Origin of the sequence: Marinobacter sp. MMG032 (assembly GCF_040112695.1) — a bacterium.
Classification (GTDB): domain Bacteria; phylum Pseudomonadota; class Gammaproteobacteria; order Pseudomonadales; family Oleiphilaceae; genus Marinobacter; species Marinobacter salsuginis.
This window is the reverse complement of record NZ_CP157802.1, coordinates 60,172-175,230: the sequence shown is the minus strand read 5'-3', so window position 1 is coordinate 175,230 and position 115,059 is coordinate 60,172. Positions and strand designations below refer to the sequence as shown.

The window sequence follows — 115,059 nt, the reverse complement described above, 5'->3', positions numbered from 1 at the left end:
TCCAGCCGCTGCCAGAGCAGGATAACCCCTGAACTGAACAACACACCTCACCAGAACAGGCGAACACACATTGCAGACAACCCGAATCAAAGGACTGACCATCGCCGCCCTCGGCGTGCTGTTTATCGTTCCGGATGCGCTGCTTGTGAAAATCACCTCCGTGGACCCGGTGGTGTTCCTGTTCTGGCGGGGCTTATTGCTGGCCCTCAGTTTCTTTGTGATCAGCTGGGCCCGTTACCGTTCCCGGCTGGTGCCTGAAATTCGCAAATGTGGCCGCAAAGGCCTGTTCTGTGCCGGTGCCTTTGCAATCAGCACCCTCGGCTTCGTAGTCGGCATGAAAAACACCGCCGCCGGCAACGTGCTGGTGATTCTCAACACCGCCCCGGTTATCGCCGCCGTGATCGCCTGGGCGGTCTGGAAAGAAACCCTGCCCCTACGAACCTGGGTCGTCATTCTGGTATGTGTGACCGGGGCCACCTTCATGGCCGTGGGCGAGTTCGGCAAAGGCGATCCCCTCGGCCTTCTAATGGCGGTGGTTGCCGCCACGGCACTGGCCTCCAACCTTAACGTGGCCCGCTCTAAACCCGACAGTGATATGAGCGTGATGCTCATGTTCGGGGCCCTGGTGTTGGCCGCTGTGGCCGCTCTGTTTGGCGGGGCCCAGATGCCCTCAGGCCGGGACTTCTTCTTCATTGCCCTGCTCTGCCTTGTATTCCTGCCGACTGCCTGCATCCTGATCCAGATTGGCCCGCGCTACATTCCCGCGGCAGAGGTCAGCCTGATGCTGCTTTTGGAAACCGTGTTCGGGTCCTTCCTGGTGTGGCTGTTCCTGGGCGAGGTACCGCCAAACCTCAGTCTGGTGGGCGGGGTCATCGTATTCTCAGCTCTGGCTGTGCACGGCTGGACGGAAGTCAGCCGCTACCGAAAGGCGCGGCTATTAGTTGATTAATCCGGTTCCCGCGCGCGAAGATACGCGCTGATCAAAAACAAGGAACCGCATTCATGACCAACGTACCCAAGCTCACCGACGCACTGCTCACCCTGGAAAACCGGGTAGCCACCCTCACCCTGAACCGTCACGACCTGCGCAATGCGCTCACAGGCTCACACCTGATCGACGACATCGTGACCACCGCAGAATGGGTGAACCAGTGCGACGATGTGTCGGTACTGGTGATCACCGGGGCTGGCTCTGCCTTCAGTGCTGGTGGCAACATCCGGGACATGGCCAACCGAAGCGGTGATTTTGCCGGCGACGTGGCCGAATGCGCCGACCGCTACCGCAAGGGGATCCAGCGCATTCCCCTGGCCCTGCAGAACGTCGAAGTGCCCATCATCGCCGCCGTGAACGGCCCCGCCATTGGTGCCGGCTTCGATCTGGCCAACATGGCGGATATCCGCATTGCCTCGGAAAGTGCCAAGTTCGGCGAAACCTTCCTCAACCTCGGCATCATCCCCGGCGACGGCGGCGCCTGGTTCATGCAGCGCCTGATTGGCTATCAGCGCGCCTTTGAGCTCACACTCACCGGCCGCGTGATAGACGCCGCCGAAGCCAAAGACTTGGGTATTGTTCTGGAGGTGGTGCCAGCAGACGAATTGATGAATGCCGCAAACGCCATGGCAAGCCGCATGGCCAGCCAGCCGCCGAAAGCCACACGCCTGACCAAACGCCTGATGAAAATGGCGCCGAGGATGGAACTGAAGGATTTTCTGGATGTGTGTGCCAACTTCCAGGGCATGTGCCACAACGAGCCAGAGCACCTGGAAGCGGTGAATAAAATGCTGGAGGCGATGTCGAAGAAATAGTGGTGCTCCGGGCCGGAATCGAACCGGCACGACCTTGCGGTCGAGAGATTTTAAGTCTCTTGTGTCTACCAATTTCACCACCGGAGCATTCGGGGGGAGGTTTTGACGGGCAGAATTGTATAAGTCTGCGTGGGGTAACGCAATTCGGATTCTGCCCGCGCCCTCAGGCGGCCGGGCTGGCCTCTGCAGGCTTGGTTGCCCTGCCCTTGTAGATGTATCCGACGATTTTCGGCGCCTTGGGGATGTAGAGGTTTTCCAGTTCCTGGATTTCGAAGCCGGCGTGTCGGATCAGGTCGGCGATGTGTCGGTTCAGATGGCAGCCGCCGGCGAGCTTTTTCCACCCTGGGGTGATGCGGTGTTGCCACTTTCGGGTGCCGTCGTCGGGGGATTCGCCGTGTTCGAGGAACAGGAGCTCGCCGCCCGGTTTGAGCACCCGCCACATTTGCTGGAGGGCTGCATGCCAGTCCGGGATCGTGCACAGGGTGAAGGTCAGAAGAACGGTATCGACAGCGTGGTCTTCCAGGGGGATTTTCTCGCCCGGCAGATCCAGCCATTCTACCTTGATGGGGGATCTTGCCAGATTCGGTTGGGCCTTGCGTCGCATGCCTTCTGAGGGCTCCAGCCCGTACACCATGTCAACGTGTTCGGAATTGTAGAATTCCATATTGATGGCCGAGCCCATGCCCACTTCCAGCACCACGCCTTTTGCATGGGGTACTACCTGGCTACGAAGCTTCATCACCTGGCCCATGGAGCATGCGCGGTCTATGATGTGGGGGAGAATCCTGTCTTCGTAAAAGCTCATCGGCAACACCATAATTGTTTTAAATCAAGGGTGCGGCAAAACGCCCTATCGAATTTGCTACCATGTTTAGTAGCATAGTAAGTATCTGCCGGTAATAACAATATAACAAACAGAGCTAAGGCAGCGGCTGAACGGGTTCGCTGGGCCCGTTTGTTATGATGTGACCGTTACCGGAGGGTTCCCATGGAACTTGATCCTCTCATTCTATCGCGAATCCAGTTCGCGTTCGTGGTGTCATTTCACGCCATCTTTCCGGTGTTTACCATCGGCCTTGCCTCCTACATTGCGGTACTCGAAGGCCTTGCCTTCAAAACCGAGAATCCTGTGTGGGTGAAGCTCTCTGCCTTCTGGACCAAGGTGTTTGCCGTGGTGTTCGGTATGGGGGTGGTGTCGGGCATCGTGATGTCGTTCCAGTTCGGAACCAACTGGAGCAATTTCGCGCAGGCCTCAGCCAACTTCCTTGGCCCTATCTTGAGTTATGAGGTGGTTACGGCGTTCTTCCTGGAGGCGGCGTTCCTCGGGGTGCTGCTCTTTGGTCGGGATAAGGTGCCGGCAGGCGTTCACCTGTTTGCCGCCATCATGGTTGCGACGGGTACCTTTATTTCTTCCTTCTGGATTCTCTCGGCCAACAGCTGGATGCAGACTCCGGCCGGCACCGAGCTGCGCGACGGCGTGTTCTATGTGACTTCCTGGAGCGAGGCGATCTTCAACCCCTCCTTCCCTTACCGCTTTGCCCATATGGCGCTGGCGTCCTTCCTCACCGGCGGCTTCGTGGTGGCCGGCGTGAGCGCCTGGTATCTCCTGCGGGGTCGCGAGGTGGAGGCCAACAAGAAAGCGCTGTCCATGTGCCTGTGGCTGTTGCTGTTCATTGCGCCTGCTCAGGCGGTGCTGGGTGATTTTCACGGCCTGAACACCCTGGAGCATCAGCCCACCAAGGTTGCGGCCATGGAAGGTAACTGGGAAACCTCCCGCAATGTGCCGTTGCTGCTGTTCGCCATTCCCGATCAGGAAAACCAGCGGAACCTTTACGAGATTGGTATTCCCAGCCTGGCCAGCTTCATTCTGACCCATGAATGGGACGGAGAGGTGCCCGGTGTGAGCGCAGTGCCGGTTGAAGAGCAGCCTCCGGTGGCGATTGTGTTCTGGTCCTTCCGGATCATGGTAGGTATTGGCCTGCTGATGATCGCCTTCGCGGTAACCGGCCTGGTTCTGCGTGCCGGCGGCAGGTACTGGCGCACCAACTGGTTCCTGCAGGGGATGCGTTTTATGAGCATTGCGCCCTTCTTTGCGGTACTCACCGGCTGGTTCGTAACAGAAGTGGGCCGCGCGCCCTGGCTGGTGTATGGCCAGATGACCCAAGCCGAGGCACTGACCCCGTCACTGACCGGCGGCATGGCGTTGTTCACGCTCATCGGCTATATCGTTGTGTACGCTCTGGTGTTTTCTGCCGGTGTCTACTACCTCATGCGTGTGTTGTATGTCGGTCTTGAAGACCGTGATGAGGACGAACACGAGGCAGATCGACCCAAGCGTCCGTTCTCCGCTGCACATGTGCCTTTCGAAATCGAACACGATTCTGACGATACTGTTGGTACTGCCAAGCCGGTCAACCAGGGAGGTCACTGATTATGGAACTGTTTGATCTGCCTCTTATCTGGGCATTCATTATCGGCTTCGGCATTATCATGTATGTGTTGATGGACGGGTTCGACCTGGGCGTGGGTATTCTCTTCCCCTTTGCACCGAACGAGGAAGCCCGCGACACCATGATGAACTCGGTGGCCCCGGTGTGGGACGGCAACGAAACCTGGCTGGTGCTCGGTGGCGCCGGTCTTCTGGCCGCCTTCCCCATGGTGTATTCCATCTTCCTGCCGGCACTCTATATCGGTGTATTCCTACTATTGGCCGGGCTGATCTTCCGTGGCGTGGCCTTTGAGTTCCGGTTCAAGGCCCGTACGTCACGTTATCTCTGGAACTGGGCGTTTGCCGGCGGCTCCACCGTTGCATCGTTTGCCCAGGGCGCCGTGGTCGGGGCCTATATCCAGGGCTTTGAAACCGCCAATGGCGTCTATGTTGGCGGCGCGCTGGACTGGCTGACGCCGTTCACCGTGCTCACGGGGCTGGGTATGCTGGCCGGCTATGCCCTGCTGGGTTCCACCTGGCTGATCATGAAAACCGAGGGGAATCTGCAGCAGTGGGCCTACAAGATCACCCTGCCCTTGCTCCTCGCGGTGTTGGTGGTCTTCGGCATCATCGGTGTCTGGACCCCCTTCGTGGATGAAATGGTGCGTGAGCGCTGGTTCTCCAACTTGAGCATTATCTGGGTCCTGCCGGTTCTGACACTGCTTTGCGCTATCCAGATTTACCGTTCGGTTCGTGATCGCAAAGACGGCATGCCGTTCGTGGCCACCATGGGCCTGTTCATCACCACCTATCTGGGCCTGGTGGTCAGCCGCTGGCCCTATGTGGTCCCGCCGGAATACACGCTTTGGGAGGCAGCCTCCGCCTATGAATCCCAGCTGTTCCTGCTGTTGGGCCTGCTGTTCGTGATTCCGATTGTGCTGGTCTACACCGCCTGGACCTATTGGGTCTTCCGCGGCAAGGTACGCGCCGGCGAGGGATATCACTAAGTGGCGGAGCCATCGGCCAATGGGGACGGAGAGAATACCTCCGCCACCGATCAGAAAGCCGTCAAAGGATGGCTTTCTGATCTGGCCCGTGGCAGTCGCCTGTTGATCCGGAGTACCGTGGCTGCCGGCACCGTTGCCGGCATTGCCACCATTATTCAGATGGTTTTGCTTGCCCGGATTATCCATCTGGGCATCATTGACGAGGTTCCGGTTGCGGACCTCACTCCTCTTTTTCTGGGTCTGATTATCGCCCTCGTTGTGCGCGCACTTGGCCAGGGCTACCAGACCCGCTTCGCCGCTCGATGCAGCGAACAGGTTCGCCGTGACGCCCGCCGGCAACTCCACAAGCACTGGCAGGCCACCGGCCCCGTTGAACTGGGCCAGTCTTCGGCTGGCGCTCTTGCCCGCGAATGGATAGATCACGTGGAAGCCCTGCATGGCTACTTCGCCCGTTTTCTGCCGCAGATGACCCTGTCGATGATTGTGCCACTGCTGATCCTCGCCCTGGTGTTCTGGCTGGATTGGCTGGCCGGCATCTTCCTGCTGCTGTCTGCACCGCTGATTCCCCTGTTCATGGCGCTGGTGGGTATGGGTGCGGAGAGACTGAACCAGCAGCATTTTGAAACCATCAGCCGACTATCCGGCCAGTTCCTGGACAAGGTACGCGGCCTGACTACGCTGCAGCTCTTCGGGCAGACCGAGGGGGCAGCCGAGCTGATTCGCAAGCGCTCGGATCATTACCGACGCATCACCATGAAAACGCTCCGGGTCGCGTTTCTGTCCTCGGCGGTTCTGGAGTTCTTTGCCTCGGTGGCCATCGCCGTTATCGCCATCTACATCGGGTTTGGTCTCCTGGGGTACATCACATACGGCCCTTCCGAAGATCTGACCCTGTTTTCCGGGCTGCTGATTCTGTTACTGGCCCCGGAGTTTTTCCAGCCGCTGCGCACTCTTTCCCAGCATTATCATGATCGTGCCGCAGCGATGGGTGCTGGTACCGAAATTCTTGAGCGGCTGGCATCCCCGGTAAACCTCCAGAGCGCGAGTGAAACCGTGTCTGTGGAGGGCGCGGAAGACCGGATCGAGCTGCGTTCCGTCAGCAAGAGCTTCCGGTCGGGTCAGAAGGTGTTGAGTGATCTCACGCTGACCATCCGCAAAGGCGAAGTGGTTGCCCTGACAGGCCCCTCCGGCGGCGGGAAGTCCACCCTGCTACACCTGCTGGCCGGCTTTATCGCACCGGATGCCGGTCAGATCCACCTGTTCGGCGAGGCACCGGGCAGTTTCCGCTTTGGCTGGCTGGGCCAGAAAGGGTTTCTGGTTCACGGCACCTGGGCCGACAACCTCAGACTGACCACTCCGGATGCCTCTGATATCGCCATCGAGACGGCCCTGCGCAATGTGGGCCTCGGTTCCCTGCTCGACAGTCGCCAACAGGGTATTTACAGCCCGGTATCCGAGGAGGGCCAGGGGCTTTCCGGCGGCCAGGCAAGAAGGCTGAGTCTGGCGCGTATTTTCCTGGCGGATTACGACCTGATTCTGCTCGATGAACCCACTGCCGGCCTGGACAGCGACAGTGAAGTGTTTGTGCTGGAGGCCCTGCATAAACTGGCGGTGGCCGGTAAAACCCTGATTTTCTCAACCCACCACCAGGCCCTACTCACTCTGGCAAACCGCGTGCTGCTGATGTCCGAAGGGGAGGTGCGCGATGCGTGAGCTGAAGCCCTGGCTGGACCTGATCTTCAAACGCCCAGGGCGCCTGGTTGTGGGCGGTTTCCTGATTTTGGCCACCCTGCTCTCCGGCATAGGTCTGTTGGCGGTATCCGGATGGTTTATTACCGAAACTGCGCTGGTTGGCTTGCTGTTGGCCGCCGGTGTGGCGGCGACCATAAACCTTTACGTACCCGGCGGCGCGATTCGGTTTTTTGCCGTTTCCCGCACGGTGTTCCGGTATCTGGAGCGGGTCTACAACCACGATACCGTTCTGAGGTTGCTCACAGACATTCGTGTCGCTTTGTTCAAACGTTTGTCCTGCGCCAATCGCGTTCGCCGTGGCGAGCTGAGCGGCGCCCAGTGGCTATCCAGGCTCACCACCGATGTGGATGCCCTGGACACCCTCTACCTGCGCCTGATTGCACCCACCGCCCTTGCGGGCCTGGTTACTCTGCTGGTGATGGTTCTGGCTGCCGTGCTCTTTGATATCGGAACGGCATTGCTGGTGGGAATGTTGCTGGTCATTGCCCTGGTAATCGCCACCGCAGGGGTTTATCTGAGAACCTGGCGCCTGGCGGCCCGGCAAAGCGACCGGCAGGAAGACCTTCGAACGGCGGTGATCGAGCACATCGAGGGTTTCCCCGAGCTGACCGCGGCCGGGCGCACCGGCAAACATGCGGCCTGGCTCATGCGCCAGGCCCATCAGGTAACTGCCGAGCAGGCCAGGGCCGATACCCGGATAGGCTGGCATCTGGCTGGCTCCCATTTGTTCGTCAATCTTTCTGCCGTTCTGGCCCTTTGGACAGGCTTTGCCCTGTTCCAGTCGGGGTCGGTGTCTGGCCCGGTGTTGGTGTTACTGCCCATTGCCCTGCTCGGCCTGGCCGAGGTCTACGCCATGCTGCCGGATGCCTTTGGCAAGCTCGGGGCAACTGTCGCGTCTGCGGCGCAGTTGAACCGGGATTGCCGGGAGGATGACCAGAACGCCGCGCCCAGCGCCTCAGAACTGCCGCCGGGAAAAGCCCTTCTGGCGGAAGATATTGCCGTAAAACATGAGGGTTACGCGCCTTTATTTACGCACTTCAACCTTGGGATTGAGGATGGAGAGCACATCGGCATTCTCGGGCATTCGGGCAGCGGCAAATCCTCCCTGGCGGATGTGCTCGCCGGCCTGCTGCCCACCGCCCAGGGCAATCTGACGAGGAGGGAGTGCGTTTACCTCACCCAGAAAACCGTGTTGTTTGAGGATACCCTCCGGGCCAATCTGCTGTTGGGCTCGCCCGAGGCCTCGGACACCGAACTCTGGAGCATCCTGGAGCAGATGGAGTTGGCTGAACGTTTTGCCACCGAACCGGACCGCCTAGATACCTGGCTCGGCAGTGCCGGCAGCCGACTCTCCGGGGGTGAAGCAAGGCGTGTGGCCCTGGCGCGTGTGCTATTGAACCCCGCCCCGCTGGTAATACTGGATGAGCCGTTTACCGGCCTGGATGCCGATACCCGGGCGCGGATTTCAAAACGGATGGAAACGCGTCTGGAAGGAAAAACCGTGGTTAGCCTGGCACACGGGTCGGATGCCCTCCCGGACACCGACCGTGTGATTTACCTCAGCGGTTAACGGGTCTCGAGTACCTCGAAAGTCAGGCCCGCCTTGCTGGTGAGACGGTCCATCAGCTTGCCGTCGAGCAGCGAAGACGGCGTCCAGAACCCGCCGGGCTGATCCGCCGGAATATCGAACGCCAGACACATCCCTGCTTCACCCAACATCTTGCCGGTGGAACCGTAGCCCGGGTCCTGATCGCCGGTCACCTTGGTGATAATGGTTTTGCCATCTTCCGTGCGGCCAACAAAACGAAGGTCATAGAACCCGGCCTTCTGGGCTTCCGGGCTGGGTCCTTCGCCCGGCTTGGGCACGAACTTCTCAACCAGCCAGCGGGTGGGTTTGACGGCAGAGGCCATCAGGAATGCCCCCAGACCGCCGGTGACGGCATACGCTGCCAGACGGCCCTTGGTACCACGACCGGTCATCATGGCTTCGTCGTAGGTGAACTCCTTGCCATAACGCGCGTTCTGCAGGGCGTTGGAACGATGAACCACGCGTGTGTTGATCGCTGCCATCACAAAAGGCGCGAGCCAGGCGTTGAAGGTCTTGTCGTACTCTGCACCTTTCAGGCTCGGCTGACGGGTCTTGGAGCGATGATCTGGCGGGCAGATTGAAAACGGATTGGCCATTTGTTTCCGCAGTTTCGGATCGGCCGCGGCTTCCTTTACCGCGTTCATCAGGGAGGCAACGGTCCCACCCGAGAATTCGCCTTTGGCGGTTTTCACCCGCATGCGAACATCCCGGCATGGCGCACCGAAGGTCTGCTCTGCCTGGTTCTGAAGGAACCACACGCCCATGTCGGAGGGAATCGAATCGAAGCCGCAGCAATGCACGATGCGGGCACCGGAGGACTTGGCTTCTTCCTCGTAGCGCTCCACCATCTTGCGGATCCACTGCACTTCACCGGTCAGGTCGCAATAATCCGTGCCACTGCGCACGCACGCCTGCACCAGAGGCTCACCGTAAAGCGCGTAGGGGCCAACGGTGGAAATAATGACTCGGGTTTGCTCGCACATGGCCTTCAGGGCAGCCTCGTCGGACGCATCCGCCAGGATCACTGGCAGGTCTTTGGCTTTGGAGCCAAGCTCACCGTTCAGGGTGTTGAGCTTGCTCTCGGAGCGACCGGCAATTGCCCATTTCACCGACTGGCCCACTCCGTAGGTTTCGAGCAAGTAACGGGTGAGAATCTGGCCAACGAAGCTGGTGGCACCGAACACCACCAGGTCATAGGCCGTTTCTGAGGATTTGGTCATTGCTCTTCCTTAGTCAAAATTAGCTGGAAAGTTGATAGAGAATTAACAGAGCACTGGTTCAGGGTTCAACGAACGGCTGCGGTTGCCTTGGTGCCCATCAGGCGCATGAATACGGCCACACCCAGGCCCCAGAACCCATTGAGGATAAGCCCGCCAACCCAGGTCTGAGCAGAGACATCGAGCCCTTTAAGAGGAAACACCACCAGCATGGCAACGGCTGTGGGACCAACTGCCCCTACAATGACATGCCCCAGCCAGAACTTCATCCCCGCAAGGCGACCGAGAATCAGCCACAGCAACATACCCCAGAGGCCACCAAAGAACGCCAGTGATACAACCTGCGGAACGCCCAGCGGTGGCACCGGTGACATGTTGAACGGCGCTGCGGGCACAACACCGCCCAGCCAGAACAGTGCGAACAGGCCCTGATGGAATACCAGGGTCGCGAGAAAACCACTTGCAAACGCCTTGAACCAAACCATGAACAATCCTCTGTTGGTGTGAATAGTTGGCCTTAACTCGTTGATTCTGCGTAGCTCATCCTACAACTGCAACCGATATTAGCAGTTTTGAGCGCTCGTTCTACTTTCCCCGCCGCGCTATTGGATCCGTCGTCACGGCCAATCGTTTGTCATACTTCATGGGGCACACTGCAACACAGTGCACGACACGATTTCCGGAGGTTCGAATTGATCACCTTTTTGATGGTACTGAGCATCTTGCTTGTGCTGTTCAGCGCTTTCGTCTGCTGGCAGGTTCTTGAACAGCGCAAAGTGATCGCACAGATGATGGAGAATGACGACATCGCAGATTCCGAGCAGCAGCCGGAAATGGTTATTACGCTACGGGTACTGGATCCGATTGCCCTGGCCAAACGGGAATCACGCTCTGCCCGCGTGCTTGCCGACAAACTCCCCGTGATGGTCCGCAAAATGGTGTACCAGGAAGTGCTAAAAGAGCTCGAAAACGAAATGGCAGAGCGTGAAATCGAGGTCGACATGCAGCTTGAGTATCGATGATTCGGGTAGTCACTCTGGTTGATGGAAGCGCATTAACATGATCACCACCGCGATCGTATCTTTTCTCCTGCTACTGGCCTTCATGGGCTTCGGCATCGCCTATTGGCAGCTCCTGCTGTGCCGCCGTGAAGCCCGGATTCTCAATTCTCATCGGGTGGCGGCACACAGCGCCCTACAGAAAAGCAGAATGGATCTTCTGGAAGTCCGGAACCGTGCCCGCCTGCTGGAAGATTCCGTCTCAGGCGGTGCCAGCGCAGTGGAGAAAGTTCACAAGGCGATTTCCAACACCACGTTCGGGCTGATTGATCTTTTCTCGAAAGATGAAGAGTTCCGGCAGACGGCCCGAAAAGCGCGAGCCACCCATGACCAGACCAGTCAGCAGATCTACCGAACGGTGCGCACCACCAACAAAGCGCTGCACATCCTTGCCGATACCCTGATCATCGGCAAGGCCGAAAAGCGGCTGGCGTCCCGCAAGCGTGACAAGGGCCAAGGTTCCGACGATCAATAGCTTTTGGGAGGTTAGCTCTTTTCCGAGGATTTGAGCACCACGTCGACGGTCACCTCCAGTGAGTCAAGCGCCGCTGCCTTCTCAAGTCCCTCGGCGCTGGCCCGGTACAGATGCGGTGTCATGGCCAGAAGATCGGCAATACTTTCCTGATCCGGGAGTGTCACTGTAGTAGCCCCCAATTAAACCGGACACCTTGGTAGAAGCAAAGGCCTAGGCATAGACCTAGTGCAAAGGAGTGTCCAAGGTGGAGAGAATCGAAGTCATAACCGGAGTGCAGCGCCGTCGCCGGTATTCCGCGCAGGAGAAAGCATTCATGGTTGCAGAGTGTGAGCAGCCAGGCATGTCGGTATCGCTTGTAGCCCGGCGTCATGGTATATCAGCAAGTCTGTTGTTCCGTTGGAAGAAGCTGATGAAAGACGGTGGCATGTCCGCGATTGAATCCGGTGATGAGGTTGTAAGCGCATCCGAGGTCAAAGCCCTGAAAAAGAAGGTTCGGGAGCTGGAGCGGATGTTGGGCCGCAAGACGATGGAAGCTGAAATACTCCGGGAAGCCCTGGAGGTGGCTCAGTCAAAAAAGTTGATCTCGCGCATGCCGTTGCTGCCACCGGACGATACCCTCTGAAGCGGGTTGCGGAAGTGCTGAAGGTATCGCGCTCCAATCTTCTGGATCGCCTTCATGGTCGCCAGAAAGGCCGAAGCCCGAGATACAGCAAACAAGACGATGACCGGCATTTGCCGTTTATCCGTGAGCTGTGCGAGGCCCGTGCTGCCAATGGCTATCGAAGGATCACGGCTCGACTGAATCGGTTGCTCGCAGCCAACGATGAGCGAGTAAACCACAAGCGCGTGTACCGACTGATGAAGCAGGATGGGCTGCTGTTACCCCGGTATACAGGGCGACCTCAAGAGCGCTGCCACAATGGCCAGGTTATTACGTTGAAGCCGGACCTTCGTTGGTGCTCAGATGGCTTTGAGATCCGCTGCTGGAACAAGGAGGTTGTCCGCGTAGCCTTCAGCCTGGACTGCTGTGATCGCGAGCTGATGCGCTATGTAGCGACTACTGGTGGCATCACCGGTGAGATGGTTCAAGACCTGCTGCTGGAAAGCTTGGAATACCGGTTCGGCCAGTCAGAGCGAGTGCCTCATCCGCTGGAATGGCTGACGGACAATGGCAGTTGCTACATTGCCAAAGAAACGCGAGCCTTCGCGTCCTCTCTGGGCTTTGTCGTGTGTACCACACCGGTGAGAAGCCCTCAGAGCAACGGCATGGCTGAGGCCTTCGTGAAGACGTTTAAGCGCGACTATGTGTACTTGAACGATCTCCCTGATGCCGCCACGGTGATGGCCAGGTTGCCGGAATGGGTCGAAGACTATAACCGCAGCCACCCGCACAAGGGGCTGAAAATGAAATCGCCCTGGGAGTACCGGGCGGAACTGGCATCAAACGAATGAGGTGGTGTCCGGTTTAGCGGGGGCAACTACAGTCACGGAGAAACGCACGACGGTAGAGTCCAGTTGTCGGAAGCCCTCCGGTGCTGCGCTGTCGGTCTTTCCAGGCGATTTCAGCTCGGGATAGATGATTTCTCGCAGCTCTCGAAGATGATCGGCACCGGCATCCACCTGGATCACCTGCCCACCGGGCTTAAGCACACGGGCAAATTCGCCATAGACCGGAAAACCAAACAGGCAAAGCACCAGATCCAGTGATTCCGGCAGAACCGGCAGGTTTGCATTGCTGCCCACTACCCATCGGGTCTGTTTATCCTGTTTTGCCGCTGCGAGGACCGCCCATTTCGAAATATCGACACCAATCATCGCAAGGTCTTTATCGCCAGCCTTGCCTGCCAGGTGCCGGAGGTAATAGCCTTCTCCGGAACCTGCGTCCAGCACCGACCCCTTCCCCTCATCGGGCAGCGACTGCAGCGCCCGATCGCTAACCGACTCGGCGATCCTTGCGTAGAAGCCGGCATTCAGGAACCGTTGTCTGGCCGCCACCATCGCCTTGCTGTCGCCCGGGTCCAGGGTACGTTTCTTCTGGACCGGCAACAGGTGCACGTAGCCCTGCCGGGCGACATCAAAACTGTGCCCGTTCTCGCACCGCCAGGACGTTCCGCTGGCGGTGAGCGCGCACCCGTCCAACGGGCAGGCTAAAGCATCAAAGGGTGTGGTGGTCATGGTGTTTGAATCCGGTTCAACAGTCGGGCCGGGTATCATGGCAGGTATTGGAGTTTCACCCAACGCAAAAAGGCACCCGAAGGTGCCTTTTTGGATGAAGAACCGAAGGTTACAGAACTTTCTTCAGCTCTTCTTCAAGCTGCGGAACCGCTTCAAACAGGTCCGCTACCAGGCCGTAATCGGCAACCTGGAAGATCGGCGCTTCTTCATCCTTGTTGATCGCAACGATCACCTTGGAATCAGACATACCGGCCAGGTGCTGAATGGCACCGGAAATGCCCACGGCGATATAGAGCTGCGGAGCAACAATCTTACCGGTCTGGCCAACCTGCATGTCGTTCGGTACGAAGCCGGCGTCAACAGCAGCACGGGATGCGCCAACAGCGGCACCCATCAGATCGGCAACCTGCTCAAGCATCTTGAAGTTGTCGCCGTTTTGCATGCCGCGACCACCGGAAACCACGATACCGGCGCTTGCCAGATCAGGACGGTCAGACTTGGCCAGCTCTTCGCTAACGAACTGGGACAGGCCAGCGTCTTTTACAACGTCCAGCTGTTCAACGGCAGCGGAGCCACCTTCAGCAGCAACCGGGTCGAACGCGGTCGGACGAACAGTAACGACTTTGATGCTGTCACTGGATTTTACAGTGGCAATGGCATTACCAGCGTAGATCGGGCGAACGAAGGTGTCTTCGGACTCCACACGCATGATGTCGGAAACCTGGGCAACGTCCAGCAGTGCAGCAACGCGCGGCATGAAGTCTTTGCCCACGGTGCCAGCGGCGGCCAGGATGTGGCTGTAGCCCTTGCCAACTTCGGCAACCAGCTCACCCAGGTTCTCGCCCAGGAAGTGACCATAAGCAGCGTTGTCGGCAACCAGTACCTTGTTAACGCCTTCGGCCTTGGCAGCTGCTTCAGCAACGGCACCACAGTTCTCACCGGCAACCAGTACGTCGATGTCTCCGCCGATGGCCTTGGCAGCCGCTACAACATTCAGGGTAGCCTGTTTCAGGCTGCTGTTGTCATGTTCAGCAATTACAAGGATGCTCATTTAGATCACCTTCGCTTCGTTCTTCAGTTTATCGACCAGCTCGGCAACGTCGGCCACTTTCACACCCGCCTGACGGGAAGCAGGCGCTTCAACCTTCAGGGTGGAAAGGCGCGGAGCGATGTCGACACCCAGATCGGCCGGGCTCATGTTGTCCAGCGGCTTCTTCTTGGCCTTCATGATGTTCGGCAGAGAAGCATAGCGCGGCTCGTTCAGACGCAGGTCGGTGGTGACAACCGCAGGCAGATTCAGGGAAACGGTCATCAGACCACCGTCTACCTCACGGGTTACGTTAACCTTGTCACCCTCAACAACCACTTCAGAAGCGAAAGTGCCCTGACCCATGCCGGTCAGCGCGGCCAGCATCTGGCCAGTCTGGTTGTTATCGGAATCGATGGACTGCTTGCCAAGAATGACCAGCTTCGGCTCTTCTTTCTCAACAACAGCCTTCAGCAGCTTGGCCGCTTCGAGAGACTGAACCTCCTCGTCGGTTTCGACGTGGATGCCACGGTCTGCACCCAGCGCCAGCGCAGTACGGATCTGCTCCTGAGAGGCTTTCGGACCGATGGATACCACCACGATTTCACTGGCAACACCCTTCTCCTTCAGGCGAACGGCTTCTTCTACCGCGATTTCGCAGAACGGGTTCATTGCCATCTTGACGTTGGCGAGGTCAACACCGGTGTTGTCCGGCTTGACGCGCACCTTTACGTTGTAGTCGATTACTCGTTTTACAGCGACCAGAACCTTCATAGATTCCTCGTTCTTCTACGATGGGTTTATGACTTGCAGTCCTCGCGCAGAGCCTGCCGACATTCAATGCGCATTAATGATGGAGGCAACACTCGGCAGAATCAATAGCCTCAAACGACGCGCCAGGACTGAACTTTCAGCCAATTCCCCGGTATTGACCGGGAACGGCAATGAGACGATACTAGATTTCGACTCAAAACACACGATGTTTCAGTGTGCTCTTACAATGCCAAAGGTCAGAGTGAATTTCAAACAAACGTTTGTTTGATTCTTCAAATACGGTATCCTTTTGGCTAAGCAAGTCGGGACAAACGGCTTGGGGCGGTCGTCTATACGCAGTTTTACCGGTATGATGGCGGCCCAGAATAATTGGCCTGCGGGCACATAATTTCCATTAAAGATGTTTGAGGAGACCAACGTGGAACGCGAATCGATGGAATTTGATGTTCTGATCGTCGGCGGCGGCCCGGCGGGCCTGTCAGCAGCGTGCCGTGTCATGCAGTTGGCACAGGAAGCCGGCGAGGAACTCACCGTATGCGTGGTAGAGAAAGGTTCTGAGATCGGCGCGCACATTCTGGCCGGTACCGTATTCGAGCCCACTGCCCTCAACGAACTCTTCCCGGACTGGAAAGAGAAAGGCGCTCCGCTGAACACGCCCGTTACCCGAGACGACATTTTCCTGCTGAAGAACCAGGATGGCGCCACCAAGATCCCCAATGCCTTTGTGCCCAAGAACATGCACAACCATGGCAACTACATCATCAGCCTGGGCAACCTGTGCCGCTGGCTGGCCGAACAGGCCGAGCAGCTTGGCGTTGAGGTCTATCCGGGCTTTGCGGCCGCCGAAACCATCGTTGAGGATGGCCAGGTGAAAGGTATTATCACCGGCGATATGGGCGTGGCCCGCGACGGTTCCGAGAAAGACGGCTACATGCCGGGCATGGAACTGCGCGCCAAATACACCCTCTTCACCGAAGGCTGCCGTGGCCACCTGGGCAAGCGCCTGATCAACGACTTCAAGCTGGATGAAGGCAAGGATCCCCAGCACTACGGCATCGGCATCAAGGAGCTGTGGGACATCGATCCGGCCAAACACGAGCCAGGCCTGGTCGTCCATACCACCGGTTGGCCGCTCAACGAGACCGGCTCCACCGGCGGTTCTTTCCTGTATCACCTGGAGAACGGCCAGGTTTACGTGGGCCTGATTACCGATCTGTCCTACAGCAACCCGCATCTGAGCCCATTCGAAGAGTTCCAGCGCCTGAAGCTGCACCCGGAGATCAAGAAGCACCTGGAAGGTGGCAAGCGGGTGTCCTATGGTGCGCGCGCCATCGCCAAGGGCGGCTACAATGCCCTGCCGAAAATGAGCTTCCCGGGCGGCCTGCTGCTAGGTTGCGACGCCGGCACCCTGAACAGCTCCAAGATCAAGGGCTCCCACACCGCCATGAAGTCCGGCCTGTTGGGCGCCGAAGCGGTCTTCGAGGCTCTTAAGGAAGGCAAGAGCGGTGAGGAAATCACCAGCTTCCAGAAGCGCTTCGAGGATAGCTGGCTGTACAAGGAGCTCTACGCCGAGCGTAACTTCGGCCCGGCCATGCACAAGTTCGGCAACGTGGTTGGCGGCGCCATTGCCTTCTTCGAGCAGAACATCCTGCGTGGCAGCCTGCCGATCACCTTCCACGATACCACTCCTGACTACGCCACCATGAAGCCGGCGTCCGAGTGCAAGAAGGTGACTTATCCCAAGCCGGATAACACGCTGACCTTTGACCGCCTGTCCTCGGTGTTTATCTCCAACACCAACCACGAGGAAGACCAGCCGGTACACCTGAAGCTGACCGATCCTGAGCTGCCGATTCGTGACAACCTGCCGAAGTACGACGAGCCTGCGCAGCGTTACTGCCCGGCCGGCGTGTACGAAGTTGTCGAGAAAGACGACGGCAGCGGCAAGCGCTTCCAGATCAACGCCCAGAACTGTGTTCACTGCAAGACCTGCGATATCAAGGATCCTGCCCAGAACATAAACTGGGTGACTCCGGAAGGGGGCGGCGGCCCGAACTATCCGAACATGTAAGTTCGGCTTCTGTTGCAAAAACGGCCCTTTGTGGGCCGTTTTTTATTATCGGATACAAAAAAACGGCTCCCTGAGGAGCCGTTTTTCGTTGCGCTTCTGAAAAGCTTAGTGAGCGTGACCGTGCTCTTGCTCTTCGTCAGTCGCGTCGCGAGCTTCTACCACTTCTACGTCGAAGTGCAGAGTCTGCCCGGCGAGCGGATGGTTGGCGTCGATGGTGACGGTTTCGTCGCCAACCTCAACCACGCGAACAACCTGGGGGCCGCCCGGGGTCTGTGCCTGAAACTGCATGCCCGGCTCGATGGTGTCGACGCCTTCAAATGCAGAACGTGGAACCGGCTGGATCAGTTCTTCGTTTACTTCGCCGTAGCCTTCTGCAGGTTCTACAGAAACCTTAACCTGATCGCCTGCGTTCTTTTCGTTCAGTGCACTTTCCAGTCCACCGATAATGTTCTGTGCACCTTCCAGGTAAGACAGAGGCTCCCGACCTTCTACACGGGAGGAATCAAGCTGCTCTCCCTGATCGTTGGTGAGCGTGTAATGGATGGTGACAACACGAGGTTGGGCCATGTGATCTCCTTGCGTGTCCGCAATGACTGTTTAATTGATTTAGGCAATCGAAAGTGATCGTGAACAGCCAGACTGAACAGAGGGACTAACGACCACCGGGCCTCGTTAGAGAGCCAGGCTCATAACAAGTACGAAAACACAGTTTAACAACTGAGTTGATGCGTTTTCTACCGTAATTCTGGGGCCGCGGTACGGGTTTTCAACCACCCTGCCCGATTTTATAGAAAATTCCGTGGCTAAAGACGCCGAGGGTCGGATGACCACCCTCGTTTCGCTCGACCACATGGTCAGCCAGATCATAATAGGCAGCCGTGACCAGGCGCGCGTCGACACCATGGCGAACCTTCACAACCGGGCGAGGCTCATCAGAGCCCGGATAGGTTCCCACTTCCAGCGGGTGGTTCTGGCCGATCTCCAGGGTTTCGCCCACATTGGTGGTCAGTGAGATGACCTGCCGGTCGCCCTCTCCGGATACCTGGAGCGAGTGCGCCAGAAGCGGTGCATCCTCAACCTGAATTCGCCACTTCTCGACCGGGGTCACCAGGTAGTACTCGCCATCTTCTTCCTTGCGGAGAATGGTGGAGAAGAGACGTACGATGGCTTCCCGCGCCAATGGCTCACCCTTGAATATCCACTGGCCATCACGGGTGATGCGCAGGTCCATATCGCCCGAAAGCTCGGGGTTCCACTGATCCAGGGGCGGGTTTCCGGCATTCTTCACGGTTTCCTCCACCTGTTTTGCAAGATTATCCGGATTCATGCTCATAACCGTGGCTCCCGGTCCGGTAAATTACAACCCGCGCATCCATTCCGCACGCAGCGGCGCCGCACCGGGATTGGTGATGGCCAGGTTCACCTGGTCCAGCATCTTCTGTTTGTCCCTGCCCAGCGTCCCCTTGAGAACGAGATAGTTCGAGGCGTGGTCACTGCGGAAGATGGTTTTGTCCAGTTCCAGGTGCTCCAGGAACAGACGAATTTCCTCGAACAACCCTTGCTGGGACAGCGGCACGAAATCGTCACCGAACCCTTCCCGGAAACGCTCCTGCCCCTGTGGGAAGCTCACCACGAGGGTCGACAGGTAGTCCGGCTGGGTCTCATTACAGAGTGTGGCGGTGTTGATCGCATGCTGACGGGAGAGACTTTCACCGCCCAGCCCATTGAGCACCATTACAGAACTGGTAAGGCCCGCTTCGCGAATCTTGAGCAGTGCCGAGCGGGTGGATTCCCAGGTTTCGCCTTTGTTGACGCGGCGTAGAACCTCATCATCGCCGGATTCCATTCCGACGTAGAGAATCTGGAGCCCGGCTTCTTTCAGCTGTGCCAGCTCTTCCACGGTTTTTTTGGCAAGATTACGAGGCAGGCAGTAGCTGGAAACCCGCTGCAGGTCCGGGAAGGCCTCCCGTAGCTGCCCGAGAATCTCCAGCAGGCGACGGGTCGGCAACACCATGGCGTCCCCATCCGCCAGGAAGACCCGGCGCACGCCACCGAGGCTGCGAGCTGCATTCAGGATATCCTGAAGCACGTCGTCGGGCTTGCGGGCCCGGAATTTCTTCTGCGGCTGGGTGTACATCTCGCAAAAGGTGCATTTGTTCCAGGAACAGCCGTTGGTAACCGGAAGGATCAATGACTTGGCTTCGCTGGGAGGCCGGAATACCGGCTCTACATAGTCAATCGGAAAGCTGTACATAATCAGGCTCGGATTTGAGAATTCAGAAATCGGATAAACCGAGTATCAGGGCAGAAACTGCGCTTTCAAGTCTGCGCAGCCCGGGCCAACCACCGGCATATCGAGCATCACCGCCTGGGAAGTCATGAACGGAATGCCGCGACGGTGGGCATCTACCAGAAGGGTGGCAAGACTACCGACCAGCGGCATGTGGGAGACTATCAGTAGTGGCGATTCATGCTGCTCAATCAATGCATCGAGGCACGCGCCTGGGTCGTCGTCCGGGGTGATAAACAGCTTTTCTTCAACGGGACAATTCAGGATCTCGGAAACAATCGCCGCCGTTTGCCGGGCCCGGACATAAGGGCTGCTCCAGATCAGTTTTGGGCGCCAGGGCGACTCGGCGATCCGGGCAGCGACCTCAGCCGCGCCCAGGCGGCCGGATTCTGTCAGTTCACGCTCCTGATCCAGCGTGTGCCAGCCGGCTTCGCCGTGACGCATGATGAGCAGTTGCAAGGGCTCTCTCCTTTCAGACCGTCTCCGGCCTTTTCAAACCGTTTTACTGGCTGATGGTACGCGGCAAGATGAACTCTACGTCGGAATTCTGGACCGACATCATCAGGCTGTTGATCACCGCCTTGATGGATGCGTTCTCGTAGAGAATCTCGTAAAGACCACGGACCAGCGGCATATAGATACCGATTGCCTCGGCCTTTTCCTTAACCAGTTTCAGGGTATAGATACCTTCGGCCACCTGCCCGAGCTCCGCCACCGCATCATCCAGCTTCTGGCCCTGGCCTACTGCATAGCCCACACGGAAATTTCGGCTCTTGGATGAGGTGCAGGTGACAATCAGGTCACCAACGCCCGCCAGCCCCATGAAGGTCATCGGGTTGGCACCGAGGCTGACGGCGAACCGGCTCATTTCCGCAAGCCCCCGTGTGATCAGCATGGCCTTGGCGTTCTCCCCCATCTCCAGGGCAGAGGCGAGGCCAGCAACGATTGCATAGATATTTTTCAGTGCTCCGGCGAGTTCTACGCCATACACATCCACATTGGCGTATACGCGGAAGTATTCGCAGCCCAGCAGATCCTGAACGGAACGGCGCACGTCTGGATCCTTGGCGGCGATAACGGTAGCAGTCAAATCGCGATTGACGATTTCTCCCGCCAGATTGGGACCACTGAGAACGCCTGTGCGGCAACGGGGAATCTCCTCCTGGAGAATCTCGCTCATCAACTTGAAGCCGTGCTCTTCAATGCCTTTGGTCAGGCTGATCACAATCTGATCGTCGCGGAATTTTTCACAGTTTTCGCGAATGACGGCCCGAAATGCCTTGCTGGGAATGGCGACGAATACAATTTCGGCCTTACGGACGGCATCCGCAAGGTCCGTGGTGGGCTGAATATCTCCGGACAGTTCAACGCCGGGCATATAGCGGCTGTTCACCCGGGTGGTACGAATTTCCTCGGCCTGGTCCTGGCCGCGCATCCAGAAGTGCACGCGGTGGCCGTTTTCACCCAGTACTTTGGTCATGGCGGTGCCGAAGCTGCCACCGCCGAGAACCGCTACGTCGTGCACCGGTCCGGTTGCCCCGGTGTCTTGAGGCGTCGATTGTTCAGACATAGTTCTTCCGTTTTGTCAGATCAGGTTTGTCAGATCAGGTGTGAAACCGGCATCGCCTCACATCGAGGCAAGGAGGCATTAACCGGGCTCTTCACATTCCAGAGCGCGCACCAGATTCTTGAATTCTTCCCTGTTTCGGTTGTTCAGGCCCATCAGTACCTTGTGGGCATCGAGCACCTTGTCCCGAACCTGCTGTTCACTGGCTCTGAGTACAGGTATCTCTTCAAGCTCTTCAATACGGGACGCGGGTTCTCGAACGATGATGAATATCTTGTCGAACCCCATGGAAGTGATAATGCGGGTAATGTCAGGGTTGGTCGAAATCAGTGTGGGCAGGAAGTGGCTTTGTTTCTGGGCCGCCATGGCTATCTTGGCAAGCAGTCCGAGCGTGGTGCTGTCGATGATCTCGGTTTCGGTCAGGTCGATTACCACAGTCTTGAACTGTGGGTCCTGGGTAATGGACTCAACCAGATTGTCCAGCGTCGAACACAGGTTCAGCCGGATTTCCCCGATAAACTTCAGGACATAAATGCCCTGTTTTTCAGCTTGCAGGATCTTGTAACCAGCCATGTCTCACACTGCCACTAATTCGACGGGGTGTTATCTGATGTCCCAATGGTATCAGTAACCGATACGATAGCGATATCGTCCGGCAGCTCTGTGATCTGGTCGAGATTCAGAGCATCGCTCAGAGAGGCGATAGTGTGACGACCTCCCGATACGAGTTCAAGTAGTGTCCGTTCCTTTTCATCCAGACCTTTTTCCCGGATAACTTCCAGAATTCCATCCGAAAACAGGGTCAGATGAAACGGTTTGTTCAGGGGGACTTCGTACACCTCCCACTCAGGGGTTTCAAACAACCCGACCGGTAGCCCGCTCCCCTCCAGGAAAGCCGTCTTCCCTCCCTCGAAGGACAGGATGGGCATCGGGAAATGTGCGCCCACTGCGTAGTTCAATTTACGCTCACTCAGGGAAATGATGCCAACGAATACGGTTACGTGTTTGCCGAGACCGGTATCCAACAATTCCGAGTTGATTCGTTCCAGGAAGCGGTCCGGGTGCAGGATATCTTCACTGGAGCCCCGGCGAAGGTTGCGCTGGAGGCGGTTCGTCAGGTTTTTCAGCAATACCGTCACGAAAGCTGAGCTGGCGCCATGGCCGGAGACATCAGCAATGTAGACCAGTACCTTGTCGTCGGAAATGCGGAAATAATCCAGAAAATCGCCGCTCAGATAGAGCGACGGCTTGATCATGTGGTCCACGTGTAGGCCGCTCATGACCTGCTCGTGCTCGGGCAGCATTCGTAGCTGGACTTTCCGTCCGGCACGCTGGTCTGCCCGTAACTCGGCAATGCCGTCCCGGAGATCCCGGTTGGCCTCTTCCAGTTCCTGTCGGTACAGCTGATTCAGCCGATTGACCCGAACCCGGTCAAACAGTTTCCCGAGGACATCATCCAGGGCACCTTTGTCGTCGTTGCAGGGTTTCAGGACAAAATCGGCCGCCCCGGCCCGGAGCGCATTGACCACATCGGCACTGGATTCACTGGAGGAACAGGCCACGATCGGGGTGAAGGTTTCGGCTTCTTCCAGGCGGCTGGCAAGGTCCCGGATGGCCTCCGGAGACAGATCTGCAAAGATGACATCGGGAATGTTATCGTCAAACAGGGCCTTGGCGCCGGCGAGATCCGGATACCCCGTTACGTAGAACCCCCGCGCTTCGAGGTATCGGGCGAGATCCGTACGGGCCTTTTCATCGGCGTCTATTATAAGTATGCGCTCGGTGCGCGAGGTCATGGCGACTGCCCTAAACTACCTGCGATAAACGATAAATTGGCTTGAATAAGCCTATTCTGGCACGCCCCTGTGATATAACAAGGCCAAGTTCATGAAATCGGAGGATTCCAGCTGATGCGACGTGCCGTAAACGATCTACTCGGAGCCTATGACAAGCTGATCATGGATCCGGTTCATGGAGGCATTCCACTCTACCGGCACGAAATCCAGGTGATCGACCATCCGCTGTTCCAGCGCCTTCGAAACATCTGCCAGAACGACATCCTCAGCCTGGTCTTCCCCGGAGCAACCCATTCCCGGTTTCTGCACAGCATCGGCGTGATGCACGTGGGCACCCGTATGTTCCGCTCGATGATTGACGCCTATCTGCGGGAACGCCAGCTGAGTGAACAAACGGATCTGAGCCTGAGCCAGCTCGACGCCATCGACTACCTGGCAAAAACCATCCGTCTGGGCTGTCTGCTGCACGACAGTGGCCACTCCAGTTTCTCGCATCAGTTCACCCAGGCTCGACGCATTCGGGAGTTGATGTCCCGGCCGGGACGATTCCGGGATCTCTGGCACGGCGTGGATTATTCCACGTACCACCCGAAAGAGCCCGATGAACTCGAACACGAACACTACTCCGTGCGAGTCGCCCACGATGTACTAACGGCCGTGGATCTGGAGAGTGCAGGCCTATACGCCCGGGATGTCATCGGCATCATGGAAACGACCGAAGTAAGGCCCAGCGAAACATTCTGCCGCCACGCTCGAACGTTCTGGGCCTTTATCGCGGGAGAGGATGCGGCCGCCGGTTCTCCCCTGAGCGAAGACATTCCGGGCCTGGTAATGGATCTGCTGTCATCCATTGTATCGGGCGAAATCGATGCCGACCGCGCTGATTACATGTTGCGGGATGGCTTCCACTCGTCGGTGACCATCGGCGGCTTCAATCTGGACCACCTGCTGAGCAACCTGCGCTTTGGCTGGGATGTTTCTGAACCCTGGCTGGGGCTGGCCATTACCCAGAAGGGGCTGGGGGCGCTGGAAGACTTTGTCTACAGTCGCCACCAGATGTACCGGAAGGTGTATGCCCACAAGACCGCACTCGGCTTTGACTGGCTGCTTCGGGAAGCAATCAACGAAGTGCTCGATGACCCGGACAACTTTGGATGGGTGGATACCTGCCTGAGCGACATGGCCTATTTTGCAGAGCTGACCGACAACTTTTTCTGGGAGGCCTTCCGGAAAGTGGCCCGCAAACACCCCAAGAGCTTTTCCTTCTGCATCGTAAACCGGGTGAAGCTGAACCACCTGGATACCCGTGAAGACCTCTCCGCCAGGGGCATTGAGCGGCACAGCGCCTGGCTGGCTGGCGAGCTTTCGCTCAACCCGGCCCAGGTGGTGACCTGCTCCATGCGGGCACGCTTCTCGAATATCCAGGACAATTTCAACGGCATCAAGGTGCTGGTGCGCGAGCCCATTCACCGTGGCCGTTCACTGAAGAAGATCACCGATGTGAGCGCCTTCTTCAGCAAATTCAGCGACGGCACCATCACCCATTTCTACACTCGCCCGGATGTTACAACGGGTAGCCAGGAGGCTCTCACTGAGTAACAGCCCCAGTGGTCAGTTCGGCAACGAGGTCGCTGGCGCTGTCAAAGGCACCTTCAACCCGTCCGCCACTGAGCCAGTCGCCGGCAAGCCCCAGCCCGTAATCCGGAAACCATAAGTGCCCAGGCTGGTCGCCACCCTCGGAGCGGGCATAGAGCCAGCGGTGCGTGACCCATTCGTCTGGCGGGGTTTCAAAGCCGGTCAATTCCCGGAATGCGGCCAGGAGTTTGTCGGCTACTTGTTCGGCAGGCGCATCCACATGCTCTTCGGTCCAGGCCGGACTGGCGTGCAAAACCCACCACTGCCCTTTGTCTTCCCGACCGGGTTTGCTGGAATTGTTGGCCACCCAGAACAATGCCGGATGCTGGCAGCGCATTCCCTCATGGTGCGGCCAGGGCGACTCGGGGAAATGAGCAGCGACAGCCCAGCATGGCAAAACCCGACTCACCGGATCATCAAGTTGCGAAGCAAGCTCTTCCAGACCGCTGTCGGCGAGAAGATCCTGGGCCTGTGCCGGCGGAGCGGTAATGATCACCTGGTCAAAGTCGCCAAGTTGAGTGCCAGAGGTATCCAGGAGGCGCCAGGACTGGTCGTTTCGGGCCAACTTGCCCACCCGGGTTTCAGTAACAACGGTGGCGTGGGCCGACAGGGCGCGGGTAATGGCCGTCATGCGTGGGGTTCCAACGAATCGCGTTTCGTCCGGAAATGGCTCCCAATTGCCTGCTTCGGTCTGGAAACCAAACCGCCCTTCCCACGGTCCGAAACTTTCCGGGCCGGCGAAATTGCGGAGAAACGGCAGGAAATCCGGATTCCGGGAGGTGAAGTACTGCGCTCCCACATCCGCCGAACCGCCGGTTACCCGTTTTGCCGCGAGCCTGCCACCGGGCCCCCGGCTTTTCTCGAAGACCGTAACGTCATGGCCCAGGCTTCGTAACTGGATCGCCGCTGTCAGCCCGGCAAGGCCTGAACCAACGATAGCGATACGGCGTATAAGTGGTGAATCAAAGGTTTGATTAAACATGGTTTATCGTGCATCCAATTCCGGTAGTCAGATCGTACAACATCCCATGAAACGGCTTCGGCCACAGGGCTGAGCGTGCGATCAAGGTTCCATACAAGAGAAAGGGCAATCAGGGTATGACCCGAATGCAGCATTGGTTTACAAACATTTTGAGGTGGTTCGATTCCGAGGCGGGTTCGGATCACATCGACACGACATCCAGATCATTCAATTTTTTGCGGGTTATCCCGTTCATAGCGCTTCATCTGGCATGTTTGCTGGCGTTTTACACGGGGGCAAGCGCATTCGCCATCGGGTTTGCGTTTGCGTTTTTCCTGGTGCGGATGTTCGCGATTACAGGATTCTATCACCGGTACTTTGCCCACAAAACGTTCAAGACCAGTCGCCCTGCCCAGTTCGTCTTCGCTGTTCTGGGCGCCAGCGCTGCCCAGCGTGGCCCCCTGTGGTGGGCAGCGCATCACCGACACCATCACCAGCACTCCGATGATGAACTGGACCTTCATTCGCCTCACCAGGGCGGTTTCTGGTGGTCACACATGGGCTGGTTCACCTGTGACGCCGGGTTTGCAACAGACGAACGCCGCGTTCGCGACTGGCTCAAGTTTCCAGAGCTCAAACTGATCAACCGGTTTGATGCGCTGGTTCCCGCCCTGGCAGCCGTCGGCATCTATGCCCTGGGCGAAGCTCTGGCAGCCTGGGCTCCGGGCCTGGGTACCAATGGGCTGCAGCTGCTGGTGTGGGGTTTCTTTATCTCGACCGTGGTGTTGTTCCACGCCACTGTGTCGATCAATTCCCTCTCCCACGTCTGGGGCAAACGCCGGTTCGAGACATCCGACGACAGCAGAAACAATTTCTGGCTGGCTCTGATTACCCTCGGGGAAGGATGGCACAACAACCATCACCGCTGGCCACAGTCTGTCCGGCAGGGCTTTCGGTGGTATGAAATCGATATCACATGGTATGGACTGTGGCTGATGTCGAAGCTGGGAATCATCTGGGAGCTTAATCCGATTCCCAAGCATATTCAGGAGGAGACACGCGAACTGGATAAAGCGAGGAGGAGCAACAAATGACAACCGCCTCAAAGATCGAAGTCGGTAAGCGGAACTCGGCGCTTCCGGCGGCGCTCGACCATTTCAGGGCGCTCTTCAACGAACTCGATAAAGGCAATCTGAACAAACTTTCAGAGGTCTACAGCGAGGATATCCGCTTTCAGGACCCGCTGGAGACAGTACAAGGGCTTGATGAGCTCACCCGCTATTTCGCCGGTGCCTATGCAAACGTTATTTCCTGCCGCTTCGATTTTGGCGAAGCGATTGTACAGGGAGAATTTGCCGCCGTGCCCTGGGTGATGCACCTGCGCCACAAGCGGATTCGCAAGGGGCGGGAGGTCCAGGTTCGGGGCATAAGCCATCTGGAGATACGTGATGGCATGGTGTGCTACCACCGTGACTACTTTGACGCAGGGGAAATGCTCTACGAAAACCTGCCGGTAGTTGGCAGGGTCATTCGCTGGATCAAGGATCAGGCAGGATGAGTGATCGACTTCAGGAAACCTCGAATATCTGGATAACGGGTGCCAGTTCCGGCATTGGTGAGTCCGTTACCCGCGCACTTGCACGCGGCGGTCATCGGCTCGTTATTACCGGGCGACGCAAGGGAGCGCTCGAAGAACTGGCATCCGTGGCGCCCGACAGGATTATCCCGGCTGCAGCGGACACCACCAGCAAGGAGGATCTTCAAGCCATTGCGGGGTCGCTTGAGAACCACGGCGACCTGAACATGGTGATTCTCAACGCCGGTACATGTGAGTATCTGGAGATAGCACACTATGACAGTGATGTTATCGAGAAGAACATCCACACCAATGTGATTGGCACGGCCAGGTGCCTGGAGATTGCTCTGCCCGCTCTGCGCCGCAGCCGGGCAAAGGGGCAACCGGCCACCCTGGTAATTGTCAGTTCGTCTGCCTGGTGGTTCCCGTTTGGCCGGGCCGAAGGTTACGGCGCTTCCAAGGCTGCGCTGACCTACTTTGCCCAATCCCTCAGGGCGGATCTCGCGGCCGAGGGTATTGATGTGGTCGTAGTCTCTCCTGGCTTTGTAAAAACCCCTCTGACCGACCGCAATGATTTCCCGATGCCCTTCCTGGTCTCGGCCGAGGACGCGGCAGAACGGATTGTAAGCGGGCTGGCACGTGGTAAAAACGAAATCGCTTTCCCGAAGCGATTTACCTGGATGCTCAAAGTGCTTGGTGCCCTTCCCCGGCCCCTGATTGACCGGATGTCGGCCTCCATGGCCCGTAAAAGTAACGCCGAACAGGAAATCAATGGATGAGTAGTGAACGTCAGCGAATTGCTGTCATTGGGGCCGGCGTTTCCGGCCTCACGGCTGCCTGGCTTTTGGCCGAGAAACACGAGGTTCAGGTTTTTGAGGCCGGCGACTACGCCGGTGGTCATACCAACACCGAAGAGGTAGAGACCGGTGGTCGTACCTGGCCGGTAAACACCGGGTTCATCGTGTTCAACGACTGGACCTACCCCAATTTCATCAAGCTGATGGAGCGGCTCGGGGTGGCATCTGAGGTCAGCGACATGAGCTTCAGTGTGGATTGCAGCAGCACCGGCCTGCAATACAACGGCACCAGCCTCAACACGCTGTTCGCCCAGCGGAAGAACCTGTTCAACCTGCCGTTTCTGAAGATGGTTCGGGAGATTCTTCGGTTTAACAAGGAAACGCGGGCTGACCTGGAAGCGGGCAACATCAACAACGAAGAAACCCTGGGCGAATACCTGAACCGGAATGGCTATTCCCGTTACTTCCGGAACTACTACATCGTACCCATGGGAGCGGCCATCTGGTCAGCGCCGGAAATCGTGCTGGAACAGTTTCCGATCCGCTTCTTCCTCCAGTTTTTCAACAATCACGGCATGCTTTCGGTGGATGACCGCCCCACCTGGCGGGTGATTTCAGGCGGCTCCGCCCAGTACGTAAAGAAAATGATGTACAGGCTCGGTGATGGCATGCATCTGAACAGCCCTGTTGACAGGGTTGTCCGGAATGAAGGCGGCGTTACGCTTACTGTAAAAGGCGAGGAACACCACTTCGACCAGGTGATCTTTGGCTGTCACAGCGACCAGGCGTTAGCGATGCTCGCCGACGCAACCGACAAGGAACGCGACATTCTGGGCGCCATGGCCTACCAGAATAATGATGTGGTACTCCACACCGACAGCAGTGTGTTACCGGATAATCGCCGGGCGTGGGCGGCCTGGAACTATTTCATCCCGACCCATAGTACCGAACCGGTCTCGGTTACCTACAACATGAATATCCTGCAGAATTTCCACGATGCCCCGGAAACTTTCTGTGTGACCCTGAACCGCAGCCGTGATATTGATCCCGACAAGGTTATTAAACGCTTCGAGTATGCTCACCCGGTATTCACACTGGACGCGGTGGCTGCCCAGGAACGCTACGACGAAATCGGCAATCAGAATCGGACCCATTTCTGCGGTGCATACTGGTTCAACGGGTTCCACGAAGACGGTGTTCGCAGTGCGCTGCGGGTAACCGAAGCCTTCGGGGTGGAGCTTTGATCATGAACAGCCAGTGGCTGGAGGGTACTGTCCGGCACAGACGGAAGTACCCGGTGCAACACGAATTCAGCTACAGCACGGGCATGCTGGCCCTGGACACCGACGAGTGGGACACGGTTTCAGGGGTCAGTCCGCTGTTCTCCCTGGAACGTTTTAACTGGATTTCCCTGAAACGCAGGGATTATTTCCGACCGGACACCGGGGACCTCTCGGTTGCGGTTCGCGATCACGTTGAGGAAGCCACGGGCTGGCACCCCGACGGCGAAGTGGAGCTGATCACCCATCCCCGGTATTTCGGTTATGTGTTCAACCCGGTCAGTTTCTACTTTTGCTACCGGTCCGGGGAGCGCCCGGCTGATGGCGTGGTTCCCAAAGTGATCGTTGCCCAGATTACCAACACCCCCTGGCACGATCGCCATGTCTATTGTCTGGAAACCATGGGGGCAGAACCTAACCAGGCCGGGTGGCGCACCGAGCGGTTTGGCTTCAGCAAGCGTTTTCACGTCTCGCCATTCAATGGCATGAACCAGCACTACGAATGGACATTCAGTTTCCGCGGCCCGGATCTCAGAATTCACATGAATGTTCTTGAGGGCGACCGAAAACATTTTGATGCCACTCTGGTAGTCCAACGCACACCTCTCAATCGTAAAGATGTGCACAGAAGTCTTCGAAAGTTTCCGTTGGAAGCGTTCAAGGTTGTGGCCGGCATTTACTGGCATGCGCTGCGCCTCAAGCTGAAGGGGGCGCCATTCTACAGCCACCCGGACAAGCTTCCCGAAGACGACAGCGCCTACCGCCGTGGGCACGATGATTCCGGGCTGGATGTCACCAGCTCCGAGACCAATGACAAGATCCGTGGAAGGGTAAGCTCATGGAGAACCTGAATACCTCAGTTGAAAACACCTCATCCGACTCCGGCAGCCTGCCGGTTCTTAGCCGGTTTGCAAGGACTCTGGTGATTCAGCAGCTCCGTCTACTGGGCGAAGGCAAATTGACAGTCAGGGAATCCGGTTTTGAAGATCTGGTATTCGGAGATGATAACAGCCAGTACCAACCTGCCGAATTGATCGTTCACGATCACAGTACCTGGCGTGATCTTCTGACCGGCGGAAGTGTCGGTGCTGCGGAGGCCTTTGTGGCCGGTGACTGGTCCACGCCCGACCTGGTTGCCCTGCTCCGTTTCTTTACCCGTAACGTTGACCGAATGAATGAGTTTGAAGACCGGTTCAGTTGGGTTACCAAACCGGCCCTGAAAGGGTTGCATTGGCTAAACCGGAACACCAAGGAAGGCTCGCGGAAGAACATCAGCGCCCATTACGATCTGGGTAACGATCTGTTCGAGGCGTTCCTGGACCCAACCATGATGTATTCCTCAGCCATATACCCAAGTGCCGAATCCACGCTAGAAGAAGCGGCTGTGCACAAGCTGGATACCATTTGCCGGAAACTCGATCTCCAGCCTGGCGACAAAGTGATTGAAATCGGCACCGGCTGGGGCGGCTTTGCGATCCACGCCGCCAAACATTACGGCTGCCACGTGACTACCACGACCATTTCCAGGGAACAGCTGGAGTTGGCGAAGGCGCGGGTTCAGAAGGAAGGCCTGGAAGACCGTATTACCCTTCTGTTTGACGATTACCGGGATCTTGAAGGCCAGTTCGACAAGCTGGTATCCATCGAGATGATCGAAGCCGTCGGCCCGCAGTTCCTGGACAGCTACTTCTCCCAGATCAACGCGCTGTTAAAGCCCGATGGGCTGGCACTTGTGCAGGCCATCAACATGCCGGAGCAGAGGTACCACAGGGCCCTGAAAAACGTCGATTTTATTCAGCGCTTCATCTTCCCGGGCAGCTTTATTCCCTCTTTCGGCGCGATACTGGAGTCCGTCCGCAATGAGAGCAAACTGGTGCTGACCCATGCCGAAGACATCGGATTTCACTATGCCCGAACGCTTCACGACTGGTGTGAACGCTTCATGGCTCAGCGTGACAAGCTGGATTCCATGGGCTACGACGAGGCCTTCCGTCGCCTGTGGCACTTCTACTTTGCCTATTGCGAGGCGGGCTTCAGTGAACGTGCCATTGGCGTGGCGCAGCTGGTTTTCGCCAAGCCCGGCAACAAACGTGAGAACATCCTGAGCGTATGATCGCCTCTGAAACTGCCCGTAACATCCTGAACTTTCTGCTGTTCCAGGCAGGATGGTTTGCCTGCGTGTTTTATCCGGGCCTGATCGGAGCTGGCGTGGTGGTGGTGTTTCTGGTGCTGCACTTTGTGCTTGTGAGCCAGAACCGAATGACAGAGCTGCAGTTCATCGGCCTGGGAACCGTGGTTGGCTCCGTTCTGGACGGCATCTGGTTCCGGACCGGAATTCTGGACGACGGAACCGGACAGGTGATGCTGACGCCACCGTGGTTGGTGGCCATCTGGGCCATTTTCATGACCACTCTGAGCCATTCTCTGGACTGGATCAGCAAGAAGGCGTGGTTGCCGTTCGTTCTTGCACCCTTCGCTGGCCCGTTCGCCTACTGGTCCGCCAGCCAGCTCGGCGCCGTGCAGCTGCCGGAGTTGATGCCCTCACTGATCGCACTCGCATTTGGCTGGCTAGTGGTTTTTCCATTGCTTTTGTACGCCCGCAAAACGCTTTATCCGGAGCTGGTGCAATGAGAACCAGGCCTTTGGTCGTTTCCTTTGCCTTGATGACTGCAGCGTTGCCGGCGGTGGCACAGGATTTTCGCTTCACCGGTACCGCGACCACCGACGGCGGTAACGTCATCTACGAGGAACGGCATGCCGTTGATGGAACCTGTGAGGAAGGAATCTTCCGGCCCCGACAGCATGAAGTGGCCTATCACAAGCCTGGCTATGAAGAGTCGTTCGCGCGTAAGTCCCTGGAATATGGGGCGTCAGTTCTGCGACCGACCGTGGATTTCTTGCAGCCCACGTTCGACGAAAAGATGGAGATCACCTATCCAGAACCCGATACTCTGATGATCAACTGGCAGACGCCTGGGGGCGATTCGGAGCGGTTCCAGGTGGAGTACCCGTCCAATACGGTTGTCGATGCGGGTTTCGACAACTTTGTCCGCCAGAACTGGCAAAGCGTACTGGCCGGTGACCCGGTGGAATTCCGTTTCCTAGGGCCTACCCGGGGCGAGCACTATGGCTTTGTGCTGGAACGTGTCGAGAACGAACAAATAGACGCCGACCATGTAGTCCAGATACGTCCGACAGGCATGGTGCTGAGGTTCCTGGTGGATCCTATCGTGCTGGGTTACAACAACGCCGGTGCCCTTTCCGATTATCTTGGCCTGACCAATATCCGGAAAAACCAGGACGAGAACTACACCGCACATATTCGCTATTCCGTGCAAACCAGCCCGGATTGTGAACTGACCCCCTGAAACTTTCGCCCCTGCCAAGGCAGACCCAGGGGGTCAGTGTGTTAAACTCCGCCGGGAACCAACGCCGGAGAGTTTTTCGTAATGATGTTCGTCTCTTTCAACGTCAACAGTATCCGAACCCGCCTGCATCAGCTTGAGGCCGTCATCGACGCCCTGGCTCCGGATTTTATCGGTCTTCAGGAAACCAAGGTCCAGGACGACGACTTTCCCGTCGAAGCAATCCGCGAACTCGGCTACCACGTCCACTTTCATGGCCAGAAGACCCACTACGGCGTTGCGCTGCTCTCAAAGGCTGAGCCGGACGAGATTGTCAAAGGCTACCCCTGGGACGGCGAGGACTCCCAGCGCAGATTGATCACCGGCCAGTTCACCGTAAATGGTGAAAAACTGACAGTAATTAACGGCTACTTTCCCCAGGGCGAGAGCCGCGACCACCCGGTGAAGTTCCCTGCCAAGGAAAAATTCTACGCCGATCTGATGCGCTACCTGGACGAGCTCAAGCAAGCCGGAGGGCATGTCGTGGTCATGGGCGATATGAACATCTCTCCAACCGACAAGGACATTGGCATTGGCGCAGACAACGCCAAGCGCTGGCTGCGCACCGGCAAATGTTCCTTTCTGCCCGAGGAGCGGGAATGGCTGGGCCAGGTTGAGTCGCGCGGCTACACCGATGTATTCCGCCACCTGCACCCGGACGAGGCGGACACATTCAGCTGGTTCGATTACCGCAGCAAGGGATTTGAACGGGATCCCAAGCGCGGTCTCAGGATTGATCTGATCATGGCCAGCGACAGTCTGCTGCCCAAAGCCCGCCAGGCAGGCGTTTCCTACGACATTCGAGCCATGGAACGGCCGTCCGACCATTGTCCGGTCTGGGCGAGCTTCGAACTCTAGGGGCTGGCCGGGCGCGACATGAAAAAAATCAAAACCCGCGACCGTATTCTTCAGACCAGCCTGGCGCTGTTTAACAGCATTGGCGAGCCCAATGTCACAACACTGCTGATCTCAGATGAGCTGGATATCAGCCCGGGCAACCTTTACTACCACTTCAAAAGCAAGGGCGACATTGTCGAGGAGCTGTTCGACCAGTTCGAGCACGACATGGTGGATCTTCTGGCGGTTCCGGAAGACGCCGACATCAGCCTCGATCAACAGGGGTTTTTCCTGCACCTACTGTTTGAGACCGTCGCCCGCTACCGGTTTCTCTACCAGGATCTGGTGAACGTTCTGTCCCGCTACGATCAACTGCAGGTTCGTTTCAAGCGCATCCAGAAGAAGAAAATCGTCGCGTTCAGAACCATTTGCGACAGCTTCCGGCGCCAGGAAATCATGGCAATAGAACCTGAAGAACTTGAGTCTTTGTGTGAGCAGTTAACGCTAACTGCCTGTTACTGGAGTGCTTTTGACACCCTATCCCACTTGGATGACAGGGAATCAGTCGATCCGGGGCGTGGGGTCTACCAGATGATGCACCTGATCCTTCCCTACCTCGAACCCGGCCACCGCGAAGAAGCCCGACTGATGAGCCGGGACTATCTCTGAGGGGCGCGATTATTCCTCTTCATCGTCACCGGCACGATTGCGCAGGCGGGCAAGCTCTGATTCAAGGGCTTCAATCCTCCGTTCCAGGGATTCGATCTCTTCCCTGCGGTGGATCCCCAGGCGCCTCAGTGCCCCGGAAACCCGTTCATCAAACATGTGCTCAAGCCGGTCCCAGGTACCGGTGGCACGTTCACGAACCCCTTCGACCCGGTCTTCCACGGACTTGATCTGCTTCTCGACCACACCCCGGGTTTTGTTCTCCAGTTGCTCACCTTCCTGAACAAGACGATCGAAGAATCGGCCGGTGTCCTCTTCGGCTTTAGTATAGGCACCCAGCCCGGCCAACCAGATCTGGCGGGCGGAATCCTTGATTTTTGCCGCCAGTTGCGGATCATTCTCCGGCTTATTGTCGTTCTCGTCAGACATGTAACAACCTCGGGGGTACGGATATTTCTTTCGATGGCCTATTGTATTACAGGTTTGGCCGGATTTCAGTCGGCCTGAGAGCCGCACAGTGAAAGGCCGCAGTATAAAGACGTATCCGATATGAAAAAATGTTTTCAAACGAAAGTGACTCTCGCTTGAAGTGTTCAAAATATAGTCAATACTTCCCAATACCGGCGTCCCTGCTGATGCCGGTTTGTCTGGAAGTCTTTCATGGATACTACTCGCACGCCTCTGCCCGGCATCCTTTGCCGGGCTTTTTTTTGGTATTATCGCCCCCAGATATATGCTTATTCCAAAAACCACGTTTAACGTTCGGAGTAACAGATGATTGAAATCGCCTGGAGTAACTTCACGCCCTGGTCCGCGCTTCTGGGGGGCATTCTGGTGGGCATCGCCGCTGCCAGCTTTCTGCTTCTGAACGGTCGTATTGCCGGCATCAGCGGAATTCTCGGTGGGCTTCTTGCGCCGGCAAAGGGCGATATCGCCTGGCGCCTCGCGTTTCTGTTGGGGTTAATCGGTGCTCCGGCTGTCTGGGTACTGGCTACTGAACTTCCCCCCATTGAAATCGAAGCCGGCTATCCGGCTCTGATTATTGCCGGACTGCTTGTCGGTATCGGCACGCGATACGGTTCCGGCTGCACCAGTGGTCACGGAGTTTGCGGGCTGTCGCGGCTTTCACTTCGCTCGTTGGCCGCCACCCTCAGCTTCATGGCAGCCGGATTTGTCACTGTTTATGTCATTCGTCATCTTCTGGGAGTCTGACGCCATGAAATTTTCACTTGCCTCCCTGTTTGCCGGCCTGGTTTTTGGTCTGGGCCTGATCGTGTCCGGTATGGCAAATCCCGAGAAGGTGCTCGGCTTCCTGGATATTGCCGGCGCCTGGGATCCTTCACTCGCCTTTGTGATGGGCGGAGCCATCATGGTGGGCGTGGTCGCGTTTGCCGTTGCCCGTAAACGTACCCTCTCCTTTCTCGGCTTCCACATGAAGATGCCCACCAGCAACCATATCGACAAACGGCTGATCCTGGGCGGTCTGATGTTCGGCATCGGCTGGGGCATAGCCGGTTTTTGTCCCGGCCCCGGGCTGGTCGCGCTCGGTGCCGGCGAAATCAAGGCGGCGGTGTTTGTGGCCGCCATGGTCGCGGGTATGGGCATCTTCGAGGTGATTGAGCGCAGCCGCGCGAAAGCATAAGTAGTTTCTGTTAATTTTCCTGCCGCCATTCTGACACAGCCCGGAGGCTATGCGATCATGGCGGCAGCCCCACTACTCGATCCGGAGAGGACATCCATGGATATCAGAAAGATTGATGACAACATTTCAGTTGCACCCCAGATTTCCGTCGAAGATGTGGCAGAGGCCGCCAGGCTGGGTTTCAAGACCCTGGTAGCAAACCGCCCTGATCACGAGGAACCCGGCCAACCGGCAATGGCAGACATTGAAGCGGCCGCGCGGGAACAGGGCCTTGAGTGGGTCTATATGCCGGTGGAGTCAGGCAACATCACCGATGACGATGTAAACCGATTTGCGCCAATGATCCGGGACGCGGAAAAGCCCGTACTGGCCTTCTGCCGCTCCGGAACCCGCTGCACCGTGTTGTGGGCACTGAGCTCGGCCAGAAATACATCAGCCAATGAAATCTTTACCAAGGCACGCAACGCCGGCTACGACATCTCAGGCCTTGCGCCGAGGATGGCACAGCAGGCCGCCGATAACAGCTGATAATCCAACCGTTTCATCTACGTTCAGGATCCACCGCATGCAATACAAAGGTTCAGAGAATTTCAGCCACAACCAGCCCGACCGATTGGGCGTGCTGGTCACCAACCTGGGCACCCCGGACGCCCCGACCACCTCGGCACTCCGGCGTTACCTGGCTGAATTTCTCTCGGACCCGCGAGTGGTGGAACTGCCCAGGCCACTGTGGTGGCTGATCCTGCACGGGGTTATCCTCCGCATTCGGCCCAAGCGCAGTGCGGAGGCCTATTCCAGTGTGTGGCAGCCAGAAGGCTCTCCACTGCTGTTGCACACCGCAAAGCAGGCTGAGGGCATCCGGGAGGCCCTGAAACGCAAGTATGGGCCCAACGTGGTCGTCGGGTTTGCCATGCGGTACGGCAATCCGTCGATTGCACGGGTTCTGGATGAGATGCAGGAACAGGGAGTGCGGAAGCTGCTGGTTCTGCCGCTGTACCCCCAGTACTCCGCCTCGACCTCTGCCTCCACTTTCGACGCCATCGCCAGGGATTTCACCAAGAGGCGCTGGCTGCCGGATTTCCGGTTTATTTCCCATTACCCGGATTACCCGCCGTACATTGAAGCCATGGCCCGCCACATCGAGGCACACTGGTCGAACCACGGGCGGAACCAGAAGCTGGTGTTCTCCTATCACGGGGTGCCACTGAAATACCTGACCAAAGGCGACCCCTACCACTGCGAATGCCACAAAACCTCACGGTTGCTGGCGGAACGCCTTGGCCTGAGCAAGGAAGACTACATGACCACCTTCCAGTCCAGATTTGGCAAGGAAGAGTGGCTCAAGCCCTACACGGATGAAACCCTGAAATCTCTGCCGGGCAAGGGCGTGAAATCCATCGACGTGTTCTGCCCCGGCTTCTCATCGGACTGCCTGGAGACCATTGAGGAAATCGACGAGGAAAACCGCGAGTACTTCATGGAAGCCGGCGGTGAAGGCTTCAGCTATATCACTGCACTGAACGCCACGCCCGGCCACATCGAAGCTCTGGTGAAACTGATCGAGGATAATCTGGAAGGCTGGCAGGTGCCGAAGAACGAACCTGATGCACTGGCTGCACGGCAACAAAGAGCCGATGAGCAAAAAGAAATGACCTATCCGGGCCGGGATCTTTGAGCCGGCCCAGGCTTACAACCGGGGCAGTATCAGCTGCTCCGTTCCTCCCCCGTCTCCCGCTCATTCGCTGAAAGATCCGGTACAGACTGGCAGAACGTGCATTCCTCAGTATCAACCGCAGCACCGCCTGCCTCCACGTAACGCACCCTGTGACTGGCCTTACCCCGATTTGCGGAGACAGAGAACTTCCGATCGCGGCGTTCCATTGAGCGGTCGCGTGATGGGTGATTCTTCTGGAAGTTAGTCATGTTTCGCCCTCATACGTTCGATAACTGGATAGTGAGGGTGACCTGGCGCCAAACCAAGTAGGGATAAACACGACGATCCGTGGGGAATTGGTGCTAAAGAGTTCTTCGGGGAGACAAGGGATAGAAGGAAAAATGGCGGTGGGCCAGGGATTCGAACCCCGGGAAGGCTACTAACCTTCGGCGGTTTTCAAGACCGCTGCATTCAGCCACTCTGCCAGCCCACCGGTTTTTCCATTCGCCGCCATTGCGACAGCGGTGTGCATGATACCGGAATTGCCTGTGCTGTCAACGCTCTGCATAAAACCCGCCGTATTTTTCAACATTAACGGTTTTTAATGGAATCCGGGAGCCGGTTTCCTGTCGTAAATGATTGAAAGTTGCGTATCTGACACTATTATGGGACACAGTATCCAGTCGTTATAAACGGAGATGACAATGGAAGACAGACGATTCGGCGTTCAGAACTCTCAGGGAGCCTATTCGACTCCCCAGACCGAGCGCGCGACCACTGGTATCAGCGATGACGCGATGAAGGTGTTGCGCAACACCTACATGCTCCTGGGCATGACCCTCGCCTTCTCGGCGCTCACCGCATTCCTGAACATGAACGGAACCCATCCGGGCTTCCTGATCACCATTGTGGGATACATTGGCCTGCTGTTCGCAACCTATAAGTTGAAGAACAGCCCGTGGGGCATCGTGACCACGTTCGCGCTGACCGGCTTCATGGGTTACACCCTGGGCCCGATCATCGGCGCATTCGTAGCCGCCGGCGCTTCCCAGATTGTTGCCCAGGCTCTGACACTGACGGCTGTCGCCTTTGTTGGCCTGTCTGCCACGGCAATCATTACCAAAAAAGACTTCAGCTTCATGTCGAGCTTCCTGACCGCTGGTGCCTTCGTATTGATCGGCGCCATGCTGCTGGCCTTCCTGATGGAGAGCTCTGCTCTGCATCTGGCAGTGTCTGCTGGCTTCACTATTTTCGCCTCCATCATGATCCTGTTTGAAACCAGCCAGATCATCAAAGGTGGAGAGCGCAACTACGTGATTGCCACCGTTGGACTGTATGTATCCATCTACAACCTGTTCGTCAGCCTGCTGCACTTGCTGTCTGCGTTCAGCGGCGAAGATTGATGCCAGACTGATTAAGCTGGCTCGAAACCCCGGCAGTTGCCGGGGTTTTTGCTTTCGGTAAACTGAAAGCCCTGAACGACAGATCAGGAACACACAGGAAATATGGCCGAAACTGCTTCTGAAAGCTTCACCTTGGTAATTACCGGCGCACCCTACTCGTCCCAGGCGCCCCAGACCGCCCTTGGCTTTGCTCAGGCTGCCGTTAACGCCGGGCATCGCATCGACCGGGTTTTTCTCTACGGGGATGGCGTGCATCTTGCGTCAGCACTGTGCGCACCGCCATCGGACGAAACCCACTGGCCCGAGGCGTGGTCGCAGTTTCTCGCCGAGCACAGCATTCCCGGTGTTGCCTGCATTGCCTCTGCGCTGCGTCGTGGGCTGGTAAACGAAACCGAGCAGAAACGCTACGAGTTGCCCGCATCCAATCTGCGCGCCCCGTTTGAAATCGCAGGGCTCGGCGAATGGGTCGAAGGACGGATAAAGTCCACCCGAACTCTCTACTTTCACGCTGGAGACTGACCGTGAGCACTCTGATCATGATTGACCAGGCTCCTTACGGCACCTGGAGCGGGCGGGAAGCACTGGATATGGCGTTTTCGCTGGCAGCTTTTGACCAAGCGGCGTCACTCCTATTCACCGGAGCTGGCGTCAACTGGTTAAAAAAGGGCCAGGAAGCCGGAGGCATTGGCCAGAAGTCAGTGGACAAGAATCTCGCGGCTGCGCCTATTTTCGGTATAGAAGCCATCCTGGCGGATCGCGCCGCATGCCGCACCTACGGACTGGATGAGAACTCGCTCATTGAGGGCGTAACTCTGGTAAATGCAGACGCCGCCCTACTTGCCGCCTATGACCACACCGCTTTCGCAGGTTGATCCATGACTGCCATCCAGACATTGCACATTCTGAACAAGTCTCCGGACCACCCGCGTGCAACCCGCTGCCTTGAGATGGTCGCTGAGGAAGATTGCCTCTTGCTGATCGGCGGGGGCGTTCTACTTCTTGCAACGGATAATCTGCCTGGGATCAGCAGGGTATTTGCACTCACGCAGGACCTCGATGCCCGGGGACTGGCCAATCTGGCAGGTAACGTCAGCGCTGTGGATTACGCGGAGATGGTTTCGCTGTCAGTTCAAGCACAACGGGTAATCAGTTGGTAAGCCATGACCAATACCACAATGCCGGCACGAAATAACGAAGGTTTTCTTGAAGACGCCCGAGACTGGACGGAAGATGTCGCGGCTACCATAGCCGCTGAGGACGGAATGGAGTTGACCGAAAAACATTGGGAAATCATAGAGTTTTTGCGGTCTTTTTATAAGGAACATGAAATATCGCCACCCTCGAACCGCCTGTTCGTGAAAGCGGTCAAAGAGGCCTTGGGCGAGGACAGGGGCAACAGCATTTATCTGATGCAACTGTTTCCCGGAACTCCAGCCAAGACCGCCTGCCGGATAGCCGGGCTTCCCCGCCCCACCAATTGCCTGTAGCGCCGCGCAGCAGCTCACATACCGACAAAGGATAGGAACTGAAGCAGCCCTGCCAGGGCACCGAAAATACCGCCCACGAGCATCAGTTGGAGTTCCTCTTCCCTGAACGCCGGGCGAAGAATGTCCTGGAATTCATCCGGTTTCAGTGCCTTCATCTGCCCCGACAACACTTCCGCCACCACCGGCGCCCTCTCCCGGTTAAACGCGGGGTCGCTAAAGACATCTCCGGTGGCCAGAACCGCCTTCTGGTTCATCACCCGTTGCAGTTCGGTGTAACCCGTCATGCCCATGGTCACCTGCGCTGTCAGTTTCATGATGACGGAATTGTCCAGCAAGGGGCGAAGATGTTTCTGGATGATCGCCCGGGTCCTGTCGCCCTGGCTGCCATTGATCATGGCATCGGCAACTTTCTCAACCGTGATCAGTTCTTCGGCCACCAACTTTGCCCAGACATCGCTGATCTCTGGTTGCCTGCGCAGAAACAGTCCCTGGATTTTCCAGAACAGAAACCGGCGCGGCCTGAGCGGGGAGAAGATCAGGTTGATCGCAATCCAGTTGGTTACGAACCCGACCACAAAGCCCCCGAGGGGCAACAGCCAGGGTTCTGGATAATGGGTCCACAAAGGCACGAGGACTGCCCCTAGGATGCCGCCGATAATCGCGCCACGGTTGATCACGGACTGGAGTTCCACCGCCCCGGCTTGCTGGAAGATCCGGTTCATCATATCAGGCTGCTTCTCCAGTTCCCGGCTGAGCAACGCCTTGAGATCCACCAGCTCATCCAGATCATCGCCAAAGTCCTCGACCAGCTCCTCCACCCGGGACGGCAATTGCTCCCGTGCCCACTGGTAAATCCGATTCCTCAGAAACAGGGGTAGATTGTCCCAGAGGACCGGCTGAATCTCGTACATGACTTCATCAATGTACTCATCCATTCTGGGTGTGACCTGGGAAACAACCTGCTCAACGATGCGCTGGGGTTCGAGCTTCTGATAGACGGCGTTGAGGTCGCCGAACTGCTGGAGGGTCCTGTCGATGCAGATGTGCGCCATCTTTTCCGCCTTGCGGGGAATAACCCCCTGCCAGCCCACCAGGCCCACGCCGATGAACTGAACCGGGTAAAAGGACATCTGGATGGCAAGCCAGTTGGTCAGCCAACCAACAACGGCCGCCATGAGTGGCACAGACAGAAGCGCAACGTCGTACAAGTTTGACCCCGGTGTAAGAGTGTAATCCGTTCAAGCCGGTGATAATGCTGTTAACAGGCAGTCAGGATGGTACATGCCTGATGTTTCCGTGTATGTGACGAATGATGAAGTAATTGAAATGTCACAACATTGGCCGTGTAGCCAGGGAGATGAGGGTACTGCGGCAGTCTTGAGTGGGCGCCGCGCCCTGAGGGCGCGGTCCACGGGCAAGAAAAGATCTTGGCGCTTACTGGTAGTAGGCGTTTTCAGTGTAAGAGTGGTCGGTCACATCCCTTACGGCAGTGATTTCCGGAACACGCTCCCGAAGGGTGGTCTCTACGCCCTGTTTAAGGGTCAGACTGACTGCAGAGCAACCCTGGCAGCCGCCACCAAAACGCAACACCGCCACTGATTCATCAACGATCTCTACCAGAGACACCTCGCCGCCATGAGCTGCCAGGTTGGGATTGATTTCGGAAGCCAGAATGTAATTCACCCGGTCCGGAAGCGGCGCATCGTCATCAATCTTCGGCACCTTTGCGTTCGGTGCCTTGATGGTGAGCTGGCCACCCATCTGGTCTTTGGAGTAATCCACGTACGCTTCTTCAAGGAACGGAACGGAATTGTGGTCCAGATAAAGGATGAACTTGTCCAGATCCACCTGCTCGTCCGTCGGTACAACTTCGTTGGGTGGGCAGTAGGCCAGACAGGTCTCGGCGTTCTTGGTGCCGGGCTGGGTAACGAATATACGCACACCCATGCCTTCCACATCCTGTTTTTCGATAAGTTGTGCAAGATAGTCCCGTGCGGGATCTGTCACAGTAACCTGAGCCATGTTTTCAACCCGTTTGAAAGTTTGAGTTTATTTTAAGGGAGTTCGCGGGAACATGAAAGACCAAGTAAAATAGTCGGGCTTTACGAAGGTAATCAATTTCCCGTATTGGCAGGTATTTGCAGAAGGCAGTTGATAATCGTCATTCGTACTAAGACGGGCTCAGGCATTTTTGCTATGATCCCGCGCCATTGACATTAATACTGCGTTATTAACGACATCCGGAAGTACTTCTATGACCGATCGCACCACCCGTCTCGACCAGCTCCATAAGGCCCTGCAGGAACGCATTGTGATCCTTGATGGCGGCATGGGCACCATGATCCAGAATCTCAAGCTGGACGAGAAGGCGTTCCGTGGTGATCGGTTTGCCGACTATGATCGGGAAGTCCAGGGTAACAATGATCTTCTTAACCTGACCCAGCCTGCCCTGCTCCGCAATATTCATGCGGATTACCTGGATGCCGGCGCAGATATTATCGAAACCAACACCTTTAACTCCACCCAACTGTCCCAGGCAGATTACGGACTGGAGGCAATTGCCAAGGAACTGAACGTGGCCGCTGCCAGGCTGGCCCGTGAGATTGCAGACGAATACACCGCCAAAAATCCGGACAAGCCCCGTTTTGTGGCTGGCGCCGTCGGGCCCACATCGCGCACCGCGTCCATTTCACCGGACGTGAACAACCCGGGCTACCGGAACGTCGATTTTCAGACCCTGGTCGACAACTATTATGAAGCTGTCGAAGGACTGGCCGAGGGTGGTTGCGACCTCATCCTGATCGAAACCATATTCGACACCCTGAACGCCAAGGCGGCGATCTACGCCACGCAGCAATACTTTGAGGACAGTGGCATCACCCTGCCGATCATGATTTCCGGCACGATCACCGATGCCTCCGGTCGGACCCTTTCCGGCCAGACCACCGAAGCCTTCTGGAACTCGGTAGCACACGCCAAACCTATTTCAGTAGGCCTTAACTGTGCGCTGGGTGCAGACGCTTTACGTCCGTACGTGGAGGAGCTATCTGACAAGGCTGAAACCTACGTCAGCGCGCACCCGAACGCCGGTCTTCCCAACGAGTTTGGCGAATACGACCAGACCCCCGAGGAAATGGCCGAGATTATCGAAGGCTTTGCCCGTGATGGCTTCCTGAACATCATCGGCGGCTGCTGCGGTTCGCGACCGGACCACATTGAAGCGATTGCCCAGGCGGTGGCCAAATACCCACCCCGGAAGATTCCCGAACGCCCGAAGGCGTTACGCCTGTCTGGCCTCGAGCCGTTTACCGGGGACGACAATGTTCTGTTCATTAACGTGGGGGAGCGAACCAACGTCACCGGGTCCAAGCGTTTCCTGCGTCTGATCAAGGAAGAACAGTACGAAGAAGCTCTCAGCGTTGCCCGGGACCAGGTTGAGAACGGTGCACAGATCATCGATATCAATATGGATGAGGGCATGCTGGAGTCCAAGGAGGTGATGGTTACCTTCCTGAACCTGGTTGCCTCCGAGCCGGATATCTCGCGGGTACCGATCATGATCGACTCCTCCAAGTGGGATGTGATCGAAGCAGGCCTGCGCTGCATCCAGGGCAAGGCCGTGGTGAATTCCATCAGTCTCAAGGAAGGCGAAGAAGAGTTCATAAAGCGGGCCAGGGACTGCATGCGCTATGGCGCCGCAGTGGTGGTAATGGCCTTTGACGAACAGGGCCAGGCCGACACCTACGAACGCAAGACAGAAATCTGCAAACGCTCTTATGATGTACTGACCGGTATTGGCTTCAACCCGGCGGATATCATCTTCGACCCCAACATCTTCGCCATTGCCACCGGCATCGAAGAGCACAACAACTACGCGGTGGACTTCATCAACGCCACCCGCTGGATCCGGGAAAACCTGCCCCACGCTTCGATTTCCGGCGGCGTGAGCAACGTTTCTTTCTCGTTCCGGGGCAATGACGTGGTCCGGGAAGCCATCCACTCGGTGTTCCTGTACCACGCCATCAAGGCCGGCATGAACATGGGTATCGTTAACCCCGGCCAGCTGGTGATCTATGATGAAATTGATCCGGAGCTCAAGGAGCTGGTAGAAGACGTTGTCCTGAACCGGCGCGATGATGCCACCGACCGCCTGCTCGAGATTGCCGAACGCTACAAAGGTAAAGGCGGCAAAACCCAGGAAGAAGACCTCGCCTGGCGTGAATGGCCTGTCGAAAAGCGCCTCGAACACGCCCTGGTGAAAGGAATCACAACCTATATCGTCGAGGACACCGAAGCCTGTCGTTTAAACGCCAGCCACCCCATCGAGGTAATCGAAGGGCCGCTGATGGACGGCATGAACGTGGTCGGTGATCTCTTCGGCGACGGCAAGATGTTCCTGCCCCAGGTGGTCAAGAGCGCCCGGGTGATGAAGCAGGCCGTCGCGCATCTGATTCCCTACATTGAGGCAGAAAAGACCGAAGACCAGAAAGCCAAGGGCAAGATCCTCATGGCCACGGTGAAAGGCGATGTCCACGACATTGGCAAGAACATCGTGGGCGTTGTGCTCCAGTGCAACAACTACGAGGTGATTGACCTGGGCGTGATGGTGCCCTGCGACAAGATCCTCGCGGCCGCCAAAGAGCATGATGTCGACCTTATTGGCCTGAGCGGCCTGATCACGCCGTCCCTGGACGAGATGGTCCACGTGGCCCGTGAGATGCAACGTCTGGATTTCAATATCCCATTGATGATCGGCGGTGCGACAACATCGAAGGCTCACACTGCGGTGAAAATCGAGCCCCAGTACAAAAATGACATTGCCCTGTACGTGTCGGATGCATCCCGCTGCGTGAACGTGGCATCCCAGCTTCTCAGCAAGACTGCAAAGCCGGAATTTGTCGAAGCGGCCCGCACCGAATACGACGAGATTCGTGAACGCCGGAAAAACCGCGGCGACCGGACCAAGCTGGTCTCTTTGAAAGAAGCCCGCGACCGCGCCCCGGAAATCTCCTTCGAAGGCTACCAGCCTCCCAAGCCGGCATTCACCGGTATCCGGGTATTCGAGGAATATGACCTCACTGAGCTGGTGGATTACATCGACTGGACACCGTTCTTCCTGTCCTGGGACATTTCCGGCAAGTACCCGGCCATCTTTGATGATCCGAAACGCGGCGAGGCGGCTCGCCATCTGTTCGACGATGCCCAGAAGATTCTTCACCGGATGATTGACGAAAAACGAGTCCAGGCCCGTGGCGTTATTGGTTTCTGGCCAGCCAACCGTCGGGGCGACGATATTGTTCTGTACACAGACGAGTCGTGCGGAGAGGAGCTGACCACCCTGCACCACCTCCGTCAGCAGGATGAAAAGGCACCCGGCAAACCTATGATGGCACTGTCTGATTTCGTTGCGCCTGAGGGCTCTGGTACTTTGGACTACGTCGGCGGTTTCGCTGTGACCACAGGCATTGGCGCGGAAGAGTTCTCACTGGAATTCAAAGAGGCCAACGATGATTACAACGCCATTATGGTGAAGGCGTTGGCCGACCGACTGGCGGAAGCGTTCGCGGAACGCATGCACGAACGGGTCCGACAGGAGTTCTGGGGCTACGCGGCCGATGAAAAGCTGGCCAATGAAGACCTGATCAAGGAAAGGTACCGCGGGATACGGCCTGCACCGGGCTATCCGGCGTGCCCGGACCACACCGAAAAGGCAACCCTGTTCAACCTGCTTGAAGCCAGTGACACGGCAGGTATTGAACTGACTGAGCATTTCGCCATGTTCCCGACTGCGGCCGTATCCGGCTGGTACTTTGCACATCCGGAATCCAAATACTTTGCAGTAGGCAAAATTGGCGTTGACCAGGTTGAGGACTATGCTGAACGCAAAGGCATTTCCAAGGCCGAAGCAGAGCGCTGGCTAGCGCCAAGCCTGGCGTACGATCCGGCAGAATAAACTTCGGCCAACGCACAGACCAGGGGCGGATGTATGACGAAGTCTTCAAAGGCAGAAAGAAAGGATCAAGAGAAGCAGCGCGGGCCCGGCGTTTTGAAAGTCATGCAAAGCATTCTGGCCGGCGCTTTCGGGGTACAGTCCGACAAGCGCCGGGAAGAGGACTTCTCAAGCCATAGCCCCTGGCCCTATATCATCGCCGGCATTCTGTTCACAGCCAGCTTTGTGGTTGGCCTGATCGTTATCGTGAATCTGGTCCTGGCGAGCCAGTAAGATTACTGGCCAGCCACCCAGACGACGGCGAACGCAACGGCAAGCACCACCAGCAGAACGGCGGCAACGGCATCGGCCTGACTATCTGAGCGTACGGTCTTTTTCATGTCTGTTCCTCTTTCCGAGTTGGGTCTCGTGTTTTTCTTGTTTTCCCACAGCCCGGCACATCGGCCCGGCTGACTTTATTAAGTTAAGCAGTTAATTGATATTCGTCCAGTCCATTGTTCCGCTTGCTTATCGCCTGAATCGATAAACATATTTTGAAATAATCATTTTAAGAATAAAAACCCGCTGTTATCCTCCCCCCCAGATATAAGGCCGTCGGCCTCGATATGTCGCTTTCAAGCAGGATCTTCCCACTATGTACGTATACGATGAACACGATCGGCAAATGGCTGCCGAGAGGGTTGCCCAGTTCCGTGACCAGACCGAAAGGGCTCTGGCCGGTGAGTTGGCAGAAGACGAGTTTCTTCCCCTTCGCCTGCAGAACGGCCTGTACGTTCAGCGTCTTGCCCCCATGCTCAGGATCTGTGTTCCCTACGGCATGATGCGTTCGGACCAGCTTCGCCGACTTGCCCGGATTACCCGGGACTACGATAAAGGCTATGCGCACTTCACCACCCGCCAGAACGTTCAGCTTAACTGGCCGGCCCTGGAAGACGTTCCGGATATTCTTGCGGAACTCGCCGAGGTGGAAATGCATGCCAACCAGACCAGCGGCAACTGCATTCGTAACACCACCACAGACCAGTTCTCCGGTGTTCAGTCCGATGAAATCGCGGATCCGCGTCCCTATTGCGAAATCATTCGCCAGTGGTCCACGTTTCACCCGGAATTCGCCTTCCTGCCGCGAAAGTTCAAGGTTGCCGTAAATGCCTCCGAGAATACCGATCGCGCCGCCATTCAGGTGCACGATATCGGCTTGCAGATGGTGCGTAATGAGGCTGGCGAACTCGGCTTCCGTGTTCATGTTGGTGGCGGCCTGGGTCGGACACCCATGGTTGGCCCGGTTATCCGTGAGTTCCTTCCGGAACTGGATCTGCTGACCTACCTCGAGGCCGTGCTACGGGTTTATAACCGCTACGGTCGTCGCGACAACAAATTCAAGGCCCGGATCAAGATTCTGGTGAAGGCGCTCACTCCCGAAGGCTTCGCCGAGAAGGTGGAAGCCGAGTGGCAGCACATCAAGGATTCCCCTACCCGGCTGACACGGGAGGCGATTCAACGCATCCAGGCTTACTTTACCGAGCCGGATTACGCCGCGCTGGATAATGCCACAGACCTGCTGGCCAGCCAGCGCTTTGAGAACCGGGGCTTCGATCAGTGGCTGACCCACAATGTGGATACCCACAAAAAGCCGGGCTACGCCATTGTCACCCTGACCATGAAAAAGACCGGTACACCCCCGGGGGATGTCAGCGACAAACAACTGGAGCAGATTGCCGATCTGGCGGACGAATTCAGTTTTGGCGAAGTCCGGGTAACCCACCAGCAGAATGTGGTGCTGGCAGATGTGCGCCAGGACCGCCTTTTAGAGTTGTGGCAGGCCATTACTCCGATGGGTTTCGGCACCGCGAACCTGAACACCCTGACGGACGTCATCTGCTGCCCCGGCGGCGACTACTGCGCGCTGGCTAATGCCAAGTCTATCCCGGTAGCCGAAGCCATCCAGCGGCAGTTCGATGATCTGGACTACCTGTACGACCTGGGCAACATTGATCTGAACATCTCCGGCTGCATGAATGCCTGCGGCCACCATCATGTCGGCAACATCGGAGTTCTTGGCGTCGACAAGAAGGGTGAAGAGTTCTACCAGATCAGCCTTGGCGGTTCGTCCCACCACGACGCCTCGATTGGCAAGATCCTGGGGCCGTCATTCGCCCGGGACGAGATGCCCAAGGTGATTTCCAAAATCATTGATGTCTACGTTGATAAGCGCACGGAAGAAGAGACCTTCCTGGATACTTATCGTCGTGTAGGAATTGATCCTTTCAAGGAGCGGGTATATGCCTAACGTTATTTCTCCGGACGGCACCATCCGTCAGGACAACTGGGTTGTGGTCCCCCGCCCGGCTGAGGGTGAATCACTGGACATTCCGGCTGACCAGCCAGCATTGATCCCGGCGGATCTGTGGCTGGCCGGTTACGAGCATTTCACCGGCAGACAGGATATCGGCGTGTGGTTTGACAGCCACGACGAGCCGGAGATCCTGAATGGCCACGTAAATGAGCTGCCGGTGATTGCGGTGAACTTCCCGAAGTTCAGTGATGGCCGGGGTTACAGCATTGGCCGTTTGCTGCGGGAACGCTTTGGCTACGTGAACGAATTGCGTGCCATCGGCGACGTGCTATTGGATCAGCTGCAGTTCATGAAGCGCTGCGGTTTTGACGCCTATGTGCTTCGAGCTGACAAGGACATCAACAAAGCCGCACGGTGCCTGAACTTCTTCAGCCAGGGTTATCAGGCCGCCACCGACACCGACATGCCTCTCTTCCGCCGTCGGGCCTCCTGATTTAGATCGGAAGAATGAAGAGAGGGGTTCACCCCTCTCTTCACTCCCAATTACTTGGCGTGATCCAGAACAATCTTCCCGGACGACTCACCTTTTAGAAACGCCTTCAATGCGCCATCCAGATCCTTCCGGCCAATATCTCTGGCTGAAGCTTCCGTTTTAGGACACGCCCACTCCCCTGCGAATTTCTTCCAAACGGCTTCTTTCTCCGCCAGCGGAATCTCTACCGAATCCACACCCAGCAGATTCACGCCACGCAGGATAAACGGAAGTACCGTGGTCTGAAGACCGGGTCCCGCGACAAGGCCACAGCAGGATACGGAGCCGCCAGGCTGAATCTGTTTGAGCAGTTCGGCCAGCGGGCCGCCACCCACCGTATCCACCGCGTTGGCAAACACAGGTTTGACCAGGGGTTTCTTTTCTTCCGCTAGGGACTCACGACCCACCACTTCGCTGGCACCCAGGGCCTTGAGATCATCCGCGTGCTCGGCCTTACCACTGATGGCGACGACCTCGAACCCGAGTTTGGAAAGCAGCTCAACGGCAACGGTGCCAACGGCACCGGAGGCACCTGAAACGGCAACCTTACCCTGCTCCGGTTTGGCGCCCATGGTCAGGAGTTTCTGGACACAGAGGCCAGCGGTGAGACCGGCGGTGCCATAGATCATGGCGGTGCGGGCGTTCCAACCGGCAGGCATGGGGACGCACCAGGCGGCAGGAACGCGGATGTATTCGCCAAAGCCACCGTCGGTGTTCATGCCCAGGTCATAGCCCGTTACGATAACGGGACTGCCGTTAGACGGCGTTCCCGTAGCTGACTCAACGACCTCACCGGCGGCGTCGATACCCGGGGTGTGGGGGAAAGAACGGGTGACCCCCTTGTTGCCGGAGGCGGACAGCGCATCCTTGTAGTTGAGCGAGGAATGGCTGACCCGGATCAGGACCTCGCCATCGGGCAGATCACCGGTGCTCAGGGTTTTCTCGGCGCCGACATACTCTCCGTTCTGCTCTTCGACACGCCAGGCTTTGAATTCGGTATTGGTTGTCATCGTTGTTCCCCGTTTTCAGTGGTCTACTGGAACTTCTGGTTGCGGAAGGCGCCCAGTACTTTCCAGACAGTGTGTTCAAGCGCCGCACTGGTTGCCAATCCGAGCTTTTCCGGAAGGCTCCGTTTGCGCTGGTATGCCACTGAGACTACGTCTGCGCGGTCGCAGGCTTCAATGAGATATTCGTCGGAGGTTTTGATCTCATCGATCAGCTTTACCTCCAGGGCCCGCTTGCCAAACCAGATATCGCCATTGGCAACTGCAGCGATATCCAGGTCCGGCCGTCGTTCGCTGACATATTCCTTGAACAGACCGTGGGTGTCTTCAAGGTCTTCCAGGAATTTCTGACGGCCTTTATCGGTGTTTTCACCGAAAATGGTCATGGTTCGCTTGTGCTCGCCGGCAGTCAGCACTTCGAAGTCCACATCGTTTTTCTTCAGGAAACGGTGGAAGTTAGGGAGCTGGGCAACCACGCCAATGGAGCCAAGTATGGCAAACGGGGAGGCCACAATCCGGTCTGCCACACAGGCCATCATGTAGCCACCACTGGCCGCGACCTTGTCAACGCAGGCGGTGAGGCGTACGCCCTTGCTTCGAATGCGATCCAGCTGGGCGGCAGCCAGACCATACGAATGAACCAGTCCGCCACCGCTTTCCAGGCGGATAACAACTTCGTCCTTTTCCGGATCGGCGATGCTCAGTACGGCGGTAATGGCGCGGCGAAGCGGATCGGTGTCGCTTGCCTTGATATCGCCATCGAAATCGAGAACGTAAACTCGGCCGCGACTGTCCTCATGCTCGTCGCTATCTTTCTTGGCCTTGGCCGCCTTTTTTTCGGCCTTCTGTTCTTTCTTCCGGGCCTTCTGGAAGAGCTTGCGTTGTTGATCCGACATCAGCCGGGATTGAATCGTTTCACGCAGTTTCTCGTATTTCTCATTGAGCTTCCGGATCTTGAGCTCTCCCTCGCCCTCATGATCACCCCGATCCTTTTGGGCGGCGGACATGACGACAGAGATCACCACCAGAGCCGCCACCACGAAGGTAACGATCTTGGCCAAAAACAAACCGTATTCTGTCAGGAACTCCAAAGTGCTTCTCCAACTGAATGTACAAAGGCAAGAGTGTAACTTACCGAATTTATGGTGATAAGGAGAGCAAAAAAATTAAAACAAGCGTTCGATCGATCTTGACAGACCGGACCACTAACCATAAAGTCGGATTGCGAGGTCGGCTCTACCCGGGCAACCGATCAGGCTCGTGCAGCCAGGGACATCAAGCCGTCGTGATCATGACTAGACAACCATCAAAAGGGTAAAACAATGTCTGTAGCTCAGGTATTTGAACAACTCGAACAGAATTTCAACGCAGACGCAGCTCAAGGCCTGGACCTGGTATTCCAGTTCGACATCGAAGACGACAAAACCTATCACCTGGTCATCAATGACGGCACCTGCAAGATGCACGAAGGCGCCCATGACGACCCTTCCGTCACGCTGATCATGAATTCCGAAACCCTGCAGGGCATCGTTTCCGGCGAGACCGACGGCATGCAGGCATTCATGGCAGGCCAGCTGCGCGCCGAAGGCGACATGATGCTGGCAACCAAGCTAGGCGAACTGTTCAAGATGGGCTGATTGGCCCCGGAAAGCGTTGTAAAAAAAACCTGCGTTTCGACGCAGGTTTTTTTGTGCCCAGGGATTCTATTGGTTCCAGAACTGGACGGCTGCCCTCGCCTGTTCGTTCACCGGAACGGCCACCAGGCCCGAGGCGGAAAGTTTAACCTCGAAGACAGCCTCATCCCGCATCGGCATGAAAGTCATGCTGCCGTCCACCGCCTCCAGAAACGGCAAGTTGTACTGCTGATCCCACTGCCATAGATCCGGCCAGATGTCCTCGGAAAGCCCGATGGCTGTTCTTGGCGCGGACCGCTCCTGCTCAAGAGACGTATAACGCCCGCTCAATCGTTCCAGCCGATAGCCGGGAGCAATATCCAGCCATCGGAAAGGGCCGGTAATCCGGATAATCCTGGCATCGATCTGCCACTGGTCGCCCTGAATTGTCCGTATAGCGGCGATGTCATTCTGGCCCTGGAGAGAAACCTCCCAGATTTGCTCGGCCTGACGTTGGGTAGAAATGGTTGCCACGGTCTGCATGCCGACCAGCGATTGGTAGCTGGTGAGGTTTACCGCAATAACAAGGACGTAAAGCCCGGCCAGGATAACGCCGAATACCAACGTACCCTTCAACCAGGTCAACAGCCATCCGGGGTGTCTGAAAAACAGCAGGCCTGCGATAACCATCACCGCGCCTGCAGCGGCAAGGACAATGGTCGCGAGCGTATGGGACATAGAACTACAAACCTACGTCGTCCAGCGACGATTCAGCCAGCTTCAGGAGGTCAACATTACGGTCTTCACTCTTGCCGATGTTCTCGATGTAGTACTCGAGTGACGTCAGCGCGTCGGCAAGTGCTTCAAGTACCTGGGCTGCAGGGGCTTCCTTGGCATCTAGCAAACGTTCCTGGATAGAGGCTGCCACACGTTCAAGAACGCCCGCAGCCCCGGGGTCGTTAACCATCTGCAGGCCGCCCCAGATGCTGTGCAGGGTTGCCGGCAGGTTCGCCAGATGGAGCTTGTCGTAGTCGGATTCGATAAAGGCAGTAATCGCTCGTTTGGCCAGGGTCAGCGCACCACGGGCTTCATCGGCAACCACATACAGCGCTTCCCGAAGGTACACAGACTCTTCACGCTTGCGCCCACCACTGGCCAGGGCATCGGTTTCCGACGTAATACCCCGGGTGACAATCTGCATTACGGCATCTTCAATGCCCAGAACGGAATCCGCCAGCCGGTAAAGCTCATCATCACCAGGCAGCCGGGACTCTTCTTCCCAGCTCCGGAGTTTGCCCGCCTCTTCCCGTGAAACGCTCGCCAGCTTATTCAGGTCCAGCATAACCAGGGTGTTTGCTAGACGCTCAAGGGCATCAGCAATGGAAGACAACTCGGCCAGATCCGGCTCTATGCCACGCTCGATGATGTCCAGCTTGTCTTTCAACTGGTTCAATTCATCCTGTAGCGCTTCTGACAGGGACTTGAGAACGTCGCTGCCGGGGCCATATAACCTGCGGGCATGGGCCTCGAGCATGGAGTCGGGAAAATCGGCTGGCGCGAGATGATAGGCGGACAGCACCTGGGTGACTTCAGGGTTGGCAGAGCCACTGCGATACAGCAGATAGATCAGGTCGCGGATCAAGGAATCCGGGGCGTCTTTGCCGGTGGCGACTTTGCCCACGTAAACCACTTCCCGGGCATACTTTTCGATCCGCATGAACATGCGCTTGCGGGCCTTGGTGAACACCATCGCCCGATCAAGCATGGTGTCCGCAACAATCCCGACAAGACACCACATCTGCCCCATTGGCGCACCCTGGCACAGGCGTGCAAGACCACGAGACGCTCGCCCGATCAGCTTTTTATTCACCACGTCGTTTCGATCGCGGAGAATGCCCAGAAGTGCAACCTGGAAAGTCAGCCGCATGCGGCGAGCCATAATTTCGTAATCGGCCTCATTACCGTCAAAGGCCTGCAGCGGCATGCCGGCACAGAAATCCGGGCGTTCCTTGACATCGACATCAAAAAAACAGGATTCGGGATAGGGTTTCTCGCGCCGGGCTTCCCGGAGATCATTAATAACAGGAAGCAGCAGTTCGGGATGATCTTCCCTTTGCTGGTGGTAATACTCCACATAGCGGCGGAGAATAAATAGCGCGCTGTTCAGTGTGGTCAGGAGGATGTTTTTGTCGTCGTTGGCACCAACGGGTACGTCGTTGGCCATGGTGACCGCTTCCTGGCACAGCAAAGTGCCACCCCGAAGCTCCACCAGGATGAAAATACCCCGCAACTGATTGATGAAATCAACACAGTTCTGGAGATCCTCACCCCTTTCGCGGTTTTCCTGAAAGCGTTCAAGGCTGGATTCTGCCTGCTTGATGGTCTGTTCGATTTCACTTTTGACCAGATCAAACGACTGCGATTTCGTCGCGAGAGACGACTGAACCATAAACGCTTCCCGTTAATATTGCGGAGACTACCGCATCCTCTTTGGTGGTCTCTGGTCCGGCTGCAGCGGACCAGGCCTTTTTGTTCTGGGCCGGTTAACCCCTTATCCGGCCAAAGACAGTTCGCAAAAAACTGGCGAACTTATCATTACTTATAACATAAAACTCAAGTACCTCAAGAAAGGCGGAATGTAACATTTAGTACAGGCCGACCCAGTTCTCATTCTGCGCTCTGGAGTTTACCCCAGACGGTTTCACCGGCCTGTTTCTCGAGCAGCGACATGAACTCGTCATGGGCTTCATTTTCAGCACTCGAGGCCCGAACAACGGAAAGCGGCTTTCTGTCAGCCGGAAGCCGCCTGATTCCGCCGTTGCCGCCACCACTTTCGGAGCCGGCATCCAGTGACAGCGCGGTCTGGCCGCCGGTGAGCAGCAGGTAAACGTCGGCCAGGATTTCCGCATCCAGCAAAGCGCCGTGAAGGTCACGGTTGCTGTTGTCCACGCCATAGCGTTTACAGAGCGCATCCAGATTGTTCTTCTGCCCGGGGTGGCGTGCCCTTGCGATAGCGAGCGAATCGACAATCGAACAGTGATCAGCGGTCTTACGCACCGGCTTCACCCGGGCGAATTCCGAATCCATGAAGCCAACGTCGAAGGCGGCGTTATGGATAACCAGCTCCGCTCCCTTGATGAACTCGAAGAATTCGTCGGCAATCTCGGCAAATCGGGGTTTATCGGCCAGGAACTCATTGGTAATGCCGTGGACCGTGATGGCCTCGGCCTCAACCTCTCGGTCGGGATTGATATAAACGTGGTAGTTGCGACCGGTGAGCTGGCGCTCCATAAGTTCAACGCAGCCGATCTCAATGATTCGATGGCCTTCTGCGGGATCAATACCCGTAGTCTCTGTATCCAGTACGATCTGTCTCATTGCCTGTACCTGGTTATCTGCAGTTATGCGTTGGAAAGCTCTTCGACACCGCGATTGGCGAGTTCATCCGCCAGCTCATTGTCGGGCACGCCGGAATGCCCCTTGACCCAGTGCCAGTTAATCTTGTGCCGGGCGACTTCGGAATCCAGCTCCCGCCAGAGATCCTCGTTCTTGACGGGTTTTTTCGCAGAGGTTTTCCAGCCATTGCGTTTCCAGCCCGCCATCCATTCAGTAATACCCTTGCGAACGTATTGTGAGTCTGTGAATAACTCCACTTCACACGGGCGCTTCAGGGCCTCGAGGCCCCGAATGGCCGCCATGAGCTCCATACGATTGTTGGTGGTTCTGGCTTCGCCGCCGTGCAGGGTTTTGCGGTTATCGCCATAGCGCAGAACCACTCCCCAGCCTCCCGGGCCCGGATTGCCCTTGCAGGCGCCATCAGTGTAAAGGGTTACCTTGCCGGCCATTCAGTCTCCTGGTTCGATAATCAATGGATCAGTTACGCTTGCTTGGGGACGAACCGCTCCGGCTGCAGCCCCGGGAGGCGCCAACGGTGCCAGTCCCCGGCAAGGCAATGACCTTGCTTTGTCGCCAGACAGGGCGTCTTGGCAGCCGTGCATGCACGCGTTTTTTGGCAAGGATACAGTAATAGGCGCCCACTGGCAGGAGTCGATTTCCCGACAGGCGATCATCGATACGGGACCGTGGCTTTCGTCCGGCGCGTTGGAGAGGCGCTCGGAAGAACCTCGTGACGGACGCCTCGACATTGAAGCCCAGCAGGTGAAGCCAGTCTTCCATCCGACCGCGCAACAGGAAACGACCGCCCCATGGGCCTTCGCTACTCCTGGTGATCAGTTTCCGTGCTCCCCAGAGGCTGAGCGGATTGAATCCAAACAAAGCCATGGTCCCTTCTCCGCGAAGCACACGCGCTGCCTCCCGAATCACCTGATGCGGATAGGGTGAAAAATCCGCAGCGTGGTGCAGCACCACCAGATCCATGGAGTCACCTGGAAAGGCCAACTCGTCAGCATCGCAAATGGCGACTCCCTCGGGGATGTGGGGATACCATCGCGGCGTTGTCATGATCTTCTGGGAGAAATCCGTTCCCGTAGCCAGTGGCAGGCGGTGGCTGATGCTTACCTGCAATTGTCTGGCGCCAGTGAGGCGCTGGAGTTCGGCGTCCACAAACCGCCTCTGGTCTGCCAGAAGTGCCCGCCCCAGCGGGGTCTGGAACCAGCGCTCAAAGCTTTCATGTCTGGCGGAATAATCAACTGCGTCGGATTCACTCACCAAAGCGGCACTCCCGGAAGCCGGAACCTGTGGTTGGGGCCTTGTATTTAATGCTCTATCATATCAGTCACATTCGATAAGCACATGTGGGGCCCTATGTTGACCATTTCTGCCATACCCGCGTTCAGTGACAACTATATCTGGTGCCTTTCGGACACCAACAGCGATAAAGCGTTGATTGTGGACCCGGGGCAGGCTCAACCGGTTCTGGACCACCTGGCCGCGAACAACCTGACACTGGACACCATCCTTGTGACCCATCACCACCCGGACCACGTTGGCGGCGTCAAAGAACTGGTTTCCCGTTTTCCGGATTGCCGTGTCACCGGCCCCGCGGATTCCCCTTATAAGGGTAGTACCAACCTGGTTCACCCGGGCGACGAGGTGATCTGGGGAGACATCACTTTCCAGGTGCTGGGCGTACCCGGTCATACCCTGGACCACATAGCCTATTTCACGGATGTAGAGGTTCAGGGCCGGCCGGTTCTGTTCTGCGGCGATACCCTGTTCGTCTGTGGTTGCGGTCGCCTGTTCGAGGGTTCTCCTGAACAGATGCGCCAATCGCTCCAGACCCTGAGGGCCCTGCCGGGTAAAACCGCGGTTTATTGCGCCCACGAATACACCCTAGCCAATCTCCGTTTCGCCAGAAGCTGGCTCCCTGAAGACGAGGGACTTCGGGATTTCGAGCAGCAGTGCCAGGCCGCTCGTAATGAGGGAAGGCCCACCGTCCCCTCGGTACTGGATGACGAGAAACGGCTGAATCCATTTCTCCGCTGGGATGATCCGGCTGTCGTGGATTCGGCCCGAGCCTATTGTGCGAGCCACGGTTTGCCGGCGGATTCCGAAAACGCCATCTTTGCGGCCATACGCCACGGCAAGGATAACTTCTGACGGCCTGCGCTACGCACTTAACAAATCCTCTCATAGCCGTAACGAGAGGTTTCTTGACCCTTTAAAAAGCGGTCCCATAGAATCGTTTCAACTTTGTTACCGTAAATTATTCAATACGCCGGGTTTTCAGTTGCTGAGTCCGGCCTCAACCTGAAACCGGATGTCTTTATGTCGGTCAGTCGATTGTCGTTGATGTTTTTCGCCGGAGCCTTGGCCAGCGGCTGCAGTAGCCTGATCAATCAGGGCGAGGAAAGCCCCCTGAACACTCAGGAAGTTGCCGTTGCCGCTGGCGACGAGGGGCTGAAGAAAGCCGTTGAAACCGGAGAGAACGGCGACGTCACTCGCAACGAGCCGCTTGACGAAGCCATTGCGCCCGAACTCAAGGACGCTGCCAGGGATGCCCGGGATAAGCTCGACAATCCAGTACAGAAAACAACAGAAGCAGAAGCGGTCGAGCAGGACCTGTGGGCCAGGCTTCGCTCCGGATTCGTACTGGATCATGATATCGACAATGAGCGCGTCCGGGACCAGTTAAACTGGTATGCCCGCCATCCCGGTTACATCGACCGGGTGGTGGAGCGTGGTAGCCGCTACCTGCACTACATTGTCAATGAGACTGAAAAGCGCGGCCTGCCGGCCGAGTATGCCCTGCTCCCCATTGTTGAGAGCGCGTTCGATCCCTTCGCCTATTCCCATGGCCGGGCCGCCGGTCTCTGGCAGTTTATTCCATCGACAGGAAAGTACTTCGGTCTTACCCAGAGCTGGTGGCACGATGAGCGTCGGGACGTTATTGCCGCCACCGACGCCGCCCTGACCTACCTTGACCGTCTGGCGAACCGGTTTGACGGCGACCATACCCTGGCCCTGGCCGCCTACAACAGCGGCGGTGGCACGGTTTCCAGCGCCATGCGCCGGAATCGTAACAGCAACAAGCCGACCGACTTCTGGTCATTGCAGCTGCCGCGGGAAACCCGCCATTACGTTCCCAAGCTGATTGCGCTGGCGAAAATATTCGACAATCCCGAGGCCTATGGCATAGAGCTGCCATCGCTGAAAGACGAGCCCTACTTCGAGATTGTTGAAACGGGCTCCCAGCTGGATCTCGCCCAGGCTGCTGAATTGGCCGGTGTCGATGTGGATGAAATCTACCTGCTCAACCCCTCCTACAACCGTTGGGCAACCTCTCCGGACGGCCCTCACCGGCTGCTTGTTCCGGTTCAGAACGCCGAGAAATTCCGCACGGCATTGGCGCAGATTCCTGCAAATCAGCGGGTCTCCTGGCGCAACTACAAGGTCAAATCCGGCGACAGCCTGAATTCAATTTCCCGCAAATTCTCGACGACTCCGTCTGTATTGCAGCAGGTGAACAACCTGGACGGCGATCTGATCCGCATTGGCCAGCGCCTTATGATCCCGTCCGCGTCCAAGGGTAGTGACGCTTACGCCCTGAGCGCCTCCCAACGCCTCGAGCGCAAACAGGAGCGTAAGCGAGACGGAAACAAGGTGCGCTACACCGTTCGCAAAGGCGATACCTTCTGGGACATTGCCCGGGAGCACCGGGTTTCTGTGCGTGAAGTAGCTGCCTGGAATGGTATGGCTCCCGGTGACCCGCTGATCCCGGGCAAGGAACTGGTCATCTGGTCCAAAACCAATCAGCCCACGATGGTGGCAACCAATAGTACTCGCGGCAAAGCCATGGTGCGTAAAGTCGGCTATCGGGTACGCAAAGGCGATTCTCTGGCCCGGATTGCCAGCCGTTTTTCCGTGAATGTGCGGGACATCGCAAGCTGGAACGACCTGAATACGGCCCGTTATCTGCAACCCGGGCAAAGTCTGGTACTCTACGTTGATATCCGAAACAGTCCCTGACGTGCGAGACTTATGACAAGAACACGGAAAGCCTCATCCCTTACGTCGTTTTTTTCAGCCCTGGCTCTGATTGCCACACCGTTCATTTCTCCATTTTCCGCCGCCCAAGAGGCAATGCCAGCACATGGCATGGCCATGCACGGCGACACCAAATACCCCGCCGGTTTCACTCATTTTGACTACGTGAATCCGGACGCCCCCAAAGGCGGTACGCTGAAGATGGCCGTGGTGGCCAACGGTTTCGACTCCTTCAATCCGTTCGATATCCGGGGCGTGGCTGCAGCAGGTATCAGCACCTATCTCTACGATACCCTGCTGGAATCCTCGGATGATGAACCCTTTTCTGCCTACGGCCTGATTGCCGAATCCCTGGAAACCCCTGAAGACCGGAGCTACGTGGTTTTCAATATCCGGGAACAGGCGAAATTCCAGGATGGCGAAGCCATTACCGCAGAAGATGTGAAATTTTCGTTCGAAACCCTGACAACCAAGGGGCACCCCTTCTTCCGAAACTACTACGCCGACGTCAGTTCGGTGACGGTAGAGGACCGTCGCCGGGTACGTTTTGACTTCAGCGATACCAGCAACCGGGAGCTGCCACTGATTCTGGGCCAGATGCCGATCTTGCCGGCGCACTACTGGGCCGATCGTGAGTTTGGCAAGAACGGGCTCAACCCGCCTGTGGGCAGTGGCCCCTACCGGATCGGCGACTTCGAGGCAGGCCGGTCCATAACCTATGAGTGGGTAAAGGACTACTGGGCCAAAGACATCGGGGTCAGGAAGGGCCGGTTCAACTTCGACCAGATCACCTACGATTACTACACCGATGACACCGTGGCCCTTGAAGCCTTCAAAGCGGGCAGTTTCGATTTCCGTCTGGAGTCCTCCGCCAAGAACTGGGCAACGGCCTACACTGGTGAACGGTTTGAAAATGGCACCATTATCAAGGAAGCCATTGAACACCACCGCCCCTCGGGTATGCAGGGTTTCGCCTTCAATACCCGCCGTAAGGTGTTTTCCGACCCACTTGTGCGAGAAGCCCTGGCCTATGGCTTTGATTTCCAGTGGGCCAACAAGAACCTGTTCTTTGACCAGTACACCCGCACGGACAGCTATTTCGAGAATAGCGACCTGGCTTCCTCTGGGCTGCCAGAAGGTCGGGAACTTGAGATACTGGAGCCCTACCGGGATCAGCTCCCCGAAGAGGTCTTCACAGAAGAGTATCAGCCGCCCACAACAGAGGGTCAGCAGGGATTGCGAGAAAATCTCAGGACAGCCATGGAGCTGCTGAAGTCAGCGGGCTATGAGATCCGGGACGGCAAAATGGTACACGGAGAGTCCGGCGAACCACTGGCGTTCGAAATACTGCTGTTCCAGAAGAGTTTCGAGCGGGTGGTGTTACCCTTCAAGAACAACCTCGGCCGGCTTGGCATTGATATCACTGTCCGCCTGGTAGACAGCAACCAGTATATCCAGCGTTTGCGGGAATTCGATTTTGACATGATCACCCAGGTGTTCGGCCAGTCGGATTCACCGGGTAACGAGCAGCGGGAATACTGGCATTCTTCTACCGTGGACGCCAAAGGGTCACGGAACTACATGGGCGTGAGCGATCCGGTGATCGACGAGCTCGTAAGCATGGTGATTCAGGCGCCCGACCGCGAGGAGCTGGTGCACCGGGTTCGTGCGCTGGACCGGGTTCTGCTGCACCACCACTACGTGATTCCCCACTGGCACCTGAGAAGCGATCGCGTCGCCTACTGGAACCATCTGCAACGTCCGGCCGAGACGCCCAAGAACGGCATTGACCTGGACAACTGGTGGGCGAAGCCCTGAGGAAAACGCCGCTAAATGGGCATCTACATACTCAGGCGTCTGGCGCTGATCATTCCCACGCTGATCGGGATCATGCTGCTCAACTTTGTTATCGTGCAGGCCGCTCCGGGCGGACCGGTTGAGCAGTTAATTGCGGAAATGGAAGGCCATGGAGGCAGCGCCCTTGCCCGGGCCTCTGGCGGCGGCACCGGTGGCGAGGTGGCCGATTCTTCCGGCGACACCCGTGGCTCCCGGGGCATACCGGACGAACTCCTGAAGGAAATCGAAGTCATGTATGGCTTCGACAAGCCGGCCCACGAACGCTTCTTCAAGATGCTCGGTGATTACGCCACCTTCAACTTCGGCGATTCCTTTTTTCGCGAGAAAAGCGTCATTGAGCTGATTCTGGACAAGATGCCCGTATCCATCTCACTGGGCCTCTGGTCGACCCTGATTATCTATTTCATATCCATTCCCCTGGGCATCCGCAAAGCGGTCACTGACGGCTCCCGGTTCGATGTCTGGACCAGTTCGGCCATTGTGGTGGGCTATGCGATCCCCGGCTTCCTGTTTGCCATACTCCTCATCGTGCTGTTCGCCGGCGGCAGTTACTTTGACTGGTTCCCGCTTCGCGGCCTTACTTCGTCCAATTTCGACGAGCTTACCTGGTACCAGAAAATCGGGGATTACTTCTGGCACCTGGCGTTGCCAGTGACTGCAAACGTGATTGGCGGTTTTGCCACCCTCACCCTGCTCACCAAGAACTCGTTCCTGGATGAAATCGGAAAACAGTACGTGGTGACTGCCCGCGCAAAAGGGCTGGACCAGAAAGAAGTGCTCTACGGGCATGTGTTCCGCAACGCCATGCTGATCGTGATTGCCAGTTTGCCGGGTGTTCTGGTCGCCCTCTTCTTTACTGGCTCACTGCTTATCGAGGTCATCTTCTCCCTCGACGGGCTCGGATTGCTGGGTTTTGAGGCCGCCCTGAATCGTGACTACCCGGTGATCTTCGGCACCCTGTATATCTTTACCCTGATGGGGCTCATCCTGAAGCTGATCAGCGACATCACCTATGTCCTGGTCGATCCCCGGATCGATTTTGAAAGCCGGGAGGGTGCGTGAGTTTCCGTTCCCTGACTCCAATCCAGCAGAGACGCCTGCGTAACTTCCGGAAAAACCGGCGTGGTTTCTGGTCGTTGTGGATCTTTCTGGCTCTGTTCGGTCTGTCACTGGCGGCCGAGCTGATTGCCAACGATTCTCCGCTGATCGTCTCCTATAAGGGTGACCTGTATTTTCCAGTTATCCAGTCGGTACCAGAAGAGACCTTTGGTGGTTTTCTGCCCACGGAGGCGGATTATCGGGACCCGTTTATCTCAGATGAGATCAGTGCCAATGGCTGGATGGTCTGGCCACCCATCCGGTTCAGCTACAACACCATCAATTACGATCTTGAGGTGCCCTCACCGGCGCCACCCAGTGCCGAGAACTGGCTCGGCACCGACGACCAGGGCCGGGATGTTGCCGCCCGGGTGATTTACGGTTTCCGCATCTCGGTTCTATTTGGTCTTACCCTGACCATTGCAAGCTGCATTGTTGGCGTTGTTGTCGGTGCTATCCAGGGCTTTTACGGCGGAAAGATCGATCTGCTGGGACAGCGGTTTATCGAGATCTGGTCTGGCTTGCCGGTTCTGTATCTGCTGATCATTCTGTCCAGTATTGTGCAGCCAAACTTCTGGTGGCTGCTGGGCATTATGCTGCTGTTCAGCTGGATGGGGCTGGTGGATGTGGTCCGGGCGGAATTCCTCCGGGCCCGCAACTTCGAGTACGTCAAAGCGGCCCGAGCGCTCGGGCTGGACAACCGCAAGATCATGTTCCGGCATATCCTGCCAAACGCCATGGTGGCCACCCTCACCTTTCTGCCGTTCATTCTTACCGGAGCGATTACTGGGCTGACCTCCCTGGATTTCCTTGGCTTCGGTCTGCCCTCTGGTTCGCCCTCGCTGGGTGAACTGATCGCCCAGGGCAAGGCCAATCTGCATGCCCCCTGGCTGGGCATTTCTGCTTTTGTCTCGTTGTCGCTGATGCTCACCTTGCTGGTGTTTGTTGGCGAAGCCGTGCGCGATGCCTTTGATCCCAGGAAGAGCTGATATGAACCAACTGCTTCAGATCTCAGATCTCTCCATCTGTTTCGATCAGGGGCCCGCAGCGGTCGAATCGCTATCGCTGGCTATTCGGGAAGGAGAAACCCTGGCGCTAGTAGGCGAAAGCGGCTCCGGAAAATCCATTTCCGCGCTTTCGATCCTTCGGCTTCTTGATGCACGCCACGCCAGCTACCCCAGCGGGCAAATCCGGTACCGGGGTGAGGACCTGCTGGCTGCTACAGAAAGGCGAATGCGCCAGATTCGTGGCCGGGAGATCGGCATGATCTTCCAGGAACCGATGACATCCCTGAATCCGTTGCACACCGTGGAAAAGCAGATTGGCGAAACCCTGGAGCTGCACAAGGGGATGCGTGGTCCCCAGGCCAGGCAGCGATGCCTGGAACTGCTGAACCTTGTGGGGATACAGAACCCGGAGTCCAAGCTATGTGCTTACCCTCACCAGTTGTCGGGCGGACAGAAGCAGCGTGTGATGATCGCCATGGCCCTGGCCAACGAGCCGGACCTACTGATCGCGGATGAGCCCACCACCGCGCTGGATGTAACAGTCCAGAAGCAGGTTCTGGAACTGCTCCGAGATCTGCAGAAGAAACTGGGAATGGCCATCCTGCTGATCACCCACGATCTGACCATCGTACGACGCTACGCAGACCGGGTGGCGGTTATGGAGCGCGGAAAACTCGTGGAAGAAGCTGATACCAACACCCTTTTCGCCAGCCCACAGCATGCCTACACCCGAAAGCTGCTGGATGCCGAACCTCCGGAAGCGCCCCTGCCCCCCGGAAACCACGCAGAGCCGTTGCTGGCCGTCGAAAACCTGGACGTGCGCTTCCCGATCCGCAAAAGCCTTCTGGGCAAGGTAAAGGAATCCTTTCACGCCGTACAAGGTGCGGATTTCCAGCTCGGTCGAGGAGAAACCCTTGGTATTGTCGGGGAAAGCGGCAGCGGCAAAACCACCATAGGCCACGCCTTGCTGAAGCTTACCGCAAGCACTGGAAGTATCCGCCTTGCCGGCGAAGAACTGGCATTTCTCAACCAGAAGGAATTCCGGCCCTGGCGGCGGCGTGTCCAGATCGTCTTCCAGGACCCGTTCGGTAGCCTGAGCCCGAGAATGTCCATCGCAGAAATCGTCCGTGAGGGGCTGGAAATTCACGATGCGGAAAACGCCGCCGAACACGATAGGAAAGTCATACGTGCGCTGACCGATGTCGGCCTGGATCCCGAGGCGCGTCACCGGTACCCCCATGAATTCTCCGGCGGCCAGCGGCAGCGCATTGCCATTGCGCGGGCACTGGTACTGCAGCCCGACCTGATCATTCTGGATGAACCCACCTCTGCCCTGGACCGCACGGTACAAAAGCAGGTCATTGAACTGTTGAGGGATATCCAGACCCGTTATGGTCTAAGCTATATCTTTATCAGCCATGACCTGGCCGTTGTACGCGCCCTGAGCCACAAACTCCTGGTTCTACAACACGGCCGGATCGTGGAATACGGTAATGCGGATGAGATCTTCCATTCACCTCGCGCGGACTATACCCGTGAGCTGCTGAGTGCCGCGTTCTTTTACCAGAATACAACTACGACTATTTGAGCGTTACCCCGGCCAGAGCACTCAGGGATAATGCACCCAAATCAGGAACACAGGGAGAACGACCCATGGGAATCCTCAGTGGCAAAAAAGCACTGATCGTTGGCGTAGCCAGCAAACTGTCCATTGCTTACGGCATCGCCGAGGCATTTGCCCGCGAAGGCGCTGAACTGGCTTTCACCTACCAGAACGAAAAGCTCCAGCCACGTGTTGAGAAATTCGCCGAACAATGGGGCAGCAAGCTGACCTTCCCCTGCGATGTCGCCAGCGATGAAGAGATCGAAAATGTCTTCAAGGAACTGGGCAAGCACTGGGACAATATCGACATTATCGTTCATGCGGTTGGCTATGCCCCGGGTCACGAGCTGGACGGCAACTACGTTGACGTTACCACCCGTGACGGGTTCCGTATTGCACACGACATCAGCTCATACAGCTTCGTGGCCCTGGCCAAGGGCGCCCGCAGCATGATGCACGAGGGCAGCTCGCTCATTACCCTGAGTTACCTTGGCGCCGAGCGAGTTCTGCAGAATTACAACGTAATGGGCCTGGCCAAGGCATCCCTGGAAGCCAACGTTCGTTACATGGCTGCTAGCCTGGGTCGTGATGGTATTCGCGTGAACGGCATTTCCGCCGGCCCGATCAAGACCCTGGCTGCCTCCGGTATCAAGAGCTTCCGCAAGATGCTGGCTGAAAACGCCAAACGCGCACCGCTGCGCCGCAACGTCACCATCGACGAAGTGGGCAACGCCGCCGCGTTCCTGGGTTCCGATATGGCCTCCGGTATTACCGGCGAGATCATGTACGTGGACGCGGGCTTCAACATAACCGGAATGGCGGAACTGGAAGAGTAAGTTTCCGTTCCCGGATAGGAAGAGCCGGCTTTATGCCGGCTCTTTTCGTTAAACGGGGTGGTGTTTCGTCAACCCTGGTCCATCGCGGACGCCACAGCCTCTACCCATTCAACGTACGCGGTTTCATCGGATTCGATGATCCGCACGCCCACCAGAAACCCCGACTCATTCGGCCTGCACCAGACCACCTCGACCATCAAGGTGAAAGGCTCGTTATGGTTACCGAGTGATACGCTTGCTGGTAACAGGGCGCCCAGGGACAGGGGCTCCCCGGAAGACAAACAAAGGCCGCTCGCAGAAATATCCCGAATACCGCAGACAAGCTCCCTGGCCTCGGGCGTTTCCTCTTCCGGTAAGCCGGATTCAAGTTCGAGAACTGCACGGGCTCTGGCGGTCAGGCGGTAATCGGCACGGTTGTCCTTCTCAAAGGGAGGTTCATTCCGGGTTCCAAAGGTGTAATCGTTATCTGCCATTGTTATTTTTCCTGCCTCGGCAATATCAGTTTCGGCCCACACGGATTCGGCCAACCACCCTGCTGAGGGTGTCATCAAATTCTGCGGAGGTTCCCAGAACCCGGATCCGGCCTTCGACAATACCCTCTACAAGGGCGTCCTCAAGAAATTCACGACGATTGAGGCCCAGCCGATCGACAAACACCAGCTTTCTGGACGCATTGATGCGTACGGCCAGCTTCAGGCGGGCCGGCTCATCCGAAGTTTCATCCGGTTCAACCACGATCCAGCCGCCCAGCTTGATGGCGTCTACCTGCTTTTCAGCCAACAGGGTGTGCTCCTTCCTGATCCGCGCCTCCTCGGCCTTTTCATCGGCGATGCGCTGCTCTTCGGCCGCCTGACGCTGGCGCTCCAGCTCTGCTTCGCGCTTCGCTTCCTCCGCCCTGCGGCGAGCTTCTGCGGCTTCTTTCTCCCGCCGCAGCTCCTCGGCCCTGAGCCTTGCTGCCTCTGCAGCCTGTTCCCGCTGCCGGCGCTGTTTATCGCAAACACCCGCGAGTAGTTCGACGGTCTCCGCCAATACGGTTCCAAATGGCGTCAGTTTCGGCAGGGGGCGGATCTGTTCATTTTCCAGAGCGGCCTGGAAATCAGTCCAGGTCTGCAGGCCCAGTTTTACACCAGCACCGTTAGTCCAAAGGATTTCTGCCGATTCGGTCAGAAAGGCATAGAAATACCGGCGCTGCTCCGCTCCCCCTTCGCCTTCGACAAACCACTGCCCCTCGAACGGTTTAAAGGCTTGCTCAGTCGGTACCTCAAAGCTCAGCCAACTGCTATCCCACTGAAACCCACCTGCTGCGGGTAACGCATCGACCAGCTCTGGCGTTTCTCCTCTGAGTCGCGAGACCATCACGCCTTCGATTCCTGCCAGGGAGTCCGCCGGAAGCGCCTGGTTATACACCCGTTTCCAGACATCAAGAAGTCGGTCGCCGATCTGTTCGCCAACGTGATAGAGGCGATTTCTGTCTTTGTCAGAAAGCGAAGGATCACCGATCCAGACCAGCCACTCGAGAAGCTTGCTGCCATGCCGAAAAGTCTCACCTTCCAGACCGGCGTCCCAGACGGACTGCTTGAGCAGCCCCTGCCAGTAATCGAGGATAAACCGCACGATCGGCATGGGAAGCCTGCGACCCTGAAGAGCCCGGCCAACAAGAGCGCGGGCAGTCTGGTCGGCCTTGCGCTGTTTGGCAGCACCCTGCTCCGTCTCCAGCAGGCGTTGGCGGAGCTTTCCGGCCTGGGCGTCCCTTCGGGCCGACTCTTCCTGCCATTGGTGACAGAAGGCTTCCACGGGGTCCGTGCTGCCGGATTCAAAGCTGGCCGACACCGCAATAACCAGCGAATCAAGCTGGTCCAGAAGCACCCTTGATGAACGCCCGCCAGAGTCGCTCCAGCCCCGCCACTCCTGCAAACTGTCCAGCCAGGAAAGCACGGGCCCGCTGAAGGCTTTCTTGCCCTCGAGATCCATGCGCCAGGCAAGATAAAACCGCAGTCTCGCTACGCGTCGCGCGAGACTTGGGTGCAAACCACTGGTTTTCAGGAAGACATCCATGATCCGGTCGGCAACATAAGCCGCGTTCACCTGACGCGCTGACCACTCGAGATGGACGGACCGGATGAGGTGGGTGACGCGCTCGTCCCGTTGTTCGGACCAGCATGAAATCAGAAGCGGACGCCAGTCGCTGACAGACTCTGGTTCGAGCTTGCCCGCCGGGTACGGGAGGTCAGGAACACGTATGCCGGCCAGGACATCGTCTATCTTGCCTGAAACCGTTGCAACGGAAGGCACATCCTTCGGTCTCTGCCTGTTTTGCGACATCCGTTCCCCATACCTAAGAAGCGTTGAAAAGACCCTGTAAATAACGCAGTATAACCAACTCGCCGGGGTTTACCGCAACCGTGCACCGGCGCTATTCGCGTTAATCTGCAACCCTGTTGGCATATTCCATGGTCCACCAGGGCTGCAACGATCAGAATCGGGGAAGCAGAACAACATGTCGGGCAACAAACTAGAGAATCTGAATGTGGCGAGCCAGGAAGCACTGATCACTCCTGAAGCGCTAAAGAAGGAGATGCCACTCTCCGACAAGGCCGCAGAAACCGTCTCAAAGGGCCGCCAGGCCATCTATGACATCATGGACGGCAAAGACCACCGGCTATTCGTGGTGGTGGGCCCCTGCTCCATTCACGATGTAGAAGCGGCCCGGGATTACGCCTCGCGCCTGAAGAAGCTTGCCGATGAAGTCAGCGATACGCTGCTGATCGTTATGCGTGTCTATTTTGAGAAGCCTCGTACAACCGTTGGCTGGAAAGGTCTGATCAACGACCCGCACCTGAACGACACCTTTGATATTGAGCAGGGCCTCCACATCGGTCGTCGCTTGCTGCTGGATATCAACGAGTTGGGCCTCCCCGCAGCCACAGAAGCACTGGATCCAATTTCCCCACAATACCTGCAGGACACCATTGCCTGGTCGGCCATCGGCGCCCGTACTACTGAATCACAGACCCACCGGGAAATGAGCAGCGGCCTGTCCATGGCAATCGGTTTCAAGAATGGCACTGATGGCAGCCTTGATGTTGCCGTGAACGCCATGAAGTCGGTTTCCCATCCCCACAGTTTCCTGGGTATTGATCAGCAGGGCCAGGTGGCGATTATCCGCACCAAGGGCAACAATTACGGGCACGTTGTTCTTCGCGGCGGCGGTGGCAAACCCAACTACGACTCGGTAAGCGTCGCCCTCTGCGAGCAGGCGTTGGATAAAGCAGGCTTGCGCAAATCGATGATGATTGACTGCAGCCACGCCAACTCAAGCAAGGATCCGGCTATCCAGCCGCTGGTCATGCAGGACGTAACCCACCAGATTCTGGAAGGCAATACCTCCATCCAGAGCCTTATGGTAGAGAGCAACATCAACTGGGGTAACCAGTCCATTCCCGAGAATCTGGCCGATCTCAAATACGGCGTGTCGGTGACCGACGCCTGTATCGACTGGCCAACCACGGAGAGGGCGATCCGGGACATGCGGGACAAACTCAAGGATGTATTGCCCAAGCGCAAGATTGGCTGAGCAAAGCATGGTGAGAAAACGGGGAGCTCAGCTCCCCGTTTTCATAACCCCACCTACCCAGTCGAGCCTTTCTCTCAGCGCCACCACGTGGCCGATAATCACCAGCGTTGGCGGCTGAACGGCTTCAGCCCCTACCCGTTCGACGATATTGCACAGATTCCCTGTCACCACGCGCTGATCCCTCGTTGTACCCTTCGAGACCAACGCCACGGGCATATCCTGCGACATTCCGTGGGCGACCAGCTGCCGGCAAATGATGGGCAGGCCCACCAGCCCCATGTAGAACACCAGGGTCTGGTTGTTCTGGACAAAGTCCTTCCAGGGTAGATCACAGGTATCGTTCTTGAGATGGCCGGTCACGAACCGAACCGACTGGGCGTAATCCCGGTGGGTCAGAGGAATGCCAGCGTAGGCCGCGCAGCCGGAAGCGGCGGTGATACCCGGCACTACCTGGAACCGGACACCGGCGTCGGCAAGGGTTTCAATCTCTTCACCACCCCGACCAAATATAAACGGGTCTCCGCCCTTGAGACGAACCACTTTTCGTCCCTGCCTGGCCAGATCCACCAGCCGCTGATTGATCTGATCCTGGGGCAAGGTGTGGTTGGCCCGCTGCTTGCCAACATGAATCATCTCGGCAGTTTCCGGGATCATGGCCAGGATTTCCGGTGACACGAGACGATCGTAAAGTACTACTTCCGCGGCGGTGATCAGCCGCCAGGCTTTGAGTGTCAGCAGTTCAGGGTCCCCGGGGCCGGCCCCGACAAGAGCCACCTCACCCGCTGAGCTGTTGGGGTTCGAGGTTACCGGATTGACCCTGTACCTTACTGGTGCAGGGGTTGCACCAACGCCCTTCCCTGGTGCGCTATCTGGCTGATCACTCATTGGATTTTTTCAACGCCTCCCATATACGGCCTGAGAACCTCCGGAACCACAATGCTGCCGTCTGCCTGCTGGTAGTTCTCCATGACCGCAATCAGTGCACGGCCAACGGCAAGACCCGATCCGTTCAGGGTGTGGACAGGTTCGGGCTTTCCGGTTTCCGGGTTACGCCAACGGGCATGCATGCGGCGTGCCTGGAAATCGCGGGTATTGGAGCAGGAGGAAATCTCACGGAATTTGTCCTGCCCTGGCAGCCAGACCTCCAGGTCGTAGGTCTTGGCCGCGGAAAAACCCATGTCGCCACCGCAAAGCGCAACCACCCGGTACGGCAACTCCAGCAACTGAAGCACCTTTTCGGCATGACCAGTCAGGGCTTCCAGCGCGGCGTCTGAATCGCCGGGGCGAACCACCTGCACGAGCTCTACCTTGTCAAACTGATGCTGACGGATCATGCCCCGGGTATCCCGGCCGTAAGAGCCTGCTTCGCTGCGGAAACAGGGAGTGTGGCAGACCATCTGCAACGGTAGCTCAGCGGCATCCAGTATGGAGTCCGACACCAGATTGGTGGCAGGCACTTCTGCGGTGGGAATCAGGTACAACGGATGCTCGCCCTCAGTCTTGAACAGGTCTTCCTCAAACTTGGGCAACTGGCCGGTTCCGTACAGACTGTCTGCGTTCACCAGGTACGGTACGTAAGTCTCGAGGTAGCCATGCTCGCGGGTATGCAGATCCAGCATGAACTGGGCCAGCGCCCGATGAAGCCTTGCCACGGGGCCTCGCATGACGGCGAAGCGAGAATGGGCCAACCGGCTCGCGGTCTCGAAATCCAGGCCTTTCAGCCCCTCGCCCAGGGCAACGTGGTCTTTGGGCTCGAAATCGAAGGCCTTTGGGGTGCCCCAGGTGCGAATCTCTACGTTATCGTCTTCACTATCACCCGCCGGTACATCTTCATCCGGAAGATTCGGGATACCGGCCAGAAACGCGTTGAGCTCTTCCTGAAGGGCGCGGAGCTCGTCTTCGGCTTCAGACCTCTGCTTCTTAAGGTCTTCCACCTCGTCCAGCAGCGGCTGGATATCCTCGCCGGCCGCTTTGGCCTTCCCGATCGACTTGGACCGCTTGTTCTGCTCGCTCTGAAGGGTTTCCGTACTTACCTGGAGTGCACGACGGCGTTCCTCAAGCTGCTCGAAGGTGGCGGTATCGAATTCGAAATTCTTGATGGCCAGCCGACGGGCGATCTCTTCTGTCTGGGTGCGGACACGTTTGGGATCGAGCATGATTATCCTGAATCTTCCGGTTAGCGATGATTTGAATGACTGGCCATTATACCTGCACTGGCGCTCGTGGCTACCGCAGCAAAAGGCTCAGTTGTAGCGTTTTCGGGGGCTTTCGGCGTTTCGGGTATCCAGACGCTGGCGCTTTTCAGCCAGTTTTATCTCGAGCCCTCGATTGACAGGCTCGTAGTAGCGGCGCTGATGAATGGCCTCGGGCAGGTAGGACTCGCCGGCGGCGAAGGCCTCGGGCTCATCATGGGCGTACCTGTAGGTATCGCCGTGGCCCATGCTTTTCATCAGTTTGGTCGGGGCATTGCGGAGGTGAACTGGCACCTCATAGTCCGGGTCTTTGCGGATATCCGCCATACACTGATTAAAGGCGTTATAAACCGCATTACTTTTGGGAGCCAGCGCCAGATAGGTCACCGCCTGGGCCAGGGCCAGTTCCCCTTCCGGTGTCCCCAGCCGCTCCTGGGCATCCCAGGCGTCCATGCTAAGCTGCAGGGCACGAGGGTCAGCGTTACCAATGTCTTCGCTGGCAATGCGCACCAGACGCCGTGCAACATAGAGCGGATCACAGCCGCCATCGAGCATCCGGCACAGCCAGTACAGCGAACCGTCCGGATCGGAACCGCGAACGGATTTATGCAGTGCAGAGATCTGGTCGTAAAACACATCTCCACCCTTGTCGAATCGACGCAGGCTTGTCTGCATTACCTGTTCGAGCTGATCAGCCGTAACCCGGTCCTTTCCAGAGCCGTCCGGCTCGGCCAGATCGGCCGCCACCTCCAGGATATTCAGGGCGCGGCGGGCATCGCCGCCGGACGCTGCCGCCATCAGGGTCAGCACGTCCTCATCAACCAGCAGGCGGCCTGCGAAGCCCTCGTCCGCTGCCAGCGCACGCCGTAACAATTGAAGAATGTCCTCTTCCTCAAGGTTCTTGAGCACGTAGACCCGGGTACGGGACAGCAGGGCGCTGTTAAGCTCAAAGGAAGGATTTTCGGTAGTCGCACCCACGAAGATAAAGGTACCGTCTTCAATGTGGGGGAGAAACGCGTCCTGCTGGCTCTTATTGAAGCGATGCACTTCATCGACAAACAGGAGCGTGTCCCGCCCCTGGGACTGCTTCCGATTGCGCGCCCGCTCTACTACAGCCCGAATCTCTTTCACACCGCTCAAAACGGCAGACACCGTCTCGAAGCTAAGATCGCTGACGTTCGCCAAAAGCTGGGCAAAAGTGGTCTTACCGACTCCGGGAGGTCCCCAGAGAATCATGGAATGAAGCTGGCCCTGCTCCACCGCACGTCGAAGAGGTTTTCCGGGGCCGACCAGGTGGGCCTGGCCCACGTAGTCATCCAGTGTTGCAGGCCGCATTTTTGCGGCCAAAGGCCGGAAACCGGCGGATTCCGCGAACAGGCTATCCTGCATCAGGCCCCGTCCCGGATAATATCCACACCCTCCGGGTAGTCGAGGGTGAAGGCACCGGCTTCCACCGGTTCATTGAGCCTGATCCGGTCAAAACTCAGAACACTCAACTGGGCAAGGGAATCCTGCATGCGCATCTCCTGAAGCTCGCCCTTGAAGAAGGTCAACCGGAGTGACGTGAAAAGGGAATCAGGACTCCTTGGTTCCAGGGTGAATTCGCGCGTGTTGTCACCGATCTGGCGCTCTGAGACCTTGTAGGTTTCCTCCAGGTTATCCACTTCACCGCTGAGCAGCAGTGCCGGGGTAGATTGCACCCGGTCATCGAGCTTATGAATCGTAACCTGCTCCAGATCAGGATCGTAGACCTCCACGGTTTCGCCATCGCTCACAATAAACTGCGAGAGGGGCGCGCTGGTTTCCCAGTAGAACAGACCCGGGCGTTTTGCTTTCAACGAACCACGGGTTTCCTGGACCTTGTTGCCATTCTCGTTGACAACAATCTGAATGAAATCCGCCTGATAGGATTCATAGCTCTTCAGTAACGAAGCCAGCTCGTCGGCTCCCTCTTGGCCCTCACTGGCCGTCGCAGGGCTGAAGAAAAACACCGTCGCTGCCATTACTAACAGGTATTTCAGAAAAGACTGTGCCATGGCTCGTTACTCCTAATCTCTGGGTGGCGGCGGCGCCAGAACTTCACGGGCGCCGTTATGGCCTGCGGCGCTTACCACGCCGGATGCTTCCATGGCATCAACCAGGTTTGCCGCCCGGTTGTACCCGATCTTGAATTTTCGCTGCACCGAGGAAATTGAAACGCGGCGCCCTTCAGTCACAAACGCAACCGCCTCGTCGTAGAGCGCATCGCCTTCGCTATCTCCACCGCCTTCTGACAGGTTGGGTACCCCGGGCAGGCTCTCCCCTTCAGCTCCGTTGAGGACATCGTCCACGTAGACCGGTTCGCCACGGGCTTTCCAGGCACTGACAACACGGTGAACCTCATCGTCGTCCACAAAGGCCCCATGCACCCGAACCGGCAGGCCCGACCCCGGTGGCAGGTAGAGCATGTCGCCATGCCCCAGGAGCTGCTCGGCGCCGCCCTGATCCAGTACCGTCCGCGAATCGATCTTGGACGACACCTGGAAAGACATCCGGGTGGGAATGTTGGCCTTGATCAGGCCGGTTATCACATCAACCGACGGCCTCTGGGTAGCGAGGATCAGGTGAATACCTGCCGCCCTTGCCTTCTGTGCAATGCGGGCAATCAGCTCTTCAACCTTTTTGCCAACGATCATCATCATGTCGGCAAACTCGTCGATCACGACCACGATGAATGGCAGGGTGTCCAGCTCGGGACGTTCCTGTTCATCATTGGCGAGATACTCGTCCGGCTTCCAGAAAGGATCCAGAAGCGGTTCACCGGCGGCCACGGCGTCTTTGATCTTGCGGTTGTAACCGGCCAGATTCCGGACACCGAGGCTGGCCATTAACTTGTACCGGCGCTCCATTTCAGCCACACACCAGCGCAGGGCGTTGGCCGCCTCTTTCATGTCGGTGACCACCGGCGCCAGCAAATGTGGAATGCCATCGTAGATGCTCAATTCGAGCATCTTCGGATCCACCATGATGAAGCGGACATCTTCCGGCCCTGCCTTCAGCAGCATGCTGAGCAGCATGGCATTGACGCCAACGGACTTACCGGAACCGGTGGTACCCGCCACGAGGAGGTGCGGCATTTTGGCGAGGTTGGCCACCATCGGGTTACCACCGATGTCATTACCCAGCGCCAGGGTCAGAGGGGAGCTGGATTCCTGGAATACCCGGGCACCAAGCACTTCGCTCAGGCGGACCATTTCTCGTTCTTCATTCGGAATCTCGATACCAACAACAGACTTGCCGGGAATCACCTCGACAACCCGAACACTCAGTACCGCCAGGGAACGTGCCAGATCCTTGGCGAGGTTGGAAATCTTGCTGACCTTCACGCCCGGGGCCGGCTTGATCTCGAACCGGGTGATGACCGGGCCCGGATTGACTTCGACCACTTCCACGGATACCCCGAAATCACCCAGCTTTTCTTCCAACAACCGGGACATGTGCTCCAGCGATTCTTCCGAGTAGCCTTTTTCCTTATGCTCCTCCGGCGGGTCCAGCAGGGAAATCGGCGGGATCGGACTTTCTATGTCTTCCAGCAGCGAAGGCTGCTTGCTGCCCTTGTCTTTCGACTGGGAAGGCTGTTCGTCCTTCTTGAAGGGCGAGATCTTCACCGAACGCCCCGTAGGCTGAGAGGATTCGTCAGGTTTGGCAGGCTTATCTTTAGCCACAGGCGCGTCATCCTGCGAGCTGAAACTTTCAAGCCGAGCCGGCTCTGGATCAACTTCGGCCGAGAAACCATCCAGGCCCGGTTCCTTTCGAGCGGTTTCGGGCTTTGAAGCAGCCTTCGGGGCCTTGGGCTTCTTCGGACCGAAGCCGGGGATCCGTTGCCACCAGCGAGGCTTGTCGGGATCCGGGCTTTTCAATGCGCTATCGACAGCTGGCACACGATCCTTGACCACTGGGGGCTCTGCTCTTGGCTCGACCTTGGCCTCTGGTTTTTCCGATTGTTTCGGTTTTTCCGGCTTCGGCTTGCCCTTGAACAGACTGCTGATCGCCAGCCCTGTCCGAAGGGTCAGACCACCGACTTGATCCATCAGCCAGAACCACGACAAACCGGTTGTAACGGTCAGTGCGAACAGAAAGATGGCGATCAGCAAAAGCGTTGTTGCCGGCAGGTTGAAAAACCGAACCATGGCATCAGCTACAGCCGTACCAAGCACGCCGCCCGAGGAAGCCCCGAGACCAAATACGGAATAGAGCGACAACAGGCTGGTTGCCGAAAGAAGGATCAACAGGAAGCCACCGAACCGCATCATGAACAGCGGCCAGTGCAAGTCCAGGGAATCGTTGCGCCGCCGGATAAGCATCAGCGCGTAGCCGGCGATCATCACCGGAAACAGATAGGCGACGTGGCCGAAGAAATCCATGAAAAGGCTGGCGAGCCAGGCGCCGGTACGTCCGGCATAGTTCTGGACGCTGGTGTCATGACCAATGCTGGCCCAGCCAGGATCTGAGGGACTAAAGGTCACCAGCGCCATGGAAAGATAAATGCAGAGCGCTATCAAAGCAATAACGGCGCCTTCCCGAGCGCCCTGGGCTGCCAGGCGGCGAAAGCGCAGCTGCTTCTCTGTCAGTTCCTGTGGTGCTTTCTTCGCTTTTGCAGATTCGGCCATGAATGCTCAGACGTTATCGGTGCTTGCGTTGCGAAGCGCCTGGAAGCCCCTCTCCAGATCGGTTTTCAGGTCTTCGACAGCTTCGATGCCCACGGAAATCCGGATCAGGTTTTCCGTAATCCCGGCCCGCGCCTTGTCCTCCGGCGATAAGCGCCCGTGAGTGGTCGTAGCCGGGTGCGTAATTGTGGTTTTGACGTCACCCAGGTTTGCTGTGATAGAAATCATTCGGGTGCCATCAATGAAGGCCCAGGCCTCTTCCCTCGCGCCCTTGAGCTGGAATGACAGCACTCCGCCAAACCCGGTTTGCTGCTTTTTTGCCAGCTCATGTTGGGGATGGCTCTGCAGACCGGCGTAGAACACACGTTCAACCGCCGGTTGTTGCTCCAGCCACAGCGCCAACTCTAACGCATTGTCACAGTGGGCGCGCATACGAATTGGTAAGGTTTCCAGACCCTTCTGGAACACCCAGGCGTTAAAGGGACTCATGGTGGGACCAGCAGACCGAAGGAAGCCATAGATCTCTTCCATCATCTTCCCGGACCCGACCACAACACCGCCGACACAGCGGCCCTGGCCATCGAGGTATTTGGTGGCCGAATGGATCACGATATCCGCGCCCTGCTCCAGCGGACGTTGAAGCACAGGCGTACAGAAACAGTTATCCACCACGAAAAGCGCGTCGTTATCCCGGGCCAGCTGCCCGAGGGCCGCCATATCTGCAACTTCGCACAGGGGATTGGATGGCGTTTCAATGAACAGCATCCGGGTTTCGGGGCGCACCGACGCCCGCCACTCTTCCATGTCCGTCAGACTGACAAACGTGGTTTGGACTCCGAAACGGGCCATGTATTTCTGGAACAGCACGTTGGTGGTGCCGAATACACCCCGGGAGCAGATTACATGGTCGCCGCTCTGCAGCAGCGCCATGCAGGTGCTCAGGATCGCGGCCATACCGGAGGCGGTAGCAACTGCCCGCTCTCCACCTTCCATGGCGGCAATCCGGCCTTCGAAAGCCTGGACCGTCGGATTGGTAAATCGGGAATAGATGTTGCCCGGCTCATCACCGCCAAATCGCGCCGCTGCCTGCGCGGCACTGCCATAGACGAAGCTGGACGTAGGGAAAATGGCATCGCTGTGCTCGAGCTGCCCGGTGCGGATCTGCCCTGCCCTCACTGCCAGTGTGTCCACCGACATACCATCAAGGTCCGACTCGGGAATCCAGACAGTCTCTTCACGGCGAAAGGTCATCAACTACTCCTGCCTGCTACGGCTCTTTCAGTCTTCGTCATTGTACAGATCGATAATACCGTTATCGCCAGATGTGGCGCCGGCGCTCTTGAAACGTTTGTCATCGTTACGCAGTTCTTCCAGACGGTTCAGATACGCTGCATCAACATCGCCGGTTACGTAGTTGCCGGTAAACACGGAACATTCCCAGCCTTCGATGTCGTCATTGACATCACTGACACAGGTTACCAGATCCTCCAGATCCTGATAGAGCAGCCAGTCGGCCCCGATCAGTTCACGGATTTCCTCAACGGTGCGATCGTGGGCGATCAGTTCACTGGCCGAAGGCATATCGATCCCGTAGACGTTCGGGTAGCGAACGGGGGGTGCCGCAGAGGCAAAATAGACCTTGCGAGCACCGGCATCGCGGGCCATCTGCACGATTTCCTTGCAGGTGGTGCCACGCACGATGGAATCGTCCACCAACATGACATTCTTGCCACGGAACTCCAGATCGATCGGGTTCAGCTTCTGGCGCACCGATTTCTTACGCATTTTCTGGCCAGGCATGATAAACGTCCGCCCGATATAGCGATTCTTGATGAAGCCTTCCCGGAATTTCACGCCCAGACGGTGGGCCATCTGCATGGCTGAGGTGCGACTGGTATCAGGTATGGGCATCACCACGTCGATGTCGTGGTCCGGCGTCTCGCGAAGCACCTTCTCGGCCAGGGTCTCGCCCATGCGCAGACGGGCTTTGTAAACCGACACCTTGTCGATAATGGAGTCCGGGCGGGCAAAATACACATGTTCGAAAATGCACGGGTACAGGTGGGGCTGCTCGGCGCATTGCTGGGTATATAGCGTGCCGTCGGTTTCAATGTAGACCGCCTCACCCGGCGCAATGTCCCGCACCAGTGTGTAACCTGCCGCATTGAGGGCAACGCTTTCCGAGGCAATCATGTATTCCTTGCGGCCATCTTCGGACGTGCGCTCGCCGTAACAGGCAGGACGTATGCCGTTCGGATCACGGAAGCCCACAATGCCGTAACCGGTGATCATGGCAATCACGGCGTAGGCACCCCGGCAGCGTTTGTGAACGGCTCTCACTGCGGAGAAAATCTCGTCCTTGGTCGGGTCGAGCTTGCCGAGCTTCTGCAGCTCGTGGGCAAACACATTCAGCAGAACTTCCGAATCGGAGTTGGTGTTGATGTGCCGCAGATCGGTCCGGAACAGGTCCTTGCTCAGATCATCCGCGTTAGTCAGGTTGCCGTTGTGGGCCAGGGTAATGCCGTAGGGACTGTTTACGTAAAACGGCTGGGCTTCAGCGGAACTGGAACTGCCCGCTGTCGGATAGCGCACGTGGCCGATGCCCACGTTACCCACCAGCCGGCGCATGTGCCGGGTATGGAATACATCCCGCACTAAGCCATTATCCTTGCGCAGGAAAAACCGATCATCCTGAAATGTCACAATGCCCGCCGCGTCCTGGCCCCGGTGCTGAAGTACAGTCAGCGCATCATAGAGCGACTGATTGACGTTGGAAGTACTGACGATGCCGACAATGCCACACATGGATAAAGGTATCTCCGAGTGTTAAAACTGAATGTTAGCGGGACGCGGACGCAGGTTCCACGCCTTCCTGCTCTGTAACGGGTTCCGGTTCCAGCGCGTTTTCCGGTGCAGGCCCCAGAAAGCGTGCAAATTCATCGCCCAGGGTCCGTCTGGACCAATCTTCCACCACGGCCAGGCGATCAATGATAATTGAGGTTCGCCACCAGGTGTCCTGTGCCAGCGGCGTATACCGCGTAAACGCAATGGCCACAATCACCACCACCACACCGCGCAGAAGTCCAAACCCCATACCGAGTACCCGGTCAGTGGCCGACAGCCCAGTGGCCCTGATCAGATGGCCAATCATGTTATTGATGATGGCGCCAACAATAAGGGTTCCAAAAAAGAGTATGGCAAAGGCAGCGATCAGCCGGACAAGTGGCGTTTCAACCGTACTTTCCAGCAGAGACTGCATCTGGGGGTGGAAGGTTCTGGCCAGGATAAACGCGCCCACCCAGGTCACCAGCGACAGCGCTTCCCGAACAAAGCCCCGTTTCAGACTGATGAGAGTGGAAACTGTAATGAGGGCGATAATGACCCAGTCAATCCAGATCAGCGCTTCCATTGAAAACCCGGTGGAGAAAAGGAAGCGCGAATTCTATCAGGAAACCCCTGCTCGCCAAACCGCCAGACACACATTAACCGGACCCCGAGCGTTATTTTTCGCCGGAGGTGACCAGGCTATTGAGCCCAAAGGCATCGTCCAGAGCCCTCTTGGCAGATTCAGCTTCGGATTTGGATGCGAAGGGACCACTGAATACCCGGGTTAACGTGGTATCGCCCCGAACAACTTCCTGCAGGTGGGAGCCATAGCCTTTTTCTCGCACCTGGTCTCTGAGCCGGCGGGCATTATCGGAATTGCCGAAGCTTCCCAATTGAACCACCCAGGCGCCTTCCAGGGATCGTTCGTACTCAGCGGTTTCCGTGGCAGAGCTCTCCGAGGCTTGATTGTCGGTCTCGGCGGAAGCGCTGGACGGCTCCTGAGACGTGCTGGCTTGGGACTGCGGGCTTTCGGACGATGGTGCATCCCCGGAGGCTGTCTCCTCGCCCGGGGATTCCTCAAGGATCCGATACCCCAGCGAATCGGCGCTTTCTTCCTCGACAGCCGGTATCGTTACACCGCCTTCGCTGGTTTCAAGGCCGTAAGATGGTGGGGGTTCCACCCCGGATTCAGGTGCTTCAACCTCGGGAAATGGCGGTTCCTCTGGAATCTTTATGGTGGTGGAAGTGCGCTCGGAATGAGGCTCATCGAAGAGCATGGGAACAAAGATAACCGCCAGGGAAACAAGGACCAGCGCCCCGATTATTCTCTGTTTCAGTCCATCCACGTCGTAAGGCTCCCAACTGTTATGACTGCGCCCCGAGAGGCACCTATCCGCAGATACTAACTGCCCGAAAGCCGGAACTCAAAGTGCTACCCGCTGCCATGGACAAAGTTTAAGGGGGTTTCGCCTGGCTTCGGCCTGATTCTTCAGCGAAGCAGAATCTCGCGACCCTCTGCGACCGTGAAGAACGAGCCGAAAACGACCACGATATCCTCGGGACTGCAGGCTGACAAAGCTGACTCGAGGGCCTCACCTACGGACTCGAAAGCCGAGGCATCAGCGATACCGGCGTTGGCCAACCGTGCCTGCAAATCATGGGCAGACAGCCCCCTCGGCAACTTGAGACTGGATAGATACCAGGCATCAACCACACCAGCCATTGCTTTTCCGACACCTTCCACGTCTTTGTCTGCCAGGGCACCGTAGACCGCATGGACTCGCCGGCCAGAGGACTTCAGGCTATTCAGTTGTCCGGCCAACCATTCTGCGGCATGGGGATTATGCCCGACATCCAGATAAACATCCGGGGAAGATCCCAGACGCTCAAATCGGCCGGGAACGCTCAGACTTCCGAGCACCTGCTCAATGGCGGAAACCGACAGACCCGGCTCAAGCTGCCGCACAGCAACGACGGCCGCCGCCATGCTTTTGACCGGCAAGGGCCCTGCCGGCAGGCGTACCGGCTGGTTTTCATAGTCCAGAATCACCTCAGGAAACCCGGAACCAGACTGCGGTTCTGAACTTAACTGATAGTCCCGCCCCAACATCGCTAACCGGACCTTCTGGGCCGCCGCCTGCTGAAGCACCGACCGCGGCGGATCGGTATCCGCATAGATCGCCGGAATCCCCGGTCGGAGCACCCCTGCTTTCTCAAAACCGATGACTTCCCGGTTATCGCCAAGAAAAGCAACGTGGTCGATGTCCACCGATGTCAGTATGGCGAAATCTGCATCCAGAACATTGACCGCGTCCAGTCGTCCGCCCAGGCCAACTTCAAGGACCCAGTCGTCCAGGCCTGAGTCAGCAAAAGCCACAAACGCAGCGAGAGTCCCGAATTCAAAATAAGTCAGCGACACATTGCCGCGGGCGGCTTCAACCGCTTCAAAGGCCCGCACCAGTGCGTCGTCGGAGATATCGTCACCATTGAGGCGCACCCGTTCGTTATAGCGCTGGAGGTGAGGCGAGGTATAGGCTCCGACACGACGACCGGCGGCGCGCAAAAGCGCTTCTGTAGCGGCCACAGCACTGCCTTTGCCATTGGTGCCGGCCACCGTGATGATCCGGGCTTGCGGCTTTCGCCGGAAAAGCCGGCGCATAACCACGAGCACCCGATCCAGGCCGAGGTCAATCTCTGTTGGGTGTATCGCTTCGAGGTAGGCAAGCCACTGATCAACAGTGGCGCCAGCCCCCGGTGAAGCCGGGGGCTGGGCAGAAGGGTTACTCGGCGGGGGCATCGGTTTCAGGCTTTTCCGTCACTTCAAACTCGATGGGCTCTTCGGTTCCCGGACGTTCCTGGCCAGTGAACTTGGCCAGCACGTGGGCAATACGTTCACGCATCTGGTGACGATGGAGAATCATGTCGATCGCGCCATGCTCCAACAGGAACTCACTGCGCTGGAACCCTTCCGGCAGCTTTTCACGCACGGTCTGTTCGATGACTCGCGGACCGGCGAAACCAATCAATGCATTCGGCTCGGCAATATTGAGATCACCCAGCATGGCCAGACTGGCGGAAACGCCACCGAACACGGGATCGGTCATTACCGAAATGTAGGGGATCCCCTCCAGTTTCATCCGCTCAAGGACCGCCGCCGTTTTCGACATCTGCATCAGCGACAGGATGGCTTCCTGCATCCGGGCACCACCACTGGCGGAGAAACAGACCAGAGGAATTCTTTCTTCAAGGGCAACATTGGCAGCCTGGACGAATTTTTCACCAACAACCTGGCCCATGGAGCCGCCCAGGAAACCGAATTCAAAGGAGCAAGCAACCAGAGGCACGCCAAGTGTGGTGCCTTTCATGGCCACCAGAGCGTCTTTCTCACCGGTACCTTTCTGGGCCTGGGACAGACGATCCTTATAGCGTTTGCTGTCTTTGAACTTCAGACGATCCCAAGGCTCCAGCTGGGCAGCAATCTCTTCCCGACCATCCGGATCAAGAAAAACGTCCAGACGACGGCGGGCCGTCACCCTCAGGTGGTGATTGCATTTGGGGCAAACATCCAGGTTTTTTTCAAGTTCCGGCTTGTAGAGAAAGGCGCCGCATTTGGGGCATTTCTTCCACAGCCCCTCCGGCACTCCGGTTCTCTGCTTGGATTCCGAGCGAATCTTGCTCGGCATGATCTTGTCCAGCCAGTTACTCATGGTCTCATCCTGTCCTTTGACGCCTGTTTGCCCCGCTCCTCTCTAATCAGGAGGCGAGACTGTCCAGTGCTTCACGCATCGGGTGGAGCAGATCCGTCAATGCCCGCTTGAGCTGGTCGGTATCTGCCTGATTTCTGGCTATTGTATCGACCAGGACACTGCCAACAATTACACCATCGGATACCCGACCCACGGCGGCAGCCGTTTCCGCATCGCGAATGCCGAAGCCGACACCCACGGGAAGCGCGGTCAGCTCGTGAATATGATTCACTTTCTGAGCGACCTCATCCACGTTGATGGTGGCGGAACCTGTCACACCCTTGATAGAAACATAGTACACATAACCGGATGAGTGCTCACTGATTGCACGGATCCGGTCATCGGTCGTGGTCGGTGCGAGCAAGAAGATGGCGTCGAGATTTCGCTGGGTAAACAGCGGGGCAACCTCGTCAGCCTCCTCTGGCGGCAGGTCCACGGTCAGGATCCCATCCACGCCGGCCTCCTTGGCGGCGTCGGCAAATTGCTCGTACCCCATGGCTTCCATCGGATTCAGGTAACCCATCAGAACCACCGGGGTGGCATCATCCGTCTTGCGAAACTCCTTGACCATGGCAATCACCTGTCGCAAGGAGGTGCCATGAACCAATGCCCGCTCGCAGGCCAGCTGTATAACCGGCCCGTCCGCCATCGGGTCGGAGAAAGGAACACCGAGCTCGATAATATCGGCACCTGCTTTCACCAGCGTATGCATCAGATCAACCGTGACATCGGGATGAGGGTCACCGGCGGTAATGTAGGGAATAAGTGCCTTGCGACCCTGTCCTTTCAGGGCCTTGAGGACCCCTTCAATTCGGCTCATGCCTGCTCCTGTTAATTCTTCAGATCTCGATGCCTTCAAGCTTGGCAACAGTGTTGATGTCCTTGTCTCCGCGGCCGGAAACGTTGATCACGACGGTCTGGTCTTTGTCCATGGTCGCAGCCAGTTTGATGGCGTATGCGACAGCGTGAGCCGTTTCCAGAGCAGGCATGATGCCTTCCACACGGGTCAGCTTCCGGAATCCCTCCATGGCTTCATCATCAGTGACTGACACATAGCTTGCCCTGCCAATATCCTTCAACCAGCTGTGCTCTGGCCCCACACCCGGATAGTCGAGACCGGCGCTCACTGAATGCGTGCCCGCAATCTGGCCGTTCTCGTCTTCCATCAGGTAGGTTCTGTTGCCATGGAGCACGCCCGGGCGACCGGCGCACAGGGGCGCTGCGTGCTTGCCGGTATCAATACCAAGGCCGCCCGCTTCAACACCATAGATTTTGACTGACTCGTCAGCGAGGAACGGATAGAACATCCCGATTGCGTTCGAGCCACCACCCACACAGGCCACCAGCGCGTCTGGCAGTTTCCCGGTTTTCTCCAGTGCCTGGCGGCGGGTTTCACGACCGATCACGGACTGGAAATCCCGGACCAGCAGAGGATAAGGATGCGGGCCTGCAACGGTGCCGATGATGTAGAAGGTATCGTCCACATTGGCCACCCAATCACGCATGGCGTCGTTCATGGCATCTTTCAGGGTTTTGGTGCCACTTTCCACGGCATGCACGGTTGCACCCAGAAGTTTCATACGGAACACGTTCAGGGACTGGCGCTGGACATCTTCCGCACCCATAAACACATGACACTCCAGACCCAGACGAGCACAGACCGTGGCAGTGGCAACACCGTGCTGGCCGGCGCCGGTTTCAGCGATGATCCGCTTTTTGCCGAGAAAGCTTGCAAGCAGGGCCTGGCCGATGGTGTTGTTCACCTTGTGAGCGCCCGTGTGACAGAGATCTTCGCGCTTCAGCCAGATCTGGGCGCCACCGGTTTCACGGCTAAGACGTTCGGCGAAATACAGCGGCGTTGGCCGACCAACATAATCGGCGAGCTCTTTGTCGAACCGCGCCTGGAATTCCGGATCCTTCTTCAGGCGGGCATATTCTTTCTCGAGGGTCATCAGGGAATCCATCAGGGTCTCGGAAACAAATCGCCCACCAAAGGCCCCGAAGTGACCCCGCGCGTCCGGCAGTGCGCTCAGCATTTCTTCAGTCAGTTTTACAGACACGGTGAACCTCTTTAATGAAATGAGAAATTTTCTGGATGTCCTTGATACCTTTGCCCTGCTCAACACCGCCACTGACATCCACAGCCCAGGGTTTCACCTGCTCTACAGCGGCAGATACGTTATCAGATGACAACCCACCGGCCAATACGATCGGGAGTGGCCGATGGTCGGGAATCAGGTCCCAGTTGAACGACATTCCTGTTCCGCCATACCGGTCAGGATCCCAGGCGTCTACCAGCAAACCAGAAGCATTCCGGAACTCGTCAAACGCGGCTTCTATCTGGCCGGCCTCACGAACCCGAATAGCCTTGATCCAACGGCGTCCAAAGCCGCCACAAAACCCGGCCTCTTCGTCGCCATGGAACTGCAGCAAGTCTAGCGGCACCTGTTCCAGAACACTCTCGACAAACTGCTGGCTGGGGTTTACGAATAGCCCCACGACCGACACAAACGCCGGAACGCGTTTTGCCAGTTCCACGGCCTGCTCCACAGTCACGGACCGGGGGCTGGGCTCATAGAACACCAGGCCCAGGGCGTCGGCGCCGGATTGAACAGCACCATCAATATCCTCGGGACGGGTGAGGCCGCAAATTTTAACCCTTGTACTCATTGGCTCGGAACCCGCTGCTTGACATGGATGTGCGTTGGTCTGACCGGGCTGTTTTCGGCCTTGGTGAACCATGGCCGCAGAAACCCCGGCCCACATTCTGCTGCTGGTATCCCGCGCTCCTCGGGATAGCCCACATCGACCAGGTACAAACCATGGGGAGGCGCGGTGACACCCGCAGCTGTCCGGTCCCGGGCAACCAGTATCTCATGAATCCACTCCGGTCGCTCTTTTCCAGAACCAACGGCCATGAGGGCACCGGCAATGTTCCGGACCATGTGGTGCAAAAAGGCATTGGCCTGCACGTCTACTACGACAAAGTCCTGTTTCCGGGTTACCGTAATCCGCTCGAGAAACCGGATGGGCGTCCGGGATTGGCAGCCGGCGGCCCGAAAGGAGGAGAAATCATGTTCCCCGGCAAGTACCTGCGCCGCATCATGCATGCGCTCGGCATTGAGGGAACGAAATGTCCAGCTAACCTGCCCTCTTTGAATGCCGGGGCGCACGGGGTGGTTATAAATGATGTATCGGTAACGCCGGTACGTGGCAGAAAACCGGGCATGAAAATCGCCAATGCCATTTCCGGCCCAATGAACTGAAATGTCTTCGGGTAAAGCAGTATTGATTCCCATTACCCAGGAACGGAGATTACGCACCGACGGGGTATCAAAATGGGCTATCTGATAACTGGCATGGACGCCGGCATCGGTTCGCCCCGCGCACACCAGCTCGACCGGATGATCCGCAACCCTCGCTACAGCCTTTGTCAGTTCCGCTTCCACCGAACGGACGCCGGATTTCTGCAGCTGCCAACCATGAAAGCCTCGCCCATCATATTCAAACGCGAGGGCGACACGCCCTGCCCCGATGGCATTATCCGTAGTCAGTTGCTGGGTTTCGAGAAACAAGTGTGAATCCGGAAAGAGTGTTGCTGTAAAAACAAAACGCCGGCTTGTTGCCGGGTGTTTACCCGGCAGCCGGCGCTTGCTGCCTGTCAGATCAGATTATAACGAATCAGGACAGATTTTTAAGGAGGTCCTGCGCCTCCGCTTTCTGATCTTCGTTTCCTTCCAGTGCAACTTCCTCAAGGATATCGCGGGCTCCATCAGCATCACCCATCTCGATGTATGCCCGTGCAAGATCGAGTTTGGTGGCCGCCTCGTCGGTGCCTGCGAGGAAATCAAAGTCATCTTCGTCACCGAGTTCGCTTTCTTCAATATCAGCGGTCTGTGATTTACCTGATCCATCAGAAACTTCATCGGAAGCCACCGGCAGATCCAGGTCTTCTTCCGAAGTTGCCTCGTCACTTGCCGCGGCGTCAGATTCTTCCAGTTCCTCGGTGATGCCCTGCTGTTCGAGTTCCTCGGCACCCTCTACAGATTGCTCTGGATTGGCTTCGTCCGCATCGCCCTCAGCAAGGGCATCTTCAAGACCAAGCTCTTCGTCGAGAGACGCTTCTTCAGTTTCCTCAGGATTGGCCGAATCTGCAGAGTCGGAGAACTCCTCCATCAGGGCCAGATCTTCGTCAGAGACATCAAGCTCAAGATCGTCCAGCGAAGATTCTTCAATCTCGCTGCCGCCGAGCTCGTCTTCTTCGCCGGCGACCTTGTCCAGTTCGGCGTCCAGTTCATCCAGGAAGGATTCGTCCAGTGAATCAATGTCCGCCTCAGCATCCGACTCTGCAAGCTCTTCAGTCGACGCTTCCGGCTCGGTCGTTGATTGCTCCTCAGACAGATCGCTATCGGCGAGATCACCCTCTTCGAGATCCAGGCTCAGGTCTTCTTCGGATTCACCAAGCCCCTGTTCTGCAACAGATGACTCTTCAGTACTCTCGTCGAACTCGGAAGACAGGTCCCAATCACCGGATTCTTCCAGTTCCGAGGCGTCTTCAGCCTCAGCCTTTTCTTCATCAGACTCCAGTTCGAGGCCAGACAGATCGTATTCGATCATGTCGTCGGGGCTCTCTTCCTTACCGCCTTCAGCCTCTTCACCTTCGGAAGCCTCGGCAGTCTCCTGCTCGTCGAATTCATTCAGCTCGAAATCGGAAAGGGCAGTCTCGGATAGATCAGAGTCGAAGTCACCGAATTCATTCTCGACAGGCTCTTCGCGCTCGGAATCGAATTGATCTGCAAGAAGCTCTTCGGATTCCGGCTTATCCTGCGTTTCTTCCGGCTCTTCACCAGTGTCTTCCGAGTCGTAAGAGGTGGCGAAGGAATCCGAACGCAATTGCGATTCGAGATCATCGATGCTGGGCATCGACTCGGCTTCCTCCAACCGGGCCCGCAGTTCGTTGGCACTTGTCAGCGCCTCGTCGTCTTCCAACGCCTCAATCTCACCGAACTGCTTCTCAAAGGAATCGCGGTCCTGAGTGTCTGCATAGACACCCAGAAGCTTCAGGCGCAGATCAGTACGGCTGGGCTCGCGAGAGATTGCAGTCTCCAGGGTTTGCGCCGCCTGATCATGCTGGCCATAGGCTATGTAGGAATCCGCTTCGGCAAGGGCATCGCCTGCGGCCGATTCCTGATCCTCCTCATCCAGGCTCAGGTCGAACGAGTCGGTTCCCTCGTCAGCTTCACTGTTGAGCTGCTCATAAAACGCCTTTTCCCGGTTTGCATTGCGACGGGCAAGCAACAGAAGCAGCAGTAGAAGAAGAATCAGACCGCCACCCAGGGCAATCTGATACATCGGATTACCGGTAATGGCATCAATGACATTACCCGGGAAGCCCTTATCCGCCGCGGGTGCCTGGGGTGCCGGTTTGGGTGCAGGCTCCTGTGCCTGATCTGGCTCCGACGCAGCTGGCGCTGCAGCACCCGTTTCCTCAACAGGTTCATCAGCTTCCGCACTAGCCGGCTCTTCTGCACCTGCCATCGCTGACTCTTCAGGAGCTTCGCCAGCCTCCGCAATTGCCTGCTCATCAGTTGATTCACCCTGCTCGGCCGTGGTGCCGGTTTCATCAGCCATGGCATCAGACTCAGCCATTTCTGCAGGTTCGGCAGAACCTTCGGCCTCTACCGTCTCACCATCCGTCATGTCGGCATCAACGGCTACCGGTGTTTCGCCCTCAAAAACCTCGTCTGCTGCTCCGGTACCTTCCGAAGCCATCGTTTCGTCGGCTGCCGAATCCGCAACCTCACCTTCAAGTGACTCGGCCGGCTCAGTAGGTTCGGCGCCGGTTGCCTGCTGCATTTCAGCAAGCTGAGTGTTCTTCAGCTCAAGCAGCCGCTGAAGGGTCTGAACCTGATCCTGAAGATCCTCTACGCGGCTGTTCAGCTCGTCATTTTCGCGACGGGCGCTTTCAAGCTCTTCCATTGCGACTGCAGTGCCCGCATCAACACCGCCGGGCAGTTCGCTGTCACCGCCCGCAGAGCCACTTTCGCTCGACTCGGTGCCGGTTTCCTCGGAGACCACCAGTTTCAGTTCATCGCCACCGGCAGCAGCCTCTTGCTGAGCTGAAGGTTCTGGTTGCCGCTGAGCGGTTGCGTCCACCGTACGCTGGGGAGCCTGGAATGCTTCATTCTGCTGGGCAACCAGACGGGTCGCCTCAGCACGGGTCCGGCTCTGGATTTGATCGAGAGAGGGCACTCGCAGGACTTCACCGCGCTTCAGGCGGTTAATGTTATTACCAATAAAAGCGTCTGGATTGAGGTCCTGGATTGCCAGCATGACCTGCTGCATGGAAACGCTGTTGTCAGGACGTACCTGGGAAGCGATGGTCCAGAGAGTGTCCGAAGCACCGGTGGGCCCGAAGGTATTGGCCTGATATCCAGTGCTGAGGGAGCGCTCGGCCTGTTCCTGACGACGCACTGACTCGGCACTTCGGGTGGTGCTCGGCTGACTGGTTGCCCGAGTCGTACTGACTGTTGGAGTACTGACCTGCTCCTGCACGCCAGACTCTTCCGCGTAGACAGGCGGATCCACAAGCACCGCGTATTCCCGCATTAACCGGCCGCTTGGCCAGGTCAATTCAAGCAGGAAGTTCAGGTACGGTTCCCTGAGTGGTTCCCGGGAGGAGACATTGACAATGAGACTGCCATCGTTGCCGGTTACCACCTGGAAACGAAGCTTGCTGAGAAACTGGTTGCGATCCAGCCCCACCCGCTCGTATGCCTGTTCCGAAGCAATGTTGACGAACACGTCCGCTGGATTGACGCCACGGCTTTGGGGCAGAACAATTTCTGCATCCAGTGGCTCGTTCAGATAGGACTGAAGTTCAATTTCACCCAGCCCCAGGGCCTGTGCGACGCCGGATCCGAGCCCTCCCGCCAGAGCCAGGGCAACCGCAAGCTTGCGTACCTTCATGCTTTTTCCTTTCCAGTCTCCGTTATTCGTTACTGCTCTCTTTCAAACAGAATCGGACGAGGTTGGATGACTTCCGTCTGGATCATTCTCGTTATTATGAGTTCTTTTTAATTTTCAGTCCGGCAAGTATTGTTGATAAAACCTCTTTTATCAATCAATCAGCCGCAATCCTTGTACCATTTTTTTATCAATCGCGCGGAACTACCTAGCGCTCTTGAAAATAACAGGGGCGGAGGCTGAAATCAGCCTCCGCCCCATTACCGGTTCACTGAAACCGGACACAGTTGGCATTTATTGCCTCTGTGTAACAATTTTTAACGCTCCTGAAGGATCCGGAGCATCCGACGAAGTGGCTCAGCGGCACCCCAAAGCAACTGGTCGCCCACGGTGAACGCAGAAATGTACTCCGGTCCCATGGTCAGTTTACGGATGCGGCCAATCGGCACGCTCAATGTGCCTGTCACCTTCGCCGGGGTCAGTTCCTCGATGGTCGCATCGCGATCATTGGGGATGACCTTCACCCAGTCGTTCGCTTTGGCAAGGATCGATTCGATTTCAGAAACCGGCAGATCCTTCTTGAGCTTGATGGTCAGCGCCTGGCTGTGGGAGCGCATCGCGCCGATCCGCACACAGATACCATCAATGGGAATCGGGTTATCGGAGCGACCAAGAATCTTGTTGGTCTCAACACCCGCTTTCCACTCCTCCTTGCTCATTCCGTTGTCGAGCTGCTTGTCGATAAACGGAATCAGGCTGCCCGCCAGGGGCACCTGGAAGTGCTCGGTCGGGAAGCCATCCGAACGCATGGTTTCGGTTACCTTGCGGTCGATCTCCAGGATCGCAGAGGACGGATCATCCAGCTCGGATTTCACGCTTTGATTGAGCTCACCCATCTGGTTCAGCAGCTCGCGCATATTCTGTGCGCCAGATCCGGAAGCCGCCTGGTAGGTCATGGGTGAGACCCACTCAATCAGATCCTGCTCCAGCAGGCCACCAAGGGCGAGCATCATCAGGCTCACGGTGCAGTTGCCACCGATGTAGTCCTTGACGCCTTTCTCAAGGGCAGCATCAATCACGTTACGGTTGACCGGATCCAGAACAATCACGGAATGGTCGACCATCCGGAGCGTGGAGGCTGCATCTATCCAGTAGCCTTCCCAACCGGCGTCCCGCAGCTTCTGATAAACCGCACCGGTGTAATCGCCACCCTGACAGGTCACGATCACATCCATCGTTTTCAGAATCTCGACGTCAAATGCGTCCTGAAGAGGCGGAACGTCTTCCTTACCTACGTCCGGTGCAGGCTTGCCAGCCTGGGAAGTGGTGAAAAACACCGGTTCGATGTCGGCGAAATCGTTTTCTTCACGCATGCGCTGCATGAGGACCGAGCCCACCATGCCACGCCAACCTACAAGTCCAACTCGCTTCATGTGCGATCTTTAGACCTCGTTTTATGCCCGCCCTCTACCTTTATCGCTGGCAGGGACAGGATGGATGATCCCGCGGCAACTGCGTCCCGTTGCCGTCGGGTCTCAAATACACTGGCCGGGGCCTCGGCTTTACAGCGCTGCCAGAACCGCCTCACCCATTTCCCGGGTTGAGACCTTCTTCGCGCCCTCGGACATGATGTCCGCAGTACGCAGCCCCTGATCCAGAACCTTGCTGACCGCCGCTTCAATAGCTTCAGCGGCCTTTTCCTCATTCAGACTGTACCGCAGCATCATGGCGGCACTGAGGATAGTGGCCAGCGGATTGGCAATACCCTGGCCGGCAATATCCGGCGCAGACCCGTGGCAGGGCTCATACATACCCTGCTTTTCCGAGTTCAGCGACGCCGATGGCAACATGCCAATGGAGCCCGTGAGCATAGCCGCTTCGTCCGAGAGAATATCACCAAACATGTTTCCAGTCACAATCACATCAAACTGCTTCGGTGCGCGGACCAGTTGCATGGCGGCATTGTCCACATACATATGAGACAGCTCGACATCCGGATATTCCCGGCGCAAATCGTTCATGATTTCGCGCCACAGAACAGTTACTTCCAGCACGTTGGCCTTGTCCACAGAGCACAGTTTCTTGCCCCTCTGCTGGGCGGCCTCAAAGGCAACGCGACCAATACGACGAATTTCCGATTCGGTGTAGGCGTAAGTGTTGTAGCCCTGGCGTTCACCGCTCTCAAGCTCACGCACGCCACGAGGCTGACCGAAATAGATTCCACCGGTCAGTTCGCGGACGATCATGATATCCAGACCGGAAACAACCTCGGGCTTCAGGGAAGAGGCTGAGGCCAGCTGCGGATAAAGAATGGCCGGGCGCAGATTGGCGAAGAGCTCAAGGTTGGAGCGCAGGCCCAACAGGCCTTTTTCGGGGCGCTTAGCCATCGGCAGGCTGTCCCACTGGGGGCCGCCAACAGCGCCCAATAGAATCGCATCGGCCCTGGTTGCCTTCTCAAGGGTTTCATCCGGCAGCGGCGTGTCGGCCTCATCAATCGCCGCGCCGCCCACGAGGCCGGACTCGAAGCTCAAACCGAGATTGAACTGATCGTTAATCTTATGAAGTACCTTTTCCGCTTCGGCAACGATTTCCGGGCCGATACCGTCGCCTGGGAGCATCAGGATTGTTCTGGACATTTTGTTTCCTTGTTCGATTCCTCAATGTCGGATTATGCCTCCGGCAAATCCGACCTACGTTTTCGGGTATTCCTGCGAGATGACAGGTAGGTCGGATTAGCGCCAGCGTAATCCGACACTAAGATCAGCTGCCAGCGCCAAATAACCAGGGCGCCGTCTTCCGGCGGCTTTCCTCGTAAGATCGGATCAACTCCGCATCTTCCAGAGTGACCCCAATGTCGTCGAGGCCGTTCAGCAGGCAATGACGACGAAAATCATCCACCTCAAACGTGAAGGTTTCCCCGGCTGGTGTGGTCACGGTTCTCGCTTCCAGATCGACCGCCAGTTGATAGCCTTCACTCTGTTCGACTTCCTTGAACAGTTGGTCGACCACTTCCTCAGGAAGAACAATGGGTAACAGCCCATTCTTAAAGCAGTTATTATAGAAAATATCGGCAAAACTCGGGGCGATGATCACCCGGAAACCGAAATCTTCCAACGCCCACGGCGCGTGCTCCCGGCTGGACCCACAGCCAAAGTTACGCCGCGCCAACAGTACACTGGCGTTCTTGTACCGATCCTGATTCAGGACAAAATCAGGATTGATCGGTCGGGTGGAGCAATCCTGGTCCGGCTTGCCCTCATCCATATATCGCAGCTCATCAAACAGGTTCGGACCAAAGCCGGTGCGCTTGATGGACTTCAGAAACTGCTTCGGAATAATCATGTCCGTATCCACATTGGAACGGTCCATGGGGGCGACAACGCCCTGATGTTGCTTGAATGCGCGCATGGTTCTCTCCTGTGGATCAGTTCATCAGCTCACGGACATCAACGAAATGCCCGGTTACCGCGGCAGCGGCAGCCATCGCCGGGCTTACCAGGTGGGTTCGCCCACCGAAGCCCTGCCGACCCTCGAAGTTCCGGTTGGAGGTAGAGGCACAATGTTCACCCTGCCCCAGCTTGTCGGCATTCATGGCCAGACACATGGAGCAGCCCGGATCACGCCATTCCAGACCGGCCTCGATAAAGATCTTGTCCAACCCTTCCTGCTCCGCCTGGGCTTTTACCAGCCCGGACCCCGGCACCACCATGGCCTGTTTCAGGATCGGAGAGACCTTGCGGCCTTTGACCACGGCGGCTGCCTCGCGCAGGTCTTCAATCCGGCTGTTGGTACAGGAGCCGATAAACACCCGGTCCAACTTGATGTCAGTAATTGCCATATTGGGCTGCAAACCCATGTACTTGAGAGCGCGAACAATGCCTTCCCGCTTGATCGGATCGGATTCCTGTTCCGGATCAGGCACCTTGCCATCAATTCCTGCCACCATTTCCGGTGACGTACCCCAGCTCACCTGCGGCTGGATTTCCGAGCCTTCCAGCTCGACAACCTTGTCGAAGACCGCATCGCTGTCGCTGTGCAGGGTGCGCCAGTACTCAACCGCAGCGTCCCATTGCTCACCCTCGGGCCCGAATGGACGATTGCGGACATACTCAATGGTGGTGTCATCAACCGCGACCATACCAACCCGTGCACCGGCCTCGATGGACATGTTGCAGATGGTCATCCGCCCTTCCATGCTCAGCCCCTGAATGGCCTCGCCGCCGAATTCGATTGCGTAACCAGTGCCGCCGGCAGTCCCGATCTTACCGATGATCGCCAGCACGACATCCTTACCGGTAACGCCAGGCCCCAGCTTGCCGTTTACCTTCACCAGCATGTTCTTCATCTTCTTCTGGACGAGACACTGGGTGGCCAGCACATGCTCAACCTCACTGGTACCAATACCATGAGCCAGGCAACCAAAGGCGCCGTGGGTAGAGGTGTGGGAATCGCCACAAACGATGCTCATCCCTGGCAGGGTTGCACCCTGTTCGGGCCCGATCACGTGCACAATGCCCTGGCGCTGGTCCTTGATCTTGAACTCAAGAATTCCGAACTCGTCGCAGTTCTTGTCCAGCGTTTCCACCTGAATTCGGGAAACCGGGTCTACAATGCCCTCGACACCGCGGTCGCGATCCGTGGTGGGCACGTTATGGTCCGGCGTCGCAATGTTGGCATCGATCCGCCATGGCTTCCGTCCAGCCAGCCGCAGGCCTTCAAATGCCTGAGGTGATGTCACTTCGTGCAGCAACTGGCGATCGATGTAAATCAACGCCGAGCCGTCATCGCGCTGTTTGACGAGATGATCGTCCCACAATTTGTCGTATAAGGTCTTGCCCGCCATGGTTCTCTCTCACTCTCTGGGGGTTTCTGGTTCTAAAGTTTGATGCTGATATCTTACCGCCTGAAGCCGGATAACCTCAATTCATGTTTTTTATCTTTGGCATCCTTTTTGGTTATACTTCGGTGAAGGTCCCGGGTTGGGACAGCACTTTCAAAACACGCCTACAAGCACATCCATGTGGGCTCGAATCGGGCCATCCCTGGCCCTCCACGGTTTTGAAAGTGCTGTCCCAACCCGCTCCCCAGACAATTGAGCAGCCCGCAATAATGCCGGGGGCGCCTGGTGGGGCGAACCTCCCAAAACCGTGGAGCGCCAGGGATGGCGCGACCGAGCCCTACAGGGATGCATTTACGGGCGTGTTTTGGGAGGTTTGCCACTCCAGGCAACCTGCTCCCAAGCTCCAGGCCAGAGGACCCTTCCGTGGACTCAAACGCATTAAAAGCTTTTCTGACAATCGTCGACCAGGGCTCCTTCTCAGAAGCCGCAGAAACCCTGCACCTGACACAGCCGGCCATCTCCAAACGCCTGGCGGCACTGGAAAACCAGCTTGGCACCAGCCTAATCGACCGGAGCCACCGACAGATTCGGCTGACCGATGCTGGTAGCCGGCTGCTGCCGCATGCGCGTCGAATACTGGATGAAATCCACAATGCCCGGGTTGCGTTGTCGCCGGACTCCGGGCAAGTGGAGGGTGAGCTTCAGATTATCGCGAGCCACCATATCGGCCTGCACCATTTGCCGAACTGGCTCCGACGGTTCAAGCGGGAATACCCTCAGGTGTCCATCAACCTGCAATTCATGGAATCCGACGCCGCCTATGAACAGATGCGAAAACGCAACGCCGAGCTCGCGTTTGTGACACTCAGCGACAGCATGGAACCCAGTTTTCATGTTTTCGCCCAATGGCCAGACCAGATGGTATTCGTGGCCGGTGCTGAGCATCCTCTGGCGTCACTAAAGCGCCCGGGACTGTCAGGTCTCGCAGGCCACCCTGCACTTTTACCGGACACCAGCACCGCAACATACCGGGTGGTCAGCCGGCTGTTTCTGGAAGCGAATCTACACCTGAATCCGCAGATGCCAACCAACTACCTGGAAACCATCAAAATGATGACCAGCGTTGGCCTGGGCTGGAGTGTTCTTCCCCTGCGCATGGTTGATGACAGCCTGAGGGTGCTTGAGGTGGGCAAGCGAGTTTCGAGGGTGCTTGGTGGAATTGGTCTCTCCGGGCGGCAGCTCAGCAACGCTGCCCGGGCACTGCTGGAAATAGTTCAGGAAGAAGAGAATGCCTGAACTTCAACCCTCACCAGGCCCGGGTGGCGGCCGCAGGCCTCGCCAAGTGATCACGATTGCAATTGCCATGGCGGCAGCACCACCCCAAAAGGCCGCCGAGGTGCTGAAGCCATCCACCAGAAACCCCGACAGCCAGGCACCCAGTGCGCCGCCAGCTCCAAACGTCAGGCCGCTGTAAAGGGCCTGCCCCTGGCCGTGATGATGCTTGCCGAAAAAGCCCTGGATGTACTGAACCGAAATCGCATGCAATGCGCCATAAGACGCCGCATGCAGCAGCTGTGCGAACAGCAGCACGACAACAACATCGGTGACCTCGGCAATCAAGATCCAGCGGATCATGGTTAATGTCAGAGCGCCAACCGCAATCTGGCGCACCGTAAAAATGCGAGTTAACCGATGCATCACCAGAAACAGCGCAATCTCTGCAAAAACACCCAGAGACCACAACAGACCGATCGACAGTTTGCTGTATCCGTGCTGTTCCAGATGAATGCTGAAGAAGGTGTAATAAGCACCATGGGATACCTGCAGGAGGAAGTTCATCATAAAGAAGGTCACCACCGCCGGGTGCGTGACGATGGCTTTCAGACTCCCCTTCGGTGCCGGCGGCTTTCGTTCGCCCCGCTCGGCAGGCACCAGGAAGGCTGACACCGCAATGCCCGCAAATACCGGCAGCAAAAGCCATGGCAGGTTCTGAATCGGCACCATTTCCAACAATCCGCCAACCAGAGCTACCGCTCCGATAAACCCCACCGAGCCCCAAAGCCGAACCCGCCCGTATTTTTCCTTCTGCTCGCCCAGGGTTCGCAGGGTGATCACCTCATATAGCGGCAGAATGGCATTCCAGGAAAACGTGAACGCCAGCATCACCAGCAGCAACCCATAGAACCCCGGTTCCATGAACACACCGGCGAAGAACAACGAACCGGTAATGGCGCCGAACCGGACCAGACGAACCCGTTGTCCGGTTTTATCGCCTAACCAGCCCCAGACACTGGGTGCAATAATTTTGGTTAGCTGGATCGTCGCCATCAGGGTGGCGATCTGGAGATAGGAAAATCCCTGGCCTTCGAGGTAAAGGGACCAGTATGGCAGGAGCCCACCAAGGAGAGCGAAGAACCAGAAATAGAGGTTGGAAAGGCGCCAGTAGATAACGAAACCTCTTATCGGTACCAAAGAATCAGATTCGCAACGGCAGTGCCTTGGTGTGCTGTCGGATTACGCCTTTGGCTAATCCGACCTACATGGACGGTGACCGAACCTTCAGAGCCGAACATGAGAGCATCACTAGAGTCAGGCTGGTGTGGCGGGCTCTATTGCCCAAAAATGTGGAGCGCCAGGGATGGCGCGACCAAGCCCTACAGGGACGTATTTACGGGCGTTTTTTGGGCAATAGAGCCCGCCACAGCAGTTTCACCAAACCTTAAAAAGCAAACTTAGAGCTGCCCAATCACCGGCGTAGAAACAGACACGTCGGCGTTCTGCCCACGGTGTCGCAGATAATGGTCCATCAACACAATGGCCATCATAGCCTCGGCGATGGGCGTTGCCCGAATACCAACACAGGGATCATGCCGCCCGGTGGTGATCACTTCACAGGGATCGCCGTTCACATCAATACCCCGCCCCGGCAACCGCAGACTCGATGTGGGCTTAAGCGCAATACTGGCCACAATGGGCTGGCCCGATGAAATGCCGCCCAGCACACCACCCGCATTGTTCGAGAGGAAGCCCTCGGGTGTCATCTCATCCCGGTGCTCGGTGCCCTTTTGCTCGATACAATCAAATCCAGCGCCAATCTCCACGCCCTTCACGGCATTGATACTCATGAGTGCATGGGCCAGATCTGCATCCAGACGATCAAAGATCGGCTCGCCAAGCCCTGGCGGCACGCCCTCGGCAACCACGTTAATCCGGGCACCAATGGAATCCCCCTCCTTACGGAGTGCATCCATGTAGGCTTCCATCTCGGCAACCTTGTCCGCATCCGGGCAGAAAAACGGGTTCTGATGAACCTGCTCCCAATCCAGTTTTTCGGCCTTGATAGGGCCCAATTGAGACAGGTAGCCACGAATCCGAATCCCGAGACGTTGCTCCAGGAATTTCCTGGCGACCGCGCCGGCAGCCACACGCATGGCAGTCTCCCGGGCAGACGAACGACCACCACCGCGGTAATCCCGAACTCCGTACTTGTGCATGTAGGTATAGTCGGCGTGAGCCGGTCGGAACTGTTCGGATATCTTGGAATAATCCTTGGAACGCTGGTCGGTATTCTCGATCACCAGACCGATCGGAGTGCCTGTGGTCTTACCTTCAAAAACACCGGACAGGATTCTTACCTCATCGGCTTCCCGACGCTGGGTGGTATGCCTGGAGGTGCCAGGCTTGCGGCGATCAAGATCCCGCTGCATATCTGCCTCAGAGAGCTCGAGCCCGGGAGGACAGCCATCAATAATGCACCCCAATGCAGGCCCGTGGCTTTCTCCGAATGAGGTGACCGTAAACAGTTTTCCGAAAGAATTTCCCGACATAATTCAGTATCTTGCTCAGCTTTATTGAGAATTCAGATTAACTGGATGCCTGCCACTGACGCAGGTCCGGTTCGGTAATCAGAAAGACGCCATCACCGCCATTCTCGAACTCCAACCAGGTCAGCGGAAGATCAGGATAGGCCTCATCCATTGCCACCCAGCTGTTACCAACCTCAACAACCAGAAGTCCACCAGGGGTAAGATGGTCAGCCGCATCGGCAATAATACGGTGGGCGATATCCAGCCCATCTTTGCCTGCGGCAAGGCCGAGTTCCGGCTCATGGCGGTATTCATCCGGCATGCCGGACAGATCTTCCGCATCAACATAAGGCGGATTGCTTACGATGATATCGTAACGGCCCTTTATATTCTCAAAGACATCCGACTGTACGGTACGAACCCGTCCCCGGACTTCGTGCATTTCAATATTCGATTCCGCCACCTCCAGCGCATCGGCGGAGATGTCCGAGAGGTCCACTTCCGCTTCGATGAAAACGGATGCAGCACCAATGCCAATACAGCCGCTTCCCGTACAGAGATCGAGGATCCGTTCAACCGGCTTATCCGCCAGCCAGGGCTGAAAACCGTTTTCAATCAGCTCACCAATGGGAGAGCGCGGCACCAGTACCCTTTGGTCCACATGGAACGGCATGCCCATGAACCAGGCCTCTCCCAACAGGTAGGCCAATGGCACTCGTTCGTTTACCCGGCGGTCAATCCTCTCCAGAATCACCTCTCGCTCTTCGCGGGTCAGGCGGGCATCCAGGAACAGGGTGTTGTTTTCCAGAGGGAGATGCAGGCTACGCATGACCAGCTGAACCGCCTCATCCCAGACGTTGTCCGTTCCGTGGCCGAAAAACAGAGGCGAAGCGGCAAACTTTGAGGAGGCGTAGCGAAGGTAATCCCGAACGCTGTGAAGGTCGTCAATGGGGATGGTCACAAACATAAATCCTGTGCGAGAGCGTGTCAGCGCAGGATTATACGCTGTTTATCCGCCCAACTGCAGCCCACGCGCAACGGCTGTCGCCAATTGCCTCAGATCGCCAAAGGGCCAGAGCTGTTACGGCTTTCCTCGTACCGATCCAGGGCAGCTGCCATTCGCTCCCTGCCCAGTTGAATCAATTCCGGCGCTTTGTGGTAATCATAGCTCCGACAGGCATTCTTGGGGATATTGACCAGCAAATCGGGTGGGTATCCGGCAATTTTGTACTGCACCAACGCACTCTGCATCGTCTCGATGGTGAGGTTCATCACATCAAATTTCCCAATGCCAAGCTTGTCCCAATCGATGGTTTCGTGCTCTTCCTGACTCTTCTTGTCAGTTGGTTTCTTGTCGTGCTGCTTCTGATGTTCTTTCTTATGCACCGCTCGGCTGATTTTCTCTTCAGGGCTGTCGCCGTTGTCCGGCTTTCGGGCCGTCAGGGATTTTAGGGTGTCCCAGTCGAACCAACGCGATGCTTTCTCGCGGATCGTATCCACCCACTCGTCCATGTCCGTGTGATCATCCCCCGCGGGCGCGAATGCGGCGTCCGGAATTCGCCGTCTACGGTCATCCTCGCCGCTGAGGTTAACCGCCACGATCATATCGGCGTGGGACGATATGGTTGGGATGATCGGCAGCGGATTGAGCAAGGCCCCGTCAACAAGAACCCGGCCGTTGAGAACCAGCGGCGTGACAACGCTTGGAATAGCTACTGAGGCGCGAATGGCCTGATCCAACGGGCCTTCCTGGAACCAGATTTCCTTGTGGGCAAGCAGATCGGTGGCAACAGCGGTAAAAGCGATAGGCAAGTTCTCGATCCGGGTGTCGCCCAGCATTTCCCTGACCACCGAAAAGATCTTCTCTCCGCGAATAGCACCAACAGAATTGAAAGTAACGTCCAGCAGTTTCAGGACATCAAACTGGCCCAATCCCGTGACCCAGTCCTTGTAATCCTGCATCTTGCCGGCCCCGAACATGCCGCCTATCAATGCGCCCATGGAGCAGCCAGAGATGGCAACAATGTCGTAGCCACGCTCTACCAGAATTTCTATGGCACCGATATGGGCATACCCACGGGCGCCGCCACTTCCCAGCGTCAGAGCGACGGTTTTGCGAGGCTTGTTTCTGTCATCCCCTTTTTCAGGATTGGCCGGTGCATGTGTGGAAGAAACATCCGAACTTTTGAGAACCTTGGAAACATTATCCTGAGGATCATGCTCTGGGGGCTTGTCCTTCTGCTCTTTATCGTCGTCCTTTGATGGGCCCATGACCATTACCTCGTAATCACTATCACTTCCACCCGATCGCCCTGCCTGTCCGGATCACTGAAGACACCTGCCGGGCCAACCACGATGATCTCCTGCTGGTTACGTGAGACACCTGTCTTCGACAGCACCTCCGAAAGCGACTCGGTGGCCAGACGGGCACGCTCCATCGACTCAGCGAACGATTCATCGGTTTCCAGTACAGAATAGCCCACCAGGACAACCGCTGTACCCTCTTCACGGGCCAGGTCGGTCACCCGTCTGCGGTCCGTTGCCTGCCAGTCAAACCGATAGGTCATACCACCTTGCCAGGGCACAATGATCGGCCCCTCAACTCGACTGGTCCCAATGCCAAATCCCGGAATCGTAGCTCCGGATTCCACCTTCAGGTGTTCCACCCAGACATACTCCCGCAAGTTGCCCCGGGTAACCGTATAAACCAGGGTCAGCCAGCGAGAGCCATCCTCCGCAACGGTGCCGGCAACCAGATAATCCTGCGTTGCATCACGCCCATAGAGAACGGCCTGGTTGAAGATCTGGTTTGCCCAGACGTTGCTTCGTCCACACCGGATGCTGGAACACTCGAAAAGAATCTGGGCATTCCTCTGCCGCAACAGACCCAGATAATGGTCCCGCGCCTCTTCCCGACTGGAGTCCCGGGCAATCCGATACAGGCGCCCTTCGCCAGTGACAGGTAGCCGAGCCAGGGATTCGGAGCGGATTTCGTTATTGATCTCTCTTACAGGGCTGAACAAGACCAGATGCCCCGAGGATTGAATCCGGACGGTGCCCTCAAGCGTCGATTGCGGATACGGCTCGGGCATATCTTCTGGCGCAGCCTGTGAGACAGTCGAAAACGCCAAGAAACCGAGAGTTAGAACAAGAAAACGTTTGAACAGTAATTTCAGCAAGCGATTACTCATTTTCCAGGAATTGTCTGATGGCTGTTACAACCGGACCGGTCTCGCCATCAAGATGGCAGTGGTGACCCCCGGGTACTTTCACAATCTGGAGGTGCGCAATGGCTTCCGCACGTTTGTCCAGGTCCTTTCTGTACGACAAAAGACCCTGATCGGCTCTGACAAAAAGCACCCGGGTGTCTATCGCTGCCAGCGAGGCCAACACCTGATCTTCGGTCATCATCAGCGGCGAGGGGTGTCGCAGCCGGGGATCGGTCTGCCAGACGTAACCATCTCCCTCAGGGTTCATATTACGTGGAATCAGGGTCAGCGCAGCTTCGGGGCTGAGCGGACTCAATCCGCCCTCGCGGGCTTTGGCTGCGGTGGCGATATCCGGGTATACAACCTGCTTTCCCGAGCCTGCAATGCGTTTTTTGATGGCCTTGCGCAGCTGGGGAATGGTCTCTTTGACCGGCCGACTGAGGGCACCCAGGCTATCGATCATCACCAGATTCTGAACCCGTTCCGGGAACGCTGCCGCATACAGGGCGCCAACAATTCCGCCAAGCGAGTGACCAACTATGTTGATCCTGCCATCCGGAGTTTCCTGGAAATAGCGCTCAACCAGTTCAGCCAGATCGGCAACATAATCCATCAAGAGATAACTCTGGCCTTCCGGGCGGTGTCCGGAATGGCCATGCCCGGAGAAATCCAGGGCGTAAACCGGCCCAAGGGATGTCAGTTCCGGTGCCAGCTTTACGAAGGTAAGACTGTTGTCGAGCCAGCCATGCAGCATGAGGATTGGAGTATTGTCATGACTCTCTGGCTCGGAGGGCCAACTGAGACCGGCCAGGGTGATGTGCCGGAGTTTCCAGGCAGACTCCCGGAATGCCGGAGTAGTTCCCTGAGTGTCGATAGGCTCTGGCTGGCTGCCGGAAGCCTCCGTGGGAATCACTATATCGTTCATCCGACTCCCGCCTTCACATTGTGTGGGTTGGGCGATCGGAACTCAGCGAGCCTGCCAGATAGGATTCAATCTTGGTCCGGGCCGTTTCATCGTCGCCATTGAACTGGACACCGATGCCCGCCGCGCGGTTACCCTGAGCCCCCTTGGGCGTTATCCATATGACCTTGCCGGCAACGGGGATCTTTTCAGGCTCGTCCATCAGGTTAAGAAGCAGAAACACCTCGTCGCCCAGTTGATACTGCTTCTGGGTCGGGATAAACAGACCACCCTGGCGGATATAAGGCATGTATGCGGCATAGAGCACTGCCTTGTCCTTGATTGTCAGGGTAAGTATGCCACTGCGCGCGCCAAATCCTGGCCCCATAACTGACACCTTTCTCTAAGATCGTATTGAACGTTTTCGGGATCTGAAAATCCCTTTCATTCCGGAATCATAGCAGCTGTTGCCCCCAAAGGCGCAATCTTGCAGGCAATGATCACCTATGCCGCAGGGCGTTTGACTGGCATCAGCTTTTGCCAGGCGATCAGAAGCCGACTTGCTTCCAGCTCCGGGCTGGCGTTGTACACACCTGCTGCCCTGGAATCCTTTACCATATCGAGCAATTCATGGGCCCGCCAGGCAGGTGTGGTTCTGGCAAGGAAGCCGAGCATATCAGCGGCTTCGGTATCCTGGGCACTTCCGCCGGCTATCAGGCGGGCCAGGTCGGCGGCCCAGGTCTCAAACAACCACAGGGTATCCTCCAGCCCCATCGACTTGAATGCCTTGGCGGCCTCGCCCACCGGAATTCTGGATTTCATGAACTCCTTGAAGCGCTCCAGAGCCGTATCGCGAAGGCCAATAAAATCACCGGTAGCATAGTCGAGGGCCAGCCTCGGCGCGTTCCCGGCGAGCATCAGGGCTTTTGCCAGCACCTCAGCAGAGGGCTGGTCGTCTTCTGGCAGATCCCGCACGCGGCTGGCGAGCCATTGATTAGCTTCCTTGTTGCCCGGCACAGGAACAGTCAACGTCTGGCAACGGGAACGTATGGTAGGCAGGACAGGACGCCCGCTCTCCTGCAACAGGATCAGAGTGACATCGGGCAGCGGTTCTTCAAGGGTCTTGAGCAACGCATTCGCCGCGTTGATATTCAATTGGTCCGCCCGATCGATGATCGCCACCTTGTGATGGGCCACCTGCGGAGAGGCCACTGCAAAAGACGAAAGCGCCCTCACCTGATCAACCTTCACCATTCGGGATTTTTCCGGCGCATAAACCCGGATATCAGGGTGGCTGGCAGCCGCCAGGAGTTCACATTGCTTACAGTGCCCACAGGCAACCGGCTTACCCGCATCACTATTCACAGGCTTTTCACACAACAACAGTCCGCCAACGGCCTCGGCCCAGGCCCGCTTACCGATTCCCCGCTCTCCCACGAGGATCAGGGCGTGCGGGAGTCGATCTTCCGCTACACGGCTTTGCACGGTTTGCCAGGCGCGGGTTAGCCACGGCATATCTTGGGCAATGTCAGTCACTGGATTTTCCTGTCCGAGTCCTGGATCTGCGCAGCTGGCGCTTCCGCAGTTGACGCTTCATAGTGGCGAGCAGACGGCGCATTCGCTTTACCTGTTCACCGCCGTTTTCGTCTTTACCAGCGCCATAGTAATGGCTGTTGACCATACGGGCAAAAAGCCTGGCCGAATCTGCCGCGGCCGGTTCTGCTTTCGCCAGTCGTGACGCCAGCACCGATGGCGTTTCACCATGGCGAACGGGCACCCCGGCGCTGGCGCACAGCCGATGCCAGGTATCGACCACTCTCCGAAACGCGTCACGCCGTTCTCCCCGGCGCATCTGGAGCGCCGAAATCAACCCGGCAATCAACAAGCCGGCGCCAACGATACCTGCTGTCATGTACCCCAGCTCCCGCATGCCGAACCCGCCGGGTAACCGAGACATAAAATCCATCTGAGTCTGGCCCTGGTAACCGACAACCCAGCGCTGCCACTGGTAGTTGATGCGATCCAGCTGCAGGCTTGCCCATTGCACCAGGGCTACATCGGCGTACCGCTGGGGCGAGGCCCAGTTGTCTTCCAGGAAAGAACCCTCTTCGGCAACGGCATCCCGAAGACCAGACTCAATCCGGTCCGGCGCAATGGCCGCTGTAGGATCGACCCTCACCCAACCTCGCCCATCAATATAAGCTTCAACCCAGGCGTGGGCGTCGTACTGGCGCACGATCAGGTAATCGCCGCCGGCCCCGCTTTCTCCACCCTGGTAACCGACCACAACTCGCGAGGGAATCCCCGCAGCCCGAAGTACGAACGTGGTGGCGCCTGCGTAGTGGGCGCAAAAGCCCCGTTTTTCGTCGAACAACAGGGAATCAATGCCGTCATCTGGCATGGCAGGTGGTCTAAGCGTGTAGAAATATTCCTGTTCACGGAATCGTTGCAGGAGAGTCCTGACGACCTGTTCATCACCCATCGTACGGCGAAGCTCACCGGCCAATTCCCGGGCCCTGGGGTTGCCTTCTGCCGGCAACTGAAGGTACTGCCGCAATTGGGTAGGGCTTTGCTGCTCAGGGGATGAACCCTCTTCCTCCAACGCCAACCGGTAACGAACCGGGCTGTCAGCTGGCCGCCGAAACCGGAAAAGGTCAGCCATGCCCTCGAAGACGTTATCCGAGACTGCACGTGAGTTTTCAAGTGCAAAGGCCCAACGTTGATCGGTTGGCTCCAGAAGGACGTCATACTGATTCGGTTCCAGGTCTCCTATCCCGCCATCAACCGCTACGCGGCCGAGAGGACCAAAACCCTCTCGCTGCCCCTGGCGCCAGGTCTCTCCATCCAGATAGTCGAGAATAAGGCCGCGCCAGTATCGGTCGCGATAGGCGGGCATTTCGCCTCCAAACGTTACCCGGAAAGCCCGTTCACTGCTCTGGGCCAGATTGGAAATGTCGCCGGGTCTCATGGTATCGCTGATACCGGTGCGGGCCTCACCCGAAACCAGCGGAACGCTCCACAGTGGCGACATTCGGGGGAAGAATACGAAAAGCAGTACGACTATTGGAATCGTTTTAAGGAACATTGCCCCTAACCTGCGCCAAACGAGGGTCATTCCTCCGGGCAACTCCGGTGCATTCAAGACCTGCAAACCCACGAGCAGAAACGCTACTCCCGTAAAATTCACCAATGCCCAGAGAATTTCCTGATGAAAGAGGAAATTCACGGTTGCGAGATATAAAAGGATAAAAAACAGGACATAGAAGTCACGCACCGACCGCGTTTCCAACCATTTTAGGCCAACTGCAACTACGAAAAAGGAAGCAGCGGTATCAACACTAAAGCGGCCCTGGACAGTCGCTAGGTACACCCCAATCATTGATAACATAATCCCAGTTCGCAGTATTCGGCCAGGAAGCTTTACCTGCCCGCTCTGCGCTAGCCAGCGCCAAGTCGCCAGCAAACCGCAAACGGCGATCAGCCACACGGGTAAACGATCCCACTGTGGAGACAGCAGCAAGGTAAAACTGCTGATCAGCCATAGCAAAGCCCTGGAGGGCAAATTATTTTCTCTAGCGTCGTCTGACTCTTTGCCTCGCAGGCGGTCCAGAAAACTCAAGCCTGACCCTCCGAAACCCACTGGGTTGCCTCATCGTCTCGCTTCCTCCGCGTTCCGTGGGGCTCTCTCATCGCATCCCTTGGTCGCTCTTCACCCCAGGTCGCCAATACCCGTAGACACCGGGCCACATGGGCCGGGCCAGAGTCCGGCTCAATGACCTGTCCAGGAAGGTTCAGTCCGAACCGAACGCCACTACGCCCCCGCTCATTCACCAGAAACGCCAGGTAACTCAGCCGCAATTCATGGTCTGCTCCGGGGTAGGCGTTAAAATCCAGCCAGTAGGGGCTGCCCTGTTCGCCCTCCCAGTCGGCGACCACCATTTGCCCGGTTCGTGCGAATCGTTTCCAGAGCACCCGCTGGCTGAGATCGCCCTCCCGCCAAGGCCGTATATCGGCGTGATCGTTGCCCTCGACAGATCTTGCCTCGGCAGACTCATCACCATCCGCGACCGTGCTGAATGCCTCTGGCGCCGCAATCGGCCTTGGAAATACGACACCGGCGGACACTGGCCGCAGCCAGGACCAGGCCTTCAGCAGGCCGAAAGGAAACCGGGTCTCAATCCGAACCCGATCAGGCCTCAAGTAGCCGCGATAAGCGGATTGAACCGGCAGAGTCACCTCCTGCGCCTCACCTGATTGAACGTGCACTGGAGCAAGTCCGGATTCTTCGCACGAGAGAAGGATGGCAATGGCGTCATCCCGCCCTGCCTTCAGGCGCAGCCGGAACGGAATATCGTCGCCAGCAAAGCCCTCTCCTGGCTGAATCAGGGTGAGTTCAAGGCCGGACAAATTTCGATGGGTCTGGTGCATGGCGCCGACAAACACGGCGCCCAGCAGAAAGGTGGTCAGGTAGATAAGGCTGTTCTGATAATTGATCCCGGTTAACAGCATGATCACAAGCAAAAGACCAAACACCACTCCCGCACCGGTCGGTAGAATGAAGATATTTTTCTGACTAAAGGTCTGGAGGTCGGATCGCGGAATCCGTCGATTAATCCAGCGACGAAATCGGTTTCGGAACGGATTATTCATAGTGTCACTGTGGCCCTGGGATGCCGAAAAAGTTCATGGTATTCGAGCATGTTTTTGCTGTGTTTAGTAACAGTACCGAAAAATCGACGATTTTGATCACAATCCCGGACCTTCCAGCTTGAATTCCTGTCCTACAAACCGAATACTCGCTTCAGGGAGCATTCTTTTATACAAAAGGGGCCAGACTATGAAACGCCGACACCTGCTCACCACCGCCATCAGTGGTCTGGTTGTTGCCTTACCTGCCTTTGGTGGCGTTCAGACCATGACCTCGAATGAGATGGTGGAAACCTATGTTAAGGATTCCGCCGTTATCGTTGTGCCCAAGGAGCGAAAGAAATCTGAAGCCGACCGGCAACGTATTCTGCGCTCTCTCACAATCTCCCCCGGCGAACCAGTCCTGTCCGAAGCGGAAGAGGAAGCCTACCGGGACGCACTACAGCGGTATATTGACGAGGGCAAGACCGATGCTCTGGAAAGCGCAGAAGAGGAATTTCTCCGGCGCGCCCTGCTCCTGCCCCACGAAGAAATCGCCAGGGCACAGCCGCCGGCCGAGTTTACGCCAACAATTCCACCAATCATTTTTGGGCAGCAGGCACAGATTCCAGAAGAGCCTTTTACACAGACGTTTCTTAACGATCAACTGGGAATTGGCTTTGATGGCCAGAACCTGAATTTCAGTATCGGTAATCCACCGGGGATTGATCAGATACAGGTTCCACATGCTATTAACGAGGGGCCGATTACTTTGACGCCGCGACCGGGTGGCGGATTCGATCTTTCAATTGCCGTGCCGGATCAGTAGTTATTGAATCGAACGGTGGTGTCGCTTACCCGAAGGTTATCGAGGTGAGTGGCACCAAGCGCCGTACCACCTACGGACATATTCGTGACACTGACATCTGCTGCCATTGCATCAATCCGGATGGTTCTCAATTCTCTGGTGACCCCATCAACCTCGACGGGCTCCACACCTACGCTGGAGTTGATAACGGCAAACCCCTGTTCTGCACCAGCTACTGACCGACTGATTTCGTCGTCTGAGAGATTGGTTTCGTTTCTAAAAAAGGCGGCCAGCGCATCTGTACCCAGTGCAGTCCCACCGTTTTCAATGTTTTCAGTACCCAAAACTTTGAGATTCTGAACGGCCAGTCCTTCAGCGCCGGCCAGGAGGTCCAGATCTTCAATCGTAAAGATCATCAGCGCGCGCCGACTGTCATAGCCAGCCAAATCAAGGCTTGGGCCAATCTTATAGTCAGCGGAGAGAATCCTGCCCCAGGCCTCCACACCAGACGCAATTCTTGTCGACTTACCGGTTACCCCAATGAGATCGGTAGCGCCGGTTGCAACGCCCCAATCTATCGTATCCGGTTCTCCTGTGGTGCCAGTTGGGAGTGACCGAAGGCCAACCTGCATAACACCGTCTTCGAGAATATCCAGCGACAGCGTCAACTGATCAAAAAATTGTCCAAATCCCGCGCTCGCCCCGGAAGCGGTGACACCAGCTCCCCCGGCAACAACGTTGTCAACCCGGAAGCTGCCACTGCTTTCAAATTCAATGCGGCCAACGGAAGCCAGAGATGACATTTCCATAGTGATGCCATTGGCACCCGTAACGTCCGACAGCTCCGTTTCGCCAAGTGCGGACATTTCGGCCCATGCCTGGTTTGAGGTCAGCAAGAGTGCCAACGGAAGAGTCAACGAAACATGGGAAATTTTCATGGCTTAGTCCATTGCCCTGGTTGCTTGAAAAATAAGAAAAAAGAGCGCCCGAGGAAGACCCAGGGCGCTCTTCTTCACGACATCATCCGATGTGCGCCATTAGTGGCCGTATACGGTCATCTTGGCGTCCAATCGAAGATCAGTCATGTAAACATCACCAATGGAAGGAGCATTTCCCATGGTAATGTCTTTCAGGTCGAGATCACCGGAGAAGTTGTTGACGTTGAGCGCCAAGGCTTCGCCAGTAGAACCAGTGGCATAGTCGGTAACGTATGTGGTCTTACCAATGTCAACTTGTGCATGTGCAAAGCTGGTGTCTACAGTGCCGTTTGGCGTAACGACTTGCAGTCCGTTGGTGTCATCACCCCGGCGGTTATGCAGCTCGAAGTCGAATGAAGTGCCGACAAAATCGGCGTTCAAGGTACCTTGGACGTTGAAGAAAGCGTTTACATTCATTACGTCTGTATCTTCTTGAATTACGATATCAATAGGCCCGAGAAGACCAGTCATATCAAGATCAGACACAAGCGTTGTGCTGCTGCCGCCATTCACGCGCCGCTGCTCGTCAAGTTTGCCAACTTCGGAGCCAGATTTTGCAAGGCTAACTGCACCGATGGACACACCGAAGTCTACCGGGACACCGGATGTAGACCTTATACCGATAACCAAGTCACCGTCTTGAATATCTGGCATGCCCGACTCATAAGAAGCGCTGCCGTCGGCAGTCGTTGCGGTATTGGACCATGTGACGTTTTGTTTATTAGTAGCAGCGCCGACCAAATATTTGTTACCAACGCTTTGTCCCGATAGGTCTTGGCTACCAGAAGGACCAGCGACGTCAATGTATAAAGAAACATCGTCCAATGCGCCGGAGGTGCCTCCCGTTCCTGTAAGCGGATCAGCTGCACCACCAATGGTTACATCACTGATAGCCAGGAAACCAGCGTCCTGATAGGCGATTTCGCCGATATCGACGTTAGCTTCCAGCTCGATTGTGATACCCGCCTGGCCGGTCATGTTCCCCATGCTGGTATCGTCGAGTGCTTTCATTTCCGCTTGAGCGGCAAAAGGAACTGCTGCAACCGCAGTTGCGAGAGCAAGTTTTTTCAGGCCTTTCATACTAAATCTCCTTGAGATTCTGTTGATTCTTGATCTTGTTTTTTATAGCGGCATTTCCTCACACCGCAGAATCAGTTTGTCAGACCAAAGTGACCTAAACTGGGAAACAAAGCACATTTTTAAACAGATTGTCACACACTTTTACATTCCGATTATTTTTGTGACCGGTCGCACTAAAAGACTCAACTAGGAACCTGCTTTAGCCGGAAAGATCAGAGGATCATAGGGTTTGGTCGCACCCTTCTCGTACTGGACCTCGCCATCTACCATCTCGTACTCCGTTGCAAGAACCTGGGCAAATCCTGTCAGATACTCCAGTTCCATGTTCACTTGCTCGGTTTTTTCACCGCCATTCGGTCGGTAACGATAGATGACCGCAGAGCCCAAAATACGCCCTTCATCTGCCTGAGCCCTCAATGCAAGTCGGATCGAGTTCAAAACGAGTTTTACGGTCTCCGGCGCTGCCAACTCCCCTGGTTTTATTGCCCAGACGAATTTCACTTCGCCATTCGGTAGAAGAGCGGCACCAAACGGGGCGAAATCGTCGTAGGCCTCGAGAAGCGCTTTTGCCTTCGCCAACGACTTGCCTGCCAGAAATTGAGTATTGCTCTGGATCTCTGCTGCTAATTCCTCAGGGGATATCGGCTCCCGTGGCGCTTCGGCTCTCGCACTAAGAGAAGCTGCCACCAAAAAAATACCGTAAAAAATTGCAGCTGCCACATTCATTTGTCTCTGCATAAATGCCCTTGCCTTTTAATTGTTTTGGTGCGAGTTCTTCCGCTTGATAACCCTGGTTAATTTTGCAGCTTTCGAATCTAGGTTCAGTGCGCTGTTTCGCAACTGAAAGGCACGGCTTGTGAGCAAGGCGGGGAATTCTGCCCCGAATAATCCCATTCCATGCTGCGAGTCGACCCCTTAGAATACACTTGAAATCCGCAATACCTGGTTGAAGGACTCCCTGTGGCACCAAGCCTTGAAGAAATAAGCGCCGATATTTTTCAGAGACTTCTGTCGCAAGCCTGTACCGAGCCAGATTTCGTTTACATCGGTAGCGTTGGCCAAGGTGAAAACCGCGGTGAACTCTGCGGCTTCAGCGCCAGAGCCCTCGATTCGCATTACCTATCTTCAGCCCCGGCCTTTTCACTCGGGCCTCTCGATACCGGTGATAATGCCGCCAAAATGGAGTCCCAGGTCACTCGATATCGGCTAAAAAGTTCACTGAGCGCAGAATTCCTGCCCGGCGGCTGGATTGGCTACCTCGGTTACGAATTCGGCTACGCCCGAGAGACTCGCCTGGCTGATCAGGCTCCGCCAACACCCTTCCCATTACTTTCAGCCGGCTTTTACCTTTGGACCGCGAGCTACAACCGAAAAAACAAAAAATATTTTCTTTGGGTCCATGCGGAGTGCCCTGCAGACACCCGTGCCCAGATTGATCGGTGGATTAATACAGAGCCGGCGGCGGTAAAAAAGACCTGGGTGATGGAGTCCCGCTTCAAACCAAGGCAGTCATCAAGCAACTTCAAGGCCAGCGTTAAAAGGATCAGGGATTACATTGAGGCCGGAGACTGTTACCAGGCCAATCTTTCCCAGGAATTTGACGGTCGATATCGCGGCGAGCCCTGGCAGGCTTTCAAGGCACTAGCCGAGGCGAACCCGACGCCCTACAGCGCCTTTATTCGCTTCGGAGACTTTTCAGTACTTTCTATTTCCCCCGAACGGTTTCTGGAAATTCATGGGACAACAGTAAACACAAGCCCTATTAAAGGCACCCGCTCCAGGGGAACAACGCCCGAATCTGACTACGCCCTGGCAGCCGAGCTGGAAGCCTCAGACAAAGACCGCGCCGAGAACCTGATGATCGTCGACCTGCTCCGCAACGATCTGAGCCTAAACGCAAAGCCGGGCAGCGTGAAAGTCGACAAGTTGTTTGCCCTGGAGTCTTACAAGAACGTTCATCACTTGGTCAGCCACATCCGCGCCGAGCTGGCCGAGGGTGTAACACCCTTGAAGGCTCTTTTTGATGCCTTCCCGGGCGGTTCGATTACGGGTGCGCCCAAGATCAGGGCAATGGAAATCATCCGGGAGCTGGAGCCCCATTGGCGCGGCCCCTACTGCGGTTCTATTTTCTATCGCGGACTGGACGGCACCCTGGACAGCAATATTGCGATTAGAACCATGCTGTGCGATGGAGAGGGAACCATTCGTTGCTGGGGCGGGGGCGGGATTGTTGCGGATTCGGATCCCGAGGCCGAGTATCAGGAGACGCTCGCGAAGGTCGGGCCTTTGATGCGTTTTCTGGAAGAGTTGGTGATCGAGTAAAATAGATTCAGTTGAAAACGGGGTCAGTAGAAGGCTCTCTTCTGACCCCGTGTTCAGGGTTCCGATCAGGCGTTATGGATCGCGCTGGCCTTGAGAAACTCCTGCCGGAGATCGTCGAAGTTATGAACCGCCGGGAACTGCGGAAACTCGTCGATCACGTTCTGCGGCGCATGGAACAGAATACCGGCTTCCGCCTGCCCCAGCATGGTGGTGTCATTGTAGGAATCCCCTGCAGCAATCACACGGTAATTCAGCAACTGGAACGCTCTTACTGACTGGCGCTTGGGATCGCGCTGGCGGAGCAGGTAGTTCGTGATCTGGCCGTCGTCTGCCACTTCCAGTTTGTGGCACAGCAGCGCCGGGTAACCCAACTTCTTCATCAGGGGCATGGCAAATTCGTAAAAGGTGTCGGAGAGAATCACCACCTGAAAACGTTCGCGCAACCAATCCAGAAACTCCCGTGCGCCGGGCAGCGGATCCAGCTCACCGATTACTTCCTGAATCTGCGGCAGACCATATCCGTGCTGGTCCAGCAGCTTCAGGCGCTGCTTCATCAGTACGTCGTAATCCGGAATATCGCGGGTGGTGGCCTTGAGCTCTCAATGCCGGTCTTTTCGGCGAACGCGATCCAGATTTCCGGGATCAATACTCCTTCAAGGTCAAGGCATGCCAGTTCCACAACGATCTCCTGCTTCAATTGGTTAAGGGCGACCACGGTAAGTGCGTCTGCTGCTATTCGGAGCGTATGATAAGAAAAACCGGGCGGGATTGCATCGTAGAAGTGTAAAGCGACGCTTTTATGCGCGGAATAACCATATAGATTGTCATTCCTTCAGGATATTAGGCGTTTAATGGTAGCCTTTTTACCAACTTAGATTCACTTGCACACCAAAATAAGGCAATGCCGGGCCATGACCGATATTCAAACCCTGCGGGAAGAGCTCGAAGGCCAGAGCCCCCGTTCGATTCTCAAAACTGCCCTTAAAAAGTACGACAACATCGCCATTTCCTTCAGTGGTGCTGAAGATGTCGTGCTGATTGAAATGGCGCACAAGCTCACCGACAACCTGAAGGTGTTTACCCTCGATACAGCCCGTCTGCACCCGGAAACCTACGAGTTTGTTGAGCGTGTTCGCAAGCATTACGGCATCGAGATCGAGGTTCTGTTTCCAGACGCTCAGGAAGTCCAGGATCTGGTGAACAAGAAAGGTCTGTTCAGCTTCTACGAGGATGGACACAGTGAGTGCTGCGGCATTCGCAAGGTCAATCCCCTGCGCCGAAAGCTGGCTAAGGTTGATGCCTGGATTACCGGGCAGCGGAAGGACCAGAGTCCGGGCACACGCAATGACGTGCCGGTTGTCCAGGAGGACACCGCCTTCTCAACCGATGACAAAACGCTGGTTAAATTCAATCCGCTGGCGAACTGGACATCGAAAGAAGTGTGGGATTACATCCGGATGTCCGAGGCGCCCTATAACGAGTTACATGAGAAGGGCTTTGTAAGCATCGGCTGCCAACCCTGTACCCGCCCTGTCCTGCCGGGACAACACGAGCGAGAGGGTCGTTGGTGGTGGGAAGAAGCCACCCAGAAAGAATGCGGCCTGCACGCCGGCAACCTGATCGCCCGGGAATAACCCGGGCGCAGCCTCCCCGCTCACTCTCTAGTGAGTGGGGAGCTCGACATCCTTGAACAGTTCCTCGATTTCAGACCGGCTGCCCTGGTGGGACACAGCTTCGTCCACCTTATCCTTGGTGAGGTGGGGAGCAAAGCGATGAATGAAGTCATACATATACCCCCGCAGGAAAGTCCCCTTCCGGAAACCAATCCGAGTGACACTGGGGCGGAACAGCTTGCGCGCATCAAGCGCGACCAGGTCCGTATCGGTTTTGGGGTCAAATGCCATGCTGGCGACAATTCCGACGCCAAGACCCAACCTTACGTATGTCTTGATAACGTCCGCATCCGCAGCCGTGAAGACAACCTTGGGCGTGAGCCCCTGGGACTGGAACGCCTCGTCAAGCTTGGATCGACCGGTGAAACCAAAGACGTAGGTTACCAGCGGGTATTCCGCCAACTCCGGTAGCGTCAGTTCCGACAATTTGGCCAGAGGGTGATCCTTGGGAACAATGACGCTCCGGTTCCATTTGTAACAAGGCATCATGATGAGATCGTTGAAAAGCTCCATGCCCTCGGTCGCAATCGCAAAGTCGACCGCGCCGCTGGCAGCCATCTCGGAGATCTGCATCGGCGTGCCCTGATGCATATGCAGGGAAACGTCAGGGTACTCCTCAATGAAACCGCTGATGATCGGCGGCAACGCATACCGCGCCTGAGTGTGGGTTGTGGCAATACTCAGATCGCCCTTGCGCTGGTTGCTGAATTCCTGGGCAATTTTCTTGATGCCCTCAACCCGCCGCAGGATCTCTCCCGCCTCACGAATAATGATTTCGCCGCCCGGCGTGATTCGGGTCAGATGCTTGCCGCTGCGGGCAAACACTTCCAACCCCAATTCGTCCTCCAGCAGGCGAATCTGTTTAGAGATACCGGGCTGCGACGTAAAGAGGCTCTGGGCGGTTGCGGACACATTCAGATCGTGATGCGCAACTTCCCAGATATAGCGCAACTGTTGTAGTTTCATTGAATCTGCTGCTCCCTGGAGATCGAAGGACCTGGTAGAAGAATACGCATAAAAATACAGGCTTTCATTCTTTTTTAATATAGGTGACTACTTTCACACAGTTTAGACCAAAAATGCATTTACGCAGCCATTGATAAAACCTTGCCGAGGTGAACGTGGTTTCTTAGCCCTTGACTTGGTCATTACAAAAGACACAATCCCTAATGCCCAACCGGGGCAATTCAATACTCCATATACCCAGGGAATCCATGCTGCTCACCACCAAGTTTCTCAGGCCTACCTCCGATGC

The 115,059-nt window shown here is 56.9% G+C and carries 110 protein-coding genes, 2 tRNA genes and 1 pseudogene (2 of these 113 cut by a window edge); 49 read left to right on the top strand and 64 right to left on the bottom strand.

What is annotated here, in order from left to right:
- The 3 genes in view from ABNF92_RS00805 to ABNF92_RS00795 are tightly spaced (at most 53 nt apart) and all read left to right on the top strand, a layout consistent with a single transcriptional unit that may run on beyond the window.
- Positions 1-32, top strand: the end of a protein-coding gene (locus ABNF92_RS00805) for a hypothetical protein (protein WP_167352695.1). 112 nt of this gene lie to the left of the window's left edge; only the last 32 of its 144 coding nucleotides appear in the window; the start codon falls outside the window, past its left edge; its stop codon occupies positions 30-32.
- A 38-nt stretch (positions 33-70) separates the two neighbouring features.
- Positions 71-949 (top strand): DMT family transporter, encoded by an 879-nt coding sequence (locus tag ABNF92_RS00800; protein ID WP_153633465.1) that lies wholly within the window; start codon positions 71-73, stop codon positions 947-949.
- 53 nt (positions 950-1,002) lie between these two features.
- Positions 1,003-1,806, top strand: a complete 804-nt coding sequence (locus ABNF92_RS00795) for an enoyl-CoA hydratase-related protein (protein WP_291909008.1) — start codon at positions 1,003-1,005, stop codon at positions 1,804-1,806.
- On the opposite strand, the gene ABNF92_RS00790 is transcribed toward ABNF92_RS00795, so the two are convergent.
- Positions 1,807-1,893 (bottom strand) — tRNA-Leu (locus ABNF92_RS00790). It abuts the gene before it with no gap.
- A 76-nt stretch (positions 1,894-1,969) separates the two neighbouring features.
- Positions 1,970-2,611, bottom strand: coding sequence for a class I SAM-dependent methyltransferase (locus tag ABNF92_RS00785; RefSeq protein ID WP_349343151.1), 642 nt, complete (start codon positions 2,609-2,611; stop codon positions 1,970-1,972).
- Between the two features lie 183 nt (positions 2,612-2,794).
- Between ABNF92_RS00785 and ABNF92_RS00780 the strand changes: the two genes are divergently transcribed.
- The 4 genes from ABNF92_RS00780 to cydC are packed head-to-tail and all read left to right on the top strand — an operon-like array spanning position 2,795 to position 8,563.
- Complete coding sequence (locus ABNF92_RS00780) at positions 2,795-4,237, top strand: cytochrome ubiquinol oxidase subunit I (RefSeq protein WP_291909003.1); 1,443 nt, start codon at positions 2,795-2,797, stop codon at positions 4,235-4,237.
- Between the two features lie 2 nt (positions 4,238-4,239).
- Positions 4,240-5,241, top strand: a complete 1,002-nt coding sequence (gene cydB / locus ABNF92_RS00775) for a cytochrome d ubiquinol oxidase subunit II (RefSeq protein ID WP_069183608.1) — start codon at positions 4,240-4,242, stop codon at positions 5,239-5,241.
- Positions 5,242-6,954: a thiol reductant ABC exporter subunit CydD gene (gene cydD, locus ABNF92_RS00770; protein ID WP_349343150.1), complete on the top strand. Its 1,713-nt coding sequence runs from the start codon at positions 5,242-5,244 to the stop codon at positions 6,952-6,954.
- Complete coding sequence (gene cydC, locus ABNF92_RS00765; protein ID WP_349343149.1) at positions 6,947-8,563, top strand: thiol reductant ABC exporter subunit CydC; 1,617 nt, start codon at positions 6,947-6,949, stop codon at positions 8,561-8,563. Before cydD ends, cydC begins: the two co-directional genes overlap by 8 nt.
- Here cydC and ABNF92_RS00760 read toward each other — a convergent pair.
- Together ABNF92_RS00760 and ABNF92_RS00755 are read right to left on the bottom strand one after the other, a co-directional pair.
- Positions 8,560-9,801, bottom strand: a complete 1,242-nt coding sequence (locus ABNF92_RS00760; protein ID WP_349343148.1) for a saccharopine dehydrogenase NADP-binding domain-containing protein — start codon at positions 9,799-9,801, stop codon at positions 8,560-8,562. The genes cydC and ABNF92_RS00760 overlap by 4 nt on opposite strands.
- Positions 9,802-9,866: 65 nt before the next feature.
- Complete coding sequence (locus ABNF92_RS00755; RefSeq protein ID WP_136632219.1) at positions 9,867-10,283, bottom strand: hypothetical protein; 417 nt, start codon at positions 10,281-10,283, stop codon at positions 9,867-9,869.
- 207 nt (positions 10,284-10,490) lie between these two features.
- Between ABNF92_RS00755 and ABNF92_RS00750 the strand changes: the two genes are divergently transcribed.
- Both ABNF92_RS00750 and ABNF92_RS00745 read left to right on the top strand, forming a co-directional pair.
- Positions 10,491-10,820 carry a hypothetical protein gene (locus ABNF92_RS00750; RefSeq protein WP_141697202.1) on the top strand — a complete coding sequence of 110 codons (330 nt, stop codon included), beginning with the start codon at positions 10,491-10,493 and terminating at the stop codon, positions 10,818-10,820.
- A 37-nt stretch (positions 10,821-10,857) separates the two neighbouring features.
- Positions 10,858-11,331, top strand: a complete 474-nt coding sequence (locus ABNF92_RS00745) for a hypothetical protein (RefSeq protein WP_209397301.1) — start codon at positions 10,858-10,860, stop codon at positions 11,329-11,331.
- Positions 11,332-11,342: 11 nt separating this feature from the next.
- Here ABNF92_RS00745 and ABNF92_RS00740 read toward each other — a convergent pair whose 3' ends face one another.
- Entirely contained in the window at positions 11,343-11,510 is a 168-nt protein-coding gene (locus ABNF92_RS00740) for a hypothetical protein (protein WP_349343147.1), read from the bottom strand.
- Between the two features lie 65 nt (positions 11,511-11,575).
- On the opposite strand from ABNF92_RS00740, the gene ABNF92_RS00735 reads away from it, so the two are divergent.
- Positions 11,576-12,783, top strand: a protein-coding gene (locus tag ABNF92_RS00735; protein ID WP_349342663.1) for an IS3-like element ISMaq2 family transposase whose coding sequence is annotated in 2 segments (ribosomal slippage) — positions 11,576-11,903 and positions 11,903-12,783 — 1,209 coding nt in all. Because the reading frame shifts where the segments join, the coding sequence is not laid out codon by codon here.
- Here the strand turns inward: ABNF92_RS00735 and ABNF92_RS00730 are convergent.
- From ABNF92_RS00730 to ABNF92_RS00720, 3 genes are all read right to left on the bottom strand, one after another.
- Complete coding sequence (locus ABNF92_RS00730; protein ID WP_349343146.1) at positions 12,772-13,506, bottom strand: putative RNA methyltransferase; 735 nt, start codon at positions 13,504-13,506, stop codon at positions 12,772-12,774. The two genes, ABNF92_RS00735 and ABNF92_RS00730, sit on opposite strands and share 12 nt — an antisense overlap.
- Before the next feature lie 109 nt (positions 13,507-13,615).
- Entirely contained in the window at positions 13,616-14,557 is a 942-nt protein-coding gene (locus tag ABNF92_RS00725) for an FAD-binding protein (protein WP_069183602.1), read from the bottom strand.
- Positions 14,558-15,307 (bottom strand): electron transfer flavoprotein subunit beta/FixA family protein, encoded by a 750-nt coding sequence (locus ABNF92_RS00720; RefSeq protein WP_069183601.1) that lies wholly within the window; start codon positions 15,305-15,307, stop codon positions 14,558-14,560.
- Between the two features lie 418 nt (positions 15,308-15,725).
- On the opposite strand from ABNF92_RS00720, the gene ABNF92_RS00715 reads away from it, so the two are divergent.
- On the top strand, positions 15,726-17,378 hold the full coding sequence (locus ABNF92_RS00715) for an electron transfer flavoprotein-ubiquinone oxidoreductase (protein WP_349343145.1): 1,653 nt from the start codon (positions 15,726-15,728) through the stop codon (positions 17,376-17,378).
- A gap of 105 nt (positions 17,379-17,483) precedes the next feature.
- On the opposite strand, the gene ABNF92_RS00710 is transcribed toward ABNF92_RS00715, so the two are convergent.
- The 7 genes from ABNF92_RS00710 to ABNF92_RS00680 all read right to left on the bottom strand — a co-directional run bounded on the left by ABNF92_RS00710 (position 17,484) and on the right by ABNF92_RS00680 (position 23,031).
- On the bottom strand, positions 17,484-17,945 hold the full coding sequence (locus ABNF92_RS00710) for a peptidylprolyl isomerase (RefSeq protein WP_008171631.1): 462 nt from the start codon (positions 17,943-17,945) through the stop codon (positions 17,484-17,486).
- A gap of 199 nt (positions 17,946-18,144) precedes the next feature.
- The gene (locus ABNF92_RS00705; protein WP_349343144.1) at positions 18,145-18,711 is read right to left on the bottom strand and encodes a DUF1285 domain-containing protein; all 567 of its coding nucleotides are present in this window, start codon (positions 18,709-18,711) and stop codon (positions 18,145-18,147) included.
- A 24-nt stretch (positions 18,712-18,735) separates the two neighbouring features.
- Entirely contained in the window at positions 18,736-19,632 is an 897-nt protein-coding gene (locus ABNF92_RS00700) for a radical SAM protein (protein WP_349343143.1), read from the bottom strand.
- A 45-nt stretch (positions 19,633-19,677) separates the two neighbouring features.
- The gene (locus tag ABNF92_RS00695; RefSeq protein WP_349343142.1) at positions 19,678-20,127 is read right to left on the bottom strand and encodes a histidine phosphatase family protein; all 450 of its coding nucleotides are present in this window, start codon (positions 20,125-20,127) and stop codon (positions 19,678-19,680) included.
- A gap of 43 nt (positions 20,128-20,170) precedes the next feature.
- Positions 20,171-21,238 (bottom strand): NAD(P)H-dependent glycerol-3-phosphate dehydrogenase, encoded by a 1,068-nt coding sequence (locus tag ABNF92_RS00690; protein WP_349343141.1) that lies wholly within the window; start codon positions 21,236-21,238, stop codon positions 20,171-20,173.
- A gap of 78 nt (positions 21,239-21,316) precedes the next feature.
- Positions 21,317-21,808: an STAS domain-containing protein gene (locus tag ABNF92_RS00685; RefSeq protein WP_064230439.1), complete on the bottom strand. Its 492-nt coding sequence runs from the start codon at positions 21,806-21,808 to the stop codon at positions 21,317-21,319.
- A 14-nt stretch (positions 21,809-21,822) separates the two neighbouring features.
- A complete protein-coding gene (locus ABNF92_RS00680; RefSeq protein ID WP_069183595.1) occupies positions 21,823-23,031 on the bottom strand; it encodes a SpoIIE family protein phosphatase in 1,209 nt (402 codons plus the stop codon).
- A 114-nt stretch (positions 23,032-23,145) separates the two neighbouring features.
- Here ABNF92_RS00680 and ABNF92_RS00675 point away from each other — a divergent pair, with 114 nt between their 5' ends.
- Positions 23,146-24,630 (top strand): phosphohydrolase, encoded by a 1,485-nt coding sequence (locus tag ABNF92_RS00675; protein ID WP_349343140.1) that lies wholly within the window; start codon positions 23,146-23,148, stop codon positions 24,628-24,630.
- On the opposite strand, the gene ABNF92_RS00670 is transcribed toward ABNF92_RS00675, so the two are convergent.
- On the bottom strand, positions 24,620-25,648 hold the full coding sequence (locus tag ABNF92_RS00670; protein ID WP_349343139.1) for an FAD-dependent oxidoreductase: 1,029 nt from the start codon (positions 25,646-25,648) through the stop codon (positions 24,620-24,622). The two genes, ABNF92_RS00675 and ABNF92_RS00670, sit on opposite strands and share 11 nt — an antisense overlap.
- A 116-nt stretch (positions 25,649-25,764) precedes the next feature.
- Here ABNF92_RS00670 and ABNF92_RS00665 point away from each other — a divergent pair, with 116 nt between their 5' ends.
- From ABNF92_RS00665 to ABNF92_RS00620, 10 genes are all read left to right on the top strand, one after another.
- A complete protein-coding gene (locus ABNF92_RS00665; protein ID WP_069183592.1) occupies positions 25,765-26,721 on the top strand; it encodes an acyl-CoA desaturase in 957 nt (318 codons plus the stop codon).
- Positions 26,718-27,185, top strand: a complete 468-nt coding sequence (locus ABNF92_RS00660) for a nuclear transport factor 2 family protein (protein ID WP_349343138.1) — start codon at positions 26,718-26,720, stop codon at positions 27,183-27,185. The genes ABNF92_RS00665 and ABNF92_RS00660 overlap by 4 nt, the downstream gene beginning before the upstream one ends.
- Positions 27,182-27,982 (top strand): SDR family NAD(P)-dependent oxidoreductase, encoded by an 801-nt coding sequence (locus tag ABNF92_RS00655; protein ID WP_349343137.1) that lies wholly within the window; start codon positions 27,182-27,184, stop codon positions 27,980-27,982. Before ABNF92_RS00660 ends, ABNF92_RS00655 begins: the two co-directional genes overlap by 4 nt.
- A complete protein-coding gene (locus ABNF92_RS00650) occupies positions 27,979-29,244 on the top strand; it encodes an FAD-dependent oxidoreductase (RefSeq protein WP_349343136.1) in 1,266 nt (421 codons plus the stop codon). The genes ABNF92_RS00655 and ABNF92_RS00650 overlap by 4 nt, the downstream gene beginning before the upstream one ends.
- A gap of 2 nt (positions 29,245-29,246) precedes the next feature.
- Positions 29,247-30,131 (top strand): DUF1365 domain-containing protein, encoded by an 885-nt coding sequence (locus ABNF92_RS00645; protein ID WP_349343135.1) that lies wholly within the window; start codon positions 29,247-29,249, stop codon positions 30,129-30,131.
- Positions 30,119-31,393 (top strand): cyclopropane-fatty-acyl-phospholipid synthase family protein, encoded by a 1,275-nt coding sequence (locus ABNF92_RS00640; protein ID WP_291908943.1) that lies wholly within the window; start codon positions 30,119-30,121, stop codon positions 31,391-31,393. The genes ABNF92_RS00645 and ABNF92_RS00640 overlap by 13 nt, the downstream gene beginning before the upstream one ends.
- A complete protein-coding gene (locus ABNF92_RS00635; protein WP_136632205.1) occupies positions 31,390-31,911 on the top strand; it encodes a DUF2878 domain-containing protein in 522 nt (173 codons plus the stop codon). The genes ABNF92_RS00640 and ABNF92_RS00635 overlap by 4 nt, the downstream gene beginning before the upstream one ends.
- Positions 31,908-32,648 carry a hypothetical protein gene (locus ABNF92_RS00630; RefSeq protein WP_291908940.1) on the top strand — a complete coding sequence of 247 codons (741 nt, stop codon included), beginning with the start codon at positions 31,908-31,910 and terminating at the stop codon, positions 32,646-32,648. The genes ABNF92_RS00635 and ABNF92_RS00630 overlap by 4 nt, the downstream gene beginning before the upstream one ends.
- A gap of 81 nt (positions 32,649-32,729) precedes the next feature.
- On the top strand, positions 32,730-33,542 hold the full coding sequence (gene xthA, locus ABNF92_RS00625) for an exodeoxyribonuclease III (protein ID WP_136632203.1): 813 nt from the start codon (positions 32,730-32,732) through the stop codon (positions 33,540-33,542).
- An 18-nt stretch (positions 33,543-33,560) separates the two neighbouring features.
- Entirely contained in the window at positions 33,561-34,190 is a 630-nt protein-coding gene (locus ABNF92_RS00620) for a TetR/AcrR family transcriptional regulator (protein ID WP_291908935.1), read from the top strand.
- 9 nt (positions 34,191-34,199) lie between these two features.
- On the opposite strand, the gene ABNF92_RS00615 is transcribed toward ABNF92_RS00620, so the two are convergent.
- Positions 34,200-34,616, bottom strand: coding sequence for a phasin family protein (locus ABNF92_RS00615; RefSeq protein WP_069183582.1), 417 nt, complete (start codon positions 34,614-34,616; stop codon positions 34,200-34,202).
- A 345-nt stretch (positions 34,617-34,961) separates the two neighbouring features.
- Here ABNF92_RS00615 and ABNF92_RS00610 point away from each other — a divergent pair, with 345 nt between their 5' ends.
- From ABNF92_RS00610 to hemH, 4 genes are all read left to right on the top strand, one after another.
- On the top strand, positions 34,962-35,399 hold the full coding sequence (locus tag ABNF92_RS00610) for a YeeE/YedE family protein (protein ID WP_069183581.1): 438 nt from the start codon (positions 34,962-34,964) through the stop codon (positions 35,397-35,399).
- 4 nt (positions 35,400-35,403) lie between these two features.
- Positions 35,404-35,829 (top strand): YeeE/YedE family protein, encoded by a 426-nt coding sequence (locus tag ABNF92_RS00605; RefSeq protein WP_153633487.1) that lies wholly within the window; start codon positions 35,404-35,406, stop codon positions 35,827-35,829.
- 96 nt (positions 35,830-35,925) lie between these two features.
- Positions 35,926-36,357 carry a TIGR01244 family sulfur transferase gene (locus ABNF92_RS00600; protein ID WP_069183580.1) on the top strand — a complete coding sequence of 144 codons (432 nt, stop codon included), beginning with the start codon at positions 35,926-35,928 and terminating at the stop codon, positions 36,355-36,357.
- A gap of 37 nt (positions 36,358-36,394) precedes the next feature.
- The gene (gene hemH, locus ABNF92_RS00595; protein WP_069183579.1) at positions 36,395-37,504 is read left to right on the top strand and encodes a ferrochelatase; all 1,110 of its coding nucleotides are present in this window, start codon (positions 36,395-36,397) and stop codon (positions 37,502-37,504) included.
- A gap of 381 nt (positions 37,505-37,885) precedes the next feature.
- Here hemH and ABNF92_RS00590 read toward each other — a convergent pair.
- Positions 37,886-37,976, bottom strand: a tRNA-Ser gene (locus ABNF92_RS00590).
- Positions 37,977-38,187: 211 nt separating this feature from the next.
- On the opposite strand from ABNF92_RS00590, the gene ABNF92_RS00585 reads away from it, so the two are divergent.
- From ABNF92_RS00585 to ABNF92_RS00565, 5 genes are all read left to right on the top strand, one after another.
- Positions 38,188-38,886: a Bax inhibitor-1/YccA family protein gene (locus ABNF92_RS00585; protein ID WP_069183578.1), complete on the top strand. Its 699-nt coding sequence runs from the start codon at positions 38,188-38,190 to the stop codon at positions 38,884-38,886.
- Positions 38,887-38,988: 102 nt separating this feature from the next.
- Positions 38,989-39,405, top strand: coding sequence for a sulfurtransferase complex subunit TusD (tusD, locus tag ABNF92_RS00580; protein ID WP_349343134.1), 417 nt, complete (start codon positions 38,989-38,991; stop codon positions 39,403-39,405).
- A gap of 2 nt (positions 39,406-39,407) precedes the next feature.
- Positions 39,408-39,758, top strand: a complete 351-nt coding sequence (locus ABNF92_RS00575) for a DsrE family protein (protein ID WP_349343133.1) — start codon at positions 39,408-39,410, stop codon at positions 39,756-39,758.
- Between the two features lie 3 nt (positions 39,759-39,761).
- Complete coding sequence (gene tusB / locus ABNF92_RS00570; RefSeq protein ID WP_136632245.1) at positions 39,762-40,043, top strand: sulfurtransferase complex subunit TusB; 282 nt, start codon at positions 39,762-39,764, stop codon at positions 40,041-40,043.
- Between the two features lie 3 nt (positions 40,044-40,046).
- Positions 40,047-40,373 carry a TusE/DsrC/DsvC family sulfur relay protein gene (locus tag ABNF92_RS00565; RefSeq protein ID WP_349343132.1) on the top strand — a complete coding sequence of 109 codons (327 nt, stop codon included), beginning with the start codon at positions 40,047-40,049 and terminating at the stop codon, positions 40,371-40,373.
- A 14-nt stretch (positions 40,374-40,387) separates the two neighbouring features.
- Here ABNF92_RS00565 and ABNF92_RS00560 read toward each other — a convergent pair whose 3' ends face one another.
- Both ABNF92_RS00560 and nfuA read right to left on the bottom strand, forming a co-directional pair.
- Positions 40,388-41,581, bottom strand: coding sequence for a hypothetical protein (locus ABNF92_RS00560; protein WP_349343131.1), 1,194 nt, complete (start codon positions 41,579-41,581; stop codon positions 40,388-40,390).
- Positions 41,582-41,807: 226 nt separating this feature from the next.
- Positions 41,808-42,395 carry a Fe-S biogenesis protein NfuA gene (gene nfuA / locus ABNF92_RS00555; protein WP_069183573.1) on the bottom strand — a complete coding sequence of 196 codons (588 nt, stop codon included), beginning with the start codon at positions 42,393-42,395 and terminating at the stop codon, positions 41,808-41,810.
- Between the two features lie 232 nt (positions 42,396-42,627).
- Here nfuA and metH point away from each other — a divergent pair, with 232 nt between their 5' ends.
- From metH to ABNF92_RS00535, 4 genes are all read left to right on the top strand, one after another.
- A complete protein-coding gene (gene metH / locus ABNF92_RS00550) occupies positions 42,628-46,326 on the top strand; it encodes a methionine synthase (protein WP_349343130.1) in 3,699 nt (1,232 codons plus the stop codon).
- Positions 46,327-46,359: 33 nt separating this feature from the next.
- Positions 46,360-46,596 carry a DUF2970 domain-containing protein gene (locus tag ABNF92_RS00545; protein WP_349343129.1) on the top strand — a complete coding sequence of 79 codons (237 nt, stop codon included), beginning with the start codon at positions 46,360-46,362 and terminating at the stop codon, positions 46,594-46,596.
- Positions 46,597-46,957: 361 nt separating this feature from the next.
- On the top strand, positions 46,958-48,610 hold the full coding sequence (locus ABNF92_RS00540; RefSeq protein WP_349343128.1) for a nitrite/sulfite reductase: 1,653 nt from the start codon (positions 46,958-46,960) through the stop codon (positions 48,608-48,610).
- Positions 48,603-49,109, top strand: coding sequence for a DUF934 domain-containing protein (locus ABNF92_RS00535; RefSeq protein ID WP_291908894.1), 507 nt, complete (start codon positions 48,603-48,605; stop codon positions 49,107-49,109). Before ABNF92_RS00540 ends, ABNF92_RS00535 begins: the two co-directional genes overlap by 8 nt.
- 50 nt (positions 49,110-49,159) lie before the next feature.
- Here the strand turns inward: ABNF92_RS00535 and ABNF92_RS00530 are convergent, their stop codons facing one another.
- Positions 49,160-50,158, bottom strand: a complete 999-nt coding sequence (locus tag ABNF92_RS00530; protein ID WP_349343127.1) for a YhdH/YhfP family quinone oxidoreductase — start codon at positions 50,156-50,158, stop codon at positions 49,160-49,162.
- A 23-nt stretch (positions 50,159-50,181) separates the two neighbouring features.
- Complete coding sequence (gene sohB / locus ABNF92_RS00525; RefSeq protein ID WP_349343126.1) at positions 50,182-51,243, bottom strand: protease SohB; 1,062 nt, start codon at positions 51,241-51,243, stop codon at positions 50,182-50,184.
- A 231-nt stretch (positions 51,244-51,474) separates the two neighbouring features.
- Between sohB and ABNF92_RS00520 the strand changes: the two genes are divergently transcribed.
- Positions 51,475-51,789: an SCP2 sterol-binding domain-containing protein gene (locus ABNF92_RS00520; protein WP_008171697.1), complete on the top strand. Its 315-nt coding sequence runs from the start codon at positions 51,475-51,477 to the stop codon at positions 51,787-51,789.
- Positions 51,790-51,855: 66 nt separating this feature from the next.
- On the opposite strand, the gene ABNF92_RS00515 is transcribed toward ABNF92_RS00520, so the two are convergent.
- The 5 genes from ABNF92_RS00515 to ABNF92_RS00495 form a co-directional block, all read right to left on the bottom strand.
- Complete coding sequence (locus ABNF92_RS00515; protein ID WP_349343125.1) at positions 51,856-52,503, bottom strand: multidrug transporter; 648 nt, start codon at positions 52,501-52,503, stop codon at positions 51,856-51,858.
- A gap of 4 nt (positions 52,504-52,507) precedes the next feature.
- Positions 52,508-54,214, bottom strand: coding sequence for a chemotaxis protein (locus ABNF92_RS00510; protein ID WP_349343124.1), 1,707 nt, complete (start codon positions 54,212-54,214; stop codon positions 52,508-52,510).
- 218 nt (positions 54,215-54,432) lie between these two features.
- Positions 54,433-55,143 carry a DNA polymerase III subunit epsilon gene (gene dnaQ, locus ABNF92_RS00505; protein WP_136629574.1) on the bottom strand — a complete coding sequence of 237 codons (711 nt, stop codon included), beginning with the start codon at positions 55,141-55,143 and terminating at the stop codon, positions 54,433-54,435.
- A 23-nt stretch (positions 55,144-55,166) separates the two neighbouring features.
- On the bottom strand, positions 55,167-55,610 hold the full coding sequence (gene rnhA, locus ABNF92_RS00500) for a ribonuclease HI (RefSeq protein WP_069183562.1): 444 nt from the start codon (positions 55,608-55,610) through the stop codon (positions 55,167-55,169).
- A gap of 28 nt (positions 55,611-55,638) precedes the next feature.
- The gene (locus ABNF92_RS00495; RefSeq protein WP_349343123.1) at positions 55,639-56,433 is read right to left on the bottom strand and encodes a methyltransferase domain-containing protein; all 795 of its coding nucleotides are present in this window, start codon (positions 56,431-56,433) and stop codon (positions 55,639-55,641) included.
- Between the two features lie 96 nt (positions 56,434-56,529).
- On the opposite strand from ABNF92_RS00495, the gene gloB reads away from it, so the two are divergent.
- The 7 genes from gloB (at position 56,530) to ABNF92_RS00460 (ending at position 65,612) form a co-directional block, all read left to right on the top strand.
- A complete protein-coding gene (gene gloB / locus ABNF92_RS00490; RefSeq protein ID WP_069183560.1) occupies positions 56,530-57,324 on the top strand; it encodes a hydroxyacylglutathione hydrolase in 795 nt (264 codons plus the stop codon).
- 168 nt (positions 57,325-57,492) lie between these two features.
- The gene (locus tag ABNF92_RS00485; protein ID WP_349343122.1) at positions 57,493-59,193 is read left to right on the top strand and encodes a LysM peptidoglycan-binding domain-containing protein; all 1,701 of its coding nucleotides are present in this window, start codon (positions 57,493-57,495) and stop codon (positions 59,191-59,193) included.
- Between the two features lie 12 nt (positions 59,194-59,205).
- On the top strand, positions 59,206-61,029 hold the full coding sequence (locus ABNF92_RS00480; protein WP_349343121.1) for an extracellular solute-binding protein: 1,824 nt from the start codon (positions 59,206-59,208) through the stop codon (positions 61,027-61,029).
- Between the two features lie 15 nt (positions 61,030-61,044).
- Positions 61,045-62,130, top strand: a complete 1,086-nt coding sequence (locus tag ABNF92_RS00475; RefSeq protein ID WP_069183557.1) for a microcin C ABC transporter permease YejB — start codon at positions 61,045-61,047, stop codon at positions 62,128-62,130.
- Positions 62,127-63,155 carry an ABC transporter permease gene (locus tag ABNF92_RS00470; protein ID WP_209397238.1) on the top strand — a complete coding sequence of 343 codons (1,029 nt, stop codon included), beginning with the start codon at positions 62,127-62,129 and terminating at the stop codon, positions 63,153-63,155. Before ABNF92_RS00475 ends, ABNF92_RS00470 begins: the two co-directional genes overlap by 4 nt.
- A gap of 1 nt (position 63,156) precedes the next feature.
- Positions 63,157-64,761 carry an ABC transporter ATP-binding protein gene (locus ABNF92_RS00465; protein ID WP_349343120.1) on the top strand — a complete coding sequence of 535 codons (1,605 nt, stop codon included), beginning with the start codon at positions 63,157-63,159 and terminating at the stop codon, positions 64,759-64,761.
- 65 nt (positions 64,762-64,826) lie between these two features.
- On the top strand, positions 64,827-65,612 hold the full coding sequence (locus tag ABNF92_RS00460; RefSeq protein WP_136629570.1) for an enoyl-ACP reductase: 786 nt from the start codon (positions 64,827-64,829) through the stop codon (positions 65,610-65,612).
- A gap of 68 nt (positions 65,613-65,680) precedes the next feature.
- Here the strand turns inward: ABNF92_RS00460 and ABNF92_RS00455 are convergent, their stop codons facing one another.
- Both ABNF92_RS00455 and ABNF92_RS00450 read right to left on the bottom strand, forming a co-directional pair.
- The gene (locus ABNF92_RS00455) at positions 65,681-66,085 is read right to left on the bottom strand and encodes a PilZ domain-containing protein (RefSeq protein ID WP_136629569.1); all 405 of its coding nucleotides are present in this window, start codon (positions 66,083-66,085) and stop codon (positions 65,681-65,683) included.
- A gap of 25 nt (positions 66,086-66,110) precedes the next feature.
- On the bottom strand, positions 66,111-67,934 hold the full coding sequence (locus ABNF92_RS00450) for a DUF1631 family protein (protein ID WP_349343119.1): 1,824 nt from the start codon (positions 67,932-67,934) through the stop codon (positions 66,111-66,113).
- Between the two features lie 175 nt (positions 67,935-68,109).
- On the opposite strand from ABNF92_RS00450, the gene ABNF92_RS00445 reads away from it, so the two are divergent.
- Positions 68,110-69,186 (top strand): 3-deoxy-7-phosphoheptulonate synthase, encoded by a 1,077-nt coding sequence (locus ABNF92_RS00445; protein ID WP_291908854.1) that lies wholly within the window; start codon positions 68,110-68,112, stop codon positions 69,184-69,186.
- Positions 69,187-69,213: 27 nt separating this feature from the next.
- Here ABNF92_RS00445 and cobA read toward each other — a convergent pair whose 3' ends face one another.
- The 20 genes from cobA to leuC all read right to left on the bottom strand — a co-directional run bounded on the left by cobA (position 69,214) and on the right by leuC (position 94,405).
- Positions 69,214-70,071: a uroporphyrinogen-III C-methyltransferase gene (gene cobA, locus ABNF92_RS00440; RefSeq protein WP_222464558.1), complete on the bottom strand. Its 858-nt coding sequence runs from the start codon at positions 70,069-70,071 to the stop codon at positions 69,214-69,216.
- Positions 70,068-71,342: a serine--tRNA ligase gene (gene serS, locus ABNF92_RS00435; protein WP_349343118.1), complete on the bottom strand. Its 1,275-nt coding sequence runs from the start codon at positions 71,340-71,342 to the stop codon at positions 70,068-70,070. Before serS ends, cobA begins: the two co-directional genes overlap by 4 nt.
- An 87-nt stretch (positions 71,343-71,429) precedes the next feature.
- Positions 71,430-72,767 carry a replication-associated recombination protein A gene (locus tag ABNF92_RS00430; RefSeq protein ID WP_291908846.1) on the bottom strand — a complete coding sequence of 446 codons (1,338 nt, stop codon included), beginning with the start codon at positions 72,765-72,767 and terminating at the stop codon, positions 71,430-71,432.
- Positions 72,767-73,414: an outer membrane lipoprotein chaperone LolA gene (gene lolA, locus ABNF92_RS00425; protein WP_349343117.1), complete on the bottom strand. Its 648-nt coding sequence runs from the start codon at positions 73,412-73,414 to the stop codon at positions 72,767-72,769. Before lolA ends, ABNF92_RS00430 begins: the two co-directional genes overlap by 1 nt.
- A 12-nt stretch (positions 73,415-73,426) precedes the next feature.
- On the bottom strand, positions 73,427-76,027 hold the full coding sequence (locus tag ABNF92_RS00420; RefSeq protein WP_349343116.1) for a DNA translocase FtsK 4TM domain-containing protein: 2,601 nt from the start codon (positions 76,025-76,027) through the stop codon (positions 73,427-73,429).
- A gap of 6 nt (positions 76,028-76,033) precedes the next feature.
- Positions 76,034-77,275, bottom strand: coding sequence for an O-succinylhomoserine sulfhydrylase (locus tag ABNF92_RS00415; RefSeq protein WP_349343115.1), 1,242 nt, complete (start codon positions 77,273-77,275; stop codon positions 76,034-76,036).
- 27 nt (positions 77,276-77,302) lie between these two features.
- Positions 77,303-78,829, bottom strand: coding sequence for an amidophosphoribosyltransferase (gene purF, locus ABNF92_RS00410; RefSeq protein ID WP_069183545.1), 1,527 nt, complete (start codon positions 78,827-78,829; stop codon positions 77,303-77,305).
- Positions 78,830-78,863: 34 nt separating this feature from the next.
- Positions 78,864-79,433, bottom strand: coding sequence for a CvpA family protein (locus ABNF92_RS00405; RefSeq protein WP_069183544.1), 570 nt, complete (start codon positions 79,431-79,433; stop codon positions 78,864-78,866).
- A 91-nt stretch (positions 79,434-79,524) separates the two neighbouring features.
- Positions 79,525-80,196, bottom strand: coding sequence for an SPOR domain-containing protein (locus tag ABNF92_RS00400; RefSeq protein ID WP_209397220.1), 672 nt, complete (start codon positions 80,194-80,196; stop codon positions 79,525-79,527).
- 143 nt (positions 80,197-80,339) lie between these two features.
- On the bottom strand, positions 80,340-81,647 hold the full coding sequence (gene folC / locus ABNF92_RS00395) for a bifunctional tetrahydrofolate synthase/dihydrofolate synthase (protein WP_349343114.1): 1,308 nt from the start codon (positions 81,645-81,647) through the stop codon (positions 80,340-80,342).
- A complete protein-coding gene (accD, locus tag ABNF92_RS00390; protein WP_069183541.1) occupies positions 81,631-82,557 on the bottom strand; it encodes an acetyl-CoA carboxylase, carboxyltransferase subunit beta in 927 nt (308 codons plus the stop codon). The genes folC and accD overlap by 17 nt, the downstream gene beginning before the upstream one ends.
- A gap of 46 nt (positions 82,558-82,603) precedes the next feature.
- Positions 82,604-83,416 carry a tryptophan synthase subunit alpha gene (trpA, locus tag ABNF92_RS00385; protein WP_069183540.1) on the bottom strand — a complete coding sequence of 271 codons (813 nt, stop codon included), beginning with the start codon at positions 83,414-83,416 and terminating at the stop codon, positions 82,604-82,606.
- Positions 83,417-83,435: 19 nt separating this feature from the next.
- Positions 83,436-84,632 (bottom strand): tryptophan synthase subunit beta, encoded by a 1,197-nt coding sequence (trpB, locus tag ABNF92_RS00380; RefSeq protein ID WP_069183709.1) that lies wholly within the window; start codon positions 84,630-84,632, stop codon positions 83,436-83,438.
- Between the two features lie 4 nt (positions 84,633-84,636).
- Positions 84,637-85,266: a phosphoribosylanthranilate isomerase gene (locus tag ABNF92_RS00375; RefSeq protein ID WP_291908820.1), complete on the bottom strand. Its 630-nt coding sequence runs from the start codon at positions 85,264-85,266 to the stop codon at positions 84,637-84,639.
- Entirely contained in the window at positions 85,263-86,171 is a 909-nt protein-coding gene (gene truA, locus ABNF92_RS00370; RefSeq protein ID WP_349343113.1) for a tRNA pseudouridine(38-40) synthase TruA, read from the bottom strand. The genes ABNF92_RS00375 and truA overlap by 4 nt, the downstream gene beginning before the upstream one ends.
- Positions 86,172-86,277: 106 nt before the next feature.
- The gene (locus ABNF92_RS00365) at positions 86,278-89,565 is read right to left on the bottom strand and encodes a FimV/HubP family polar landmark protein (RefSeq protein ID WP_349343112.1); all 3,288 of its coding nucleotides are present in this window, start codon (positions 89,563-89,565) and stop codon (positions 86,278-86,280) included.
- 314 nt (positions 89,566-89,879) lie between these two features.
- Entirely contained in the window at positions 89,880-90,995 is a 1,116-nt protein-coding gene (asd, locus tag ABNF92_RS00360) for an aspartate-semialdehyde dehydrogenase (protein WP_222464568.1), read from the bottom strand.
- A 129-nt stretch (positions 90,996-91,124) separates the two neighbouring features.
- Complete coding sequence (gene leuB, locus ABNF92_RS00355) at positions 91,125-92,198, bottom strand: 3-isopropylmalate dehydrogenase (protein ID WP_069183534.1); 1,074 nt, start codon at positions 92,196-92,198, stop codon at positions 91,125-91,127.
- A gap of 124 nt (positions 92,199-92,322) precedes the next feature.
- Complete coding sequence (leuD, locus tag ABNF92_RS00350; protein ID WP_069183533.1) at positions 92,323-92,970, bottom strand: 3-isopropylmalate dehydratase small subunit; 648 nt, start codon at positions 92,968-92,970, stop codon at positions 92,323-92,325.
- A 16-nt stretch (positions 92,971-92,986) separates the two neighbouring features.
- Positions 92,987-94,405 carry a 3-isopropylmalate dehydratase large subunit gene (leuC, locus tag ABNF92_RS00345; protein ID WP_349343111.1) on the bottom strand — a complete coding sequence of 473 codons (1,419 nt, stop codon included), beginning with the start codon at positions 94,403-94,405 and terminating at the stop codon, positions 92,987-92,989.
- Positions 94,406-94,825: 420 nt separating this feature from the next.
- Between leuC and ABNF92_RS00340 the strand changes: the two genes are divergently transcribed.
- Positions 94,826-95,698, top strand: a complete 873-nt coding sequence (locus ABNF92_RS00340) for a LysR family transcriptional regulator (protein ID WP_349343110.1) — start codon at positions 94,826-94,828, stop codon at positions 95,696-95,698.
- Between the two features lie 3 nt (positions 95,699-95,701).
- On the opposite strand, the gene ABNF92_RS00335 is transcribed toward ABNF92_RS00340, so the two are convergent.
- The 10 genes from ABNF92_RS00335 to ABNF92_RS00290 form a co-directional block, all read right to left on the bottom strand.
- Complete coding sequence (locus ABNF92_RS00335; protein ID WP_349343109.1) at positions 95,702-96,874, bottom strand: MFS transporter; 1,173 nt, start codon at positions 96,872-96,874, stop codon at positions 95,702-95,704.
- 260 nt (positions 96,875-97,134) lie between these two features.
- Entirely contained in the window at positions 97,135-98,229 is a 1,095-nt protein-coding gene (gene aroC / locus ABNF92_RS00330) for a chorismate synthase (protein WP_069183530.1), read from the bottom strand.
- Positions 98,230-98,266: 37 nt separating this feature from the next.
- Entirely contained in the window at positions 98,267-99,169 is a 903-nt protein-coding gene (prmB, locus tag ABNF92_RS00325) for a 50S ribosomal protein L3 N(5)-glutamine methyltransferase (RefSeq protein ID WP_349343108.1), read from the bottom strand.
- Between the two features lie 95 nt (positions 99,170-99,264).
- Positions 99,265-100,479 carry a patatin-like phospholipase family protein gene (locus ABNF92_RS00320; protein WP_349343107.1) on the bottom strand — a complete coding sequence of 405 codons (1,215 nt, stop codon included), beginning with the start codon at positions 100,477-100,479 and terminating at the stop codon, positions 99,265-99,267.
- A 5-nt stretch (positions 100,480-100,484) separates the two neighbouring features.
- Entirely contained in the window at positions 100,485-101,300 is an 816-nt protein-coding gene (locus ABNF92_RS00315; RefSeq protein WP_349343106.1) for a DUF4892 domain-containing protein, read from the bottom strand.
- Positions 101,301-101,391: 91 nt separating this feature from the next.
- Complete coding sequence (locus ABNF92_RS00310) at positions 101,392-102,342, bottom strand: alpha/beta hydrolase (protein WP_349343105.1); 951 nt, start codon at positions 102,340-102,342, stop codon at positions 101,392-101,394.
- A gap of 13 nt (positions 102,343-102,355) precedes the next feature.
- The gene (locus ABNF92_RS00305) at positions 102,356-102,706 is read right to left on the bottom strand and encodes a PilZ domain-containing protein (protein WP_008171779.1); all 351 of its coding nucleotides are present in this window, start codon (positions 102,704-102,706) and stop codon (positions 102,356-102,358) included.
- Positions 102,707-102,822: 116 nt separating this feature from the next.
- On the bottom strand, positions 102,823-103,854 hold the full coding sequence (locus ABNF92_RS00300) for a DNA polymerase III subunit delta' (protein ID WP_069183528.1): 1,032 nt from the start codon (positions 103,852-103,854) through the stop codon (positions 102,823-102,825).
- Positions 103,847-105,928: a DUF3488 and transglutaminase-like domain-containing protein gene (locus tag ABNF92_RS00295; RefSeq protein ID WP_349344047.1), complete on the bottom strand. Its 2,082-nt coding sequence runs from the start codon at positions 105,926-105,928 to the stop codon at positions 103,847-103,849. The genes ABNF92_RS00300 and ABNF92_RS00295 overlap by 8 nt, the downstream gene beginning before the upstream one ends.
- A 5-nt stretch (positions 105,929-105,933) precedes the next feature.
- Positions 105,934-106,968 carry a DUF58 domain-containing protein gene (locus tag ABNF92_RS00290; protein WP_349343104.1) on the bottom strand — a complete coding sequence of 345 codons (1,035 nt, stop codon included), beginning with the start codon at positions 106,966-106,968 and terminating at the stop codon, positions 105,934-105,936.
- 187 nt (positions 106,969-107,155) lie between these two features.
- On the opposite strand from ABNF92_RS00290, the gene ABNF92_RS00285 reads away from it, so the two are divergent.
- A complete protein-coding gene (locus ABNF92_RS00285; protein ID WP_349343103.1) occupies positions 107,156-107,773 on the top strand; it encodes a hypothetical protein in 618 nt (205 codons plus the stop codon).
- On the opposite strand, the gene ABNF92_RS00280 is transcribed toward ABNF92_RS00285, so the two are convergent.
- The 3 genes from ABNF92_RS00280 to ABNF92_RS00270 all read right to left on the bottom strand — a co-directional run bounded on the left by ABNF92_RS00280 (position 107,767) and on the right by ABNF92_RS00270 (position 110,547).
- Complete coding sequence (locus ABNF92_RS00280) at positions 107,767-108,690, bottom strand: DUF6160 family protein (RefSeq protein ID WP_349343102.1); 924 nt, start codon at positions 108,688-108,690, stop codon at positions 107,767-107,769. The two genes, ABNF92_RS00285 and ABNF92_RS00280, sit on opposite strands and share 7 nt — an antisense overlap.
- 99 nt (positions 108,691-108,789) lie before the next feature.
- Positions 108,790-109,809 (bottom strand): DUF6160 family protein, encoded by a 1,020-nt coding sequence (locus tag ABNF92_RS00275; protein ID WP_349343101.1) that lies wholly within the window; start codon positions 109,807-109,809, stop codon positions 108,790-108,792.
- A 186-nt stretch (positions 109,810-109,995) separates the two neighbouring features.
- Positions 109,996-110,547, bottom strand: a complete 552-nt coding sequence (locus ABNF92_RS00270; RefSeq protein WP_349343100.1) for a hypothetical protein — start codon at positions 110,545-110,547, stop codon at positions 109,996-109,998.
- A 222-nt stretch (positions 110,548-110,769) separates the two neighbouring features.
- On the opposite strand from ABNF92_RS00270, the gene pabB reads away from it, so the two are divergent.
- Positions 110,770-112,131: an aminodeoxychorismate synthase component I gene (gene pabB, locus ABNF92_RS00265; RefSeq protein ID WP_349343099.1), complete on the top strand. Its 1,362-nt coding sequence runs from the start codon at positions 110,770-110,772 to the stop codon at positions 112,129-112,131.
- A 65-nt stretch (positions 112,132-112,196) separates the two neighbouring features.
- On the opposite strand, the pseudogene thrH reads toward pabB, so the two are convergent.
- Positions 112,197-112,810: pseudogene (thrH, locus tag ABNF92_RS00260) on the bottom strand (bifunctional phosphoserine phosphatase/homoserine phosphotransferase ThrH).
- Positions 112,811-113,024: 214 nt separating this feature from the next.
- Between thrH and ABNF92_RS00255 the strand changes: the two are divergent.
- Positions 113,025-113,765 (top strand): phosphoadenylyl-sulfate reductase, encoded by a 741-nt coding sequence (locus ABNF92_RS00255; RefSeq protein ID WP_349344046.1) that lies wholly within the window; start codon positions 113,025-113,027, stop codon positions 113,763-113,765.
- Positions 113,766-113,792: 27 nt separating this feature from the next.
- On the opposite strand, the gene cysB is transcribed toward ABNF92_RS00255, so the two are convergent.
- Complete coding sequence (gene cysB / locus ABNF92_RS00250; protein WP_069183521.1) at positions 113,793-114,770, bottom strand: HTH-type transcriptional regulator CysB; 978 nt, start codon at positions 114,768-114,770, stop codon at positions 113,793-113,795.
- A 248-nt stretch (positions 114,771-115,018) separates the two neighbouring features.
- Here cysB and ABNF92_RS00245 point away from each other — a divergent pair, with 248 nt between their 5' ends.
- Positions 115,019-115,059: the start of a LuxR C-terminal-related transcriptional regulator gene (locus tag ABNF92_RS00245; protein WP_349343098.1), read on the top strand. It continues 2,692 nt past the right edge of the window; the window shows 41 of its 2,733 coding nt (coding positions 1-41); its start codon is at positions 115,019-115,021; the stop codon falls past the right edge of the window.

Coding starts and splice junctions, on each gene's coding strand:
- ABNF92_RS00465 (WP_349343120.1), top strand. CDS start 63,157: ATGAACCAACTGCTTCAGATCTCAGATCTCTCCATCTGTTTCGATCAG.
- ABNF92_RS00760 (WP_349343148.1), bottom strand. CDS start 9,801: ATGACCAAATCCTCAGAAACGGCCTATGACCTGGTGGTGTTCGGTGCC.
- tusB (WP_136632245.1), top strand. CDS start 39,762: ATGACTGCCATCCAGACATTGCACATTCTGAACAAGTCTCCGGACCAC.
- ABNF92_RS00700 (WP_349343143.1), bottom strand. CDS start 19,632: ATGTACAGCTTTCCGATTGACTATGTAGAGCCGGTATTCCGGCCTCCC.
- tusD (WP_349343134.1), top strand. CDS start 38,989: ATGGCCGAAACTGCTTCTGAAAGCTTCACCTTGGTAATTACCGGCGCA.
- ABNF92_RS00535 (WP_291908894.1), top strand. CDS start 48,603: ATGCCTAACGTTATTTCTCCGGACGGCACCATCCGTCAGGACAACTGG.
- ABNF92_RS00520 (WP_008171697.1), top strand. CDS start 51,475: ATGTCTGTAGCTCAGGTATTTGAACAACTCGAACAGAATTTCAACGCA.
- trpA (WP_069183540.1), bottom strand. CDS start 83,416: ATGAGCCGAATTGAAGGGGTCCTCAAGGCCCTGAAAGGACAGGGTCGC.
- ABNF92_RS00600 (WP_069183580.1), top strand. CDS start 35,926: ATGGATATCAGAAAGATTGATGACAACATTTCAGTTGCACCCCAGATT.
- ABNF92_RS00620 (WP_291908935.1), top strand. CDS start 33,561: ATGAAAAAAATCAAAACCCGCGACCGTATTCTTCAGACCAGCCTGGCG.
- ABNF92_RS00285 (WP_349343103.1), top strand. CDS start 107,156: ATGAAACGCCGACACCTGCTCACCACCGCCATCAGTGGTCTGGTTGTT.
- ABNF92_RS00675 (WP_349343140.1), top strand. CDS start 23,146: ATGCGACGTGCCGTAAACGATCTACTCGGAGCCTATGACAAGCTGATC.
- ABNF92_RS00310 (WP_349343105.1), bottom strand. CDS start 102,342: ATGAACGATATAGTGATTCCCACGGAGGCTTCCGGCAGCCAGCCAGAG.
- ABNF92_RS00365 (WP_349343112.1), bottom strand. CDS start 89,565: ATGAAGGTACGCAAGCTTGCGGTTGCCCTGGCTCTGGCGGGAGGGCTC.
- ABNF92_RS00745 (WP_209397301.1), top strand. CDS start 10,858: ATGATCACCACCGCGATCGTATCTTTTCTCCTGCTACTGGCCTTCATG.
- ABNF92_RS00630 (WP_291908940.1), top strand. CDS start 31,908: ATGAGAACCAGGCCTTTGGTCGTTTCCTTTGCCTTGATGACTGCAGCG.
- ABNF92_RS00280 (WP_349343102.1), bottom strand. CDS start 108,690: ATGAAAATTTCCCATGTTTCGTTGACTCTTCCGTTGGCACTCTTGCTG.
- ABNF92_RS00655 (WP_349343137.1), top strand. CDS start 27,182: ATGAGTGATCGACTTCAGGAAACCTCGAATATCTGGATAACGGGTGCC.
- ABNF92_RS00305 (WP_008171779.1), bottom strand. CDS start 102,706: ATGGGGCCAGGATTTGGCGCGCGCAGTGGCATACTTACCCTGACAATC.
- ABNF92_RS00720 (WP_069183601.1), bottom strand. CDS start 15,307: ATGAAGGTTCTGGTCGCTGTAAAACGAGTAATCGACTACAACGTAAAG.
- ABNF92_RS00710 (WP_008171631.1), bottom strand. CDS start 17,945: ATGGCCCAACCTCGTGTTGTCACCATCCATTACACGCTCACCAACGAT.
- ABNF92_RS00445 (WP_291908854.1), top strand. CDS start 68,110: ATGTCGGGCAACAAACTAGAGAATCTGAATGTGGCGAGCCAGGAAGCA.
- ABNF92_RS00455 (WP_136629569.1), bottom strand. CDS start 66,085: ATGGCAGATAACGATTACACCTTTGGAACCCGGAATGAACCTCCCTTT.
- cobA (WP_222464558.1), bottom strand. CDS start 70,071: ATGAGTGATCAGCCAGATAGCGCACCAGGGAAGGGCGTTGGTGCAACC.
- ABNF92_RS00610 (WP_069183581.1), top strand. CDS start 34,962: ATGATTGAAATCGCCTGGAGTAACTTCACGCCCTGGTCCGCGCTTCTG.
- ABNF92_RS00780 (WP_291909003.1), top strand. CDS start 2,795: ATGGAACTTGATCCTCTCATTCTATCGCGAATCCAGTTCGCGTTCGTG.
- ABNF92_RS00485 (WP_349343122.1), top strand. CDS start 57,493: ATGTCGGTCAGTCGATTGTCGTTGATGTTTTTCGCCGGAGCCTTGGCC.
- ABNF92_RS00755 (WP_136632219.1), bottom strand. CDS start 10,283: ATGGTTTGGTTCAAGGCGTTTGCAAGTGGTTTTCTCGCGACCCTGGTA.
- ABNF92_RS00785 (WP_349343151.1), bottom strand. CDS start 2,611: ATGAGCTTTTACGAAGACAGGATTCTCCCCCACATCATAGACCGCGCA.
- ABNF92_RS00475 (WP_069183557.1), top strand. CDS start 61,045: ATGGGCATCTACATACTCAGGCGTCTGGCGCTGATCATTCCCACGCTG.
- ABNF92_RS00415 (WP_349343115.1), bottom strand. CDS start 77,275: ATGACCTTTCGCCGTGAAGAGACTGTCTGGATTCCCGAGTCGGACCTT.
- ABNF92_RS00315 (WP_349343106.1), bottom strand. CDS start 101,300: ATGCCCGAGCCGTATCCGCAATCGACGCTTGAGGGCACCGTCCGGATT.
- purF (WP_069183545.1), bottom strand. CDS start 78,829: ATGTGTGGCATTGTCGGCATCGTCAGTACTTCCAACGTCAATCAGTCG.
- ABNF92_RS00375 (WP_291908820.1), bottom strand. CDS start 85,266: ATGAGTACAAGGGTTAAAATTTGCGGCCTCACCCGTCCCGAGGATATT.
- ABNF92_RS00480 (WP_349343121.1), top strand. CDS start 59,206: ATGACAAGAACACGGAAAGCCTCATCCCTTACGTCGTTTTTTTCAGCC.
- ABNF92_RS00320 (WP_349343107.1), bottom strand. CDS start 100,479: ATGGGCCCATCAAAGGACGACGATAAAGAGCAGAAGGACAAGCCCCCA.
- ABNF92_RS00420 (WP_349343116.1), bottom strand. CDS start 76,027: ATGGCCGAATCTGCAAAAGCGAAGAAAGCACCACAGGAACTGACAGAG.
- ABNF92_RS00545 (WP_349343129.1), top strand. CDS start 46,360: ATGACGAAGTCTTCAAAGGCAGAAAGAAAGGATCAAGAGAAGCAGCGC.
- asd (WP_222464568.1), bottom strand. CDS start 90,995: ATGAAGCGAGTTGGACTTGTAGGTTGGCGTGGCATGGTGGGCTCGGTC.
- ABNF92_RS00510 (WP_349343124.1), bottom strand. CDS start 54,214: ATGGTTCAGTCGTCTCTCGCGACGAAATCGCAGTCGTTTGATCTGGTC.
- ABNF92_RS00635 (WP_136632205.1), top strand. CDS start 31,390: ATGATCGCCTCTGAAACTGCCCGTAACATCCTGAACTTTCTGCTGTTC.
- hemH (WP_069183579.1), top strand. CDS start 36,395: ATGCAATACAAAGGTTCAGAGAATTTCAGCCACAACCAGCCCGACCGA.
- ABNF92_RS00650 (WP_349343136.1), top strand. CDS start 27,979: ATGAGTAGTGAACGTCAGCGAATTGCTGTCATTGGGGCCGGCGTTTCC.
- ABNF92_RS00530 (WP_349343127.1), bottom strand. CDS start 50,158: ATGACAACCAATACCGAATTCAAAGCCTGGCGTGTCGAAGAGCAGAAC.
- ABNF92_RS00430 (WP_291908846.1), bottom strand. CDS start 72,767: ATGCAGGATAGCCTGTTCGCGGAATCCGCCGGTTTCCGGCCTTTGGCC.
- ABNF92_RS00640 (WP_291908943.1), top strand. CDS start 30,119: ATGGAGAACCTGAATACCTCAGTTGAAAACACCTCATCCGACTCCGGC.
- ABNF92_RS00450 (WP_349343119.1), bottom strand. CDS start 67,934: ATGTCGCAAAACAGGCAGAGACCGAAGGATGTGCCTTCCGTTGCAACG.
- rnhA (WP_069183562.1), bottom strand. CDS start 55,610: ATGGCCGGCAAGGTAACCCTTTACACTGATGGCGCCTGCAAGGGCAAT.
- gloB (WP_069183560.1), top strand. CDS start 56,530: ATGTTGACCATTTCTGCCATACCCGCGTTCAGTGACAACTATATCTGG.
- ABNF92_RS00585 (WP_069183578.1), top strand. CDS start 38,188: ATGGAAGACAGACGATTCGGCGTTCAGAACTCTCAGGGAGCCTATTCG.
- ABNF92_RS00615 (WP_069183582.1), bottom strand. CDS start 34,616: ATGTCTGACGAGAACGACAATAAGCCGGAGAATGATCCGCAACTGGCG.
- ABNF92_RS00730 (WP_349343146.1), bottom strand. CDS start 13,506: ATGACCACCACACCCTTTGATGCTTTAGCCTGCCCGTTGGACGGGTGC.
- ABNF92_RS00645 (WP_349343135.1), top strand. CDS start 29,247: ATGAACAGCCAGTGGCTGGAGGGTACTGTCCGGCACAGACGGAAGTAC.
- cydB (WP_069183608.1), top strand. CDS start 4,240: ATGGAACTGTTTGATCTGCCTCTTATCTGGGCATTCATTATCGGCTTC.
- cydC (WP_349343149.1), top strand. CDS start 6,947: ATGCGTGAGCTGAAGCCCTGGCTGGACCTGATCTTCAAACGCCCAGGG.
- ABNF92_RS00685 (WP_064230439.1), bottom strand. CDS start 21,808: ATGGCTGGTTACAAGATCCTGCAAGCTGAAAAACAGGGCATTTATGTC.
- folC (WP_349343114.1), bottom strand. CDS start 81,647: ATGCCCCCGCCGAGTAACCCTTCTGCCCAGCCCCCGGCTTCACCGGGG.
- dnaQ (WP_136629574.1), bottom strand. CDS start 55,143: ATGAGACAGATCGTACTGGATACAGAGACTACGGGTATTGATCCCGCA.
- ABNF92_RS00290 (WP_349343104.1), bottom strand. CDS start 106,968: ATGAATAATCCGTTCCGAAACCGATTTCGTCGCTGGATTAATCGACGG.
- leuB (WP_069183534.1), bottom strand. CDS start 92,198: ATGTCCAGAACAATCCTGATGCTCCCAGGCGACGGTATCGGCCCGGAA.
- trpB (WP_069183709.1), bottom strand. CDS start 84,632: ATGCTGAGCGCACTGCCGGACGCGCGGGGTCACTTCGGGGCCTTTGGT.
- ABNF92_RS00795 (WP_291909008.1), top strand. CDS start 1,003: ATGACCAACGTACCCAAGCTCACCGACGCACTGCTCACCCTGGAAAAC.
- ABNF92_RS00460 (WP_136629570.1), top strand. CDS start 64,827: ATGGGAATCCTCAGTGGCAAAAAAGCACTGATCGTTGGCGTAGCCAGC.
- accD (WP_069183541.1), bottom strand. CDS start 82,557: ATGAGTAACTGGCTGGACAAGATCATGCCGAGCAAGATTCGCTCGGAA.
- aroC (WP_069183530.1), bottom strand. CDS start 98,229: ATGTCGGGAAATTCTTTCGGAAAACTGTTTACGGTCACCTCATTCGGA.
- ABNF92_RS00680 (WP_069183595.1), bottom strand. CDS start 23,031: ATGACCTCGCGCACCGAGCGCATACTTATAATAGACGCCGATGAAAAG.
- leuD (WP_069183533.1), bottom strand. CDS start 92,970: ATGCGCGCATTCAAGCAACATCAGGGCGTTGTCGCCCCCATGGACCGT.
- leuC (WP_349343111.1), bottom strand. CDS start 94,405: ATGGCGGGCAAGACCTTATACGACAAATTGTGGGACGATCATCTCGTC.
- ABNF92_RS00515 (WP_349343125.1), bottom strand. CDS start 52,503: ATGTCCCATACGCTCGCGACCATTGTCCTTGCCGCTGCAGGCGCGGTG.
- ABNF92_RS00270 (WP_349343100.1), bottom strand. CDS start 110,547: ATGCAGAGACAAATGAATGTGGCAGCTGCAATTTTTTACGGTATTTTT.
- lolA (WP_349343117.1), bottom strand. CDS start 73,414: ATGGCACAGTCTTTTCTGAAATACCTGTTAGTAATGGCAGCGACGGTG.
- ABNF92_RS00275 (WP_349343101.1), bottom strand. CDS start 109,809: ATGAAAGGCCTGAAAAAACTTGCTCTCGCAACTGCGGTTGCAGCAGTT.
- ABNF92_RS00565 (WP_349343132.1), top strand. CDS start 40,047: ATGACCAATACCACAATGCCGGCACGAAATAACGAAGGTTTTCTTGAA.
- ABNF92_RS00540 (WP_349343128.1), top strand. CDS start 46,958: ATGTACGTATACGATGAACACGATCGGCAAATGGCTGCCGAGAGGGTT.
- ABNF92_RS00690 (WP_349343141.1), bottom strand. CDS start 21,238: ATGTCTGAACAATCGACGCCTCAAGACACCGGGGCAACCGGACCGGTG.
- metH (WP_349343130.1), top strand. CDS start 42,628: ATGACCGATCGCACCACCCGTCTCGACCAGCTCCATAAGGCCCTGCAG.
- ABNF92_RS00605 (WP_153633487.1), top strand. CDS start 35,404: ATGAAATTTTCACTTGCCTCCCTGTTTGCCGGCCTGGTTTTTGGTCTG.
- ABNF92_RS00665 (WP_069183592.1), top strand. CDS start 25,765: ATGACCCGAATGCAGCATTGGTTTACAAACATTTTGAGGTGGTTCGAT.
- nfuA (WP_069183573.1), bottom strand. CDS start 42,395: ATGGCTCAGGTTACTGTGACAGATCCCGCACGGGACTATCTTGCACAA.
- xthA (WP_136632203.1), top strand. CDS start 32,730: ATGATGTTCGTCTCTTTCAACGTCAACAGTATCCGAACCCGCCTGCAT.
- ABNF92_RS00725 (WP_069183602.1), bottom strand. CDS start 14,557: ATGAGCATCCTTGTAATTGCTGAACATGACAACAGCAGCCTGAAACAG.
- cysB (WP_069183521.1), bottom strand. CDS start 114,770: ATGAAACTACAACAGTTGCGCTATATCTGGGAAGTTGCGCATCACGAT.
- ABNF92_RS00660 (WP_349343138.1), top strand. CDS start 26,718: ATGACAACCGCCTCAAAGATCGAAGTCGGTAAGCGGAACTCGGCGCTT.
- ABNF92_RS00705 (WP_349343144.1), bottom strand. CDS start 18,711: ATGAGCATGAATCCGGATAATCTTGCAAAACAGGTGGAGGAAACCGTG.
- ABNF92_RS00405 (WP_069183544.1), bottom strand. CDS start 79,433: ATGGAAGCGCTGATCTGGATTGACTGGGTCATTATCGCCCTCATTACA.
- ABNF92_RS00670 (WP_349343139.1), bottom strand. CDS start 25,648: ATGTTTAATCAAACCTTTGATTCACCACTTATACGCCGTATCGCTATC.
- serS (WP_349343118.1), bottom strand. CDS start 71,342: ATGCTCGATCCCAAACGTGTCCGCACCCAGACAGAAGAGATCGCCCGT.